This window comes from Burkholderia vietnamiensis LMG 10929 (genome assembly GCF_000959445.1).
GTDB lineage: Bacteria > Pseudomonadota > Gammaproteobacteria > Burkholderiales > Burkholderiaceae > Burkholderia > Burkholderia vietnamiensis.
Window position 1 is genome coordinate 1892685 of record NZ_CP009630.1, and the last position, 115343, is coordinate 2008027.

The following is a 115343-nucleotide window of genomic DNA, read 5'->3' on the forward strand; positions in this document are numbered from 1 at the left end:
CTGCTTCTCGATCGTGATGCCGTCGGGCCCGCGCTTCAGGCCGAACAGGTGACGGCGGCCGTGCGCGACGCTTTCCTGCTGCACAGTCGGCGCGCCGGGCGCGTCTTCCCGGTGGTGCGCGAAAAGCTCCATACCGGCGGCATATTCGGCATCAAGTCGGGCGACGTCGCACAGCAGGAACTGCTCGGCTTCAAGGCGGCCGGCTTCTGGCCCGGCAACCGAAGCCGCGGCGGCGAGCCGCACCAGGCGACGATCGCGCTGTTCGATCCGGCCACCGGCCGCCCGCTGTGCATCATGGACGGCAATGCGATCACCACCGCGCGCACCGCGGCGGCCGGGGCGCTCGGGCTGCAGACGCTGGCGCGTCCCGACAGCTCGCGCTTCTGCGTATTCGGCACCGGCGTGCAGGCGCGCGCCCAGCTCGACCGGACGCTCGCGCTGCTGCCGCAGCGATGCGCGGTGCAATACGTGAGCGCCGGCGGCGCCCCGGACCCGGCCTTCGAGTCGGCGTTCAGCGCCCGCTGCGACATCCGGGCCGCGCGCGACCGCAACGATGCGGTGGCCGGCAGCGACGTGGTGATCACGGCGACGCCCGGCCGCGGCCCGCTGTTCGACGCCGCCGCGGTGCGGCCGGGCACGCATCTGACCTGCGTCGGCGCCGACACCGCCGGCAAGCGCGAGCTTCCCGAACACCTGTTGGCGCGCGCGCGAATCTTCGTCGACGATCACGAGCAGGCGCGCAGCATCGGCGAATGCCAATGGGCGCCCGAGCTGCCGCGCATCGAGATCGGCGACGTGCTCGCGGGCGTCGTCACGGTCGATCGTGCGGCGCACGACATCACCGTGTTCGACATGACGGGCCTCGCGCTACAGGATCTGACCGTCGCGCGCGTCGTCTATCGACAGGCCGTCGAGCACGGCGCAGGCCACCGCGTTCCGTGGCCATGGTGAGCGCCGCCGCGCGCGGCAGGTTGCGTCGCCATGCGGTCATCTCGCGTATGCGCAAGCACGTTTGACTTCGACGATGCGTTGCGGTGCGCGCATGCGGCTCGACACGCGCGCACGAGCCCAACGGATACGACCTTCAGCGCGCACGAGGCAAATTGCGTCGACGACGCACCGCCGATCGACATCGCCCGCTCCGCTCACAACCCGTCGATCCCGAGTCGCGCCTTCGGCAGCCCCGCCGAAGTGCCATGACAGCGCGCGCCCCGTCACGCCGCCTGACGCGCCTGCGCGATCCGTTGCGGCGCCTTCGGGCGCGCATAGAGCCGTTCGAGATACGCCTGCAATTGCGGGAACGTATCGAGCAACTGGCATTCGCCGGCCCAGTCGATCAGATAAGCGGTCACGCAATCGGCCACCGACAGCGCATCGCCGACGATGAACTCGCGGCCTTCGAGATGCCGCTCGAGAATCGCGGCCATCGTCACGAAGTCCTCGCGTGCGAGCGCGATGTCGGCCGGCAGACGCTTTTCCGGCGGATAGAGGAACGTGTGGCGCGCGATGCGCCACAGCGGCTGCTCGAGCTCCGTCACCGCGAACATCACCCATCGGTAAGCGTGCGCACGCAGCGCCGGATCCGTGGGCAGCAGCGCCTTCTGCGGATACTTGTCCGCGAGATACAGCACGATCGCGGCCGACTCGGGAATCACCAGATCGCCGTCCACCAGCACCGGCACCTTGCCGGCCGGATTGAGGCGCAGGAATTCGGGATGCTTGTGCTCGCCCGCCGGCAGGTTGACCGACACGAATTCGAAATCCGCGTCGAGTTCCTTGAGCCCCCAGAGCGCGCGCTGCGAACGCGTGCCGGCAAATCCGTAAAGCTTCATCGCAATGTCTCCGTCCAGATTGTGTGTCATGTCGCGCGGGCCGCGTCGTGTCCGACCACGGCCGGCGTCGGTCGCGCGCAGCGCGTGCCGCGTACCGCCGCTCACATGCCGGGCACCGGCAGAATCGGCATCACCTCGACCGCCTCGCCGGGAAACAGCGTGAAATGCGGATGACCTTCGAACAGCGCGGCCGCTGCGTCGTGCGACGCGGCGCGCACGATAGTGAACGCGCCGAGCGCATTGGCCGTATCGGCGACGCCGCGCGTGTCGATCCTCTTGGTCTTGCCGAGCGGGCCGCCGAGTTCGACGATCGCATCGCGATGCCGGTCGACCCACGCATGCCACGCGGCCATTCCGTCCCGCTCGCGTGCGCGCCGCTCGTCCTCCGACAGCGCGAGCCACGCCTTCATGGGCGCACTGTCCTTGCTGCCGACGAAAACCGCGAGATACAACTGCTGTCGAGCATCCATGCTTCCTCCGTCCGGTGGCGGGCGCGGCAGGCTGCCGCACCTCGCCCTTGACACAATAGGTTGATATCAACACAATTGCAACATGGCCCGCAATAATGACCTTCCCTTCGAAACGACGTTGATGGTGCGCGATTGCTGCTTGTGCCTGCACATGCAGCGCGCGGCGCGCAATCTCGCGCGCATCTTCGACGATGTGCTGCGTCCGCTGGATCTCACCAACGGCCAGTTTTCGCTATTGATGTCGCTGAACCGGCCGCAGCCGGCGACGATGAAATCGGTGGCGTCGCTGCTCGCGATGGATCGCACCACGCTGACCGCCGCGCTGAAGCCGCTGGAGCGGCGCGGGCTGCTCACGATCGCTCAGGATCCGGACGACGGGCGCAGCCGTCTGCTCGAACTCACGCCGGCCGGCCGCCAGCTGCTCGCCGACGCGTTTCCGCTGTGGCAGCAAGCGCATGCCGACATCGAGAAGTCGTTCGCACCGGAGCAAGTCGACGTGCTGCGCGACCAGTTGCGCATGCTGTCGGAAGACCCGGCGACGCGCGGCTGAGGCGCGCGTCATAACTGGTTGATGCAGCGGGTTGATGCAGCGGGTCGATGCTTGCCGCAGCCTGGCGGCAGCGGGCCGATCGGCCCGCGTGCACGTCACTCGGCGAGCGCCGCCGCGACGCCGACGCGCTTCGGCACGCCGGCCACGATCGTCGCGACCGCGACGGCCAGCACCGCGGCCGCGCCGACGAACACACCGCCCGCGCCGTTCGCATCGAACACCACGCCGCCGGCCGCCGCGCCCGTTGCAATCGCGAGCTGGATCGCCGCGACGATCAGCCCGCCCGCGCTTTCCGCTTCGTCCGGCACGGTGCGCGTGACCCACGTCGACCACGCGACCGGCACGCCGCCGAACGCCATCCCCCACAACGCGACGAGCACCGCGTCGAGCATCGGCGCGCGGCCGAGCGCGACCAGCGCGATCGCGAGCACGACCATCAGCGCCGGCATGCCGATCAGCATCGGCCGCAGCCGGTGTTCGAGCACGCGGCCGGCGAGCGACGTGCCGACGAAGTTGGCGATCCCGTAGCCGAGCAGGATCGCCGACAAGCCGTTCACGCCGACGCCGGCAACCTGTTCGAGAAACGGCCGCAAATACGTGAAGAACGCGAAATGCCCGGTGAATACGAGGATCGTCGCGAACATCCCGAGGCCGACGGTCGGCCGGCGCAGCACGTCGACGAGCGTGCGCAGGCGCGTCGTGCCGCTCGGCGGCATCGACGGCAGCGTGGCGGCCTGCGATACGAACGCGACGCCGCCGAGTGCGGCCGCGATCAGGAAGACGTTGCGCCAGCCGATCAGGTGCCCGAAGTAACTGCCCATCGGCGCCGAAGCGATCGTCGCGACCGCCACGCCGCTGAAGATGATCGACAGCGCGCGCGGCACCATCGCGGTCGGCACGAGCCGCATCGCGGTGGCGGTCGCCATCGTCCAGAAGCCGCCGAGCGCGATGCCGAGCACCACGCGGCCGATCAGCAGCGTCGTCAGGTTCGGCGCGAACGCGACCGCGAGATTCGACGCGACGAGCAGCACCGAGAACACGAGCAGCACGCGGCGCCGGTCGATGGTGCGCGTGAGCGCGGAGATCAGCAGGCTCGTGACCAGCGCGACCGTCGCCGTGGCCGTGACGGCCTGGCCCGCGACGCCCTCGGTCACGCCGAGGCTGTCGGCCATCGGCGTGAGCAGGCTCGCGGGCAGGAATTCCGCGGTCACGAGGCCGAACACGCCGAGCGTCATCGCGAAGACGGCGCCCCATGCGGGTTCGCGGGGAGCCGCCGGGGCGGCGGCAGAGGAGATTCCGGGATTCATGCGTCGTTCCGAGTCGTCTGGGGAAAGTACCGATGTCGACGTATCGTAAGGAACAACGACAGGACGGTCTATGACATACAATCCGTTCTTATTGATCCATCGTCCGGATTTCGCAATGTCCACTCCGTTGCTCCCACCGACGTCCGACCCGCACGACCTCGTCAGCGAACTGCTGCTCGGGATGCGGCTGAGCGGCGTGCAATACCGCCGGATCCAGGTGGCGCGGCCGTTCGGGCTGAGCTTCGGCCATGCGCCGGGGCGCGCGCAGTTCCATTTCGTCGGGCGCGGACCGGTGCTGCTGCGCGACGCGGACGGCACGACGATGCAGCTCGAGGCCGGCGACGCGGTGCTGCTGCCGCACGGCCGCACGCATGCGCTGTTGTCGGACCGCGATGCACCGTGTCGCGAGATCGGCGGCTTCGAGGCCGCGAAGATCTGCGACACGGTGGCGTCGGTCGGCGTCGGGGCGTGCGCGGCGACGGAGCCGGCCGCCGGCGACGCGCTGATCTTCAGCGCGTGCATGGAACTCGATCTGGGCGGCATGCAGCCGCTCGTCGGCACGATGCCGGCGTTCATGCACGTCGGCACGCTGCTCGCCCGCTACCCGGAAATCCGCCCGATGCTCGACGCGATGGAACGCGAATCCTGCTCGGAACGCGCGGGCTTCGCGGGCATCCTCGCGCGGCTCGCGGACGTGGTCGCCGCGTTCATCGTGCGCGGCTGGGTCGAGTGCGGCTGCGGCGACGCCACCGGATGGGTGCAGGCGCTGCGCGAGCCGAAGCTCGGCCGCGCGATCGTCGCATTGCATCGCGATCCGGGGCGCAACTGGAGCGTCGCGGAACTGGCCACCGCCGCCGGCGTGTCGCGCTCGGTGTTCGCCGAGCGGTTTCTCGCCGCCACCGGGATGACGCCGGTGCGCTACCTGACCGAGCTGAGGATGCGGCTCGCCGCGCAGTGGATCGCGCGCGACCGCGACACCATCGAGACGGTCGCGTACCGGCTCGGTTACGGATCGCTCGCCGCGTTCAGCCGCGCGTTCAAGCGCGTGGTCGGCCGGCCGCCCGGTGCGGTGCGTGCGGAGGGCGATGCGCGGGTGGAGGTTTAGGGGGAGTGGTTCGGTCGATGCGGCGGGGCTGGGTTTGGTTGCCGCGGCGTTGGTTTCGACCGCGCCTCCCGTCACACCGCACTCGACGCTCACCGTTGCCCGACCCGCACGACGATCTGCGCCTGCGTATCGCGTTCGATGCGCTCCAGCGAACCGCGCAACGCCGCGAACACTTCAGGTGAACAGACCTGTGTGCCGAACGCCGCCGTCATCCGGCGCGTGACCTGCACGATGTGCGCGACCGGATCGAACACGTAATGCGACGTGAAGTCGACGAAGCGTCCGTGCACGATCGTGTCGGCCGGCAGGTCCGTCAGCGCCGCGCCGGCCGGCAGCGCGATCTGGCCGGTCTCGTCGAACGTGCCGCCGATGCAGGTCCATGGTTGCGTGCGCATCGGTTCGGCGAGCCACCCTTCGATCTGCGTCGCGATGCCGCCCGTGACGCTCGACAACGCCGGCACCGCGGTCGTGCCGTCCGGCCACACGAAATGATCGAGCGTGCCGGCAAACCTCACGTCGAACGGGCCGTCCGTCGCGCGGCGATCGCTCGTCTCGATCTGCGCGCGGCCGCGCAGCCCGGTTTGCCGCAGGCGTTCGTTCGCGAGCTGGCCGATCCGCTCGGCCGGCGCACGGCGAAACAGGTTGCGCTCGAGCTCGGCCGTCCAGCCGTCGTCTTCGACGAATGCGTGGAACGGCGCGGCGCCCGCCTGCGCCGCATCGATCGCGAGCCGCGCGGTGCGGCGCCGCGGCTGCGTGGCCGGCGTGCGCGACAGCACGCCGCTGTCGACCAGCAGCGCCGGCCGGTCCATCACGATCGGCGGCAGATAGCCGAACGCGATGCCGGCCGTCGTCGTATCGGCGTACAGGCCGAGCTCGGGCAGCCAGGTGATCGCATGATTGATCGCGCCGCCGCCGTAACCGGGCACCGACGGCAGCGTGTACACGGCGCCGAGGTTGATCAGCACCGGCTCGCTGCGGATGCCGACCGCCGCGAGCAACGCGCCGAATAGCGCGACGTGGTCCTTGCAGTCGCCGTAGCGGTTGCGCAGGATGTCGGTCACGCGATGCGGCGCGGCGGCCGTCTCGCCGAGAAAGATCGCGACGTAACGCACGTTCGCCTGCACCCAGTCGTACAGGATGCGCGCCTTGTCGCGCACGCCGTCGGCATCGGCGGTGAGCGCGCGCGCCAGTTGCACGACGGCCGGATCGTGCGCGCCCGCATCGACGGCCGCGTTGCGATACCGCGCGGCGAACGCCGCGTAGTCCGGCAGCGTCGACACCACGAGCCGGTCGCCGTAAGTTTGATAACCGACCGAGCCGCTCTCGATCCGCTCGTACGGCCCATGCCGATAATCGAACGCGTAGCGCGTGCGGCCGTTCGCGGTCACCGGCGGCAACGCGACGTAGCCGCGCGCGTCCGCGTGCAGCGGCATGTCGGCCGGCACGTCGAAGATCAGCCGCTGATGCTCCACCGGCTCGCGCGACGGTTCGACGTAGTAGCCGAAGTAGCCCGCGTTGACCGGCTTCGTGCGTGACTTGCGGAATGCGATGCGGGTGCGCGAGCCGGCCTCGACGCCGGGAAACACCACCGTGCGCAGCAGCCCGTCCTGAAACGTCGGCGCGCCGGCCGAGCGCGGCTCCTGCACGTCGCGGATGCCGTCGGCGCCGACCGGATGCGCGACGCCGTCGCGATCGATCGTCTCGGCCGCGACCAGTTCGACCTTCTCCAGATTCTTGTCGTACCAGACGTAGCGCTGCGCAATCGCATCGATGCCGCTCGCGTCGTTGGCGCGCAGCGTCGAATCGTCGTCCTCGTCGAGCGAGCCGTCGCGCTGGATCACGAATACGTGGACATCGTCGACGAGCGTGACGGGCGCCGCGTCGCCCGTGTCGGCGGCGGGCACGGGGCGCGCGGCGGTCAGCGCGACGGCGGCGACCGCCGCCCATGCAAAGGCGCGACGCGGCCCGCTGCCGGACCGGCGGAAGGGAAATCGCACCACGTCGAAGCTCTCCAACGCGTGGGGGTTCGGGTCAGGAATTCGGCCGGCGTATCGGCGCCGGCTGCAACGAGCGCGAGCCGATGAGGTCGGCTCGCTCAGTTCGAGCAGCCAGTGTGTTCGCCGCACCGCCCAGCGTCAACCCGCCCGGCATTCGCTCGCCCCGCACGAAACCACCCTGCCCATCGCCGCCGCCGCGCGGCAAGCGCACGCGCGCGGCACCACCCCTCCCTCCCCACTCGCGCGATCACATCGCTCGCCGCGTGCGCGGCTCGCGTAAGCGCCCAACTCGTGCGTTGTTCCCCGCATTTCGGCATTTGTGCGCGCGCAACAATGGCGGTGCCTCGCGACCGGCGCCGTCCGGGGGCATGTTTTTCCGCGACGCCGGCCGCGGCGCTTTCCGAAGAACCACATCTCACGAGGACATACCATGCAACTCCAATCCCATCCGGCGTGCCGTCCGTTCCATGAAGCAGGCGAACTCACGCAATTGACCGCGTTCTACGAAGAAGGCCGCAACGTCATGTGGATGATGCTGCGATCGGAGCCGCGTCCGTGCTTCAACCAACAGCTCGTCACGGACATCATCCACCTCGCGCGCGTCGCACGCGATTCGGGCCTGCCGTTCGACTTCTGGGTGACGGGCTCGCTCGTCCCCGAGCTGTTCAACGTCGGCGGCGACCTGAGCTTCTTCGTCGACGCGATCCGCAGCGGCAGACGCGATCAGCTGATGGCCTATGCGCGCTCGTGCATCGACGGCGTGTACGAGATCTACACGGGCTTCGGCACCGGCGCGATCTCGATCGCGATGATCGAAGGCAGCGCGCTGGGCGGCGGCTTCGAGGCCGCGCTCGCGCATCACTACATCCTCGCGCAAAAGGGCGTGAAGCTCGGCTTCCCCGAGATCGCGTTCAACCTGTTCCCGGGCATGGGCGGCTATTCGCTCGTCGCGCGCAAGGCGGACCGCGGCCTCGCGGAGACGCTGATCGCGTCGGGCGAGGCGCATGCGGCCGAGTGGTACGAGGATCGCGGGCTCGTGGACGAGACGTTCGACGCGGGCGACGCGTACGTCACGACACGCACCTTCATCGACGTGGTCAAGCCGAAGCTGAACGGCATCCGGGCGATGCTGCGCGCGCGTGAGCGCGTGTTCCAGCTCACGCGTTCCGAGCTGATGGACATCACCGAGCAATGGGTTCACGCGGCGTTCACGATCGAGCCGAAGGACCTCGCCTACATGGAACGCCTGGTGATGCTGCAGAACCGGCGCGTGTCGAAGCTGCGCACGGTGTAACGGAAGCGGAGCGCGCCGCTGCGTCGCGGCGGCGCGCCCGCGATGCGGACACGCTCAGGCGATCAGCCTGAGCTTTCTCGTTTCGGCGAGCCACGCCTCGAAGGCCTGAGCCGGCATCGGCCGCGCATAGTAGAAACCCTGCGCGCGGTCGACGTCGATCTGCTTCAGGAACTCGGCCTCCGCGCGCGTCTCGACGCCCTCGGCGACCACCGAGAAGCTCAGCGCCCGCGCGAGCGACACGACCGAACTCACCAGCGCCTGCGAGCGCGTGTTGCGATCGATGCCGGTGATGAAGCTGCGATCGAGCTTGATCGAATCGAGCGGCAGCCGCGACAACTGCGACAGCGACGAATAGCCGGTGCCGAAATCGTCGAGGTGAATCTGCGCGCCGAGCTGGCGGAACTGCTTCATCAGCCCGTGCGCCGCGTTCTCGTCCTCGATGAAGCTGCTCTCGGTCAGCTCGACGTCGACGAGGCTCGGCTTCAGTCCGGCGCTGTCGAGGATCGACGCGAACTGATCGACCACGTTCATGTCCTGCAACTGCCGCGCGGACACGTTCACCGCGATCCGCACGCCGAGCCCCTGCGCCTTCCATGCGGCGGCCTGCGCGGCCGCGGTACGCATCACCCAGCGCCCGAGCGGCGCGATCAGCCCCGACTCCTCGGCGAAGCGGATGAACTCGACCGGCGCGACGAGCCCGCGATCGGGCGACTGCCAGCGGATCAGCGCCTCGACGCTGCGCACGTCGCCGGTGGCGATGTCGACGACCGGCTGGTAATGCAGCACGAACTGCTCGTCCTCGAGCGCCTTGCGCAGGTTCGTGTCGAGCCACATGTACTTCGCGACCTTCTGGTTCATCTCCAGCGAGAACACGCGGTACGTGTGCTTGCCTTCTTCCTTCGCGACGTACATCGCGGTGTCGGCGCTGCGGATCAGCGTCTCGAGCGAATCGCCGTGCTGCGGATACATCGCGATGCCGATCGAGCAACTCGTGTAGACCTCCACGAGCCCCAGATGGATCGGCGTGCGCAGCCGCTCGAGGATGATCTGTGCGGTCGCCTCAAGCAGCGGCCGCGTGCCGTGCTCGAACAGCACGAGGAACTCGTCGCCGCCGAGCCGCGCCAGCGTCGCGCCCGACGGCAGGCAGCCGCCGATCACGGCCGACACGTCCTGCAGCAGCCGGTCGCCGGTGATGTGCCCGTAGTGGTCGTTGACGCGCTTGAAGTTGTCGAGATCCAGGAACAGGATGCCGACCTGGCCGCGCACGTCGCTGCGATCGGCCGCGAGCGCGATGCGGATGCGCTCGCTGATCGCATGGCGGTTCGGCAGCCCGGTCAGCACGTCGGTATTCGCGAGCTCGGTGAGCCGCTGCTGCGCGTTGCGCTCCTCGGTGATGTCGATGCCCGAGCAGATCAGGTACTGCTCGTCGACGCCGCTGCCGCTCTGCACGAACTTGTTGCGGAACTGGAACAGGCGCGGCCCGTTGACCGTGTTGATGTAGCGCTCGACCGCGAACGGGCGGTTGCTCGCAAAAAAGCCGGTGATGTTGCTGCGCGACTGCTCGCCCTGCTCCTCGCTCATGAACAGCTCGAACGCGCTGCGGCCGATCACGTCGACTTCGCGCTTACCCGTCACTTCCTCGCACAGACGGTTGAAGCGCTGCACCATGCCGTTGCGGTCGAGAATCACGACGAGCGAATTCACTTCGGACACGACCTGCTCGGCGAACGCGAGCCCGTGGGCGAGGTCGGCCGCGACGGACTCGGTATCCGAGTAGGCGGACGCGGTGCCGGCCCAGTTGGCGGTGTCGACCTTGCGGCCGACGAGGTGCAGGCTCACCGGATCGCCGAACAACGCGAGTTCGAGCACGAGGTGCGACGTGACGCCGGTGAGCGCGCGGATGCGCGCGGCCTGCTCGCCGGTCAGCGCGACGGCGACATTGGTACAGCCGCGCTGCGCGGCCAGTTCGAGTGCATTGCTGTCGCTACCGAGGCGCCAGCATGGGCTGCGCGTACCGAGATGCGCTTCGAGCACCGCGCAATCGTTTTCGTCATCCATCGACACGCCCCGATCCAGAAAAAACGCATAGTGTAGACGGAGGCGAGCCATCTGCCATCGGTCGCTGCAGGTGCACCGCGCATGCGCGGCGGCGCAGTCGTGACGACAGGGACAGCGGCCCTCGTTCCGTACGTGTTTTCAACCAATGCGACCCGGCATTCGCGCTCGACGCGCGCAGGATTATTCAAACGAATGATGTAACCCATCTTATCAAATGACGATGCGGATTGACACTCACATTTGACGGCGAGTGTCAAGGAATCACGCAATGATTGACAACGATTTTCCATGAATGCGCGCCGCATCGCGCCCGCGACTTGCGCGGGCGTCGAAGCACGTGGTGGGGGCCGTCGGGAAGCCGCGTCCGGCGGGCTTTGCGGCGCAGCGGACGAGCGCGGCAATCGAGCGGCGGTCACATGCCCAGCCGGGGTCGGAACGCAATGCGGATTAGCGCTTGAAGGCGGATTTTTATTGCCGTACGCATGAGAATGCACGCGTATTGGCGCATATTAATTCCGGTGCCGTTGCGGCGTTCCATCGGACGAATCGCATCCATATCGGCACGCGGGCGGCCACGCGACGCGCGGTGGAACCGGTACTAATACAGCGAGGCGCCCCGCCCGCGCGGAAAATCGCACGCCGCGCATACGGCCGCGCGGCGCGCGTCATGCCTATTCGCCGTCGACGAAGCCGTAACCGCCGCCGCCCGGCGTTTCGACGACGAACACGTCGCCGGCCGCCATCTGCGCGCGGCCGATATGCGCGAGCGTCTCGACGGTGCCGTCGGCGCGCTCGATCGTGTTGCGCCCGAGCGCGCCCGCTTGGCCGCCCGCCGCGCCGAACGGCGCATGGATCCGGTTGTTCGACAGGATCGATGCGGTCATCGGCTCGAGGAAGCGGATCCGCCGCACCGCACCGTCGCCGCCGCGCCAGCGCCCGCGCCCGCCGGAATCGGCGCGCAGCCGGTGCGACTCGAGCCGCACCGGGTAGCGCCATTCGAGCACCTCCGGATCGGTCAGCCGCGAGTTCGTCATGTGGGTCTGCACCGCGCCCACGCCGGCGAAGCCGTCGCCGGCACCGCTGCCGCCCGCGATGGTCTCGTAGTACTGGTAGCGCGCGTCGCCGAACGTGAAATTGTTCATCGTCCCCTGGCTCGACGCGACGCAGCCGAGCGCGCCGTACAGCGCATTGGTGATCGCCGACGACGTCTCGACGTTGCCCGACACGACGGCCGCCGGATACTCGGGATTGAGCATCGAGCGCGCCGGCACGATCACGTCGAGCGGCTTCAGGCAGCCGGCGTTCAGCGGAATGTCGTCGCCGACCAGCGTGCGGAACACGTACAGCACCGCGGCCATGCAGACGGCCTTCGGCGCGTTGAAGTTGTTGTCGAGCTGCGCGGACGTGCCGCCGAAGTCGATCCGCGCACTGCGCGCCGCGCGGTCGACGCGGATCGCGACGCGAATCTCCGCGCCGTTGTCGAGCGGATAGCGATAGGCGCCGTCCTGCAGCGCGCCGATCACGCGTCGCACCGCTTCTTCCGCGTTGTCCTGCACGTGCGCCATGAACGCGACCACCACGTCGCGGCCGAACTGCGCGACCATCCGCCGCAGCTCGTCGACGCCCTTCTGGTTCGCCGCGATCTGCGCGCGCAGGTCGGCCATGTTCTGCTCGACGTTGCGCGCCGGATAGCGGCCCGACGCGAGCAGCGCGCGCGTCTCGGCGTCGCGCAGTACGCCCGCCGACACGAGCTGCCAGTTGTCGATCAGCACGCCTTCTTCGTCGATGTGGGTCGAATCGGGCGGCATCGAGCCGGGCGTGGTGCCGCCGATGTCCGCGTGGTGGCCGCGCGAGCCGACGTAGAACAGCGGCGTGTCGGCATCGTCCGCGAACACCGGCGTGATCACCGTGACGTCGGGCAGGTGCGTGCCGCCGTGATACGGATCGTTCAGCATGAACACGTCGCCGTCGCGCATGCGGCCGCGGTTGCGCTCGATCACCGTGCGGATGCTCTCGCCCATCGAGCCCAGATGCACGGGCATGTGCGGCGCGTTCGCGATCAGGTTGCCGGCACCGTCGAAGATCGCGCACGAGAAGTCGAGCCGCTCCTTGATGTTCACCGAATACGCGGTGTTCTGCAGCCGCAGCCCCATCTGCTCGGCGATCGACATGAACAGGTTGTTGAAGATCTCGAGCCGCACCGGATCGGCCTCGGTGCCGAGCGAGCGGCGCACCGGCAGCGACGTCGTGCGGGTCAGCACGAGGTTGCCCTGCGCGGTCATCTGCGCGCGCCAGCCCGGCTCCACGACCGTCGTGCCGTTGCGCTCGGCGACGATCGCCGGGCCGTCGATCGTGTCGCCGGCCAGCAGCGCGTCGCGCACGTAGAGCGCCGCATCGTGCCAGCGGCCGCCCGAATAAAACCGCACGGTGTCGTGCACGGGCACGCTCGCCGCCGCGTCGCGCGGCGCGAGCGGCGCGACGTCGACCGGCGCATCGGAGCGGCCGATCGCCTCGACCGACGCCAGCTCGGCCACCAGCGGCGTGCCGGGCATCAGGAACGCATAGCGCTGCCGGTACGCGGCCTCGAACGCCTGCTGCATCGCGGCGACGCTGCCGGCCGGCACGTCGAGCGCCGAATCGGTGCCCTGGTAGCGCAGGTGCACGCGCCGCTCGGTGGCGATGCGCTCGGGCGCCACGCCCTGCTCGAGCAGCGCGCCGATCGCGTCGTCGGCGAGGCGGTCGAGCGCCGCGTTCAGCGCCGGCAGCGACGCGTCGGACAACACGGCTTCGATCGCGGCCTCGCGCATCGCGGTCTGGTCGGCGAGCCCCATCCCGTAGGCGGACAGCACGCCCGCGAGCGGGTGCGCGAACACCTGCGTCATCCCGAGCGCGTCGGCCACGCCGCACGCGTGCTGGCCGCCCGCGCCGCCGAAGGTCGTCAGCACGTAGCGCGACACGTCGTGGCCGCGCTGCACGGAAATCTTCTTGATCGCGTTCGCCATGCTGCCGATCGCGATCTCCAGGAAGCCTTCGGCGAGCGCCTCGGGCGTCTCGCGCCGGCCAGTCGCCGCGTGGATTTCGTCGGCGAGCGCGGCGAACTTCGCGACGACGCCGTCGCGATCGAGCGGCTGGTCCGCGTTCGGGCCGAACACGCGCGGGAAGTGCTCGGGCTGGATCTTGCCGAGCATCACGTTGCAGTCGGTCACCGTCAGCGGGCCGCCGCGCCGGTATGCGGCCGGCCCGGGGTTCGCGCCGGCCGATTCCGGCCCGACGCGCAGCCGCGCGCCGTCGAAGCCGAGCACCGAGCCGCCGCCGGCCGCGACCGTGTGGATGCTCATCATCGGCGCGCGCATCCGCACGCCGGCCACCTGCGTGTCGAACACGCGCTCGAACTCGCCGTGGTAGTGCGATACGTCGGTCGACGTGCCGCCCATGTCGAAGCCGATCACGCGCTCGAAGCCGGCCGCGCGCGCGGCGCGCGCCATCCCGACGATGCCGCCGGCCGGCCCCGACAGGATCGCGTCCTTGCCCTGGAACGCGTCGGCGCGCGTGAGGCCGCCGCTGCTCTGCATGAACTGCAGGTTCACGCCGGGCATCTCGTGCGCGACCTGCTCGACGTAGCGGCGCAGGATCGGCGACAGGTATGCGTCGACCACGGTCGTGTCGCCGCGCGGCACCATCTTCATCAGCGGCGACACCTCGTGCGACACCGACACCTGCGTGAAGCCGATCCGGCGCGCCAGCAGCGCGAGCGCGCGCTCGTGCGCGGTGTGCCGGTAGCCGTGGATCAGCACGATCGCCAGCGCGCGCACGCCGGTATCCAACACGCTGCGCAGCGCGGCTTCGGCGCCGTGCAGGTCGAGCGGCACGACGACGTCGCCGTGCGCGCCGATCCGCTCGTCGATCTCGACGACCGTCTCGTACAGCGCGTCGGGCAGCACGATGTCGAGATCGAACAGCCGCGGCCGGTTCTGATACGCGATGCGCAGCACGTCGCGAAAGCCGCGGGTCGTCGCGAGCGCGGTGCGCTCGCCGTTGCGCTCGAGCAGCGCGTTGGTCGCGACCGTGGTGCCCATCTTCACCATCTCGACGCGCTCGGGCGTGATCGGCTCGCCGTCGGCGAGGCCGAGCAGATGGCGGATGCCGGCCACCGCTGCGTCGCGATACTGCTCGGGGTTTTCCGACAGCAGCTTGTGCGTGACGAGCGTGCCGTCCGGGCGGCGCGCGACGATGTCGGTGAACGTGCCGCCGCGGTCGATCCAGAATTGCCAGCGCGCGGCGTCGGAGGAAACGGGGGAAGTGTGTCGGTCGGTCATGGCGTTGAAGTCGATGCGTCGTTGAAGCGGAGGACGAGCGCCGCCGCACGGCGCGCGTCGCGCGCCGCGGGTGGGCTTCGATGAACGTGGGAAGGTGAAGCGGCGGGCGCGGTGCGCTTACGCGGCGTCGAGTTCGCGGCCGCGCGTTTCGGGCAGCGTCAGCGCGGCGACGATCAACACGCCGTACGCGGCGACCGCGAAGATGCCGATGCTCGCGCCGAGCCCGTAGTGCTTCGACAGCGCGCCGATCAGGAACGGAAACAGCGCGCCGACTGCGCGGCCGACGTTGTAGCAGAAGCCCTGCCCCGAGCCGCGCACGCGGGTCGGGAACAGCTCGGTGAGGAACGCGCCCATCCCGGAGAAGATGCCCGACGCGAAGAAGCCGAGCGGAAAGCCGAGCCACAGCATCGACATGTTCGTCAGATGCAGCGCCGGCGACGTGTAGGCGAATGCGATCACCATCGAGCCGAGCGCGAACAGGATGAAGTTCGGCTTGCGGCCGAGACGGTCGGTCAGGTAGGCGCTCGTCAGATAGCCGATCCACGAGCCGACGATGATCGTCGCGAGATAGCCGCCCGTGCCCATCACGGTCAGGTGCCGCTCGGTCTTCAGGAACGTCGGCAGCCACGTCGTGATCGCGTAATAGCCGCCCTGTGCGCCGGTGGTCAGCAGCGCCGCGCGCAGCGTGGTCGACAGCAGCTTCGGCGCGAAGATTTCGGTGAGACGCGGCGCGTCGGTCGCGCGCTGCGCGGCCTTCTCCTTTTCGTAGACGTCCGGCTCCTTCACGTAGCGACGGATCACGACCACCAGCAGCGCGGGCGCGAGGCCGACGAGGAACAGCGCGCGCCATGCCTGCTCGGCCGGCAGCACCGAGAACAGCAGCGCATACAGCAGCGCCGCCAGGCCCCAGCCGATCGCCCAGCCCGACTGCACGAGCCCGACCGCCTTGCCGCGGTCGCGCGCGCGGATCACTTCGCCGATCAGCACCGCGCCGGCCGTCCATTCGCCGCCGAAGCCGAAGCCCATCAGCGCGCGCGCCGCGAGCAGCTGCGAGTAGTTCTGCGCGAGCCCGCACATTGCGGTGAACACCGCGAACCACAGCACGGTCAGCTGCAGCGTGCGCACGCGGCCGATCCGGTCCGACAGGATGCCCGCGAGCCAGCCGCCGAGCGCCGATGCGAGCAGCGTCATCGTGCCGATGAAGCCGGCGTCCGCGAGCGAAATGCCCCACGTCGCGACGAGCGTCGGGATCACGAACGACAGCATCTGCGTGTCCATCCCGTCGAGCATGTAGCCGACCTTGCAGCTCCAGAACGCGCGGCGCTCGCGCGGCTGCGCGTGCGCATACCATCCGAACAGGCCGTTGTCGTTGCGTGCGGGGCCCGTCGGATCGGCGGCGGGCGCCGCGAGCGTCTTGCTTTCCATGGTGAAGCTCCTGTCGAAGTGTGCGGTTCGGTCGATGCGCGTCGGGTAAGTCGCGCCGGCGGACGCCGGCTCAGAACACCGCGAGCGACGCGTTCGTCATGTCGGTGATCAGCATGTAGCCGGGCGTATGCGCGATCGCGAGCGGCAGCTTCGCTTCCATCAGCGCGGTTTGCGGCGTCACCCCGCACGCCCAGAACACCGGCAGTTCGTCGTCGCGCACCGTCACCGCGTCGCCGAAATCGGGCGCGCCGAGATCGGCGATGCCCAGCGCCTGCGGATGGCCGATATGGATCGGCGCGCCGTGCACGCCGGGAAAGCGGCTCGTGATCTGCACCGCGCGAATCGCGTCGGCGCCGCGCAGCGGGCGCATCGACACGACCAGCTGGCCGCCGAAGATGCCCGCCCGGCGGTTCGGAATCGACGTGCGGTACATCGGCACGTTGCGGCCTTCTTCGATATGGCGCAGCGCGATCCCTTCGCGTGCGAGCATGTCCTCGAACGAGAACGAGCAGCCGATCGCGAACACGACGAAATCGTCGCGCCACAGCGCTTCGAGCGAATCGACGCGCTCGGTCAGCCGGCCGTCGCGGTACACGTTGTAGCTCGGCACGTCGGTGCGCACGTCGAGATCCGCGCCGAGCACGTCGACCCGGAACGCGCCCGGCTCGCCGACACCCAGCAGCGGACACGCCTTCGGATTCGCATGACAGAAGCGCAGGAAATCGTGCGCATGCGCGTTCGGCAGGATGGCGAGGTTCGCCTGCGCGAACGGCCCGCACTGGCCGGCCGTCGGGCCGCGGAACGCGCCGCTGCGTACGGACCGGCGGAATTCGGAAGGGGTCATGTAGGTGCTCTGAGGATCGGTCGGTGGTCGGGATGACGCGCTTGCGTCAGCGGATACGGCGAAGAATAGGAAAGAAAAAATTGGCCGGCCAACGAGTTTTTTTGCTGCCGGTGTATAGAATTCCTTAACGCGTATCGGGGTCTTCCCCGATCCCGTTCAGTTTTCTTCACCGGCAAGCTGCGCGTCCCACGTCCACCGATCGCCCATGAACACGCGCTTTCTCGAAACCTTCGTCACGCTCGCGAAGCTGCGCAGCTTCCGCACCACGGCGGCTGCGCTGCATGCGACGCCGGCCGCGATCTCGCAGCGCGTGAAGGCGCTCGAGGACGAGTTGCAGACGGTGCTCGTCGACCGCGACAGCCGCGAATTCCGCCTCACCGCGCACGGCGAATACCTGCTCGGCTATGCGAAGGCCGTCGTCGCCGCGACGCAGGAGCTGCAGGCTGCCGCGGCCGGCGACAGCGCGTTGCGCGGCAAGCTGCGGCTCGGCGTGATCGAGACGGTCGTGCACAGCTGGCTGCCGCACTACCTGCGCCGGCTCGCCGCCGACTATCCGCAACTGGAGGTCGACCTGACCGTCGACGTCAGCGTCGTGCTGCAGCGCCGGCTGATGGCCGGCGAGCTCGATCTGATCATTCGGGTGGAAGGCAGCGACGAGCCGTCGGTGGTGTGCGACGCGCTCGCGAACTATCCGGTGCGCTGGATCGCCCGCGCGGGGCTGCTGCCGAACACGCGCACGGGCCTCGCGCGGCAGGTGCTGCGTCAGCCGATCCTCACCTACGGGCGCGGGACCGCGCCGCATCGCGCGCTCGAGGACATCGTGCGCACGCTCGCGCACGCGCACGGCGTGCCGCTGTCGGAGACGCGCATCACCGGCTCGCCGTCGATCTCGGTCATCGTGCAGCTGGTGCGCGACGGGTTCGGCGTCGCGGCGATTCCGGTGCTGTTCGTCGATGCGCTGATCGAGCGCGGCGAGGTGGTCGAGCTGCCGCTGCAGCCGTTGCCGCCGTCGATCGTGGTGTCGATGTCACGGCGCGCGGATGCGCCGAAGTTCGTGCACGGCGCGTCGATCGCCGCGCGCGCCGCGTGTCATGAGTATTGCGGGAACAGCAACCGGTTGCTGGTGGAGGCGCTGTGACGCGGTGACGTGTGGCTGCTGTTACGGATCGACGAGGTCGGGCATCGCCGGATACGAGCCCGTTGCCGCAACCGCCATGCGCGGCCATTCGCGTACGCCCACGCGCTTTCGCCGAGGTCCGAATACTCGCGCCCGCGCGTCGTGCTGGCGTACCTGCGACGTGGCTACCGCGTGCGGCTCGCGCGTCGCGGCGCGCGTTCTCCGTCGGCGTCGTCGGACGCGAGCATCTGCGGAATCTCGTCGACGAGCGCATCGACGACGACACGCACCTTCGACGGAACGTGGCGCGACGCCGGCCGCACCGCGAACACCTCGGCGCCCGACACGCTGTCGCTGTCCATCACGAGCGCGAGGCGCCCGTCGCGCACGTACGGCGCCATCAGCCAGCACGGCAGCCAGGCGAGGCCCGCGCCGGCGGCGGCCGCGTCGGCGATCGCCAGCAGGTCGTCCAGTCGCAGGCGGCCGGCCGGGCGATGCTCCCGCACCGTGCCGTCGGCGCCGATGACGCGCCACGGCGACGGCTGCCCGCCGCGCGAATACGCGATGCCGACGTGCGACGCGAGTTCGTCGAGCCCCGACGGCCTGCCGTGCCGCGACAGATACGCCGGCGATGCGCAGATGCCCATCCGCTGCACGCCGAGCTTCCGGCCGACGAGCGCGCTCGTATCGGCCAGCTCGCCGATGCGCACCGCCACGTCGAAACCGTCGTTGACGAGATCGGCGATGCGATCGCTGAACGACAGATCGACTTCGAGCTTCGGATACCGCTCGACCAGACGCCGCACCACGGGCGCCACGCACTGCCGGCCGAACAGCACGGGCACGCTGATGCGCACGCGTCCGGCCGGCTCACGGCGGCCCGCGTCGAGTGCCGCCTCCGTTTCGCCCAGCTCCGCCAACAGCCGGCGACACTGCTCGTAATAGATGAGCCCTTCGTCGGTGAGCCCGAGCTGGCGTGTCGTGCGTCGCAGCAGGCGCGCGCCGAGACGCTGTTCGAGCCGCGCGACGATCTTCGCGACGGCCGAGCGCGTCTTGCCGGCGCGCAGCGCCGCCGCCGCGAAACTGCCCGATTCCACCACGTCGACAAATTCCGCGACGCCTCTCAGTCGTTCGTCCATGCGGCTCCGCTCCGATGCGATGACGGGTTGTGTCCTTGCAGGCGACAATCGTCGGCCGAATTCTCGCCAATGCGTCCCCGTGCGCGACACTATGATAGTCCCGACTATCTCGAAAAAGGAGTCGACATGCACGCATGGCAAGTCAAACCGGGCGACGGCATTGCCGGGCTACGCCGCATCGACGCGACCGCGCGCGCCGTCGGGCCGACCGACGTCGTCGTGAAGATCCACTCGGCCTCATTGAACTATCGCGACCTGATGTTCGCGCGCGGCGACTATCTCGGCATCGGCACCGACGCGCTGATCCCCGTCGCCGACGGCGCCGGCGAAGTCGTCGAAACGGGCCGCGACGTCACCCGCTTCAAGCCGGGCGACCGCGTGATCAACAGCTACTTTCCGCGCTGGATCGACGGGCCGCCGACGCCGCACAAGGTATCGGGTTCGCCGGGCGCGCAATTCGACGGCGTGCTCGCGGAACGGTTCGTGTCCGACGAAGCCGCGCTCGTCGCGATTCCGCCACATCTGGACTACGACGAAGCGGCGACGCTGTCGTGTGCGGGCATCACCACGTGGAACGCACTGTTCGTCGACGGCGCGCTGCGGCCGGGCGCGACCGTCGTGCTGCTCGGCACCGGCGGGGTGTCGATCGTCGCGCTGCAGCTCGCGCACGCGGCCGGGCTGCGCACGATCGTCACGTCGTCGAGCGACGCGAAGCTCGAACGCGCCCGCACACTCGGTGCGGACGCAACCATCAACTACCGGGCGATACCCGACTGGCAGCACGAAGTCCTGCGGCTCACCGGCGGCGACGGTGCGGATCTGGTCGTCGAAGTCGGCGGCCGCGATACGCTGCCGCGCTCGGTCGCCGCGACGAAGATCGGCGGCACCGTGTCGGTGATCGGCGGCCTCAGCAGCTTCGGCGGTCCGGAGCTCGGGCTGCTGTCGCTGATCGGCGGCTTGCGGCGGCTGCACGGCTTGATGGTCGGCAGCCGCGCGATGCTCGACGACGTCGTGCGCGTGGTCGACGCGCAACGGATCAAGCCGGTGGTCGATCGCGTGTTCGGCTTCGACGAAGCGCCGCACGCGTACGCGTACCTGCAGTCCGGGCAGCACTTCGGCAAGGTGGTGATTCGCGTCGCGTCGTAAGGCGTGACGGTGCGGGCAGCCGTGGCAACCGTCGTCCGTCCGATCGTCGCGGTCGGCGCGATCGCGGCCGCGCCGGCCCTGCCCACGCCCAAAGCAAAACGCGGCGCCCTCGGGCGCCGCGTTTCGTTTCATGCGTCGTGCACGCCGTCGTCAGAACATCTGACGCAGGCCGATCGCGGCGCCGACGTTGTTGGTCCGGCCGATCTGGTCGACCTTGCCCGTCAGCCGGTTCGTCGCGCCCGGGTAATCGGCCGCGAACGCGCCGTTGCCGCGCGCGAAGTCGACCGTACCGTACACCTCGGTGTGCTTCGACAGCGAGTACTCGGCCAGCACGGTCGCCGAGTAGTTGATGCCGGAGCCGAGCGTGCCGTCGAGCCGCTCCGCGTTGCGCGCGTGGCCGTAGTAGCCGGCGACCGTGATCAGCAGCGGCGCGGTGGCCTGCCAGTTCGCACCGACGTAGAACGTGTCGTCGATCCGGTTCGGGCTGCTTCCGTTGAGCGTCGGTGCGCCCGACTGCTGCATGTTGAAGTCGGTCGTGCCGGTCTTGTCCTGGCCATGCAGCCAGCCCGCGAGCAGGCGCACGGTCGGCGTGATCTGGTACGCGCCGCTCAGGTGCAGGAAGCTCACCTTTGCGCCGTTGACCGCGCTGCCGTTCAGCGACGACACCGAGGTCTGCTGATAGCCGGCGTTGACCGACGCAGGCCCTTGCGCATAGGTCAGTTCGACGCCGTAGGTGCTGTCGAGGCCCATCGCGCCGGCATGATTGCCGAAGCCGTAGATCGCATCGACGCTGAAGCCGCGGTACGCGAACTTGTACTTGACCGAGTTCTGCACGGTCAGGAAGTTGCCGATCCCGTTGTAGGCCCAGCTGTCCTGCCAGTAATCGCCGACGGTCATCGGGTCGAAGATGTCGCCCATCGTGTCGTACACCGGAGCGTACTGGTTACCGAACGTCAGCGCGCCGTAGCGGTCGCTCGACAGCCCGACGTACGCCTGCCGGCTGAACAGCGTGTTCGCGACGTGCAGCTTGCCGTCGCCGAGTTCGAAGCCGTTCTCGAGACGGAAGATCGCGGCCAGGCCGCCGCCGAGATCCTCACTGCCGCGCAAGCCCCAGCGGCTGTGCGTTTCCGGGCCGACCGTCATGCCGATCAGGTCCTTGCCGTCGGGTGCGGCATTCGTCTGATAACGGATGGCCGTATCGACGAGGCCGTACAACGTGACCGAACTCTGCGCGAACGCGGAAGGTGCTGCAATAGCGAAAATCGCGCCGATACCGGCGGGAACGACGATACGTCTCATGAAAGGCCTCCCTGAGCAAATTAATTTTGTAAGCACTCCGACAGCATTTGCGCGCGTGGCCGGAACTGCGACCCGGAGAATAATCGGTCATATACGCGACACCTATTGCTGTTTCTGGATTGGACCTTTCCAACTTCGTCAACAATCGCGCAGATCGTCGGGCGGCATTCTGTAAGATGAAAGCCCGCTCCGATTCGCCGCCCATCCCATGTCGACCGCCGCCACCGCCCTGCTGCCGCTCGCCGGCGTCCTGCTGCTGAGTGTCGCCAGCCCGGGACCGAACTTCGTCATCGTCACGTCGACCGCGCTCGCCCGGCGCCGCGCCGGCGTGATGACCGCGCTGGGCCTCGCCGCCGCGTCCGGCAGCTGGGCCGCGATCGCGATCGGCGGCCTGAGCCTGCTCGTGACCCACGTTGCATGGGTGCACACGGCGCTGCGGCTCGCGGGCGCCCTCTATCTGATCTGGCTCGGTCTGAAAATGGTGCTGGCCGCCGGCCAGCCGGCAGCGCCTGCCGCGCCCGCAACGGCGGGCGGCTGGCAGGCCGCGAGAAAAGGCTATGTGGTCAGCATGACGAACCCGAAGGCCGTCGCGTTCTACGGCAGCATCTTCGCGTTGATGGTACTGGCCCAGGCGCCGGCATGGTTCGACGGCGCGGTCGTCGCGCTGTCGATCGCGATCTCCGGCACCTGGTACGGCGCGATGGCGCTGCTCGCGTCGCACCCGGCGGTGCGCCGCCTGCTGGTCGCGCGCAAGGCCGCGCTCGATACGACGGCCGGGCTGCTGCTGATGGGGGTCGGCGGGAAGATGCTGGCCGGGCGCTGAGCGGCCGCACGATCGCGCGGCGGCACGCTCGGCGCCGCGTCATTCATCGTGCATCGTACTGCGCGCGCTCGGCGGCCGCGATGATCGCATCGGCCACCGCCTTCGGCTGGCTCAGCATCGCGACGTGGCTCGCGCGCACGTGCGTGACCGTCGCGCCGATCCGCTTCGCCATCGCGTCCTGCAGCTTCGGATCGATCATCCGGTCCTGCGTCGCGACGACGAACGACGACGGCTTCGCATGCCACGCGGCGCGCGTCACCTTCTCCGAAATGCAGCCTCCGTACCACGGCCCCTGCGTCGCCGCGACCACGCGCTGCTGCGCGGGCGACAGGTCCGGCGCGAAGTCCTGCGCGATCGCGCGGTCCGACAGCGTCGTGAAGCCGGCCGCGTCCTTGCGCAGCTCGCCGGCCCACGCGGGCGCGGGCAGCCCCTGCGTGACGTCGGCGATCGACTGGCCGTCGTCCGGCGCGAACGCGGCGACGTAGACGAGCGACTTCACCTTGGCGTCGTTGCCCGCCTCGCTGATCACGACGCCGGCCCACGAATGGCCGACCAGCACGACCGGCCCCGTCTGCGCGTCGATGGCGCGCCGGGTCGCGGCCGTGTCGTCGGCGAGCGAACTCAGCGGATTCTGCACCGCGACCACATGCAGGCCGCGCGCTTCGAGCAGCGGAATCACGCGGCTCCAGCTCGAGCCGTCGGCGAACGCGCCGTGCACCAGCACGACGTTGGTCCCTTTCAAGTCCTGCTTCGGTGCGGCGTGCGCCGCGACCGCGCCGGACAGTCCTGCCAGCACCGCCGCGGACAGCAGCAGCCGTTTCGTCATACCCAACATCGTCATGCTCCTTTGCTTCGTGTCGTCGACTGGATGAAGTGCGGTGATGCCGCGCCGGCGTGACGCAGGCGCGGCCGCGCATCACGAATGCGCGTACAGATCGTCGGTGTCCGGGCGCGGGTTGCGAGCAGCGCGTGCCGCGTGCGTGTCGGCTGCTTCGTAGCGGGCGGCCGGCGCGAGCGCGGCGGTCTGGTCGTCCTGCGACTTCGACGGGCCGTTCTGGTCGGAGCGTGCGACCTGCTGCGCGGCGAGCGCGCGCTGCGCGGCTTCGATGTCGTCCGGGTAATGCGCTTCGCTGCCTGCCGGGTTGTATCCGGCGTGCTCGAGGCGGATCAGCTCGGCGCGCACGTCGGCGCGCGTGAGGCCGTGGCCGGTAGCGGCGAACGACAACGCGGGGATGGCGGCGAGGACGGCGACGGCGAGGATTCGGGCGGCTTTCATGGTGTTCTCCTTGAACAAGGTGGGTCGGTCGATCATGGGGGCGGCGATCCTGCGCGTGCCACCGAACGCTTGCTGCATGTCGACAGTAGAACCCGCTCACGTATCCGGCATGTTTCCGAACCCCCCGTGCCGTGCAAGCAGACGTTTCCACGACGGCGCCCGATACAGTGCGATACAAAACGGTCGGACGACGCATCGCGCGCCACGATGAAAAAAGGCGTGCCGCGCGCGGCACGCCTTCGTCGAACTGCGCCAACCGGGCGCGACGGGTCGCGTCAAGGCGCGAGCCGCGTGAACACGTAGTCGTAGTTCTTCACGCGCGCCTGATGACACGCGAAGCACGTCTGGTGCTGCCCGAGATCGGCCGGCACGCCGTTTATGAAGCGCCCGAAACCCCAGCCACCGGTCGCCGCATAGCGCCGCGAATCCTTCACCATCACCTGCACGGTCGTCGCCTGGCCGGGCACCGTGGCCGGCGCGAACTCGTCCGACTGCTTGCGCTTGTACGCGAGCTTCACGAGGATCGTGCCGTCCGGGAACGGCAGCGTCGAACGCTCGAGCGCGCGCATCGCGACGGGGTTGCCGAGCACCACGCGCAGCTCGTCGAGCGGCGCCGCTTCCTCGGCCGGCGCGACCATCTCCCACTTGCGGTAGCCGGGCGGAATCGTCACGCCGTAGAGCGGCGACGCGGCCGGCTTCGGCTGCTCGGCGAACGCGAACGGGCCGCTGGCGATGGCCAGCAGCACGCCCGCCGCCAGCGTGCGATGCACCGCGTGACGCGCCGCCGCACGCGCGCGCATCACAGGTGCTCCACGTGCAGGATCGCCTCGGCGAACGCCTGCGGCGCTTCCTGCGGCAGGTTGTGGCCGATGCCGCCGGTGATCGTCCGGTGCTGGTACTTGCCGGTGAACTTCTTCGCATACGCGGCCGGTTGCGGATGCGGCGCGCCGTTCGCGTCGCCCTCCATCGTGATGGTCGGCACCGCGATCGTCGGGCCGGCCGCGAGGCGTCGCTCGATGTCGTCGTATTGCGCCTCGCCCTGCGCGAGCCCGAGCCGCCAGCGATAGTTGTGGATCACGACCGCGACGTGGTCGGGGTTGTCGAACGCGGCCGCGCTGCGCGCGAACGTCTCGTCGGAGAACTTCCACTGCGGCGACGCGAGCTGCCAGATCAGCTTGTTGAACGCGTCGCGGTTCTGCGCGTAACCGAGCGCGCCGCGCTCGGTCGCGAAGTAGAACTGATACCACCACTGCAGCTCGGCCTGCGGCGGCAACGGCTTCTCGTTCGCGGCCTGGCTGCCGATCAGATAGCCGCTCACCGACACCAGCGCCTTCACGCGCTGCGGCCACAGCGCCGCGATCACGTCGGCCGTGCGCGCGCCCCAGTCGTAGCCGCCGAACACCGCGCGGTCGATCTTCAACGCGTCCATCAGCGCGACGACGTCGACGGCCGTCACCGCCTGCTGGCCGTTGCGCATCGTGTCGGCCGAGCGGAACGTCGTCGATCCGTAGCCGCGCAGATACGGAACGATCACGCGATAGCCGGCCGCCGTCAGCCGCGGCGCGACGTCCGCATAACTGTAGATGTCGTACGGCCAGCCGTGCAGCAGGAACACGACGGGGCCGTTCTTCGGGCCGAGATCCGCATACCCGACGTTCAGCAGGCCGGCGTCGATCTGGTGGATCGTGCCGAGCGACGCGGCGCCGGCCGCACCGCTCGCCGCCGATGTGCCGGGCGCGGGCTGGGCCTGCGCCAGCGAGCCGAAGCCGAGATCCGCGAGGGTCAGGCTGGCGAGGGTCGTACCGAGCAGCAGGCGGCGACGGGTATTGACGGTTTCAGACATGACTCGTTCTCCAGGGTCGATCGCTAAGAAAAGAGCCCGCGCGGGCGGGCATTCGGAACGGTGTTGGAAGCGCGCCGCGGTCGCGGCCGAACGCTTGACCGACGTTAATCCGAGCGGCCGCGACGGTTTGTATCCCAACGTATCTGCAATTGCGGATGACACAAGGCGATTCAAAATTGCGGGCGCCGCGGCACGATGCGGGCCGCACGGGCGGCCCGCCGCCGTCGAGGCCGGCAGCCGCCGCGCTCAAGCGCGCCGCAACGGCCGGAATCCGGCGCGCACCTCGCGGGCGAACAGCTCCGGCTCCTCCCATGCCGCGAAGTGGCCGCCCTTGTCGACTTCGTTGAAGTAGATCAGGTCGTGATACGCGCGCTCGGCCCAGCTGCGCGGCGCCTGATAGATCTCGCCGGGGAACACGGTGATCGCGGCCGGCAGCGAGAGGTCCACCGCATTGAAGTTGTTCGAGTGATCCTCCCAGTAGATCTGCGCGGAGGACGTCGCCGAGTTGGTCAGCCAGTACAGCGAAATGTCGTCGAGAATCTCGTCGCGCGGGATCGACCGTTCGGGCACGCCGCCGCTGTAGGTCCACTGCGAGATCTTGTCGTACATCCACGCGGCCTGCCCCGACGGCGAATCGGCGAGCGCATAGCCGACCGTCTGCGGACGCGTGACCATCATCGCCGAATAGCCGGTGTTGTCGCGATAGAACGTCGCGAGCTGCTCGTAGGCGGCCCGCTCCTTCGCCGACAGCGACGCCGGCGCCGGCGCGTCGGTCTGCAGCAGCGCCGCGATGTCGGGCGGAACCGTCGCCGGCATGTTCACGTGAATCCCGACGAGCCCCTGCACGCGCTGCATCGCCATCCGGTGCGAGATCACCGAGCCGCAGTCGCCGCCCTGCGACACGAAGCGCGTGTAGCCGAGGCGCGCCATCAGTTCACCCCAGGCGCGCGCGATGTGGTCGGAGCCCCAGCCGGGCTTCGCCGGATGGCCCGAGAAGCCGAAGCCCGGCAGCGACGGCACGACGACGTGAAATGCATCGTCGGCGCTCGCGCCGTGCGCGGTCGGGTCGGTCAGCGGGCCGATCGCCTTCACCAGCTCGAACACCGAGCCCGGCCAGCCGTGCGTCATGATCATCGGCAGCGCGTTCGCGTGCCGCGACCGCACGTGGATGAAGTGGATGTCGAGCCCGTCGATCTCGGTGATGAACATCGGGAAGCCGTTCAGCCGCGCTTCGCCCTTGCGCCAGTCGTAGTCGCTGCCCCAGTACTGCAGCAGCGCCTGCATGCGCGCGAGCCGCACGCCCTGCGATTCGTCGGCGACCGTCTCGCGGCCGGGCCAGCGCGTCGCCGCGATGCGGCGGCGCAGGTCGGTCAGCGCCCGCTCGGGAATGTGCGCGGTGAACGGCCGTATGCCGGTGTTGCCCGTGGCCGCGTGCAGCGCGGTGGGCAGCATCGCCGATACGCCGGCGGCCATGGAGGACGCCAGCAGATGGCGACGCAGCGGGGAAAAAGGTGTGGAAGACATCGTTCGGCATCTCCTTTCTTGAAGTGGAAAGTGAACATGCCGCGCGCGCCGGCGCGCCGTCTGTCGAGCGGGCGCACGCGGTCGTGCGGCGTCGCCCATTTGAAAGGTCCGATGTATCGCGAGTTTGTCCGGTACGTATGCGTTTGTAGCCGTGCGCCGCGCGGTGCGGTCAAGGTGCGGTCAAGGTGCGACCCAGCGCCCGTCGTAGCCGTCGTCGTGCAGCTCGAACAGCGCACGGCGATGGCCGCTGCGCGCGAGGTCGAGCCAGTCGATGCGCGTCACGGCGACGTCGAGCACGCAGAAGTTCGCGTAGCCGTCGGCGGCGGATGCCGTGTCGGGAGCCGGCGCGACATGCGCGTGCCCGGGCGCGTCGATCGGCGTGCCGGGTCGCAACGGCGCGCGATACAACAGCAACGTATGCGGACGACTCGACGCCCAGATCGCGCGACGCCGCGCGTCGTCGTCGCAGATCGACGCGCGGCCTTCGACACGGATCTGCACGAGCGCATCGAGATCGGCCGCGACGATCGCGATGCGCGGATCGCGGCGCAGCTCCGCGACCTTGTCCGAACGCGCATCGGTATGGAACGACAGCCGCTGCTCCGCACGGCTCGCCTGTCGCAGCACGACGGTGCGCACCTTCGGCGCACCGTCGACGCCGAGCGTCGCGGCCTGCACCATCGTGAACGGCGAGCGCTGCGGCCCGACACCGGATTCGAGGCAGGACCACAGACGGTCGTAGACGTGCGCGAGCGAGTCGGCAGCTGGAACGGACATGATGGCGCGGCGCGGTTGAGGAATTCGATCGCGCCAGCTTAACCGATCCGCCGGCGCGCTTCCCGCGTGAGCCGCGGTGCGCCGGGCGGCTCAGTTGTAGCCGCGCACCACGGTCGCCGCGGTCGTGTCGCCCGGCGCCGCGGCGAAGCGGCCGAGCACGTCCGCGACGTACTGCGGCCCTGCGCCGATCTGCGACGACCGATGCGCGGCCGGCCCGATAGCGGCGACGACCGGCGCGGCGCCGGTCGATCCGACGCCGTCGGTGACGATGCTCATCGAGGCCGCCTCACGCGGCGAGCGCCGCGCGATACGCGCGCACGAGGCGCGCGACGCCTTCCCGGATTGCGTCGACGTCCGGCGCGGCGAACGACAGGCGCAGCGATGCGGCGTCGACGTGGTCCGCGAAGAACGCCTTGCCCGGCACGAACACGACCTGGTTCGCGATCGCGCGTTGCAGCAGCGCGTCGGACGACACGTCGCCGAGCCGCGCCCACACGAACATCCCGCCTTCGGGACGATGGAAGGCGATCGCCGCGCCGAAACCGTCGCGCAGTGCGTCGCACAGCGCGTCGCATTTGCGCCGGTAGGCGGCCGTGATGCGCGGCAGATGGCGTTCGAGCGCACCGTCGGCCAGATACTCGGCGGCGGTCGCCTGCGTCCACGGCGTGCTGCACAGGTCGACCGTCTGCTTCGCGATCACGCAACGCCGCGCGATCTCGGGCGGCGCGATGGTCCAGCCGACGCGCAGCCCCGGCGCGACGATCTTCGACAGGCTCGCGAAGTGCACGATCCAGTCGCGTGCGCCGTCGACTTCGCTCGCGAGCGCCAGCATGGACGGCACCGCTTCGCCCGCGAAGCGCAGATCGCCGTACGGATCGTCCTCGACGATCAGGAAACGGTATTGCACCGCGAGACGCAGCAGCTTCATGCGCCGCTCGCGGCTGAGCGTCGCGCCGGTCGGGTTCGCGAAGGTCGGGACGGTGTACAGCAGCTTCGGCCGCGCAATCGCGCCGGCTTCGAGCTGCGACGCGAGGCGTTCGACGTCGAGGCCGTGACCGTCGACGGGAATCGTCACGACGTGCGCCTGCTGCAGACGCAGCGCCGCGAGCGTCGCCGGGTATGCCGGCTGTTCGGTCAGCACGACGTCGCCGGGCGCGACCATCACGCGCAGCAGCAGGTCGAGGCCCTGCTGCGAGCCGGTCGTGACGAGCAGCTCGGCCGGCGTGCAGGCCACGTTGCGGCGCGCCATCAATGCGATCAGCTGCTGCTTCAGTTCGGCGAGGCCGTCGGTCGGGCCGTATTGCAGGCAGCGGACCGGCTGCGCGTATGCACGCTCGGCGGCCGCGTTCAGGCCGTCGACGTCGAACAGCTCGCTGGCCGGGTAGCCGCCCGCGAACGAGATCATTCCCGGCTCGGACAGGTATTTGAACAGCTCGCGGATCGGCGAACCGGCGGGATTCTGGAAGGAAGGCGTGAACGCGTACATGTCGTCGTGAGCTGGATGGCGGCGACGGCCGGGATAGCCGCCGGGGCCGCGCGCCGCGGCGCGCCTGGCGCACGCTGCGCACGCCGCGGGGAATTCGAGCCACGATTGTCGACAGTCATTAACGCTGCGGCAAACGATATCTACGCACTAGGTCTTGCGGTTTGGTCATCAATTGGCGCGCGGGGAACGCGCGCCTTGCGGCGTTGCGAAGCAAGGCCCGGCCGCTCTGACGGACGTGTGCGGCCGGCCGTCGGGCAAGCTGCCACCGGCGACGCCACGGCCGGCCGGGCCACGGCGCGAGCTCGCCGCATCGTCAGCGGTACGCACCACGACGCAGCATCGGCAAGGCGCGCCGTGCCCCGGCCGCCGGCAAGCGTGCGCTATCCGTGCGGCGGCGCTATGCCGTCGCGGACATAGCAGGCAATCGCCTCGAGCATGCCGAGGTCGAGGTCCTGCACGCGGTCGGCCCCGAAATGGGCCAACCATTTGCGCGCAAGCTCGGCATGCGCCGTCGTATGCCCGGTCGCGGCAAGGGCACTCAGGTCTTCCAGTGCTGAACGCTCGTCCATGTCTTCTCCGTGATCCTGATGGTGCGGACGCGGCCGGCCGTCGTCGCGGCCGGGCTGCCGTCAGACGGCTTCGAGCGCGAGAGCGATGCCCTGCCCGCCGCCGATGCACAAGGTCACGATGCCGCGCTTGATGCCGTCGCGGCGCATCGAATGCGCGAGCCGGGTGGTCAGGACGGCACCGGTCGCGCCGATCGCGTGACCGTGCGCGATCGCGCCGCCTTCGACGTTGATCCGCTCTTCGTCGATGCCGAGCTCGCGCGCGACCGCGATCGGCACGGCGGCAAAGGCCTCGTTGATCTCGAACCGCTCCACGTCGTTCATCGACCACCCGGCACGCGCGAGCGCCATCTTCACTGCCGGCACCGGCCCGAGTCCGAACAGGCCCGGCTCGACCGCCCCCACGCCGTACGAGACGAGCGTGGCGATCGGCTCGATGCCGCGCGTCTCGGCATAACGCCGCTCGGCCACGATCATCGCCGCCGCACCGCTGTTCAGGCCGGGCGCATTGCCGGCGGTGATGGTGCCGTCAGCGCGAAATGCGGGCTTCAGCCTCGCAAGCGACTCGAAGTTCGTGTCCGGGCGCGGCTGCTCGTCGCGCTCGAATCGGACGGTCTGCTTGCGCCCCGCGACCTCGACCGCCACCAGTTCGGCGTCGAATGCCCCACGCGCCTGCGCGTCGGCGAAGCGCCGTTGCGAACGTTCCGCCCAGCGGTCCTGCTGCTCGCGCGTGATCCCCTTCATCGCGACGAGGTCTTCCGTGTGCCATCCCGAATGCAGGTTGGAGAACGCATCGACGAGGCCATCCACGAGCATGCTGTCGGCGATCTCGGCATTGCCCATCCGATAGCCCCAACGGCCGCCGCCGAGCAGATACGGCGCGCCGTCCATGTTCTCCATTCCGCCTGCCGCCGCAACCTCGCCGAAGCCGAGCCAGATGTCCTGCGCCGCATTCGCGATGGCCTGCGCACCGGAGCCGCACACGCGATTGACCGTCAGCGCGGGCACGGTCACGGGAATGCCGCCCGCGACGGCCGCCTGACGCGCGGGATTCATCTTGTTGCCGGCCTGCACGACGTTGCCCATCACGACCGACGCCAGCTCCGCCGGATCGATCTCGCTGCGACGCACCGCTTCGCGCAACGCGGCCGCGCCGAGCGCCGTCGCCGTAACGTCCTTCAACGTGCCGCCGAACGCGCCGATTGGCGTCCGGACGGGACTGCAGATCACTACCTGTCGAGCAACCATTTCAACACTCCATTCAAAGCCCGCTTCATGCGGGACGGATGCCGCCGCAACTCGACGCGGCGCTTGCGGGAAAGGAACGCATGCATTCGCATGCCCGGCACGTTCGTAAAGCGCTCTCGTGTGCCGACGCACGCACCGATGGCGGGGCGACGCGCCCCGCCATCGCGTCAGATCGAGACCATTTCGAAATCCTCCTTGCCGACGCCGCACTCGGGACACTTCCATTTGGCCGGAATGTCTTCCCAGCGCGTGCCCGGTGCAATGCCGTCTTCCGGCGCACCGTGCCGTTCCGAATAAATCCAGCCGCACACCAGACACATCAGCGTGCGCATCTCTACCGCCGTCGTGCTCATCTCGCCATCTCTCCCAGGTTCGACGTCTGTCGCGTCACGAATTCGCGCACCTGCTCGCGCACCCTCGCATCCGACAGGATGCGGCCGTGCCCCGCGCCCGGCGCCGGCCACAGCGTCGCGTCCGGCAGCCCGGCCACGACGCGCTGCGCCTCGCAGTACGGCACCACCGAATCGGCCGGGTCGTGCACCACCAATACCGGGACGTCGAGCGACGCGCCGCGCGCGAGCAGATCCCAGTGACTGACCGGCACGCCGTTGCGCAGCTGCAGCTCCGCATAGATGCGCTCGACCACCGGGCGCGGAAATGCCATGTCGCGGCTGGCCCAGCGCTCCAGCACCTCGGTCAGCCCGCTGGTCGGGGCGATCAGCACGAGGCAGCGCAACGACGCGCGGCGCGAGCGCTCGGCCAGCGCCGAGACGGCCGCGATCGAGCCGAGCGAATGCGCGATCACCACCTGCGCGCCTTCGATCGCATCCAGCACCGCACCCGTCGCGCGGGTGAACTGCGTCATCGTCGTATGCTTGCCCGGCGAACGGCCATGCGCGGGCGCGTCGAACGCGGCCACCGAGAAGCCGAGCGACTGCATCGGCTTCACGAAGCTCAGCATGCTGCTGCTGTCGGTGCCCCAGCCATGCACGAGCAGCACGCGCGATGCGCCGCCCTCCCAGTGATAGGCGCGGTCGATGTCCGCGTTGCCGTCGATGGACGCCTCCTTCGCACCGAGCGGCACGCGGTCGCTGACGGGCAGCCCGTAGCCGCGCGTGAAGCCGAACGTGTCGGCCGCCCGGCGCCCCGCGGCGTGCGGCGCGAAGGTCGTCAGCACGCGCAGCGCGCGACGGCCGAGCCGAACGCGCCACGACGGCTTCCGGGCCTTGCGCCGCGCGAGCGGCGAGACGTCGGTAGGGTTCGCTGCCGCCATCACCGGCCCTCCGCCGCCGCACGCGCGCCGACCGGCACGGCCTCCCGGGACAGGCTGCGGTAGTAACCCGACTCGGTGTCGTAGAAATGGCAGTGACCGATCACGTGCCACAGATCGCCGAAGGAGAAATCCTTTTCGCGGATCATTCCCGGAAACGCCTGCTTGAGCGCCGCCTGCGCCTTCGGCAGGTTGTAGAACGGCACGATCGGTGCGACGTGGTGCGCCGTATGCACCGAGATGTTGTGCGTCATGAAGTGCAGCCACTTCGGATACCGGTAGTCGGTCGTCACCAGCAGGCGGCTGGCGTTCGGCGTCCAGTGCTGCGACGGCAGGAACGGGATCTCGTCCGACGTGTGATGCATCAGCGTCGTGGCGCTGAACCACGCATGAATCATCAACCAGGGCACGACGAAGTACAGGAACAGGCCGGTGATGCCGGTGAAGTAGATGAGCGCCGGGAAATAGAGCGCGGACGCGAACAGGACGAACGCGATCGAGCGTTTCACGTCGCGCCGCATCTCGCGCTTCGGATAGAAGCCCGGACGGAAGCCCGATTCCTTCCAGTAGCTCACCGTGCCGGCCCAGAACAGCCACTTGCGGGTGCCGGCGTACTCGAGCCGCTTCAACAGCGGCATGCGATCGTAAAGCGGCGCGGGAATCGGCCGCCAGTCGGTATCGAGCTCGAGGTTGTTGGTATTCGCGTGGTGCAGGTTGTGCGTGTGGCGCCACGCGTGAAACGGATACAGCAGCGGCAGAAGCGACAGGTGCCCGATCGCCAGGTTGAACCATCGGACGCGCGAAAACGAGTTGTGCCCGCAATCGTGCGCGATGCAATGCAGCCCCCAGCCGCCCAGGCCGGCCAGCAGCCACAGCGGAACGTAGAACAGCCAGTGCGGCGCGTAAGCGATGCCGACGAGCGCGCCGATATACGCCGCATAGCTCACCACGAAACCGAGAATGCCGCGCCATACGCGCGGCTCGTAGAGGGATTTCGGAATCGCATCGGTCAGCCGCACGCCCTCGAGCGACTTCGACTTCTGCATGAATTCGTCGAAACGCGCCGGCGGCGCGCTGGGGACCGTGTAGGTTTTCGCCATGTCGATCTCCCGCTTACGCCGCTTGCAGACCGAGCTCGGTCGACAGGTGGCGCGCCAGCTCGTCGATGCTGTTGTGTTCGAACAGCAGCGCCGGGGACAGCCGCTGCTCGACCACCTTCTCCAGATCGCCCGACACCTGCACGGCGACGATCGAATCGAGCCCGTACTCGTCGAAGCGCTTGGCGGGATCGATCGCGGCGCGCTCGAGCTTCAGCTGCTTGGCGAGCCGGTCGATCAACCAGTTGCGGATCGACGCTTCGGTGAGCGGCCCGACATCGGCGGCCACCGCCTTCTTGCGGCCGAACAGGCCGCCCAGGATTCCAGCTTGAGACATGATGATTAATCCTTCCGTACGAGGGAGATGAACTGAATGACGACGGCAACTAGCTTCAATACGGCTGCTTGGCGAGCTTGCGGATCGCCGCCGGCGTCGGCTGACGCAGGTCGCGCACGATGCCGACCTTGCCGAGCGTCCACAGCACCCAGGCGCTCAGATCCGGCTCGTACCACTTCACCGAATGGCGGTATGACGCGGGGAATGCGTGGTGGTTGTTCTGCAGGCCTTCGCCGAACGTGAATACGGCGACCGTCCAGTTGTTCGCGCTGTTGTCCCCGGTCTTGAACGGCCGGCCGCCGAACATGTGGCACACGGACCCCACGCACCACGCGGCCTGGTTGGCCACGAAGATGCGCGCCAATCCGCCGAACAGCAGGCCGTTCCATGCGCCGAGCCACGAGCCGGCGACGGCGCCGCCGATCGCGGCCGGCAGCACGAGGCCGAGCACGATCCACCAGGCGTAGGTGCGGTGATAGAAGAACAGGCGGCGATCGCGCAGCACGTCGGGCGCGAAGAAGGTCCAGCCCGAGACGTCGGGGGCCAGCATCCACGGCATGTGCGCATACCAGAGGCCGCGCAGCTTCGCGAACAGGCCCTTGCCGGCCAGATTCGGCGAATGCGGATCGCCTTGCTGATCGCTGTACAGGTGATGTCGGCGGTGCGTCGTCACCCAGAACATGATCGGTCCTTGCGCGGCCATCGACCCGCAGATCAGCAGCAGCCCTTCGAACCACTTCGACGTGCGGAACGTCTTGTGCGCGAGATACCGATGGAAGCCCATCGTGATCCCGCCCATGTGCAGAAAATAGAACACCGCGAACAGCACGAGATCGGTGGCGGCGAACTCGCCCAGCACGAGCTGGCGTACCGCCAGCGCGAAGCCGGCCAGCGGCACCAGCATCACGGCCAGGGCGGTCAGGCGTTTGACGCGCGCCCCGCTGCCCAGCAGCGGCGAAACACCGGGGATCTGCCCGTCGGCGGCCGACAGCCCGCCTGCGGCAGTCACGCCGGGTGCAACCTGAATCGACGAATTCATAGGAATCTCCAGACGCTAAACAGGATTACGGCGAAATTGAAGGAGCCGTCGCGCGGCGCTTGGGCGCATAGCGCACCTCCGTGACGAGCCCCAGCGCGTCGAGCAGGCGGATGACCCAGGCGGAAGGATCGAGCTGCCAGAACGCGTGATCGTTGTTGGCGAAGGCCGGCTGTGCGTGATGGTTGTTGTGCCACGCGCCGCCCACCGAGACGATCGCGAGCAGGCCCAGATTGCGGCTGTGGTCGCGCGTCGCGTGCGGGCGGGTGCCGATGGTGTGGCACAGCGAATTGACGGCCCAGGTCGACTGATCGAGCAGGAAGATCCGTGCGAGCCCGCCCCACAGGAAACCGCCGACGGCGCCGGTCAAGGCCTGCCCGGCCGGCGCGAGCAACGCGCCCGCCAGCGCGGGCAGCGCAAGGCCGAGCAGCACCCACCACCCATAGCGCAGATTGAGATTGACGATCAGGCGGTCGCGCAGCAGGTCCGCGGCATACGCGCTCCAGTTCTCGCGGCGCACGCTGAACAGCCAGCCCACGTGACCGTGCCAAAGGCCCGCGAGCCGGCTCGGTTGGCCGTGGCGGTTCGCGCGCGGCAGCGGCGAATGAGGATCGCCGTCCTGATCGGTGAACGCGTGGTGCATGCGGTGCGTCGCGGCCCAGAACAGGATCGGCCCCTGGGCGGCCATGCTGCCGAATACGCCGAGCATCACGGTGACGATCGGCCGTCCCTTGAACGCACGGTGTGAGAAGTAACGGTGCATGCCGGTTTCGACGCCGATCGCGGTCGAGAAATACATCACCGCGAGCAGGATGAAGTCGGTGGCGCGCACGCCGTATGTCCACGTGTAGGCAATCGCGAGCACGAAACCGAGCGCGGGAACGCCGACGGTCAGATAAGCGAGCCGGCGCGCGCGCGAGTCGGTGTCGGCGTCGGCCGCACCGGCGGCCGCGGGTGTTCGCGACGACGAGAGATCTGCTTCAGCCATGACTGGCTCCGAAGAAAGACAGCGACAATGGAAATCGGGAATGCGGCAGCGGCGAACGGCTCAGGCGCGGGCCTCGAGCGTGCTCAGGCTGCCTTGCTGAAACGCCTGCTTGCACGCTTGCCTGCGCACCTTGCCGCTGGTCGTGAGCGGAATCGCGCCCATCGGCCCCAGGTGCACGACCGCCGGCGCCACGCCGTGATCGCGCGTGACCGCCAGCGTGATCGCCGCCCGCACCTCGCCCATTTGCTCGGGGCTCAGACGGCGCGAGCGCTTGAGCTCCGCAACGATGACGAGCGACTCCCGCGGGCCGCCGTCGATCGAAAACGCCACCACGCCGTTGGTTCGGATCGCATCGTGCGCGGCCTGCACCGATCCTTCGATGTCGGTCGGATAGAGGTTGCGCCCGGCGACGATCACGACGTCCTTGATCCGGCCCGTGACGAACAGCTCGCCGTGGTTCAGAAAGCCGAGATCGCCGGTGCGGAGGTAGCGCGCCGAATCGGCGTCGCCGCGTTCGTCGCAGACCGCCGCCGCGAACACGTCGTCGCTGTCCGCGCGGCCGAGATAGCCGGCAGCGACGTTCGGACCGCTGAACCAGATTTCGCCGATGCTGCGCTCCGGCAGCGCGCGCTTCGTCGCAGGATCGACGATCAGCAGCCGATGGCCGGCCGCCACGGGCCCGCAGCCCACCAGCGTCGTGCGCCCGAGCAGGTCGGATTGCGCGTCGTACGGCACGCACTGGCCGCGGGCGAGCGCCTCCTTGTCGACGTCGATCAGCGTGATCGGCGAACGGCCGGGCTTGCCGGACACGTAGAGCGTCGCCTCCGCCATTCCGTAGCACGGCACCACGGCGCGGCGCTCGAAGCCATGCCGGCCGAAGCGCGCGGCGAAGCGCTCGAGCGTCGCGTGGCTCACCGGCTCCGCGCCGCAGAACACGTGCTGCAGCGAGCCGAGATCGAGCGTGGCGGCTTCTTCGTCGCTGATGTGGTCGACGCATAGGTCGAACGCGAAATTCGGCGCGACGCTGGTGGTCACGCGGTAGTCGCTGATCGCCTTGAGCCAGCGATACGGACGCTGAACGAAATGCTGCGGCGACAGGATCACGAGCGGAAAGCCGCTGAACACCGCGAGCAGCAGCGCGCCCATCAGGCCCATGTCGTGATACGGCGGCAGCCACGTGCAGCCGACGCGCTCCGGATCGGCGCCGAGCCGCTCGGCGATCACCGCGCAGTTGCTGACGAGATTCCGGTGCGTGACGACGACGCCCTTCGGCTCGCCCGTCGATCCCGACGTGTACTGCAGCAGCGCCGGCCGCTCCAGATCGAGGCCCTGCTCCAGCACGCGCCCGAAGTCGTGCGCCGATGCGTCGATGGCGTCGAAAGCATGCTCGTCGATCGTCAGCAACGCCGGCGCGACGCGCGCGCCGTCGTGCAGCCGGTCGAGCTCCTGTTGCAGCGAGCGATGCTGCTTGCCGGCGATCACCACGTCGGGACGGGCGTCGCGGCAGATCGACGCGAAACGCGCCACGGCGCGGGAGCCGGCCGGCGGAAACGAAGGCACCGCGGTGGCGCCCGCCAGCAGGATTCCGAACAGCGCCGCGACGTAACCGAGACCGGGTTCCAGCACCAGCAATACGCGGCGTTCGTGCAGCGCGTGCTGCACGAGCAGATCGCGCACGTGGGCCGCAGCGGCGGCGAACTGGCCGTAGGACCAGCTCGCGACGTCGTCCTCGCCGTCGCGCAGAAAATGGAACGCGACACGCTCCGGCGTGTGCTCGGCACGCTCGCGAAGCACATGGAGCAGCGACGAGGTCGTGCGCTCCGCCAGCAGAGCGGAGGGAGGAATGCTACCGGCCATCATGAGACCCTCGGATAATCGGTTTCGTATTGTTTCGATCAAATCGTCATGCCCGGCGCCGGGCCGAACGCGGCGCCGCCCTCAACGCGCCGCCGCGGAGGCGAGCACGCGCGGTCGCGTATCCACCGGCGCGCACAGGATCGCCGTCGCCAGCGCGAGCGCAATCTGCAGGTAGCAGAGCGTGTGGAATTCGGCGAGCCGCGTGATCGCATTGCCGGTGATGGCGACCGTCAGCGCCACGCCGAACACCGATCCCATCTGGCGTATCGCCTGATTCACGGCCGAGCCGACGCCGAACCGCGCGGGCGGCAGATGCGCAACCGCGGCAGCCGACAATGAAGGCATGACCATCCCGACGCCCAGCCCGGTCAGCAGCGCGCCCGGCAGCCAGGCATGCAGATAGTCGGGCGTGACGCCGGGCACCAGCGCGAACCACAGGCTTGCCGCCATGGAGATCAGGCTTCCCGTCACCAGCAGAAGCCGGTGCCCCGCGCGCGCCGCGAACCGGCCGCAGACGATCGCCGTCGGCACGACGAGCAGCGGCCCTGGGGTGCCGGCCAGCCCGGCGCGCGTCAGCGAGTACGACCAGACGCCCGTGGTGAACAGAAACGTCTGGAAGAACATCATCGCGAAGCCGATCGCGAAGCACAGCGACGCCAGATTGATGTAGCGGTAAGTGCGATCCTGGAACAACGACAGATCGATCGCCGGCGCACGGGCCGTGCGCGCCCACGCGACGAACGCGGCCAGCATCGCGAGCCCGCCCGCGATCGCGAGCGCCACCTTCGGCGACGCCCAGCCAAGCGCTTCCGATTGCACCAGCCCGAACGCGATCGCGCCGACGCCGACGATCAGCAGGACGACGCCGACCAGATCGAGCGGCGCGCCCCGCTCGGGGTCACGCGACTCGTCGAGCACGCGCCATCCTTGCCAGAGCGCGAGCGCGCCGAGCGGCAGATTGAGAAAGAACGCCCACGGCCAGCCGAAGCGATCGACCAGGAACGAGCCGACGCTCGGCCCCAATGCGCCGGCCACGCCGCTGACCGCGCCCCACAGGCTCACGGCGATCGCCCGTTTGGTGACGGGGAACGCCGCCAGCAGGATCGACAGCGAGGCAGGCAGCAACAGCGCCGCGCCCGCGCCCTGCACCGCGCGCATCATCCACAGCATCTCGATGCGCGAGGCGATCCCGCAGCCGAACGATCCGCCGACGAACATCGCGAGCCCGAGCAGGAACATCCGCTTGCGCCCGCACAGGTCGGCCAGGCGGCCGGCCGGCACGAGCAACGCGGCGAACACCAGCGTGTAGGCGTTCAGCACCCACGACAGGCCGCCCGAATCAGCGCCGGGAAACGCCCGTCGCAACGCGGGAAACGCCGCGTAGAGCACGGTGACGTCGATCGAAACCAGAAACACCGCCACGCTCGCGATCCAGAAAACCGGCCACGGCGAAATCGAATTCGGCTGCGCCTGCGAAGCGGGCACGCTGGGTGCGCTCATGGCCTTATACCTCGCGAAGCTGGGCGCGCGTCACGCCGTCGCCCGATGCGGATTCGGGTTCGGCGTCCGCTTCGAAATACGACGGGTCGAGAAACGGCAGCGTCCGTGCCCGCATCCGCGCCTGGAACAGCGCGACGACCGGCCACGGGCGCATCGCCATTGCCATGCTCCTGACGTTGCGCTCGTCTTCCCAGCAGATGACATTGGCTACTTCCAACGGCAGCCCGCCGACCTCGCCGGTCCACAGGCTCAGCGTCGTCGCACCTGCCGACAGACGCGGCCCGCTCGCGCGCCCGCCATAGACCGCGATCGAATGGCCGCACACGCGCTCGACATCGGCGCGCCCGCGTATCGGCTTGCAGGCCACCGGGCTGGTCAGAAACATCTCGTCGGTGATGCCGAACGGCAGCTTGGCATCCAGCACTTCGTCGTCGGGAATCGGCGGCAACGCGGTGTTGACCTCGGCGGGCAATACCCACGCATCGACGTCGACCAGATCCCGGCTCGCGTCATACAGCGCGCGCCGGACCGGCGCCGGAAACGAGCCGAGGAAAATGTCGACCTCGATGCGCGTGCCGGATCTGCGCGCCACCGTCACGCCGCGAATCTGGCGGTCCTCGAAGCGGCCGTGCCATTCGCGCCCGCCGATGTCCGCGCCACGCCACGCGTGTTGCGGCTCGATCCCGGCAAAGACGCCCGCGGCGACCGCCGCGAGTTGCTCGACCCGCTCGCGACCGAGGATTTCGCCGAACATCATCGGATGATGCAAGGCGACCTCGTCCTGCGCCGACATCCCGAGTTCCTGCAGCAACTCGCCCACATAGAGCGTCCGTCCCGGCTCGTTCATCGTCGCGCCCGCCTCTGCCGTCATCGTGGTTTGTTCGGGTGCGCCCGGCAGGCGCGCCGTTGCCGCGGCCGTCATACCGTCGCTCGAATGGATGCGCGCGCACCCATTCGCTCCAGGATCCGTCGTGCGGCGAATGCCGGCCGGTCGAGCTGGATGTCGATCATCGGCGCCGTGGGGCTCCAGTTCGCCTGCAGGCTCTCCGCGACGTCCTTGTCCTCCATCACGGTCGCGAACACCTCCTTCGCGGTGAACTCGGTAAACCGCTCGTTGTCGACGTCGAAGTCGCGGTGCATGCCCACGAACACGTGGGTGGTGGTGTCGGTGGCGGGCGTGAAGATCGTCGTCGTATAGACGTGGAAGATCCGGCCGCTGGCATCGTCGCAGGCGTGCGCTCGCGTTTCGACCCGCGTGTTGCCGATGGGCCAGTAGAGCACTTCCTGGAAGCGATCGATGTAGTCGAGCTTCAGGATATGGGTATAGAGCGGCGGCGTCTTCTCGCGGCGCAAGTAGCGGCGCACGCGGACTTCGTCCTCGCCGATCACGATTTCAGGCGGCGTCTCGACGATGTCGAGCGAGCCGAGCGTCTTCGCGTGCACGAACGCGGCGTGTGAAATATCGAGGATGTTGTCGATCCCGAACAGGTAGCTGCACGCGATCGTGCAATAGCTCATCGTTCCGGCGAGCTCGGGCGCCGAGCAGACCCAATGGTTCGGAATCGCCGCCTCGTCGGCCTGGTCGGGGTCGCCGGTCCACAGCCAGATGAAGCCGTATTTCTCGACGGCGGGGAACGCGCGCACGCGCGCGCCCTTCGGGATCGTGCTCTGACTCGGAATGCCGACGCACGCGCCGGAACAGTCGTACCTGAGCCCGTGGTACCAGCACTGGAGTTCGTCGCCGACCACGCGCCCGCGGGACAACGGAACCTGTCGGTGCGGGCATCGATCCTCGAGCGCGACGACCTGGTCCGCCAGGGTTCGATACATGACGACCTTATGGTTCAGGATCGTCCGGGCAAAGGGCTCGCGCTGGACTTCCGCGGAGAGTGCTGCTGCATACCACGCATTCTCGATAAACATGATTCCTCTCTTTGCTACATGGGCGACGTGGCGGCACACCCGACCCGCGTGCGGGTCGGTGTGCGGCTTGCGGATCGTTGCTACTTGCGCATGACGGCGATCAACGCATCGGCGTCCGGCGCGTCCATCGATGCCGCCTCGCGGTCGAGATGCCCCTGCGCCATCCGCTCGAGGAATTCGTCGGTCGACGACTGCAGATTGACGCAGGGATACTGGAAACGGCCCGTCGTATACCGAAGCGCGCCGAAGAAGGACGGCTCGACCGGCGCGCGTGCCGCGGCGAGCAGCCCCTGCGACATCAGATACTTGTGGAGCGCCGGCAGCCGGTAGCACGGCACAGCCGGATACTGATGGTGTTCGAGATGGAAGTTGCTGCCGAAGAACAGCGCGGTGTAGATCGGCGACGTATAGCTGCGGCTGTCGCGATAACGCCCCGGCACGGTATCCGTGTGCTCGATGTACGCGCGGATGGTGCTGAACACGTAGACGCCGATATACGGAATCAGCATGACCGTGAAGCCGAGCCACAACGACCGATGCCAGATGAACCCGTAGGCCGTCACCGCACCCAGGTTCAGTGCAATGTTGATCCGCGAGATCCAGCGCATTTCGCGCTCGCTGAACGGCAGCCGCGTGTTCTCCGGCCACGGAAGGCCAGCGGCCATGCGTACGGCGTTCTTCGTATAGATCCGTACGCCCCGGGAGCGCGCGAGAAAGAAGCGCGACCAGAAGGTGCGGTACTGCGAATAGATCTGGACATCGGGGTCGATGTCCTGACCGGTGTAGCGATGGTGCTTCCAGTGAGTCATGCTGAAACCCACGATCAGGAAGCCCGGCACCAGCGACGAGCAGATGAGCGCCAGCGCGGCGCTCACGTACTTGTTGCGATGCAGGTTGGTGTGCATGCCCTCGTGGCCGACGAAGGTCAGCAGATGCATGCCGTGGCCCGCGATCACGCCGAGGACGAGCGCCATCGCCACACGGGCCGGCGCCGACGCCGGGATATCGACGACGGCGAACGCCACCGCAGCCGGAATCAGGAAGAATGCGAGCGCGTGCGCCACATAGAGGATCGTCGCGACGGAGCTGATCTGGTGGAAGTGTCGCGGCAGCTTGAGCCGCGAAAATGCAGCATTGCCGTCCAACGTGGCTTCGATGGTCATGGAATGGCTCCTCGGCTTACTCGACATGGGACCGGTGACAGGCAGAACTGCCCCGCCACGGCTTGCATACGCGTGATCGAAACGACCACGCGCCGTCGTTCCGTGCGCTCATATCGACGCTCTCGCGCAAACGTCGCGATCGCCACCGGCGGTCACCGGCGCGAGATCGTCCGACTCGCATGCCTGCGCCCACCTCGCGTGCGCCTCGTCGGCGAGACGCTGGCGCAACGCCATCTCGGCGCGGATCGTCTCGCCTCGCGTCGACATGTCGATCAGCGGCTGAATGACGCCGGTTTCGCCGCCGGCAATGGCCTCGTCCGCCCATTTCTTGATATCGCTGGGATCGAACACCGCAAACGGCGAACATCGGCGATTCTGCGAAGCCAGCAAGCGCGCCTGCAGCACCGGGTCGGCCGTCAGCTTGCCGAACAGGATCCGGCTGAGCGGATTGTTGTGGCCGAGTGCGCCGCGGCCGCGCGAGTATTCGAACAGGTCGATCGACGTCGCGTCGCGCTGGCGCCAGTAGCATTCCAGCGCGCGGTCGTCGTCCTCGACGATGGCCTGGCCGAGTGCGCGCGCATCGCGAAGTGCGTCGGTGATGCCGAATCCGGGGGACGGATCCATGAACAGGCCCGCGTCGCCCACCAATGCCCAGCCGGGTCCGGCAGCCTGACGGAAGAAGAAGCGCAGCTTCAATGCGCCGAGCACCTTGCTCACCGGCTCACCGGTAATCAGCGGCGCCGTATGGCGGTTGCCCTTCAGCGTTTCGGTCAGCTTCTCGAGCGCGCGGCCCTTCCACTGCGGCAACTGCGTTTTCGGGAACGCCACCCCGATCAGCAGAAGATCGCGGTTGGTCGGAAACACGAAGACGATGTCGTCGCCGAACGTGCAGTTCATCGCCCCGCCCAGATAGCGCGGATCCGTGTCGAACCAGTCGGGACGCGGCCAGTACGCCCAGTACATCGCGCGCGGGCAGTCATAGCCGTGGTACTCCTCCGCGCCGACCAGCTCGGCCGTCGTCGAGTGCGGGCCGTCCGCGCCCACCACGATCCGCGCGCGGATCTCCTCGCGCACGCCGTCATGTTCGACCACGGCGCCCGTCACGCGCTCGCCGTCGCACAACAGGCCGACCAGCCGGGTCCGGGCCCGCACCTCGGCCCCCGACGCGCGGGCCTCCTCCAGCAACAGGGCATCGAGATCCATGCGGCGCGGGCACGAGCAGCGCTCGCCGACCGGGTACTCGACGCGGCCCGTCACGTCGTCGTTTCCGTACATCATGCTGGGCACCGGGGGCGCGAAGCGGCGCACCTTGTCGCCGAGCTCGAGCTCGTCCAGCAACGCCATGCCGTAGGGAGAAATCCAGTGGGTGGACAACGGTTGATCGCTCGGCAGATGGTTCGCATCGATCGCCAGCACGCGCTTGCCGGCGCGCGCCAGATGAATCGCGAGCGTGGCGCCCGCACAGCGGGCGCCTATGATGAGGGTGTCTAGCACGGAAAATTCCCTTTGGATAACGACCGGAGTCCGAACTGCACGGGACGCAACCTCGCCGTCGCCGGCGCCATCGGTCAGATGGAGAGCCGGCGAACGGCGGCGCAGCGCCGAATGATTACGGTTTGACGTACTGACGAAATCAGCGGTACTGCGGGACCCGCGTGCCCATCGCTCAATGCGCCTCGGCGGACCGATCCGACGGATATCGCCTGAACAGCACCGACGCGTTCACGCCTCCGAACCCGAACCCGTTGGACAGCGCGATCTCGACCGGCACGTGCCGCGCGGCAGGCCCGATCAGATCCAGCCCGTCGGCTGCCGGGTCGGGGTGCTCGAGATTCAGCGTGCCGGGCAGCACGCCATCGCGCAGAGCCAGAATGGAGAACGCCGCTTCGATGGCGCCCGCCGCTCCGAGCAGATGCCCGGTTGCCGACTTGGTCGACGAAATCGCCGGGCCGGCGCCCACACCGAACACCGTCTTCAGCGCCTCGATCTCGCCGGCGTCGCCGACCGGCGTCGACGTCGCATGGGCGTTGACGTAGTCGACCTGCTCCGGAGCGACGTCGCCCATCCGCAGGGCCAGCTTCATCGCCCGCATCGCGCCGGATCCGTCGTCGGGTCCGGCGGTCATGTGATAAGCGTCGGCCGTGGTGCCGTAGCCGATGATTTCCGCGATCGGCCGGGCGCCGCGCGCCAGGGCATGATCCAGCGACTCGACCACCACCATGGCGGCGCCCTCGCCCATGACGAATCCGTCACGATCGCGATCGAACGGACGCGACGCCCGCACCGGCTCCTCGCTGAAGCCGGTCGACAGCGCGCGAGCCGCCGCGAAGCCCCCGAGGCTGACCTTGTCGAACGCCGCTTCGGCGCCGCCGGCGAGGACGACATCCGCCTCGCCGGTCCTGATCATGCGCATCGCATCGCCGATCGCCTGCACACTCGCGGCACAGGCCGTCACGGGACAGCCGAGCGGCCCGCGGAACCGGTGCTTGATCGAAATCTGGCCGGCTGCCAGGTTCGACAGGAAGAACGGAATGGTGAACGGCGACAAGCGCCGCACGCCGCGCGTCTCGCCGATTCTCACCGCCTCCGCCAGGCCGGGAAATCCGCCGATGCCCGAGGCCACGACGGTGGCGGTCCGCTCGCGCTGCTGCTCCGCTTCCGGCGCCCACCCTGCTTCGGCGAGCGCCTCGTCCGCGGCGACCATCGCCATCTGGATGAAGCGGTCCATCTTCCGCAGTTCCTTGTGCGGCACCGAGCGCTCGGGATCGAAGCCGCCTTCCGGATCTTCGGCCACGTCCTGGACGGTCCCGCCGACCTTGGCGGACAGCTCACCGGCGATATCGTCGCCGAGGCGGCGAAGCCCGGAGCCCCCGCCGATCAGGCGCTGCCACACCAATTCCTTCCCACAACCCAGTGGAGACACAATGCCAATACCGGTTACCACCACTCGAAGCGTCATCTCACATTCCTCTCGCTGACCGGGACTAGCCGAGCCACATCGTTAAAGCCGTTCATCTTCAGGCACACCTGTTGAAATACCGCATTGCGCGCGCCGCGCCGGGCCGCGCCGCCGGGCGGCGGCGCACGCGAACCTTCACGGCGCGCATCGCCCGCTCATACCGATTGCTCGAGCGCGCGCGACGCATCCGGCCTGCGCAACGTCTTGGGCGGCACGCCGCCGACGCGCTCCAGCCCGTCGAGGTTCAGCGCCGCACGCGTCTGTTCGTCGATCTCGATCCAGAACGGCAAGGTCGGCTTGCCTTCGATCATCTGGGGCGGTGCGGCGCGGTGCACATTGACGCCCATGCGCTTCAGGAGCCGTTCGTTGCCGAGCACGGAGAACGCAATGAGGCGATTGGCGCCATGGGCGTGCGCGACGCGAACGATTTCGGACATCATGGCGCGCGTGTTTTGCCACGACTCTTCGGCGGTCAACGACTCGCCGCGCGGCATGCTCATCGCGAAGCGGGACAGTTCCCACACGTCGGGGGCATGAGGAAGCGCGGCGTCGCCCATCAAGGTCGGGAACACGTCGCCGAGCAAATAAGGCTCGTCGGTCGGCAGCAAGCGGCCGCAACCGACGATTTCGCCATTGCGATCGCGGGCGATGACGTAAAGGGTATCTGCGTGATCGAAATTGTCGAATTCGATGCCATTATCGGTAGGCAAAGTCCATCCGAGTTCTTGTATGAAGACCTTATGCCGATACTTTGCGAGTTGATACATCGTTTCGCGATTCAAATCAGCGCTTCTTCCCGACAATAACGTCAGCATCTGAATGCCCTCTCTCATCTCAGAATTGTTGACGCGATTGAACCCGAAATTGCAGCGGCAAAATAGCTGCCCGAATGGACAGGTCGTACGTCGCAGACGCGATGGATCGCGCCGATTACGACGAAACGCGGTGCCGGGATAGCGAATTCAGGATTAACGGACGATCGTTCGAAAATCAGCGAAACGGAGCGCCGAAGCAGAGCGTGGGATCGGAAATTGGGGGCCGGGTATCTCGGGCGCCGCATCACGGGATCGATGATTGCGATCGCGATCGAATCGGCGCCGCGCCGCTCAGGAAACTCGGACCCGAGATTTCCGTTTCACGGCACGCGCGGTTCAGCGGATAAATCCGTGGCTTTTTGATGAAATAATCATCGGGATCGAACAAAAAATCAGTGATCGGCGACGACGGCCGATTCAAGTGCGCGTTGCCGCGCCCCCGAACATAGCCAGTTCTGGATTAATGCCCGGCTGTATTGCGCGCCATAATCGTCGCCGTCCGTATCGAGAAGCATTACGTTGCTGCTGACGTCGCCTCGCCCGACCTGCACGTCGGGCTGGCCCACCGCCACGTACCACGCGCAGCCGACGCTCGCGCTCGGCTGCGTGTCGGTGCAGACCAGCTCGTAGTAGCCGGCATTGACGGCGCTGATCCCCTCGCCCCAAAGATCATGCAGCAGTTCCGAATCGGGCTGACACATATGCTGACGGAAACGCAACGCGTAAAATGCGGGCAAAGTCAATCGTATGTATCCATCGTTCCATTTTTTTTGCATATCGGTTATCTCGACGTGACACCTGTTAAAATCGCTTCCGAATAGGCCGGCAAGATTCACGGTGGTCGGCCAGACGAGGGCTATTGCAACGCTCGTAGCGCGCCCGCGTTGTGATTCTTGATAGCCGGTTCGATCGCGCGCATGTGATTCAGGATTATTGCAGATCGTCTGATGAATGACATCGCATTATCAGCCCGTGAAAAGGGGGCACGCCTGCGTGAAATTGAGCGTTTCGAGCGTCTCATCGTCAGTGCGGATGCTCCGCGAAATCCGTCGTCAAGCAAAAAATATCACCGGCGCCATGCTTTCTGCCTGATACCCGGAAAATTCAACCCCACCCTGGAATATCGTTTAATAAGAATCGACCGATGTGTCGACTACACGATATAGCTGCCTCATGGGTAAGATTGACCGAAAAGGTAATGATATGCAGGCTTGGAGAGAAAAGTATCTGAATGGATTCGCCACCGCAAAATCCGAGGCCGACGTGTTTCTGGAGTTTTCGGCGGATGTGCGGGCGCTCGGATTCGACCACTGTTCATTCGGTCTGCGCATACCGTTGCCGATCAGCAAGCCGCAGTTCATGCTGCAGTCCAACTATCCGCAGACGTGGGTCGAACGCTATGTGAGCCAGAACTATTTCGCCGTGGACCCGACGGTCCGGCACGGGTTGAGCCGGATGAGCCCGCTGATCTGGCGCGCCGACAGCCAGACGCAGTGCGTCCAGTTTTGGGAGGAGGCGGACCAACACGGCCTGCGGCACGGCTGGTGCATGCCGTCCGTCAGCCGCACCGGCGCGATCGGGCTCATCACGATGGTCCGGTCCGGCGAACCGATCGAGGAACGCGAGCTCGCGGAAAAGGGATACCAGATGTCATGGCTCGCCAACACGGCCAACTATGCGATGAGCATGCATCTGCTCCAGCGGCTCGTGCCCGAATACACCGTCGAGCTGACCGTACGCGAGCGCGAGGCGCTGCAATGGTCCGCTGCGGGGAAAACCTACGCGGAGATCGGCAAGATCATGCATGTCGACGACCGCACCGTCAAATTCCACCTCGTCAATGCGATGCGCAAGCTGAACGCGGCCAACAAGACCGAAGCCGCGGTCAAGGCCACCATGCTAGGGCTTTTGTTCTGACGATTCGATTCATCGAGCCTCGGCCGGCGTTCGGCACACCGGCCTCATGGCTCAAGGTCACGCAACCGTCCGGGCGGACATTCGCAGCCGCCCTCGATTACCTAGGTAATTGACACCTATCGACCTAGGTAATTGGCGTCCCTACCATGGTTTTCGGCGCGAACCCAAGCGCCACACCTAGAGAGGACACGACCATGACCACCCAGGACGTCGATACCCGCACGCTACGGCGTGTGATCGCCGCAGCGTCGATCGGCAATTTCGTCGAATGGTTCGATTTCGCCGCCTACGGCTTCCTCGCGACGATCCTGACGCGCGAGTTTTTCCCGAGCGGCGATCCGACGATCGGGCTGCTGAAGACGTTCGCCGTGTTTGCGGTGGCGTTCGCGTTCCGTCCGCTCGGCGGCCTGGTGTTCGGCGTGATCGGCGACCGGATCGGCCGCAAGCGCACGCTCGCGCTGACGATCCTGATGATGGCCGGGTCGACGACGCTGATCGGCCTGCTGCCCACTTACGCGAGCATCGGCTACTGGGCGCCGCTGCTGCTCACGATCATTCGCTGCGTGCAGGGCTTTTCGGCCGGCGGCGAATATGCGGGTGCCTGCGCGTACGTGATGGAACACGCGCCGCGCCGCCGCCGCGCGTTCTTCGGCAGCTTCGTGCCGGTCTCGACGTTCTCGTCGTTCGCGTGCGCGGCCGTGGTCGCGTATCTGCTCGAATCGTCGCTGTCGTCGCAGGCGATGATCGACTGGGGCTGGCGCGTGCCGTTCCTCATCGCGGCGCCGGTCGGGTTGATCGGCGTCTATCTGCGCGTGAACCTGAACGAAACGCCTGCGTTCCAGGCGCTCGAGGGCAAGCACGACGTCGCGCATGCGCCGCTGATGGAAACGCTGCGCTCGCAATCGTGGAACATCCTGAAGCTCGGTGCGTTCGTGTCGGTCACCGCGCTGTCGTTCTATACGTTCACGACGTACTTCTCGACCTACCTCCAGGTCGCCGGCCACCTGTCGCGCGGCACGTCGCTGCTCGTGACGGTGCTTGCGCTGTTCTTCGCCGCGGCACTGTGTCCGGTCGCCGGCTTCTTCTCCGACCTCGTCGGCCGCCGCGCGACGATCGCGACCACCGGCCTGTTCATCATCGTGTCGGTGTATCCGGCGTTCTCGCTCGGCGGCTCGGGCGTGTTGTCGCAATCGCTGCTCGGCGTCGCTCTGCTGGCGATCGGCGCGGTGTTCTCCGGCGTGGTGACGGCACCGCTGATGTCCGAAGTGTTCGCGACGAAGACCCGCTATACGGCCTCCGCGATCACCTACAACCTCGCCTACACGATCTTCGGCGGCACCGCGCCGCTCGTCGCGACGTGGCTGATCTCCGCGACCGGCACCAACCTGTCGCCCGCGTACTACCTGATCGCCGTGGCGATCTTCGCGATGATCGGCGGGCTGGCGCTGCCGGAAACGTCGAAGACGGCGCTCGAGGACGCCGGCCCGGCGACGGGCCGAGCGGCCCGCAACGCGGAGCGCAGCGTCGAAGGCGCCGTGTGAGCGGCGGGCGGATATCATGAACGGTCTTCACGATTCCGCCCTTGTCACCGACCGCCCGGTTCGAACGTCGTTCGGGCCGGGCGACGGGATGCCGACCATCACCGACACGATGTCCAGCCTCGACTACGAAGATCTCTTCAGGCACCTGCCCGTCGCGGCGATCGTGGCGAAAGAGCGGATCATGGTCGAGTGCAACGAGAAGGCGCTGCAGCTGTTCAGGGCGACCCGCGACGACATCATCGACCAGTCGTTCGCGAAGCTCTATCCGCAACAGAAGGACTTCGCGACGACCGGCCGCCGCCTAGCGCCGCTGCTCGCGAAGCATGCCGGCTTCAGCGACGACCGCATCATGCGGCGGGTCGACGGCAGTCATTTCTGGGTCACCGTCCGCGGCTTCGGATACAACCCGAAGCGGCCGTTCGAGCTGGCCGTGTGGACCTTCACCGATCTGTCGGAAAACTCCAAGCATCCCGATGTCACCGGCACGCTGACCGATCGCGAGCGCGACGTCGCCGCGCTGCTGGTGCATGGCCTGACGAGCAAGGAAATCGGCAAGGAGTTGAGCATCAGCCCGCGCACCGTCGATATTCATCGTGCGAGTTTGTTGAGGAAGTATGAGGTGCGCACGACGCATGACCTGATTGCGTGCTTGCTGGCTTGAGCGTCCCGCCCGGCCCCCACTGCGCGCTGCACGGCCGCCGCGGACGAAAAAAAGCCCGGCAAAGCCGGGCAAATCAGATCGAGATCCGAGGAGAACCCCGCCCGGACCACGCCAGGCGAGCGCGCCGCACTACACGACGTTCTTTTCGACGATCGGCCGGTTTTCCAGCACACGCTCCCAGCCGAGCGGCGACAGGTCGAGCGATTCGTACCGCCCGCCCAGAATCAGTTCACTCACGCCACGCCCCGTGGCAGGCCCTTGCTGCAGCCCGTGCCCGCTATATCCGTTCGCGAACACGACGTTGTCGAGCTCGGGGTGATACCCGATGATCGCGTTGTGGTCGAACACGTTGTACTCGTAGTACCCGGACCAGCAATTCTCCACGCGCAGCGCCTCGAACTCCGGCACGCGGTTCGCGAGCGTCGGCCAGATCACCTCGTCGAACAGATCGTGATCGACCTCGTCGAGCGGCAGATCGTCGGGATCGCGATCGGGGCTCGGCGACGTCCCGCAGATATACGTGCGCCCTTCCGGCCGGAAATACACCCCGGTCGGATCGATCAGCAGCGGGCAATCGGCGAGCTTCGCCGGCGACGACACGTTGAAGATGCTGCGGCGCCGCGCATACACCGGAATGTCGATGCCCATCATCGACGACAGCGTGCGCGTCCACGCGCCGGCCGCATTGACGAGCGTGTCGCATGCATGGCGCTCGCCGTCGTTCGTCACCACGTGCGTGATCTTGCGGCCGTCGCGCACGACGCCGGTCACGTCGGCCGCCACATAGCGCGCGCCGAGCGCCTGCGCCTTCTTGCGCAGCGCCTGCACGAGCCCGTAGCCGTCGAACCATCCTTCGCCGCTCGCGCCATAAGCGCCCGACACGAGATCGTCGACGTTCAGCCACGGGAACTTCGCACGCAGCGCGTCGAGGTCCAGCAGATGGATATCGGCGCCGAGCCGCGTCTGCAGCGCGTGGTTTTCGCGCAGCGTCGCATCGCCGGCCGGCGTCGCGAGGAACAGGTAACCGCCTTCATGCAGATCGATCGACGGCTGCGTTCCGTCGACTTCGAGCCGTTCGCCGATATTGCGCAGGAACGCGATGCCGAACAGCGACATCTCGATCGACAGCGGCGTCGAGAACTGCTGGCGGATCGACGCGGCCGACAGCGCCGACGACGACTTCGCATAGGTGGGATCGCGCTCGATGACGGTCACGGAAACCGTCGGATCGGTGGCGCGCAGGAAATAGGCGATCGAGCTGCCGATCACACCACCGCCGACGATGACGACTTGAGAACTCACGACTGACTCCAGTTGCACATGAAAGGCGCGGCCAGCCGGCCGCGCCCGAAGGTTGTTCGTGCCGCGTCGCGCGCATGGTGCGCGCCCGATCGTTGCGGCTATTTCAGCACGTCACGCCGCGCCGCGAAAGAGCGCGTGCGGCGCTCAATCGGCCGTCTGCGTGGTGACCGGCTGCCACGCGGCGTTCTTCACTTCATACAGCGTCGAGCTCGGGTTCTTCAGGTCGCCCGTGGTCGTGAACGCGATCGTGCCGGTGATGCCGTCGTAGCGCGTGCTCTTGAGCGCGCCGTTGAAGTCGGCCGGCTTCGCCGAATTCGCCTTCTGCATCGCATTGATCGCGATCCAGGTCGCGTCGTAGGCGAACGGCGCATAGGCAAGCATGTCGACGCCGTACTTCTGCCTGAACTTCGTCTCGAACTGCTTGCCCTTCGCGAGCCGTGCGAGCGGCTGCCCGTACTCCCACACGGCCGCGCCTTCGGCCGCATTGCCGGCGAGCCTGATGAAGTTGGCGTTCATCACGCCGCCGCCCGCGAGGAACTGCGCGCGCACGCCGAGCTGGCGCATCCGCTTGACCAGCATCGCGGACTGCGCATCGAGCCCGCCGAAGAACACGAGGTCCGCGTTCGCGCTCTTGATCTTGGTGAGCTGCGCGCTGAAGTCGACGGCCTTGTCGTTCGTGAATTCGCGCGCGACGATCGTGCCGCCCGCCGCCTTCACCGCCTTCTCGAACTCGTCGGCTTCGCCCTGCCCGAACGCGGTACGGTCGTCGATGATCGCGATGCGCTTCGCCTTGGTCACGCCCGCCGCATACGCGCCGGCATTGCCGGCGTTCTGCGCGTCGGTGGCGATCACGCGATACACGGTGCCGAGCCCGGCGCGCGTGATGTCGGGATTGGTGGCCGACGGCGTGATCATCGGAATGCCGGCCTTCGCGTAGATCTTCGAAGCCGGCAGCGTCGTGCCCGAATTGAAATGGCCGATCACGACCGCGACCTGCGCGTCGGTCAGCTGCTGCGCCGCCTGGACGCCGATGCGCGGATCGCTCTGGTCGTCCTGCGACGCGACGACGAACTTCACCGGCTTGCCGCCGAGTGTGGGCCGCGCCGCGTTCGCCTCGTCGACGGCCATCCGCACGCCGTTCTCGATGTCCTTGCCGTAGGCGGCGCCGCTGCCGGTCAGCGGCACGGCCACGCCGACCTTGACGACCGCTTCCTGCGCGTGAGCCGCGCCGGTCTGGAACGCGAGAAGCGCGGCGGCCAGCGCCATGCCGGAAAGCGAGCGAGTGCGGAACGTCATCGGCGAATCCTTTCTTTTATGGGTCGGGGCACGGTGCGCGGCTATCGCGCGCGCAACAGGTGAGCCGATTGTGGGTAGCCAATACGCGTGCCGCAAACGAAATATCGGAACTACGTTGTGAGGAATTGTCATCACCCGACGCCAGGTCGACGACGCGCCGGCCCGCGCATGGACGGGCCGGCAACGAAGTACGTCGGGTCGAACGCGCGCCGGTACGGTGACGAGCCGCGGCGCGCGGTGATGCCGTGGAAGAATCATCACCGGCCGAGGGGCGATGAGGCGCGCCGCGACGCTGCCGCCGGCGCAGCGCTCAGTGCCGGTCGATATGCGTATCGATGCCCGTATGCCTGCGCACCGCGTCGGCCGCCTCGCCGGCTTGCTCCTGGAGCTTCCCGGCCCGCTGTTCGGCGACGCCCTCCGCTTCCGTCTCGCGGTCGCCGGTCACCTTGCCGAGCGCTTCCTTGACCGAACCCTTCACCTGTTTGAGCTTGCCTTCGATGCGATTTCTATCCATGGTCGTCTCCTGCGATGAGTTGAGGGAGAGTCGGCCGCACGGCCAGCGCGCCGTGCCGCCGAGGGGACAGGATCGCAGCCGCGCGCAATGCGCGGCAGATGCGGATGCATCATCGTGGCTGGTGCATTCGCACCGATCGCATACGGGACGGCGTCAGTCGCCGCCCTTGTCGGTGCGCGCGACGTTCGGATCGGCCGCGCCGACGACGCCGCGCTCGCGCGCCCATACGATGGCCTCGCCGCGGCTGTGCACGTCGAGTTTCGCGTAGATCGTCGCGACGTGATTGCGGACCGTGTTCGGCGCGAGGCCGAGGCGGCCGGCGATCTCCTTGTCGGCGAGGCCCTGACACAGCAGGTCGAACACGTCGCGCTCGCGCGCGGTGAGATCCGACAGCTGCGGCCCCGCGTCCGGCGCATTCGCGCGCCGCACGTTCGCGAGCTTCTCGATCAGTGTGCGGCTGAACCACGACGCATCCTGCATCGCCGTCTCGATCGCATAGACGAGCTCCATCTCGGTGCGCTTGCGGTCGCTGATGTCGAGCAGCGCGATCAGCACGCAGTCCTGGCCGTGAATCGCGACCGGGTCGGCCGACACCACGCAATCGCGCAGGTCGCCTTCGCGCGTGCGGATCTGCACGTCTGCGTTGCGCACGCCGCCATCGCGCGCGAGCTGGCCGTCGAGCTGCTCGCGCGCGCCGCGCTCGGCCCACAGGCCAATTTCGTCGGCGGACTTGCCGAGCAGGTCGTCGCGCGGATGGCCCGTCATCGCGACGAAGGCGTCGTTCACGTCGAGCAGCACGAAGCCGTCGGCCGTGACGATCGCGGTGGCCACCGGCGCCATCCGGAACGCCTTCGCGAAGCGCTCCTCGCTCTGCCGCAGCGCAAGCTCGGCCTGCCGGCGCGGCTCGAGGTCCATGAAGGTGAACAGCATGCATGCTTCGCCGTTCATGTCGATCGGCTGCCCGGCAACGACGACCGCATTCGGGCTGCCGTCCGCGCGTTTGACCACGGCCTCCATCTGCGGAATGGTCGCGCGCTCGGCGAGCCGCTCGATCGCCAGTTCGCGCCGCTCGGCCTGTTCGAGCACGTCCACTTCATAGACGGAGCGGCCGAGTACTTCGTCGCGGGCGTAGCCCGTCATGTCGAGAAAGCCCTGATTGACCTTCACATAGCGCAGATCGTCGAGCCGGCAGATCGCGGCCGGCGCGGGGTTCGTGTTGAAGGTGCGCTCGAAGCGGTCCTCGGCGCTCGCCCATTCGGTTGCGTCGTGCAACACGAGCGCGAGGCAATCGGGCTCGCCGGCCGCATTCGTCAACACGAGGCTGCGGATCCGGTGGACCCAGCTCACGTTCGCGTCGGCGGCCGATTCGACTTCGACGGTCACGTCGCTGAACTGCTCGCCCGCGATCACGCGGTCCATCGGATAGTGGCCGTGACGCACCGGACGATTGTTCCGGTAGCGCAGCCGGAAGCGCGCGCGATACTCGGTGACGTCCGCGCCCAGTTCGGCGAGCTCGGTCACGCCGTGCATCGCGAGCGCGGCCTCGTTCGCCCACACGATGCGCTGGTCCGGTTCGATGAGGATCACGCCCTCGGTAAGCCCCGCGATGATCTGATGTAGTTGGCGCCGATCGGTATGCGACTTGAGCGCCTGTTCGTTCACTCGTTCGTCCATTGAATGATGGTCCACGTGGTCTGCATGGTTGCCGGCCGCGTCGCGCCCGCACGGGCATGCGCCGGGCCGGTGGATGCCGCGAGGAGCCGGCGCCGTCGCTACGCTCGACGTGCGCCGATGCACCCCGCGCAATAGTACATTCGCGCCGCGCCACCGCTGCGTGCGCGTGCACGCCACGCGCGCAGCCGCGCTGCGCCGCGTGCAGCGGGCACTTGCGCAGGGTACGAAGCACGCGTCGTTCCTGCCCCGCCGTTCCGTCCCCATGCAAACGCACTAGCGCATCCGGTGAATTTGCGCGATGTGCGCGTGCGTTCTCGTCGGTACGCTGGTAACACATCGGCGCTCCCGCGCTGCCCAGCAACACCGCAGAGGAGGACATCCTGATGAAGCTGCATCAGACACCCGATCCGACGCGGCCCGAACCGGCCCCGGACAATCCGCCCGAACCGGCGCCGGGCACCGACCCGCCGGTGCCGTTGCCGCCCGACGTGCCGCGGCCGGACATGCCGCCGCGCGAGCCCGGCTACGACACGCCGATCGCACGTTGACGGCGAGCCGTCGCGCGATCCCGATCGACCGTACGACCGTACGACCGCAGCATTTTTTCAACCATAAGATCGAAGGAGAACATCGATGAACAAGACCTCGCATCTCTCGACCGTCCTCGCGATCAGCGCGTCCTTCCTGCTCTGCGCTGCGCCGCTCACGCATGCCCAGACCCAGGCGTCGTCGACCGACAGCAGCATGACCAGCGAGTCGAATCAGCCGGTGACCGACACGTGGATCACAACCAAGGTGAAGAGCGAACTCGCCGCCACCGACGGTGTGAAGAGCACCGACATCAGCGTGAAGACCGTCGACGGCGTCGTCACGCTGACCGGCGTACTGCCGACCCGCACCGCAGTGAAGAAGGCCGTCGCCGTCACGCGTTCGATCAAGGGCGTGAAGCACGTCGACGCGGCGGGACTGAAACCGAAGGCGTGAACCGTTGCGCGCCCGAGCGCCGCACTTTTTTCCCCTAACTCGAGGAGCAAATGATGAACGAAGACAAGATCAAGGGCCAATGGAAGCAGCTCACCGGCAAGGTCAAGGCGAAGTGGGGCAAGCTGACCGATGACGACCTGGCCGTCGCCGAAGGCAACCGCGACTATCTGGTCGGCAAGATCCAGGAGCGTTACGGGATCGCCCGCGACGAAGCCGAGCGACAACTGAAGGACTTCGATAGCGGGCTGTAACGAACCGGTCGTCATACCCCGCCGCGACGCGCTGCGCGTCGCGGCCACGTGGAGGACAACGACATGGGCAAGTACCTGATTGCATGGCTGCTCGGCGTGCCACTGGGCGTGCTGGTGCTGTTCTACCTCGTCATGCACCTGTTCTGACCGATTGCGCAGTCCATTCAACGCCAACGGGCCGGCGGCTGTCTTCAGCCGCCGGCCCGTTCTTCGATGAGTAGCGCTCTTATGCCTGCTTCGCCGCGTTCGCCGTCATCTTGAAGATGCCCTGCGCGTTGCCCGCATCGAAACGCAGGTCGGTCACCCAGCGGCGCGTCGCCTGGTCGAACGTGCGACGGCGCGTGATGAACTCGTAGAACGAGCCCGGCACGTTGCGCTTGACCGTGCCGCCGTCGCGCGTGCGGAACTCGCGCTCGACGACGTCCGCGCGGTAGGCCGTCTGGAACACGCGGCCCGAGCGCGAACGCTCGACTTCCGGCTTCATCGGCCGGCCCTTCGCCTTCTCGTCATCGGACAGCTTGAACACGTCGGCCACGCGGTCGGTCGCATGGTTGAACGCGTTGCCCTCGGTCGCGATCCAGGCCATCTCGGCGGATTCGAGCAGCAGCGTGTCGTAGTCGAGCTCGCTCGGCACATCGTGCTGGCGCGCGAACGCGCCGACGATCTCGGGCAGCAGCGCGTGCGCCGCATCGATCGGCAGCCAGCCTTCGCGCTCGATCTCCCACAGCAGCGCGACGGCCGCCGGCGACAGCGGATCGCGCGACGAGCTCACCACGTTCGTCACCGCCTGCTGGAATTCCTTCGAGAAACGCTCCGGATGCAATTCGCTGACGAAGAACTGGGCGATCTCGTCGGGCGCGTCTTCGTGCGCATAGGCGCGGCCGGTCATGCCTAGCTTGTCGAGCGGATAGCGGCCGTTCAGCCGGAAGCCGAGCGGACGCAGGATGCGCGTGAACGCCGCCTCGCCCGGCGGCAGCGCGCCCGTATGCGGCCAGCGCACCGTGCGCAGCGCGCCATGATCGAAGTAGACCGAGCCGCCGCCCTCGACCGCGTCGGCCGTGTACGCGCGCCCGTTCGCTGAACGCTCGAGCAGCCCTTCGAACAGCGCCATGTTCATCGCCTGCGCGATTTCCGCGCGCGTGACGACGTCGGTTTCCCATTCTTCGAGGATGGACGGCATGTTCAACGTCGCGAACAGGGCGTCGGTCTTTGCCTGTCCCAGCAGCCGGGTCAGCAGGCTTTCGATATTCGGATTGCGCATCGGGTTTCTCGGTTCGGGGCATCGCCGGCAAACGCGCCGGCCACTCGGCGGCCAGGCGCCCCACTGGCGCGCCTGGCCTTGCGTGGGATGCATTATTCAAAGGCTTGCAGCCGCCCGTAAAGCGAGATTAAATTGAGATGTGATGAGTTTTTGGAATCAGTCGGCGTTCTCGCCGCTGTGGGCCGCCCCTGCGGCCCCGTTCGTCGGACACAACGAGCATCATGCGCAAATTCAAGATTCCCAACATGGGGGCGCTCGTGGCTTTCGAAGCCGCAGCGCGCCACGAGAGCTTCACGCACGCGGCGAAAGAGCTGTTCCTCACCGAAAGCGCGGTATCGCGGCAGATCGCGACGCTCGAAGCGAGCCTCGGCGTGCGGCTGTTCGCGCGCGTGAAGCAGCGCGTGGTGCTCACGCGCGCCGGCAAGCTGTACGGCACGCAGGTGCGGCGTGCGCTCGAAGCGCTCGATCGCGACACGCTGTCGATCATCGCGCACGGCAGCGGCGGCGGCTACCTGGAGCTCGCGGTGCTGCCGACCTTCGCGTCGCACTGGCTGATTCCGCGCATCAAGAGCTTCTACGACCACACGCCTGACGTGCGCGTCAACATGGGCAGCCGCACCGATCTGTTCTCGTTCGAGGACACACATTTCGAAGCGGCGATCCACTACGGCAAGCCGACCTGGCCCGGCACGTCGTCCGACTACCTGTTCGGCGAAGAAGTCGTGCCGATCTGCGCGCCCGCGCTGCTCGAGCGCCCGGTCGAACGCGTGGAGGATCTGCTCGCCTATCCGCTGCTGCACTCGACGACGCGCCCCGGCGCGTGGGCGCAGTGGTTCGAGACGCATGGCGTCGAGGACATCCGCACGATGCAGGGCGTGCGCTACGAGCTGCATACGATGCTGATCAGCGCGGCGGCGGCCGGGCTCGGGATCGCGCTGGTGCCGAAGTTCTTCGTCGAGCAGCAGTTGCACCAGCTCGGGCTGGTCGTGCCGTGCGATGCCGCGACGGTCGGCGATTCCGCGTACTACCTCGTGTATCCGACGGAGTTCAGTCACAGCAAGCCGCTCGAGTCGTTCCGCGCGTGGTTGCTGGAGCAGGCGAGCGCGTATGCGGCGCCCGGGCGCGACGCGCTCGGCGACGCGGAGGATGACGAAGACGTGGCGTGACGGCGCCGTGGCGCGGCAGGACCCGGTGCGCGCCGGGCGGGCAACCCCACCCCGGCGCTCCGGGCAGCCGATCTTGCTTCGGCAACGCGACGGACCTTGCTTCGCTCGTTGACTTCGTGTGTTTTCTCTCAGGTTCCGGGCATTTTTGCTTCGTCGCGTCGGGCCATTATCCGCCCAAAGCGGCCGAAGTGAAACGTTTGCGCATGCGGCGAACGCGCAATTCCGCGGATTCCGAAACATTCCTACAAAGCGCTTACGCTCGAGACGCCTGCGTTCTGCACTGGTTGCAATCGGCGCGGCATTCGCTTTTAATGGAACTGGTTCCAATCCGCGTTTCGGTGGTCGATCTGCATGACGCCTCGTCGTGCGCGCGTCATGATGGCGGTTCAGGATCGCCTCCATTCGGCCCAGGATTGCGCATCGCTCCCGTCCTTCCGGACACCTGTCAAACGAGACCGTCATGCCCGACTCCGCTTCGCTGCAGCAGCTGTTTCCCGCTCATCAGGACATTCCCGCCGAGTTCCGTCTCGCCGCGCCGATCCATCAGCGCGTATCGTTGGTCGACGGCGAACTGCGCGCGTGGGACGGCGCGACCAAGACCGTGCTGTCGCCCGTGTGCGTGCGCGAAGCCGACGGCAGCGTCGCGCAGCTGGAGATCGGCAGCTATCCGGTGATGGGCGAGACGGAAAGCGACGCGGCGCTCGACGCCGCGGTGCGCGCGTACGATTCGGGCCGCGGCGAATGGCCGACGATGAAGGTCGAGCAGCGCATCGCGTGCATGCAGGACTTCATCCGGCGGATGGTCGCGCAGCGCGAGCGGGTCGTGAACCTGATCATGTGGGAGATCGGCAAGAGCCTTGCCGATTCGCAGAAGGAGTTCGATCGCACCGTCACCTACATGACGCAGACGATCGATGCGCTGAAGGAGCTCGACAACGCGAACTCGCGTTTCGTGATCGCCGAAGGCACGATCGGGCAGATTCGCCGCACGCCGCTCGGCGTCGTGCTGTGCATGGGCCCGTACAACTATCCGTTGAATGAGACCTTCGCGACGTTGATCCCCGCGCTGCTGATGGGCAACACCGTCGTGTTCAAGCCGCCTCAGTACGGCACGCTGCTGTTCGAGCCGCTGCTCGACGCGTTCCGCGCCGCGTTTCCGAAAGGCGTGATCAACACCATCTACGCGCCGGGCGCGGTCGTCGTGCCGCACATGCTGGCCTCGGGCAAGATCAACGTGCTTGCGCTGATCGGTTCGAGCAAGGTCGCCGATCACCTGAAGAAGCAGCATCCGAAGTCGCACCGGCTGCGCGCGATTCTGGGCCTCGATGCGAAGAACGCGGCGATCGTGCTGCCCGATGCCGACCTCGACCTCACCGTCAAGGAATGCCTGCTCGGCGCGCTGTCGTTCAACGGGCAGCGCTGCACAGCGCTGAAGATGCTGCTCGTGCATCGGTCGATCGTCGACGAATTCCTGAAGCGTTTCACCGCCGCGCTCGAGCAGTTGAAGATCGGCATGCCGTGGGAGAAAGGCGTCGGCATCACGCCGCTGCCGGGCATGCATCGCACCGCGTACATGACCGACGCGATCGACGACGCGAAGGCGAAGGGCGCGCAGGTCGTCAATGCGTCGGGCGGCGAATTCAGCAAGACGCTGTTCTATCCGGCCGTCGTGTATCCGGTGTCGGAAGGGATGAGGCTGTATCGCGAAGAGCAGTTCGGGCCGATCATTCCGGTCGCGCCGTTCGACGACGTGGAGACCGCGCTCGACTACGTGACGACGTCGGAGCATGGCCAGCAGGTGAGCATCTTCGGTTCAGATCCGGCGCAGATCGGCGCGCTCGTCGACCCGCTCGTGAACCAGGTGTGCCGCGTGAACATCAATTGCCAGTGTCAGCGCGGGCCGGACGTGTTCCCGTTCGCGGGGCGCAAGGACTCCGCGGAAGGCACGCTGTCGGTGACCGATGCGCTGCGTGCGTTCTCGATCCGCTCGATGGTCGCGGCCAAGCAGACCGACGGCAGCAAGCAATTGCTCGACTCGATCGTGTCGGATCACCACTCGAAGTTCATCAACACGGGCTTCATTTTCTGACGTGCGGTTGGAGTGGTGCGGTGGGCGCTCGCGCGTGGGACGTGCGCGGCGCGAGCGCTACCGCGAGATGCCCGTCGGGCGCTGGAGTACGCCTGCCAGGGTTGCCGGTCTACGAAGCCAGCACGACGCCCGTAGTCAGCGCGGCAAGCCCCGCGGGCCAACATTGAATCAACACGCGCCCCGCACGCTCGCGCCGCGCGTACGCCCACAGATAGAACGGCACGAACATTCCCACGATTCCCTTGACAGGGTTGGTGAGAAAAACATGAATCCCGATTCCGATCTGCGAAAGAATGATCGACGCCAAGCCGACAATGATCAGAATCGATCCCAGTGAATGCGTCATCGCACGTCTTCTCCAGTGAAGAACGCCCGCTTGCGCGGGCGTGGTTGCAAGCACTAGCAGCAATACGCGGTCACTTGGCAGTATCAGGCTGATCGGACTTCAGAACCGTCAGCTTCGATTCTTTCACGCCGGTTTGTCCAGTGACGTCGTCGACGAGTTGGAGCTTGTTGCGGGCGTACATGACGCCCATCTTGACCTCCTGCCATACGTAATAAATCTTCCCTGCGACCGTATCCACGTCCAGCGTCGAGTCGTTTTCAGCCATCGACACCAATTGATGGTGACCGGGGTCGACCTCGCTATACAGGTAAGTCCTCGCGCCCGTCGTGCCGAGAATCTTCCCGTCGAGCGTCACCGGCATCTTGACGGCCCCGCCCATGCTCTCGTTTCGATACACGTAAATCGCGGCCTTATCGTGCGGAGCGTTGAAGGTCTTCAGCTCGGCATCGCGCTGCGGATCCCCCATCGGTACCGACGCACAACCGGCCAGAATCGACAGTGAAACGCCGATCGCGAACAATTTCTTCAATTTCATTTTTAATGGTCCTCGTTTTTTAACAGCTAACCCCGAATCATTTTTATGCGCTGGTCGATCCATGCGTATGCCGGCTACCGCTCAGTGCCTGTTGGCGTTTGCGACGCATTATGCACGACATCTTTTTAAAGCCGTCTTTACGTCCACCGCGCCTTATTGAAGGACGCGTTTGCCGTACACCCATTCGATACTGCCGTAAGGCGCAATCCCATCGAGGATACGCAGCCTGCTGCGCGCGGCGTCGGCATCGCCTTTGACGAACTTCGCATAAGCGCCGAGATAGAACTGCTCTTCGGCTTCCGCCTCCTGCCGCTCCTCGCCGGACAACCCGGCATTGACGATCGAAAGCGCCTTCAGCGCGTCCTCGCCCTGCCATATGCGCAACAAGACTCCGTATTGGTTCTTGTCGTTCGCGGCGTAGTAAGTCGCGTCCCGTTCGAGCCGCGGATTCGCCAACGCGGGATCGTGGGCACGAGCCATGATGTAGCGGTAGACCAGCGCACGGTACGCATAGAAGCTCGGCCCTTCCAGCGGAGCCTCGGCATCGGCCAATGTATCGATTGCCGCCTTCCATTGCTGCAACTGAATATGCGCGAAAGTGGCCGTGACGAATCCTTCGGTATAGGTACCCAGTACACCGACGCGTGCAAGTTGTGGGTTGCGCGCCGCGAACTCGCGCGTCTTTTCTATTTCCGGAGCCAGAACCGAGAGCGCCTGCTGCGGATCGTTCAGCGAGAACAATATGCCGGCTTTCGTGGCGATCAAATCCTTGCTTTTGGCGGGATCGGCCAATTGCAACGCCTCGTTGATTCGCGCAAGTGCTGCGTCGGATTCGCCGAGGGAATCGAGCGCGGCGGCCTCGTCCTGCAACGCCAGCGCCTTGTCGAATGCCGAATTTGCAGCCGCCTCGTGTATCCGTGCAGCCGCAAGCGCCTGTTCGTGCTTCGCTCGGAGCGGATTACCGCCCATCGAAGCTCTGAGATCTCGCAGTGAGCAATGAAGCGGACGCCCCACGGAAACCGGATGGTCGCGGACCGTAATATCCGTCATGCTCTGCGAACAGCTCTGCGTGCCATCGAACGCAAAATTGACGTGATACACGTGCCCCTTTTCCGGCACCAAAGCGGTGACGAACGGTCCGCACGAATCCGAACGGCGGTCCATATCGTCGCCGTAGAGACCCTTGACCTGGATTTGTACGCCGGGCTTCACGTTTACTGCGCGCGACGTCTCGGTTCTGAGGACAGCCTTGTTGAGCTTCTCGGTCAAGCTCGCAATCGACGGCAGTAGTGCTCCCCGCCCGCTATCGAAGACGGCTCCGACCGATTGGAATCCGGTGCATGCCTGATCCGACGTGCTTGTCGAAAAGCCCACCGCCATGGGCATGCCGCTCGTCGTAAAGACGATTCTTGCACCATCCTTCGGAGCGTCAACGGCGAGGTTCGTCGGTATAGAAGTATTTCTGCCTTCCTGCACCGCGGTCCTGCGTGATGCTGCGTGCTTGGTCGCACACCCCGTGATCAAGAGAATTGACGCTAATGCCGCGCAAACGGATCGCGTCAAGGTTGTTTTGGTCGTTCGCATGAGTTTGGTTTGGTGATTTATGTCTGAATTTCGATTCACCCAATGTGCGAGTCGAATCGTATCAAAGTTCGCCAATATCCTCATCACGCGATTTGCGACGACAAGCGGCACCTCGGTTGATGTCCGAGTTGCGTTGGCGATTTTCAAACTTGCGTGATGGCGGAGCGCCACCACGCAAGCCAATACCTCGACCGTCAGGTCATCAGAAACGTGTTGTCACTTCGTCAGTCGAACGACGTACAAACCGGAATCCTGCGCATTCGCGCTCAGACTGTAGTTCGGTGCAGTCGCGTACGATGCGCCCTGGGTCAGCTGCTTATAGACTACGGTCGAGCCGGACACGTCGGCGAACTCGACAACCGGCGGATTCGGATTCGGAACGGTATTGGTCGTGAAATTCAGCGTCAGTGTCGACGATGCCATCGCGTGGAGATCGCCCGAAGATTTCACCTCGTAGATGTAGTTTGCGGTTACGCCGGCCGGCGCCGGATCAGGCTTGCCCAGACAGATGGTCAGGTCTCCGGTCTGGCCACTCGCAGGTGTCTTGACCGTCAGCGTCGCAATGCCGTCATCGGTCGTCAGGTTGAGGTTGGCGTTCGCGATGACGCTGTTGTTCGACAAACTGAGTTTCTTGTAGGTCGCCGGGCAGGAAAACGCCGCGGTCGTCGTTGTCGTAGTTTGCGACGTCGAGCCGGCCGAATTTCCCGACGCCGCGCTGCCGCCACCGTCGCCACCGCCACCACATGCAGCAAGCACGACCACGGTGCTCATAAGACCAATCAATGCTGACTTGTTATTCATCGCCTCTCCGCAATTGTTAAACAGTTCTAAATACAACACCTACACTTCACCTGTCCGATTTTCCCTAACTCGCACAGCGTGATTCACGCATAAAAAGCGCGTGGCGATGTTGATGCCACGCAAGGCGCCCAGGCTCAAAATGAGCGCGCAGACGCAATCAATCAGCGGCGAAACGTCAATCAAATACCGTGTGTCGCTCTTGCTTCACGGTAATTCTCGATTCGACGCAAAGTACGTGCATACGCTCGACTGTGACCTGCAAGGGCTGCTCGCTCAAAACTGCGAAGTCAGCTGGAATCCAAACGTGACGCGCGCAGTGGGAAAGCCCGAGGGTTTATAGATCGGCGTACCGGCAAACAGGTCATACGCGTAGGCGCCGAAGCGCGTCCCGATGCTTCCCTTCACGCCGATAACAGCGCCGGCCAACTGCGTGCCGACGAGCGCGATCGGCTGTGGCCCCCATACGCGGCCGTAGTCCAACCCTGCGTAAATCGCTTGACCCGTCTGGCCGATCGGCATCTGCAACTCGTTACGCCAGTAGAAACCGCGCGACGAGGCGAGCATCGTTTCTCCGTCGAAGCCGCGCACCGTGTATCGGCTACCGATCGTCATGTCGTCGAGGTAGTACAGGGTGTTCCCCGTGTACTGGCCGTGGAACGTACCGACATAACGGAACGGCTGTTTGCTAATCACGAACGGCACCGACAGGTTCGCGTCAAGCACTGCCATCTTGAAGCGATACGTTGGGCCAGCTGCGAGCATGTCATCCTGCGCGCCGAAACCGCCGATGCCCTGCCGATAGGCGGTCGAGCCGTCGAACTGCGCGCCATCGAAATAGTGACGATCTGTCACGCCGAGTTCGATGATCGTGTTGTTGCGGCGTTGTTGAGAAATCTCGGTGTCCTCAATGAAACTCTGACCAAAACGACGCGACAACCGGAAGTACCCACCGAACACGTCATTCTGGCTGCGTGCCAGGACTCGGGCCAGTTTGAAATCGACTGTCTTCGAGTTGCCGCTCGCGATGAATGTCTGATTCACGCCCGCGATCTGCTGGTAGTACGTGTTCGTGCTGGCGGACAGCGTAGCCGCCCAGTAGCCCCACGGAATCGTATAGAAACCGTTCCAGCCGTGCGAGCCGAGGCGCTTGTCGCCGAACTCGAGGTCTTGGCTGACGCCGACGTTGAGCATGTCGTTCAGCCCGAGCGGGTTGTCGATGCCGACCGACAGATTGCCTTGCAGCTTGCCGGTGGCGCGGGTGCCCGAGTTGTCGATCGATGCAACGACGGTCCACGGCTTGCTGCGCTTCACGTCGAGCACTACGTCGCTTTCGCCGGGCAAATCGCCCGGAACGATTTGCATCGAGACGTCCTGACTCGACACGCGCTTCATTTGCTCGAGACCTTGCTCGAGATCACGAAGGTTCAGCACTTCGCCGTCGCGCGTTGGGAAGGCGGTTTTCCACGTGCCCCGCAGTTTTTCATCGGCGAAGCGCACGTGACGAATCGTGCCGGGAATCAGCGAGAGTTTGAGCGTGCCGGTCGATAGGTCTTGCTCGGGAACGAGCACGCGCGTCGTGACGTAGCCGCGGGCCAGAATCGCTTGGGACAGGCCCTTGATGAGCCCGTCGATGCCTTGCTTACCAACGCATTGGCCTTCGTAGTGGTTCAACCATTCCCGGGCGAACGCAAAGCGATCCATCGGCAAGGCTGATGCCCCTTGGGCCTTCGCTGCATCAGGCAACGAGGCAGGAACGTCAAGTGTGAAGCGGTCGATGCGGAAACACGGCGTTTCGGTAGGAAGCGCCGGATATGCTTCGACCTTCGGCACCTCCGAACGCACGGAAGGCGCACGCACGGTTGCGTCGCGCTGCTGTGCGTCCCGTTGCTGCTGCGCCTGCCGATCCTGTTCGGCGTTCGCCTTCGCGGCAGCCGCTTGGTCGGCAGGGGACGGTGCCTGCTGTGTATATCCTGTCAATGGCACGAGGGAGGCAATCGACAGTAGGACGGCGGACGAACGAATTCTCATTCGGATGCGTGTGTTGAAGATTGTTTTAAGGCTTGGGGGCAAGGTGGCCGGGAATCCAGACCCATTCCGTACCGCTCCATTTCCAGAAGCCCATCACCCACGTCATGGTCGACCATGAGGGAAGTATTGGAGCCATTTCTGGTTTGGCTGGCGGGCGCGGTGGCGCGTCAGGGGGCACCGTCTCGCATGCCGCAAGCGACACCACCACCGCGAACGACACTACCGACAGTCTTCGCTTCCATATCGCCATCATTTTCCCCGTCACGGGATAAATTTAAGAATTCTCAAATCATGCTTGAACAAGTCGGCCTCATCGGTCGGCACGTCTTGCAAGATATTATCCAATCCATTCGATGAAATCTGGTCGGAAATAGCTTTATGAATTCCCTTTTCAACATGTGGGTGCATACCACCAGAAAGAACAAGGAGAATTACATTCCACATCAAATTCTCGACATCCCGATCAAGCCCATCCTCGAATGCGGCCGATACGTACCCCATAACCTGATCGTGAGTCCATCCTTGCCCGATTGCTAAGTCGCGGCATCCTTCGAAATAAATTTGCAAAGCCCAAGATTTCAGCGTTTCGTATGGAACTCGCTCATCGTGCAACATACTCACTCCTATTTAGACGGCTTCAATACACCATTGCTATCCATGACATTGATTTTTATGTTCTGGTATTTACTTTGAAATTGCCGAATCACATCTGAACAGCTTGTGCACGGTGGACGCTCCGTAAATAAATTGATCACCCCGCTCGCAGACGTATTGTCTCCGAGCTGAGCGGCAACATTGTTCAAAATTTTTGCTTCCGAGTCCACATTCCGCAATAGCTGATATCCATTTGGCAGCGGAACAACAGTGCTAGTAAAAATATCCGGCCCCATTCCAACAAAGCCAAGGGCTTGCTGCTCAGCAGTTGGTTGACTAATTTGGCTCGACGCCGCCATTTCGGACTGAACCCCGGGAATACTAATTTGCGCCACCCCAATATTCCCCATTGTTCGCGGGCCACCCGTTAGTGACGCTCTCAAATCCGCAACCTGCTGCATCAAATCGTTCTTGATGCCGGCTTGAATCGACTCAATCGACTGCGGCACACCTTTCGCCGCTGCTTGTGCCGCCGAATTGTTTGCGGCTACGCTGCCAATTGCTGCACCGAGACCCAAGCCAGCATACGCCAACGCCGCACCGCCCCGACTCATTCCCAAGCTCTGCAATGCCAGTTCGCCATAGGTCAGCGTCGGGTTGCCGTTCACAAGTTGCGTGAAACCAGCCTTCGCGTAATCGAAGCTCACCCCCGCAACTGCCGCGCCAGCAATACACGCTACGAGCGTATAGCAGCCGCCCGTTGCAGCCCCGATCCCCGCTGCGGTACTCCCGACGCCCTGCACTGCGCCGACAAGACGATTGGAAACTTGGTTCCGGTCGTAGGCATCCGACAACAAATCGAGCTTGCCGTACCCGTCGAACGCGCCAGCCTTCTTCAGAACCCCTTGCTCGTAGGTGAACTGCGCGCCGTCATTCTGCATCTTTTGCAGTACGGCCTTGTCCCGATCGCTGTCCGGGATGTTGTCGGCACAATGCACAAGCGAGCACTCCGCAGCCGCAAGGCGATATTGTTCCTCCGGAGTCTGATTCTTTTGAAGCTGCTGAAGCTTCTGCGCCTCGCTCTCGTGCAATCGCCGGTTGTAAAGTTCGTTGTTCGCCGCCGCGCCTGCACCCGCGAGCGTGCCCGACGAACCGCCGGCCAGTGCGCCACCCGCCGCACCGCCGGCCGTCGCGACGACCTCGTTCAGCGCCTTGCGTGCAGGCGTCTGGGCGTCCAGCGGCAACTGGCTAACGGCCTGATCGATGATCGGCCGCGCCAGCGATTGCAGCGCATCGCCCGCCAGCGAACCCGCCACCGCGCCGCCGATGTTACCGCCCGACAACGCCGCGCCGATCGCCGCCACCGCCGCGTGCAGCGCATCGCGGCCCGCGCCGCCTTCGCCGAACAACGCCTTCATCTGCGGGCTACTGTTCTCAAGCTGCGTGGCCACTTCCGCGACAGCGAACGTCGCCGCCTTGCCGAACGCCTGCGCAAAGGCCAGATCGTTCTGTGTCTGCTGCAAATTGAACGTGTTCTTAACGGTCTGGTTCGCATTTGCAGTATCGCGCGACAAGCCTGCAGTGCTGTCCGTGCCATTCTGTTGATCGGACTTGACTGTAATCGTTGCCGGACTCACCGCTGCCTTTGTCACGCCGCTCGCACTGTCACCCGTGTGTGCAAAGCTCGGTCCGCTTGAAGTCGAAAACCCTTCCGTCGAAGCCGAGTACGACATCGAATTCTGGATGTCCTTGAACCCGAGGCTGCCCGTCGTCAACGTATTGCTTGCGGCGGGGGCGCCGCTCGCGATCTCCGCGCCGTTGAGCTGCGTATGGTTCGCAACGCTCACGTCGAACCCGCCCTTGCCGGCCACGATGCCGGTCTGTTGGTTCACCGACGCGTAGTTTGCATCGATGCCGGTATGCCCGATCGACACGTCGGCACCACCGCCATACCCGAACGTAAAGCTGCCGCTCGCACCTGCGCTATGCTGGTTGCTCGCGTAGTTCGACGTATCCTGAACACTGGTCATCGTGAGGTTGCCGCCCACGTCGGCCGTCACCTTGTCGCCCGACACCTGCGCGCCGGTCAGCGTCGTATCGCCTCCCGATTTCATCGTCAGCGTGTCACCCGCTGCGATGGTCGTGTTGGTCTGCGTCACGACACTGCCGTTGCCTTGGCCGTGCGAGTTCGTGCCGTTCGCAAAAATGCTGATCCCGGTCTGCTTGCCGACGCCGATCCCGACGCCCGCGTTCCAGCCCGACGAACTGTTCGAGCTCGTGTCTTGCTCGGTACTTTGCGCGCTTTGCAGCGTGATCGCATTGTTCGCGTCCAGCGCCACGTTCTTACCCAGCACCTTCGCGCCGGTCATCGTGATATCGCCGGTTCCAGCTTGTGCGTGGCCGTTCGCGTCGGGCGTGCCCGTCGCTGTCACGTGCACGTTGCCGTCACCAATCAGCGATGAATTCTTTGCCTCCGTGATGGATGTAGTTTCATTGCTGCTGCTGTGGCTCGATCCGATACTGAGCTGAACCTGAACACCATTCGTGGCTTCGCTGACGTTGCCGTTCGACAGGGCAGTCGCCGCGTTCTTCAATCCATCACGGCTCTGATAAGCCTGCTCGGCTGCCGCCCCCCCTTGCACGGCTGCCAAGCGCGAATCGCCGGACTGTACGCCCTGACGAACCGTGCTCGCCATCGACCGAGCGAGCCCCACCACACCGCCGTTCACGCCGACGCTCAGGCCCGATTGGCTGAAGTGCTGCGATTGCGCGTCGTTGTACGTGTCATAGGCCGAATTCACGACGACGTTCTGGCCGATCACGTCGAGGTTTTGGCCGGCGACCACAGTACTACCGGTAATCGTCGCGTCCTTGCCCGCGTTGATCGACACGCTGCCGGACGATGCGCCGACGACGCTTGCGTTGTTCGTCACCTGCTTGGTCTGGTCGGTGTTGCTCATCGCGCGGCTACCGAACGTCACGGACAGCCCGCCATTGGTCAGCAAGCCACTTTCTTTCTTGTCGTAATACGACGACGATTGCACCGTGTCCTGCGTCGTGGTGATATTTACGTTGCGCGCCGCGTCAAGGCTCACGTTGTCCGTGCCGACAATGTTGCTGCCAGCAACGTTGATGTCCCGGCCACTTCCGATCGTCACCCCGTCTGCTGAGATCGTGCTGCCTTGGCTATAGGTCGCCGTCTGGTCCGTACCGCTTGCAACCTTCACGCCGCTAACCACGTTGCTATGGCTATGCGTCTCGTGCGAGTCGAACGTATGCGTTTCGGTCGCCGCGCCGACATTCACATCCCCCTTTGCCAGTAGGTTCGCATTACCTTTGTCGAGGCTGATCGAACTACCGATCACATTGATATCCTTGCCGGAGGCAACCGTAAGCGTATCGCCACTATGCACAGACGTGCCAAGCAGCGTATCGTCGGCGCTGTGTTGCTGCTCTGCATAGCTGCCGTGGCGATCGCTGCCGGAGCTGTTGCTGTTGACGGTCGATGTCGCGCTCGCCGCGCCGAGCATCACATTGCCCTTGGCTGCAATCGTGCCACCCTGGCCAAGATCGATCTGCGCTCCCTTCGCGGTAAGATCCCCACCGATCCCGATACTCGATTGCCCACCGACCTTCACCGAGCTGCCGGCCACGTTGTTGATGTCGGTGTTCGACACACCGTTCGCGCGCTGCACGATCTTGTGCTCGCCCGTTTGAACCGCACCGAGATCCCAGTTACCCCCGACATTCATACCGAGATTGCCGCCAACCGTCAGGTTGCCCGCGTTCTGCTCGAAGTTGCCGCCCGTCCTGATCGCCGCATTGCCTGTGACGTCGAGCTGCGCAATCGGCCCGAGCGTCGTCGTCACACTCGTCGCGCCATCGCGACTTACCCGGGTGTCGGTCTTCACCGCGCTATTGAGAATGAGGTCACCGCCTGCGTCCAGGTTCAGGCTGCCCGCCCTGACCTTCGCGGAAGTGAGATCGACGTTGCCGTCCGTCTTCAACGACATGAGCCCACCACTCTGCAACGCGCCGAACGCGTTATCGATCTGCTTGCCCTGAATCGACAGCGTGTTGTCCGCCTTCACCGTCCCGCTGTTCGTGAAGTTCTGCGCGTCCTTCAGATCGATGTCCGTCGCGGTAATCAGCGGGCCGTTGACGTTCTGCTGGTTCGCCTGCGCGAGGTACACGACCGGCACGAGCACCGATTGGCCGTCGACCACTCGCGTTTCCATCATGATCACGTTGTTCGTGAGCTGCGATACCTGCTCGGCCGACAGGCTCGCGCCCAGCGAGAGATTAAGCGTCTTCTCCAACGATGCACCCGCCGCCATCAACTGCTGATACATCGTCTGAAGATCCGTGTACGGACCCAATACCGCACGGCCGGTCAGCGAAGTGACCTGATTGCGTACGAGTTGCTGCTCGTAGAATCCATCACCCAGACGCTTCGGAATATGCGTGAGGTCGACGCCGATCTGACTGAAGAAGTAGTCGCTGGAGATGAAGCGCTTCTGGTTCGTGAATGCCGGGTTCGTCTCGATCGCATAGCTCGCGTTCGGCGACGGATTCGGTCTGTACAGACCGCCCTGCGGGATCGTCAGATTGTTCAGGACGTTCTGCGCCGTCGCGCTGGCGATGACCGGCGAGACCGTGATCACCCCACCATGCACGGCCGAAGCGCCCGACTTCGTGCCGCTCGCGCTTCCGCTCAGCCCACCAATCATCAGACCGGGGACGGATTGACCGGGCAGCAGACCGAGCGACGGAATCGACGCGTTTGCGGCCGTGTTATTGATGCTGACACCCGTGCCGGAGATCGTGCCGTTCGAACCCAACGTCGAATCGTAGCTCGGCAGACTGTAGGTCTTGACGTCCGCTGGCGCGACTTGGGTATAGCCGCCCGGACGGCTCGTCACGAACGGGGCGTTGCCGAACGGCAATTGCCAGTTGTATTCGCTGCTGTCGTAGTTGTTGTAGTGGTACTGGCCCGAGTACGTCACCGTCACGGTCGGCGCCTGCTGGCCCGTCGCCGCCCAACCGTTGCCGTCATAGTTTTGCGGCAAGTCGAGGTTGCCAACGGCCGTGATGCTGCTCCAGTAGTTTTGCAGGGTACCGGTCGATGTTGCATTGAGACTGCCGCCCGACACGATTTGCGCAGTCGGGCTCAATGCCGTGACCGTGTTCGCCACAGCCGTTCCAGTATAGGTCGTGTAGAAGTACCCGCTGTTCCACTGGCCGCCGTGAGGCGGCTCAATGTACATGCCGCCCGGCTGTTTGATCAACGCGGCCGTTTCGGCCGGTGTGATGTTGTCGGACCGGAGACCGGCGATCATCTGTCCCCCTCCCGCGCAATTCACCGCGAAGTACGATGCGCAACCTGACAGGCTAATGCCGTATTGCGCGAGGGCCGCCGGATCGACGTTACTCGTGCTTCCCGAGGTGCTCATCACACGACGCGTGCTCGTCACCTTATCGGCGTGCAACTCCATATCGCCGCCGGACTGGATCAACGCCGACGAGTTGTTGACGAGTGCCGCATTCGTGTAATTGCCGCTCGCGTCCTTACCACCCGCGAGTACGACCTTACCCATCCCGAAAATCGCCGTCGTCGGCATCGAATCCGTCGCCGTCGTGTCGTCACGGTTTTCGATATCGTGCGCGAGAATTTCAAGCGTGCCGTTGCTATCCGATGCACCAATCAAGGCCGTCGGCCCGACGTTCGACACCGTGCCCGTTGCGTTGAGCGAGACGCTGCCGCCCACCAGCGACCCGGTATTGGTGAGGTTGCCCGATTGCGTATGCAGCAAACCGCCGGCTGACAGTGCGCCGGAGTTGACGATGTTGCCGGCATTGACGCTCAGATCGTTGACCGACTGCACGTTGCCGCTGTTGTCGAACGTACCGGGCAACGCAAACGCAAGATCATGGCCGACGTTGAACTGATAGTCGGGCGTCACCGAGAAATCGCCCTGCAAATTGACGCTCGCATCGTGGGCCGCGCTATAGGTACCGCCACCTTGCAGCGTCGGCGCTGTCACCGTCAGGTCGTGCGTCGAACTGATCTGCCCGTTCGTGTTCGTGATCGCGCCGCTGGTCGTCACGGCCACATCGCCGCTCGAATTCGCGACGTTACCAATCTGCCCGCCGCTGTTGTCCAAGGTCGTCCCCTGAACATGCAGCGAGGCGCCGCTCAGCTGGCCACCTTGCGTGTTGGAAATCGACGCAGCGTTCACCATCACGTCACCGTTACCGGTGATCGCACCCATCCCCGACACACCACCGGCGTTGCTGTTGGTGATCTGACTGCCGCCCTGCACGGTCATTTGGCCGGCGCCAAGGTCGGCGATCGACCCGTCGGCGTTGTCGATCGACGCGGACTGGATGCGCAGCGTGCTCGTGTCGCCTGCCACGGTCTGGCCGGCCTGAATATGCCCGCCCTGGTTCACCAGCGCGCCGCCGTTCGTCAACGACAAGGACGTTCCTGCGCGCACCAGGCCTTGCGCGTTGTTCACGTCGCCCGCGATCGTCGCGGCGATGTCGCCCTGTGCCGCGAAGATGCCGCTCGTATTGTCCCAGCCGCTCGCGCCGACGACTGCATTGCCCTTGGTGACAACGGTGCCGCCCGCGTTGTTCACTGCACCTGCACCGCTGCCTGGTTCAATCGTCAGCGTACCCGCGCCGGCATGCGTAATCGTTCCGCCAGCGTTGTTCAATTGCGCGGGAGCGAGCGTCAGGTCCGTACTGTTCGTCTGGATCACACCGCCAGCGGAATTGTCGAGCGTGCCGCTCACATTGACGCCCATCGCCGACGACCCATACTGCGTGATCGTGCCGCCGTGGTTCGTCAGATTCGGCGTGCTCAGTGCGAGCTGATTGGCTGTGAGCTGTCCACCGCTATTGTCGAGCGTCGAATCGGCTGTGACCGACAGATTCGGGGCAACGATCGCGCCGCCCTGATTCGTCATCGAACCCGTGTGAATCGTCGCATTCGTGCTCGCGCCGATTTGGCCGCCATCGTTCGTCAACGTGCCGCTCGTCGAGCCGAGCTCCGTGTTGGACAGCAGCTTGCCGTTGGTATTGTTCAGCGTGCCGCCAACCACCGCGATCAGCCCGCTTTGCGCGTTGATGGAACCCGAGGTGTTGTTCAGCGAGCCGCTTTGCGCCGCGATATGTCCATTGCTGGCAATCGCGCCGCCGACGTTCGACACCGAACCCGCACCGTTGCCCAACGTCAGCGTACCCGTGCCGGCGTGGACGATCGTGCCACCATCGTTGACCAGCGCAGCAGGGGCCAGCGTGACGTCTGTGCCGTTCGTCTGCAGCGTGCCGCCACTCGAATTGTCGAGCGTGCCCGATACATTGACGGCCATCGTGCCGGTGCCGATCTGCGTGATCGTGCCGCCGCGATTGACGAGACTGGTACCGGTCAACGCGACCTGTTGGGCTTGCACGGTGCCTGAGCTGTTGTCGAGCGTAGTGCCGTTCAACGCGGCGGTTTGGCCCATGATCGTGCCGCCGCTGTTGGCCAGGTGCGCAGCGGCGTCGACCGCCACGTTCTGCGCGGCCTGCAAGGACCCGCTGCCGTTGTCGATCGACTGGCCGGCCACGTGCAAATTCGTATTGGACGTGATCGTCGCGTGGTTGGCGATCGCCCCGCCTTGCACCGTCACGTCGCCGTTGCCGCCGATCACGCCACCTTGCGCGCCGGCCGCCGTCGTACCTGCCGCATTCGTGAGTTGGCCCGTCGCGGTCAACACCATCCCGTCGCTATTGAGCGACGTAATGCGGCCGGCCGTATTGTCGAGCGTGATTGCATCGACCGTGGCACGACCAGCACTCTGGACCGTACCTTGGTTGTTCGCGACCGTGCTGCCACGCAGCGCCATCGTGCTCTGCGAAACGAATACGCCGGACCGGTTCGCGATGTGGTTGGCGGCCGTCACCGACAGCGGCCCTTGCGACGACACTGCGCCGCTCTGGTTCGACACGTCGTTGCCCGTCAGGCTCGTTGCACCGCCGCTCGTCAGATTGCCTCGATCATTGATGACCGTGCCTGCGGCATTCGCCGTGATGGCCCCTTGGGCGCTGGTCGTCGCGTTCGTGAAGTTGACGTCGCCGACCGTGGCCGTGAGCGACAGATCGCCGTTCGCGGCCGTCGTGCTGCCCGCGAGGTTTACGCCGGAGCCTTTCGCGCTCACGTTGCCGCCCGCAACGTTTTTGCCGGTCGCATTGAGCTGGCCCGTCGTCGCGAGTTGCAGGTCGCCGGTTTGCGTCACGGAACCGTCGCTGTTCACGCCTGCGCCGAGCAACCCGGTCGAATTCAGCGAGCCCGCGGTCACGCCGACGTGATGTTGCGCAGCCAGCGTACCGGTATTGACGACGTCCGCACCGGTATTCACCGACACCGACTGCTGGCCGTAGGTGGTGCCGCTGTTCTCGACTCCGCCTGCAGCAGAAATGGCGGCGTTCCCGGCCGACGAAACCTTGCCCGACTGAATCAGCCGTCCGTCGGTAGTCAACGTCAGCCCCATCGCGTCCGCCGCGATCGTCCCGGCGTTTCGGACTCCGACGCCGCCCTCGGTGCCGACCAACAGGATGCGATTGCTGTACATGCCGCCCAATTGCGCAACGTCGATCGCAACCGCAGGCGCCGCACCATCGCCCTGAATGCGGGTCGCCTCGAGGGTGTCGTGATTGACCCGATTCGCACCGGCGATCACGTTCAGGTTCGTCGCATAGATGGCGGCGTTCGCCTGTACGGCTCTGGAAATGAGGTCGACCTGATCCACGTTGGTGGCATTCAGGCCCGCGCCCTGTACCGCGATGAGGCCGCGCGTCACACTGAAACCCGCCAGTGATCCGTCCGGATTCAGGTTCGGCGTGCCGGTGGTCAGGATTGCACGCGAGGTATTGATGAAGCCGCCACCATCCACGACCAGTCCCGACGGATTGGAAATGATCATCTCCGCACGCTGGCCGGCGATCTCGACGAAACCCCTCAGTTGCGACGGGTTCGGGCTGTTGACCTGATTGATGATGATCCTGGCCGAACCGTTCGGGCCGAGATTCGGGTTGCCGTTGATGTACCCGGCCTGCTGCGTATTCGTCAGCGTAGGCGAGTTGTTGACGATCACGCCGGGTTTGGGCACATCGAACTGCGAATAGGTATTCAACGACACGCCCGCACCGGACGGCTTCGTGATGTTGACCTGTTGGAGACCGTTTTGCGTCTGGATGACCGACGGCGCGTTCGCGCCCGCGCCCACGACCTGCGCATTTGCCCACATCGGCGTGACCCCGGCCGCGACCAGCACCGCGAATGCAGCATGGCGCAAGGCAAAGCTCGCCATGCGATCGCCAACGGCGCGCGACGCTTCACCCTTGGTGACTTTCCCCGTCGCGTGAGCCGTTTCCTCGACTGCAACGAGCATGCCGCGCACGCGGCTGAATACCAGACGATATTGGTTCTTGTTCATGGATACGGCAAACGCTTCTAGACGTGGAGCAAATCGATCGGGAAGCCCCCACGAGTACAGAGACGCTCTCCGATTTCGAAAGCAACGCTGTCTAAGTTTGTCTGCACGTCGCAACGTGTGATCGCGATCGAATGGCGGCCCTTCACGCCGAAATCTATCGAAAGGTGCGCATTCACAGTGTCAGAGATTGCAAGTCACCGACTAATAAATTGCACGCCGCCGCGCGCGTGATCGTCGACAGCGTGGAAGATGGCGTGCGGGACGCACCATATCGACCGCCTTCCGCTCGAAACGCGGATGCGGAATTGACATTCAGAAATATTTTTATAATCGACCAGCGATTGATATAAATCCGTATCGAGTGGCCGGCACTCACCACTGACTCAATCTGAATCGTCACCCGATCCGACTCAACGGAATATTTTCAATGGTCGCTCACTCGTACAACGTTACTCGCGAGTAGTCGCGTGACCATTGAATCGCCACCATCTCAAAATAAGCCAATTGACATTTAAAACAACTAGCAAGTCCGATCGCGAATTGCGATGGCCGCTTCAGCTTGCTCTACGACTCGCGTCTCCAATTCGCAACAGCGCATCGATATGAAGAAACCAGGCACTGCATGGTGATCGCGTGTCGAATTGGGACGCGTGGCTGATATGCGTGTGCGCGCGGGCAAAGGATTTCCGGTTTCCCGGCTGAAGGTATACGGTGTCGAGGCATCGCCAGCCGCTGAACGCGACGCGCTCGCGGCCATCGAGCGGCGGCGCAAGCAGCGCGACAAGGTCGGCACCCGGACAGTTGCTTACGGTCGGACGTCGCTGCGTTGAAGCGGATGCGAGCCGCCCCGCGCAACATCGTTGGGAAGCGCACCGCATCCCGGCACGCTTGGAGTGCGCGATGACGCAGGCCGCGCTGTTTTCTCCCGAGCGGTCGAACGTCGGCCAGCAGCCGGAGGCCCGAGGTTCGCCGCATGTCAGACACGAACTCGCGGGCAACGGCAGGACGTCTCACCGATGAAACGTCCGGTGCGCGCCGCGCGCGATCGCGTGCTTCGACCGACGCCCGTATCGAGCACCCCACGCAACCGCTCCCGTCGCGCGCACCCCAGCCCGGCGCACCTCCCGGGCGCACGCCTCGACACCACCGCATCCGCGCCCGAAAATGCGACTGACGTCACCACGGCGTTACGTTACATCGGTGAAGCATTTCATCGGTCCGGACGAGTTTTCCGTGCCGCACGCCACCATACACGACCGTCCGCCGGACGCCGCGACATCCCGCGCGAGCCAGTCCCGACGCGCCACAGCAGCCATCGCGGCGCGCCGCGCGCGACCGGCCGGGCAAGTGGATCGCGTTGCTGGTACGGAACCTGCATTCGTTGCAACAACTGCCGCGCCGCCGAGCGGCGCATATACGAACCCGGTTCAGGCCAAGCCCGAACGATCCACGCCAGTTGCGAGGCACTTCATGGATACGCTGCCCAACTCGTCCGATACGTCGTTCCAGATCTTTCTCGCGAAGCTGCTCGAACAGCCGCAGCCGGAATGGACCGAAAAGCAGCAGATGGAACTCGAGATGGCCCGCTCGCTGTCGACCGAGATGGTGCGCTACGCCGAGGACATGCGCGGCCGCGCCGACCTCGCGCGCTGCCTCGTGCTGCTGCGCTACGCGAAAGTCCTCGACTTCATGCTGACATCGCTCGCCGCGCACCGCGACATTCACCCGCAAACGCTGCGCACGCTGTTCCGCCTCGCCAACCTCAAAGTCGACGATGCGTATCCGGTGTGAGCGGTGTGAGCGCACCCGAGCGACACACCGTCGGCGCTATTAGCGCGCCGCCCGCCATCCCCTTCCGGTAACGCCGCGCTCAACATCGCGCGGCGATCTGCTACACCGCCAGCGGCTGCACCACCCGCGCGGCCCGCGACCATCGTCGCCAGCGGCCCATTCCACACCCGATCCGGCGCCGCCACCGGTGCGCCAGCGCGCGTGAACGCATCGCATACAGCCGCGCAGATTTGCTTACGTCGCAGGTAATCGACGCGCGTCGCGCGCGTGCCGATCATGGCGTCATCGATCAACGCATCGCATCGACGCCAAGGAGCCCGACATGACCGCCTACGCCATCGCCCACCTGCACGACGTTCAAATCTGCGACGACATCGTCGAATACCTCGAACGCATCGACGGCACGCTTGCGCCGTTCGACGGCCACTTCGCGATCCATGGCGCACGGCCCGACGTGCGCGAAGGCGAGTGGCACGGCGATCTGATCGCGATCGCGTTTCCCGATCTCGCCGCCGCGCGCGCGTGGTACGACTCCGACGCTTACCGGCAGATCCAGCCGCTGCGCACGCGGCACGCGAGCGGCCCGCTGATCCTGATCGACGGCGTGGATGCGTCGCACAAGGCGACGGACATCCTGCGCTGAACCCGCCGCCGCCGCGGCGTCTAGTTCGCGCCGCGCTCCAGCGGCTCGCCGACGACGAAGCCGCCGCCCTGGTAACGCTGCGCCGGATCGTCGTATTCGGCGCTCGGCGCGGTCACCGGAAACAGCCCGGCGAACTGCGCGGAGCTGTCCTGCGGCCGGAACCCGAGGAAGCCGGCCTTCGTGTTGTCCCACCACTTCACCGGGTTGTCCGACACGCCGTACACGATCGCATGCCCGACGCGGTTCGTCAGCAGCGCGCATCGCACCAGCTCGATGAAGTCGCGATAGCTGAGGAAGGTCACCAGCATGCGCGGGTTCTTCGGAACCTCGAACGACGAGCCGATCCGCAGGCACACGGTCTCGATCCCGAAGCGGTCGAAGTAGTACCGCGACAGCGCTTCGCCGAAGCACTTCGTCACGCCATAGAGGCTGTCCGGACGCAGCGGCGCGTCGACGTCGAGCACTTCCGTGACCGGATGAAAACCGATCGCATGGTTCGAGCTCGCGAACACGACGCGCTTCACGCCGTGCTTGCGCGCGGCTTCGTACAGGTTGTACGTGCCGGTGATGTTCGCATCGACGAGATCGTCGAACGGCGCATCGACCGAAATTCCGCCGAGATGGACGATCGCGTCGACGCCGTCGACGAGGTCCATCACCGCCGGCCGATCGGACAGGTCGACGACCCGGGTTTCCTCGTGCTGCGCCGCGTCGCCGAGCGCGGCGACGTCGCTCACGCGCACGATGTCGGCCCAGTTCGCGAGCGCGCCGCGCAGCTGGCGACCGAGATTGCCGGCCGCGCCGGTCAGCAGCAGGCGCGCAAACGGCTTGCGGGCGCCGGTGGAAGTGGCGTTCATCGAGTCTCCTTGGATCTGTGCTGAAGGTATGCGGATGCGCCCGACCTCCAATCGCTTGCAACGATTTGGCCGGAAAACGTTTTCCAACTATACGCGGCGGCGAAGGCGAACGTCAACGGTCGGCCACCCTCTCGGCCATCCGCACTTTCCCGATGTCGGCCGATGGCCGGCCGCCTCGGTTTTCTGCCACAATCGCGGACAACGGAACGTAAACGTTACCCTTGCGATGAAAAAAGTTTCCCCGACGATCCGCGACGTGGCGGCCCAGGCCGGCGTGTCGGTTGCGACGGTCTCCAAGTTCGTGAACGGCACGCAGCGCTTCTCGCCGACCGTCGAGGCGCGGCTCAAGGAGGCGATCGAGCGCCTCGGCTATCGTTCGAATCCGCTCGCGCGCTCGATGATCACCGGGCGCACGCGCACGATCGGCCTCGTGATCCTCGACATCAGCAACCCGTATTTCACGAGCGTCGTCAAAGGCGCGAACCGCGTCGCGCTCCAGCACGACTACACGCTGCTGCTCGTCGATACCGAAGAAAGCCAGGCGCGCGAACGCTCGCTGGTCGAGGCGCTCGCGCAGCGCGTGGATGGCTTGATCGTCAGCACGCGGATGCCCGACGACGAAGCGGGCTGGATGCTCGATCTGCACAAGCCGCTCGTGCTGCTGCGACGCAGCCCCGGCCTGCCGATCCCGAGCGTCGGCATCGACAACCGGCTCGCCACCTACATGCTCGCGCGCCATCTGCTCAACCTGGGCCACACGCGCATCGCGTATCTCGGCTTCGGCACCGCGCGCGTGAACGACGAACGGATCCAGGGGGCGCGCGACTGTCTCGCGGAAGCGGGGCTCACGCTCGACGTGCACGACGCGCATGCGCCAACCGCCGAAGCCGGCGAGCGCGCCTGCTCGCGCGTGATGCTCGGGCCGCAGCGCCCGCAGGCGGTGATCTGCTACAACGACCTGATCGCGCTCGGCTTCATGAAGGAAGCCGCGTCGCTCGGCTTCCGGTTGCCGCAGGACGTTTCCGTCGCCGGCATCGACAATGTGCCGTACGGTCAATACGCGGCGCCCGCGCTGACCACCATCGACATCCAGAGCGAAAACATGGGCGAGCTCGCGATGCAGAAGCTGATCGACGCGCTCGCCGGACGCACCGACGCGAGCTATTCGACGTTCGAGCCGCGGTTGATCATGCGGGCATCGACGGCGGCGGTGGGGTGAGTGGCGGGCGGGCTGTGCGGCGGTTGCGGTAGCCTGCGGTTGCAGTTGCTGTCGTAGTCGACATCGCCATCGCAGTCGCAGTCGCAATCGCAATCGCAATCGCAGCCGCCATCCCAAACTCAACCGCCGCAGCCCCGCATCGCTTCGCATGCGCGCCCCGCCCACCCCAAACGAAAACGCGCCGCGTCCAGCGCGGCGCGTTCGCGTGTCGCGGCGCTTACGCGCCGAGTCGGGCCGGCTTCATCTTCGGCGTGAGCGCGTGCATGATCGCGAGCGCGAGCAGGTACGCCAGCGCGCCGATCGCGAACAGCACCCAGTAGTGGCCCGTGCGCTGCAGCACCTGCCCGATCACTTCCGAGAACAGCACGCCGCCGATCGAACCGGCCATCCCGCCGATGCCCACCACCGACGCGACCGCGCGGCGCGGAAACAGATCGGATGCCGTCGTGAACAGGTTCGCCGACCAGCCCTGATGCGCGGCCGCGGCAAGCCCGACGATCGTCACCGCGATCCACAGGCTCTGCACCTGCGACACGAACGCGATCGGCAGCACGCAGCACGCGCAGACGAGCATCGCCGTCTTGCGCGCGCCGTTCACGCTCCAGCCCGCGCGCAGCAGCGCCGACGACAGCCAGCCGCCGCCCACGCTGCCCACCGTGGTCAGCGCATAGATGCACACGAGCGGCAGGCCGATGTGCTGCATGTCCATCCCGCGCGACTCGTTGAGCCACTTCGGCAGCCAGAACAGATAGAACCACCACACCGGGTCGGTCAGGAACTTGCCGATCAGGAATGCCCAGGTTTCGCGCTTGCGGATCAGCTCGCCCCAGCGCGGCGCGCCGGCATCCGCGTTGGCCGCGTCGAGCGCTTCCGCTTCGTCGCGCGGCTCGTCGTATTCGGCGGCGAGCGCGCGCGTGTCGGCCGTGCGGTACAGCACCAGCCACACCGCGAGCCACACGATGCCGATCGCGCCGATGATCACGAATGCCGCGCGCCATCCGTAGGCCAGCGCGATCGCCGGGATGATCGCCGGCGCGAACACCGCGCCGATGTTCGCGCCCGAGTTGAAGATGCCGGTCGCGAGCGCGCGTTCGCGGCGCGGAAACCATTCGGCCGTCGTCTTGATCGCGGCCGGGAAGTTGCCGCCCTCGCCGATCCCCAGCAACGCGCGCACCGCGGCGAAGCCCATCACGGAGCCGACCGCCGCATGCAGCATCGCCGCAATGCTCCACATCAGCATCGCGGCCGCGTACGAGATGCGCGTGCCGAGCCAGTCGACGATGCGCCCGAAGCCCAGCAGGCCGATCGCATAGAACGCGGTGAACGCCATCACGATGCGGCCGTACTGCACCTGGGTCCAGCCGATGTCGTGCTGCAGCATCGGCGCGAGCAGGCCGAGGATCTGCCGGTCCATGTAGTTGATGACCGTCGCGAAGAACAGCAGCGCACAGACGGTCCAGCGGTAGCGGCTGGCGACGGCGCGCACCGCGCCGACAACGGCAGATTGCATGAGTGTCTCCGATGCGCGGCCGCGCCCGTCGCGCCGACTGTCGATACGTAGTCCGTAACCGGCGACGGGCGCCGCGGCGAACCGCAACTGCGCAGGCCTCGCGCAGCCGCTATTTCACCGATGGGTGGAAAACGTTTTTCCAAGCATAGGCCGCCGGTCGGGGCGATGTCAGTCCGGGATTTCGATGAGTCATCTCAAATTCGATCGCGCAAAAAGAGATGACCGTTTCGCAAAGTGCACATCAATCGTTTTCCGCGATGCGTGTGCGGTGAAACGGGGTCGTGACGGAGCCCGTGCGCGCGGATGCGCAAGTCAGCGTTCGGCCGGAAACTGCGCTGCGGATCGTTTAAAGTCATCGGATGTATGCCGATCCCGCTCCGCTGTCTGCTACGACACGATGCCTTCGCGCAATCGCTGCCTCAACGGCGGGTTCGGATGTGCGTATCGTCGCCCTAGGTGGAGCGCCGCATGGTCCGCTGCGTAAACGCGCCGAATGCGTTCGCTGCCGGCGCTGCGGCGCGCAATAGCGTGCATATGCCGCGCTACGCGAGCCAACGCCCTCAAGGAGAAACTTCGCGATGACTCCCGCGCTTCTGATCCCGAGCCCGCTCGGCGACATCGCCGTCCGTATCGAGCACGATGCGCTGACCGGCCTGTTCTTCGTCGGCCAGAAATACTATCCGTCGCTCGCGATCGCCGCGGATGAGCACGCGCACGTCGGCGCTTCATCGCTCGCGCGGCACATCGCCGACGAGGTCGCCGAATACTTCAGCGGCACGCGCCACACCTTCTCCGTACCGCTTCAGCTGAACGGCACCGCGTTCCAGCGTGGCGTCTGGCAGCAACTGCTCGCGATCCCGTTCGGCGAACTCGTGTCGTACGGCGACGTCACCGAGCGCCTGGGGTTGCCGATGAGTGCGGCGCGCGCCGTCGGCGGCGCGATCGGCCGCAATCCGGTCGCGATCATGGTGCCGTGCCATCGCGTGATCGGCGCGTCCGGCAGCCTCACCGGCTATGCAGGCGGGATCGAACGCAAGCGCGCGTTGTTGTCGCTCGAAGGCGCGCGCTTCGTGCGCGGTGACCGACACGCGGCGCAGCAGGCGTTCGCGTTCTGAAGGCGTCGGATCGCGTGCGACGCGCCGCCGTGGGTCAATCGTCGCGACGCTTGCGCATTGCGTGCGCGACGCGCGCGTTCGCGTCGAATTTCGCGCGATGCGTCGAGAAGAACGTCCGCACGTTGCGCACGTTCGATGCGCCAGTGAAGAGGCGCCGCGCGAACGCGTCGTATTCGGCGACGTCGGCCAGATCGGCCACCACGATGAAATCCGGCCCCGGCGACACGCGGTAGCACTGCGTGACCGACGGCTCCGCGCACACGTAGGCCTCGAATGCGTCGTAGTCTTCGGCCGTCTGCCGGTCGAGGCTGATCTCGATCAGCGCGGTGACGGCCGTGCCGATCGCGACCGGATCGAGCACCGCGATCTGCCGGCGGATCACGCCGGCCTCCGTCAGCCGCCGCACACGGCGCATGCAGGTCGGCGGCGACGACAGCGCGCGCTCGGCCAGTTGCAGGTTCGACACCGACGCGTCGTCCTGCAGGATCGCGAGAATGCGCAGGTCGAGATCGTCGAGCGTGATGCCGGCCATCGGCAGCTCCTTGCGAGATGGATGTGGAATTTAATTTCATCATCCTACCGCATTGCCGCATCGTTTCAGGATTACGCCAATTTTGAAATTTAATTCCATTTTGCTGCCTCTACTATCGCGGTCACGGACTCAGACAACGTATTCAGGGAGCGCGATATGTGTGGAATTGTCGGGGCGGTGGCTCAGCGGGACATCGTGCCCAATCTCGTCGACGGGCTGAAGCGGCTCGAATACCGCGGCTACGATTCGTGCGGGGTCGTGGCCTATCGCGACCGTGCGCTCGCTCGCGCGCGTAGCGTCGATCGCGTCGCGAACCTGCAGCGCGAGATCGCGGCGCAGGGGCTGTCGGGCTATACCGGCATCGCGCACACGCGCTGGGCCACGCACGGCGCGCCCGTCACGCTCAACGCGCATCCGCATTTTTCGCCGCGCGACGACAACGCGCGCATCGCGCTGTCGCACAACGGGATCATCGAGAACTGCGATCAATTGCGTGCGGAGCTGCAGGCGCACGGCTACGTGTTTGCCAGCCAGACGGATAGCGAGGCGATCGCGCATCTGATCGATCATCTGTACGACGGCGACTTGTTCGACGCGGTGCGCGGCGCCGTCGCGCGCTTGCGCGGCAGCTACGCGATCGCGGTGATGTGCCGCGACGAGCCGCATCGCATCGTCGGTGCGCGCGACGGGATGCCGCTCGTCGTGGGCGTCGGCGACGGCGAGAACTTTCTCGCGTCGGATGCGATCGCGCTGTCGGGCGTGACCGACCGCATCGCGTACCTCGAGAACGGCGACGTCGCGGACATTCAACTGCATCGCTACTGGATCGTCGATGCGGCCGGCCAGCGTGTCGAGCGCGCGGTACAGCGGGTCGCCGCGCACAGCGGCGCGGCCGATCTCGGCGCGTACCGCTACTACATGCAGAAAGAGATCTTCGAGCAGCCGCAGGCGGTGGCCGATACGCTGCTCGATGTCGCGTCGATCATGCCGGAGCTGTTCGGCGATGGCGCGTGGCGCGTGTTCAACGACGTCGACTCGGTGTTGCTGCTCGCGTGTGGCGGCAGCTATCACGCGGCGCTGACGGCGAAGTACTGGATCGAGAGCATCGCGAAGCTGCCGACGAACGTCGAGATCGCCAGCGAGTTCCGCTATCGCGACGGCGTGGCGAACCCGCGCACGCTGGTCGTCGCGGTGTCGCAGAGCGGCGAGACGGCCGACGTGCTCGGCGCCGTGCAGGTCGCGAAGCAGCGCGGGATGATGCATACGCTGGCGATCTGCAACGTCGCGTCGAGCGCGCTGATGCGCGAGTGTGCGCTGCAGTTCGTCACGCGCGCGGGGATCGAGATTGGCGTCGCGTCGACGAAGGCGTTCACGACGCAGCTCGTCGCGTTGTTCCTGCTGACGCTGTCGCTCGCGCAGGTTCGCGGCCGGCTGAGCGACGACGACGAGAAGGCGCATCTGCGCGCGCTGCGGCATCTGCCCGATGCGATGGCGAAAGTGCTCGCGCTGGAGCCGCAGATCATGGGCTGGTCGGAGCTGCTCGCGCGACGCGACAACATGCTGTTCCTCGGCCGCGGGATGCATTACCCGATCGCATTGGAAGGCGCACTGAAGATGAAGGAGATTTCGTATATCCATGCCGAGGCGTATCCGGCGGGCGAACTGAAGCATGGGCCGCTGGCGCTGGTCAGCAACGAGATGCCGGTGATCGCGGTCGCGCCGAACGACATGCTGTTGGAGAAGCTCAAGTCGAACATGCACGAGGTGAGCGCGCGCAACGGCAGGCTGTTCGTGTTCGCGGACGTGGATTGCGGGTTGACGTCGGGCGAAGGGATCGACGTGATTCGGCTCAACGAGTACTACGGGCCGCTTTCGCCGATCCTGCATACCGTGCCGATGCAGCTGCTGGCTTATCACGCGGCGCTGGCGCGGGGGACGGATATTGATAAGCCGAGGAATCTGGCGAAGTCGGTGACGGTGGAGTGAGGTTGGGGGCGGGGTTTGGGCGGTCACAATCGGTGAACGTGCGCTCCCGTGTCGCGTTCCTCCTGCCTGTCGCGGCGGACATCCATCCGAAGTCGACACGCAAGGCCGGGCTGCCCCCCCATTGACGCAAATCAAGCCCGTCATACGCGAGCCGCTTAGCATCGTTTCAGCAGACACAACCGGCCGTAAGGGGGCAGGACATGCAACGCTTTTCGACTTTTCGTGCCGCGTGTCTTGCGGTGTTGATGACGGCCTGCATCGTGATGCTGTCCGGATGCGGCTACAACGCCATACAGGCCCAAGACGAGCAGGTGAAGGCCAACTGGTCCGAAGTGCTCAATCAGTACCAGCGACGTGCCGATCTGGTGCCGAATCTCGTGAACACCGTGAAGGGATATGCGAACCAGGAAAAAGACGTTCTAACGCGGGTGACCGAAGCCAGGGCGCAAGTGGGCGCCATGCGCGCCACGCCGGAACTGCTGGCGGACCCCGCCGCGTTCGCAAAGTTCGAGGCGGCCCAGGGACAACTGACGTCGTCTCTTTCCCGGCTGCTCGTGGTTTCCGAAAACTACCCGCAGCTGAAGTCCGACGCGAATTTTCGTGACCTCCAGGCCCAGCTCGAGGGTACCGAAAACAGAATCGCCGTAGCCCGGAACCGCTACATCCGCTCGGTTCAGGACTACAACATCACGGTTCGCTCGTTCCCGAACAATCTGACCGCGATGGCGTTCGGCTACAAGGAAAAGCCGAACTTTGCCGTCACGAACGAAGCGGAAATCGCCAAGCCGCCGCGGGTGGACTTTGGTGCCGCGCCGGGGCCGGCGAGCGGAGCCGCAAATTGAAGATGGTTCGCGCGGCGCTGGTCGCCTTGGCCGTGCTGTTTTGGTGGAGCAACGCCGTCGGTCAGACGGCGCAGCCTGTACCGGCGCTCTCCGCGCGCGTGACCGACGCGACGGGCACGCTGTCCGATGAACAGCGCAGCACGCTGGAGCAATCGCTGAAGGATTACGAAGCACGCAAGGGAAGCCAGATTGCGGTGCTCATCGTACCGACGACGCAACCCGAGACCATCGAGCAGTACTCGATCCGCGTCGTCGAACAATGGAAGCTCGGGCGGACGCGCGTGGACGACGGCGTTCTGCTCATCATCGCCAAAAACGACCGGACGCTGCGTATCGAAGTCGGCTATGGCCTGGAGGGTGTGCTCACGGACGCCACGAGCAACCGCATCATCGAGGACATCATCGTCCCACGATTCCGGCAGGGCGATTTCTACGGCGGCGTATCGGCCGGCGTGGACGGCATCATGCGCGTGGTGGATGGGGAACCACTTCCGGCTCCCCGCCAATCTCCGGGGCCAGGCGCCGGCAGTCTATTGCCGGTGTTGTTCGTGCTGACGATTGTGGCGGGCGGTGTGCTGAGAACCCTCTTCGGCAGACTGGCCGGAGCCGTCATCACCGGAGGCGCAGTTGGATTCGTCGCGTGGCTATTGTCGGGCGCGGTTCTCGTCGCCATCGTCGCCGGCGCCATTTCCCTTGTATTCACGTTGATTGGCGCCGGGATGGGGATGCGCGTCGGCGGCCCCTACATCGGCGGACATTCAGGGGGGCAAGGTTCTGGAAGAGACATCTTTCGCGGCGGCGGCGGTGGCTTTGGCGGCGGTGGCGCGTCGGGGAGATGGTAATCATGGATTTCCGACGCGTTATCCGGCACCTGCTCATGACGAAATGGCGGGTCAACGCCGCCTTCCCGAAACCGACGCTGGCGAAGATCGAGGCAGCGGTAAAGGCGAGCCACGTCGCGCACGCGGGCCAGCTGCGCTTCGCGGTAGAGGGCGCATTGCATAGCGCCGCGTTGCTTCGAGGACAGACCGCGCGCGAGCGCGCGATTGACGTGTTCTCGGAGCTTCGGGTCTGGGACACCGAGCACAACAACGGCGTGCTCATCTACTTGCTGCTGGCCGACCGGGACGTCGAGATTGTCGCGGACCGAGGCATCCATTCGCGCGTCACAAGTGAAGAATGGGAAGTGGTCTGCCGCACCATGGAAACCGCATTCAAGGCTGGCAGCTTCGAGTCTGGCTCGATACACGGGATTGAGCTCGTCACCGAACTGCTCAAGAAACATTACCCGTCTCGCCGTCCTCCTCAGGACGAGTTATCCAGTAAGCCCGTCGTGATGTGACCTGCCGCCAATTCGATAACGCGGCGCGACCTGTGACCGGCTAAGGAAGCGCATGCCGCTCCCGCCGGCGACGACATGTCGGTTCGCGGATGCCGCTACGCGTCGTCACGATGACGACATCGCAACGCGCGTCACGTCATGCTAGACTTTTGCCCCATGTCGTACTGGCGCAAACTCTTCCTCGTTCTGTTCCTCGCACTGAGCCTTCCGGTTCAGTCGTTCGCTGCGATTGCAATGCAGTGCGCGGCGGCACATGCGGACGAAGACGTCGAGTTCGCCACTGGCGCCGGACACCCGCTTGCCGAGCAGCACCACGAAGCGGCCGACGTACACGCGGCAGCTGACCACGGCACGCACCAGCACAGTCTGGGAGATACCCACCACGCGCACTCGTGCTCGACCTGCGTGTCGTGTTGCGTCGGCGCTGGATTGCCAACCGCGCCGTCGGTCGCGCGGTCGTTCGATTCCGCACTCACCGCTGTCTTCCCTTCCTCTTCTACCGCAGCCGCGTCATTTCTGACCGCTGGCATCGAGCGGCCTCCCCGAATCCTTCTCGTCTGAGCTTCGCGTCGCAGCGTGTGTGCTGCGGCGTTCATCTCGCTTTGGCGGCGCGTTCCGGCCGCCCGGCTGACATTCGACGAGAAAAACCATGCGAATCCTATCTGCAGCGCTGGTCGGCGCGGCGGCAGCATTGCCGACGCTCGTCCTCGCTACGACGTCCGTTCCCGACCCGTCAGACGCGGCAGCGTCGGTCCCGGCCGTTGCCGCCCCGTCGGCATTTAACGATTACCAGCCGTACGAAGACGGTGAGGCGCCCACCTGGCAACAGGTAAATCGGGCCGTCACGCCGGCACGCCCCAGCTCGAAGCGCGAGGCAACCTCCAGCAGCCCCTCGAACACGAGTCATCACTCGACACACGAGAGGGACGGCCAATGATCGAGCGACGCATTTCCATTCGGTTGATTGCCGGTGCCGTCGCGCTGGTCGTGCTCGCCGGCTGTACGACGTTTTCCAGGGATGGCGGTTTCAATACCGTCTCGACCACCGCATCGGAGCGGCTCGGGAAAGAGGCGCTGTTCGTCCGTACCGAGCAGGACCGTGACGCGGTCGCGCAACGCACGCGCGAACTGCTCGGAAAACCGCTTGCCATGGATGACGCCGTCCAGGTCGCCTTGCTCAATAACGCGGGACTGCAGGCGTCCTACGCCGAGCTGGGAATCTCGGAAGCGGACCTTGTCCAGGCGGGTCGCCTCCCCAATCCGGGCTTCAGTTTCAGCCGCACGCACTGGAGCGACAACTTCGGCATCACGCGCACGTTTTCCGCGAACGTGCTGGCCATCCTGACTCTGCCGCTGGCCACGCGCATCGAAAGCCGCCGCTTCGAGCAGACCAAACTCGAGACGGCCGATGCGATGCTCAAAGTGGCCGCTGACGCCCGCCGCGCATACGTGAGCGCCGTGGCAGCGGAGCAGTCCGCGAAGTATGCGGAACAGGTCAAGGACTCCGCCGGTGCCGGAGCAGAACTGGCGCACCGGATGCAGCAGGCCGGCAACGCCAGCCGGCTCGACTACGCGCGCGAGCAGGCGTTTTACGCCGACGCGGCGACTCAGGTTGCGAAGGCGCGGCAACAGGCCTTTGCAGCGCGAGAAAAGCTGACTCGCGTGATGGGCGTTTGGGGCGCGGCGACGCAATACAGCTTGCCGGAGCGGCTGCCGGACTTGCCCAAGGAGCGGCCGGAACTGAAGGACCTTGAGGTCTTCGCGATGCAGAACCGGCTCGACATCCAGGCCGCCAGGTTGCGCACGCAAGGTGTCGCGACGTCCCTCGGCCTGAGCAAGGCGACGCGTTTCGTCAATGCGCTGGAGGTCGGTTACCTCAACAACTTCGAGACGGACAAAGGGCACGAGCGCGGCTACGAAATCAGCGTCGAGATTCCGATTTTCGACTGGGGCAGTGCCAAGGTTGCGCGGGCGGAAGCGCTGTACATGCAATCGGCGAGCAAGCTGGCACAGACGGCCGTCGACGCACGCTCCGAGGTCCGCGAATCGTACGTCGCCTACGTAACGAACTACGACATCGCCAGGCATTACCGCGACGAGGTGGTGCCGCTGCGCAAGACCATCTCCGACGAGATGCTGCTGCGCTACAACGGCATGCTCGCCAGCGCGTTCGACCTGCTTGCCGATTCGCGAGAACAGGTCAATGCGGTCAATGGCTATATCGACGCGCTGAAGGACTACTGGCTCGCGGAGACCGACCTGCAACTTGCACTGGGTGGACGCCTCCCTCCGCCCGACCGTCCAGTAGACGCTTTTGCCCGTTCAACCCAGCAATCAGCGACGGCCGCAGCCACGCTCGCGGCGCCGCACACGCAGTCCGAAGGTAATTGAGATGGTGTCACGACGAACATTCCTGAGCGGCTCGGGTGCCGCATTGCTGGGTGCCGCGATGGTCAGCAAGGCTGGCGCGGCGTCGCTGCCCGAAGCGCCGACGATGGCGCATCCCGCAACGCAGCCGCCGCTTCAGCCGCCCAACGGGCGGCCCTACACGCCAGTGACGACGCTGAACGGCTGGTCATTGCCGTGGCGCATGAAAAACGGCTGGAAAGAATTCCACCTCACTGCGGAGCCGGTCGTTCGCGAAATGGCGCCCGGCATGAAGGCCAATCTCTGGGGCTACAACGGCCAGTCGCCCGGCCCGACGATCGAGGCGGTCGAGGGCGACAAGGTGCGCATCTTCGTGACCAACAAGCTGCCGGAGCACACCACGGTCCACTGGCACGGGATGCTGCTGCCCTGCGGAATGGACGGCGTCGGAGGGCTCACGCAGCCTCAGATTCCGCCCGGCAAGACCTATGTGTACGAATTCCAGCTCGAGCGGCACGGCACGTTCATGTACCACCCACATGCCGACGAGATGGTGCAGATGGCGATGGGGATGATGGGCACGTTCATCGTGCATCCGAAGGACCGGGCGGTGATGCCGGTAGACCGCGACTTCGTGTTCCTGATGTCCGCATATGACATCGACCCTGGCAGTTACACGCCGCGCGTCAACACGATGACCGAATTCAACATGTGGACGTGGAATTCGCGCGTATTCCCGGGGATCGACTCGCTGCCTGTGCGCGCGGGCGATCGCGTCCGCATCCGGTTCGGCAATCTGACGATGACGAACCATCCGATTCACCTGCATGGCTACAGCTTCGAAGTCGTCGGCACCGATGGGGGATGGATACCGCCGTCGGCGCGCTGGCCTGAAGTGACGGCCGACGTCGCCGTGGGACAGATGCGCGCCATCGAATTCACGGCAAACCGGCCGGGCGACTGGGCGTTCCATTGCCACAAGTCGCACCACACGATGAATGCGATGGGACACCAGGTGCCCAATCTCATCGGTGTTCCGCAGAAAGACCTCGCGAAGCGCATCAACAAGCTGGTGCCGGATTACATGGCGATGGGAAGCACGGGCGGTGCGATGGGCGCAATGGAGATGCCGCTGCCCGACAACACGCTGCCGATGATGACCGGCACCGGACCGTTCGGCCCGCTGGAAATGGGCGGCATGTTCACGGTCGTCAAAGTGCGACAGGGCCTCGGCCGAAACGACTACCGCGACCCGGGCTGGTTCAAGCACCCGAAGGGAACCGTGGCCTACGAATACACCGGCGAGTTGCCGGACAGCTGAACAACACAACAAGGCCGGGCATGACCCAGCCGTCGATTTCCTCACCTCAACTCTGGAGAACACACGATGAAAACTGCATTCGTTTCGATTGCGATGGGCTGTGCGCTGACCTTCGCTGCTGCAACGTACGCGGCCAGCGACATGGGCAACATGAGCATGGGCAGTGGAACCATGCAATCCGCCGACATGAAGGACAGCATGTCGCACGGCGAAATCAGGAAGGTCGACCTGGCCGCCGGCAAGCTCACCATCAAGCACGGTCCGCTCGAGAACCTCGGCATGGAAGCGATGACGATGGTCTTCAAGGTCAAGGACCCAGCCATGCTGTCTCAAGTGAAGGTCGGCGACAAGATCGACTTCGTCGCCGAAGAAGTGAATGGCGCACTGACCGTGGTGAAGCTGCAGAAGCAATAAGGACATCCAGCGGGGCGCCTGTATCGCGCCCCGCCCTCACCATTCGAGACGAGCAAGAACATGAAGACTCTCACATTCAGGCAGTTTGCCGGCCTTGCTGCGGCTGGCGCTATCGCAGTCGTGCCTGTCGCAGCATTGGCGCACGGAAAGCTGGAAAGTGCCGTTCCGGCGTCGGGCGCTGTCGTCGACGCCGCACCGGAAGCGTTGCGGCTTACTTTCAACGAGGACCTGGAGCCGACCTTCAGCACGATAAAGGTCACTGACGCGAGCGGCACCTCCATCGGAAAGGAAAGAGCGAAGGTCGATGCTGCCAATCCACGCGTCATGACCGTTGCCGTGCCGAAGCTCGCGTCGGGTGTCTACGCCGTGCAATGGGCGGTGATGACCTCCGACTCGCACAGGACCAAGGGCACATACGCGTTCAAGGTGAAGTGATGAACGACGGGTTCCTCGGCATCCTGCGGCTGGTATCGGTGGCCATCCAGAACGTCGGCTTCGCCGTCATCGTCGGTGCCCTGCTCAGCAGCCAATGGCTTGCGCGCGGTGAGTCGACCTGGCAACAGCGCGTCGGCCGGCGTCTGGTCGTCACGCTTCGAGCGGCGTCCATCGTCTCGCTGCTGGCAAGCGCGCTGTCGTTCTGGGCGCATTGCGCGCTGATGAGCGAGTCGTCGTTAGTCGAGGCGGGCCCGGCCGTGTGGTCGATGCTTGCGGCAACCGGGTTCGGACATGCATGGCTGGTTGGCGCGTTTTTCACGCTTTGCATAGCCGTACTGGCATTCCTGCGGTCGGGAAACGAAACCCGCTTGCCGTTCGCCATATGGGGTGCGTTAGCGGGCGTCGCGCTGGCGCGCAGTAACGCCGGACATCCCGTCGACGCAGGGCTGTTCAGTCTGCCCGTATGGGTGGACTGGCTGCATCTGCTTGCCATCAGCGCGTGGGTCGGACTGGTGCTGGTTACGACTTACGTGGTTATGCCGCGCCTGCTCGATGCCCCGGGAAACGAACGGCAGACCAGCGCATCGTTCGTGCAGTCGCTCTCCGACGCATCGACTTACGCGCTGATCGTCCTGTTCAGCACTGGCGCCTACAACGGCTGGCGAGGCGTCAACGTTCCCGCCAATCTGTTGCACTCGATTTACGGGCAAGTTCTCGTGCTCAAGCTGGCGCTCGTACTGCTTGGCGCCGCACTCGGCGGACACAATCGCTTCTTCGAGATGCCCACGCTTCTGTCGACATTGAAAAAGCCGTCGGAAGCGATTCCTGGGAGGCCGCTCCGTCGATTCGGCAGGGTGCTCCATGTGGAATCTCTCGTACTGGTCGGCGTGCTGATGGTAGCGGCCGTGCTTGGTTCGAGCCCGTTGCCAGGAACGACTTGAGCGACACAGCATCATCGTCCGTTCACGCCGGTGGTTCGCCCGTGTAGATACGTCGTGCTCGAGTGACGACCTTGACCGCCGGAAATCTGTTTCTCTATCTGGTCAGGTTCCTTGACCTTCCCATAGTGGGAAGGTCAAGAATGTGCATCATTGGGGCTCGAAATGGGCCACCAAAGGAGGCGGTCATGAATATCGGTGAGGTGGCGAAGTCTTCCGGCGTTTCAGCCAAGATGATTCGTCACTATGAAGAGGCCGGGCTCATCCGGCCCGCGACGAGAACGGCATCGAACTATCGGGTCTACACGGCCAAGGATGTCGAGGTCCTCCGCTTCGTGCGACGGGCGCGACATCTCGGCTTCTCGACTACGCAGATTTCGGCGTTGCTGGCGCTCTGGGAAGACCGCGAACGTCCCAGCAGCGAGGTCAAGCAGCTCGTGACGCAGCACATCGACGACCTGAACGAGCGTATCCGCGAACTCGTCGAAATGCGCGACACACTCCAGTATCTGGCCCAGCACTGCAAGGGCGACTCGCGCCCGGATTGCCCGATATTGGCGGAGTTGGCCAGGCAAACGCATTGCGACTGACTCAGGACAGAGGCCGGGGCTCGCACCCGGGTTCGAATAACACCGAATCAGTGCCGATAGCGAAGGAGCGTCAAGATGAACAGTCAACGTGAAGACGATGGGGCACCTCAGCAGCCGGTTTCAGCGCACTCGTCAGACGGACATCATGCCCATGGCACGCGTGGGCACCAGCATGCCGTCGAACACGAAGATGACGCGCATGCGCATCTCCACGGGGGAGACCGCGACCACGGTGGTACGGGGGCGCAACTCCACGACCCCGTATGCGGGATGCCGGTCAGGCAGACATCACGCTTTCGCAGTGAATACGACGGGAAGCCATACTTCTTTTGCAGCGAGGCCTGCCTGACGAAATTCCAAGCGGCTCCGTCGAAATACGTCGCGCCATCGAGTGCTGCGGCATCGCCTGCTATGCCGGAGGGCACCATCTACACGTGCCCGATGCATCCGGAAGTCCGTCAGGACCATCCGGGGCAGTGCCCGAAGTGCGGCATGACGCTCGAGCCAATCCTGCCGAATCTGGACGAAGGTGAAAATCCCGAACTGGTCGATTTCCGGCATCGATTCTGGTGGACGCTGCCACTGACGGCCATCGTTTTCATGCTGGCGATGTTCGGCCACCAGGTCGAACTGATGCCGTCGTCGACCGAGAACTGGGTCGAATTCGTTCTCTCCTCGCCAGTCGTCCTGTGGGCCGGCTTCCCGTTTTTTGTTCGGTGTGTGCGTTCGTTCATCAATCGGAGCCCGAACATGTGGACGCTCATCGGGCTCGGGACTGGAGCCGCTTACGTTTACAGCGTCATTGCGACGGTCCTTCCCGACCTGTTTCCAGCGACGTACAGCGCGCACGGCCGTGTCAGTGTGTATTTCGAAGCCGCTGCGGTGATCATCTCTCTGACGCTTCTGGGGCAATTGCTGGAGCTGAAAGCGCGTTCGCAGACGTCTGCGGCCATCAAGGCGCTGCTGGGCCTCGCCCCGAAGACGGCTCGCCGCATCAATCCGGATGGCGCCGAAGAAGACATCCCGCTGGGCCACGTGCAGGTGGGCGATCTGCTCCGTGTTCGCCCCGGCGAGAAAGTCCCCGTGGATGGCGTCGTAACCGACGGCACGAGCTCGTTGGACGAGTCGATGATTACCGGCGAGCCCATTCCCGTCACGAAGCGCGTCGGAGACCATGTCATTGGTGCAACGATGAATGCGGCCGGCAGTCTGGTCATCCGGTCGGAGAAGGTCGGCTCCCAGACGGTGTTGTCGCAAATCGTGCAGATGGTCGCGCAGGCGCAGCGTTCGCGCGCGCCCATGCAGCGAATGGCGGACAAGGTTGCAGGCGTGTTCGTCATCGGCGTCGTGAGCGCCGCCGTTTTGACGTTCTTCGTGTGGGGCCTCGTCGGACCCGAGCCCAGCTGGGTATTCGGCCTCATCAATGCGGTCGCGGTGCTCATCATTGCGTGCCCTTGCGCGCTCGGACTTGCAACGCCGATGTCCATCATGGTCGCAAGCGGCAAGGGGGCATCGAGCGGGGTGCTCTTCCGCGACGCGGCCGCCATCGAGAACCTGCGCCAGGTCGACGTTCTCATCGTGGACAAGACGGGAACCCTGACCGAGGGCCGTCCCGCGTTCGAGCGCACCGCAGCGGCAAATGGATTCACCGACGAGGAGGTGCTGCGGCTGGCCGCCAGTCTGGACCAGGGTAGCGAGCATCCGCTGGCTGCTGCCATCGTGAAAGCTGCACGCGAGCAAGGTCTTGCGCTGGACCGGGCGGAGGCCTTCGAATCTGCGACAGGCATCGGTGTGCGCGGGCTGGTTGCGGGGCGGCGACTGGCGCTCGGCAATACCGCGTTGATGCAGGCCGGCCAGGTGTCCGTCGAGCCGCTGGCGCAGGAAGCAGACCGTATGCGCGCACAAGGCGCCAGCGTCATGTACTTGTCGGTCGATGGGCGCTTGGCCGGACTGTTGGCGGTCGCCGATCCAATCAAGACAACCACACCGGAAGCGCTCGCGACATTGAGGGAAAAGCGCATCCGCGTCGTGATGGCGACAGGCGATGGCGTGGTGACGGCCAGGGCTGTTGCTGAAAAACTCGGTGTCGATGAGTTTCATGGTGAGGTCAAGCCGGCCGACAAACTCGAACTGGTGACGAGGCTTCAACGTGCTGGACATGTTGTGGCAATGGCCGGAGACGGCATCAACGATGCACCGGCGCTCGCGAAGGCGGATGTCGGCGTGGCCATGGGAACCGGCACCGATGTCGCCATGAGCAGTGCGCAAGTCACGCTCGTCAAGGGAGACTTGCGTGGTATCGCGCGCGCTCGGGAACTGTCCGAGGCAACCGTCCGGAACATGAAGCAGAACCTCGGCTTCGCATTTGTCTACAACGCACTCGGCGTCCCGCTGGCAGCAGGCGCGCTGTATCCATTCACCGGCTTGCTGCTCTCGCCGATGATTGCAGCGCTGGCGATGAGCCTGAGTTCGGCATCCGTTATTTCAAACGCGCTACGTTTGCGCAATGCGAAGATTTAGTGTGCTCACGCGTTCGCCGGGATTGTGAAGCGTGTCAACCGTGACCGGAGCCGAATTCACCCGTTCTTGGCACCCGGAATCGATAGCACGTCTACTCGCGGCGAGTGGCGCGCTGCATCTTGCGCGCTCAAATCTTCAACGTCGTCGACAGGTATTTGAACACCGTCGAAACGCGCCGCAGATGCCGCGACTCCCGGTGAGTCAGCACCCATAGCTCGGTCTGGCAGTCGTGCAGGACATCGGTCAATTGCACGAGGTCGGAGCGGCCGCGGGTCAGGAACGTCGGCAGGATGCCGACGCCCATGCCGAGGGCGACCAGCTCCATCACGGTCAGGATGCTGTTGACCTTGTAGTGCGGCACCACTTTCCTGAAATGACGCTTGCGCCAGATGACCGACGGATGGCCCGGCAGCGCGTCGTCCGGCGCGATCCAGCGTACCTTGCCCGCCGTGACGTCGTCATAACTACGCGCGGCCTCGTAGTGCTTTGAGGCAAAAAGCGCCACGTCGATCGGACCGACATGCTTGCCGACGAGATATTCCGGTGGCTCCTTCGTCGCACGCACGGCGATATCGGCATCGCGGCGCCCGAGGTCGGCGATCTCGTTGCCCGTGTGCAATTCGTACGCAAGCCGCGGATGTATGGCCTCCAACTGCTTCAGTGCCGGCCCGACCAACCCGTGCAGGATCGTGTCGGTGGTCGTGATGCGCACCGTGCCGCCCACCTGCTCGGGCGCTTGTTGGGCGATCGAGCGGGCCGATTCGACCTGCACTTCCACTTGCTCGGCGTGTTCCGCGAGCGCCAGCCCGATTTCCTTCACGCGATAGCCGGAACGGGTCCGTTCGAACAACTGCTGCTGCAGGCCGCGCTCGATTCGCCGCAGATTGCGAAACACCGTCGATGCATCCACTTGCAGTCGCTCGCCCGCCTGAACGAGCGTGCCCGTGCGGAAAAGTGCCAGGATCGTTTCGAGATCTGCCGCGCTGAGCTTGTATGGCATCCAGTTGTCTCCCGTGCATTGCATTTTTGCATTCACTCTTTGTAATTATGCTTATTATTCAAGCATATCCGCAATGCTAAATTCGGTCCCGCTTTGCCAACTCTCGCAATGGGTACCGATATGAATCAATCGATTTCAACAAATGCCAATGCCGCCGCCTATGGCGCGTTGCTGCTCCGAGTGGCATTGGGCGTCATGTGGATCGCCCATTCACTGCTGAAATTGCTGGTCTTTACCCTGCCGGGCACCGCGCAGTATTTCCAGAGCGTCGGCTACCCCGGCTTCCTGGCCTATCCGGTCTTCACTGCCGAGTTCGCCGGCGGGATCGCGCTCGTGCTGGGCGTCTATGCGCGCCAGGTTGCATTGCTGCTGGTGCCGATCATGGTGTGCGCGACGCGGGTGCATTTGTCCAATGGCTGGGGGCATACGAGCCAGGGCGGCGGCTGGGAATACCCGGTGTTCCTCATCGTCGCGTCCGTCGCGCTGTGGCTGCTCGGCGATGGCGCGCTCGCGGTACGCCGCAGCGAGCGCTTCGCGCTTGGCGCGGCCTGACGGAGCGAGGCGTCGACATGAGCACGCTCCAATACCACCTCGTCAGCCACGTGCTTTGCCCGTACGTCCAGCGCGCCGTCATCGTGCTGACCGAAAAAGGTGTGCCGTTCGAACGCACGGATGTCGACCTGAGCAACAAGCCAGACTGGTTTCTCAGGATTTCTCCGCTCGGCAAGACGCCGGTGCTGGTCGTCGATGGCGCGCCCATCTTCGAATCGGCGGTGATCTGCGACTATCTCGACGAGACGCTCGCGCCGCCGCTGCATCCCGATGCGCCGCTCGAGCGGGCGCGACACCGTGCCTGGGTCGAGTTCGCATCGGTACTGCTCAGCGCCATAGCGGGCTTCTACACGGCTCCGGACGAAGCGACGCTCGCCGGGAAAACCCGCGACATCCGCGCGCGATTCCAGCAGCTCGAAGACACGCTCGGCGCTGGCCCGTATTTCAGCGGCACGCATTTCAGCATCGTGGACGCGGCATTCGGGCCGGTGTTCCGCTACTTCGACGTGTTCGAACAGATCGACGACTTCGGGTTCTTCGCGGCCCTGCCCAAGGTCACCGCCTGGCGGCAACGGCTTGCCGAACGGCCGTCCGTGCGTGCAGCGGTCCGGGCTGATTATCCGCAACTGCTGATGGAATTCCTGCTCAAGCGCGGCTCGATGCTGTCGACGCGTATTCGCGAGCACGTATTGCGCGTTCAGGATTGAATTGAGATCAGTTATATGTGCGCCGGCGAGGAACTGAAGCCGGCACAAGAATGTGCAGCCGTAACTTGAAAGACATCTGTTTATCGTCGCCAGCCGGCTGCTGAACGTTCTTGCGTCCGGTCACGGGTACGTGCACGACAGCAGGCGCGATGGTTTTACTTCTGCGCGATCGCTTGGCACGAAATCGTGAGATCGCGCGTGCACGGTTGCACCGCACGTTGCTTCGTTACCCGACGCCGGAAGTGAAAACCAACGTCGCGGCTGGAAATCACGGACGAAATGGAGCGCCAGGACACCAACCCTGCGTTCAGTGCTGCAAGCACATTGCGTTCACGTCACTCGCGTCGAACTTTCGAAAGCTGGTGCAAGACCAGGGGCGCTGACGAAAGGACAACGCATTCGCCGTGTGCAGGAATCTCACGCGAGCTTCCAAGCCTCCCAGCCTGGCCAGCCACAACCCATCTCCTCCCGCAAACGGGCCGGTCCCACGACCCCCTTACCCCCATTTAAAACCGTTCGGTTTAAAATCCCCGCATATCCCACCTCGAGAGAGATGACCACCCCATGGGCAGACCGAAAAAATTCAGCCGCGAAGGCGTGTTGGAAAAGGCGCTCCCGGTCTTCTGGAAATACGGCTTCGCCGGCACATCGCTTCAGCAGCTGGAACAGGCGACCGGCGTCAACAAGTCCGGGCTCTATTCCGAGTTCGAGGACAAGGAAGACCTGTTTCTGCACAGCCTGCTCTATTACTACGAGCATCGTGGCGCGCTGCGGATCCTCACCGCGGAACCGAAGGGCTACGCCAACATCGAGCGCTTTCTGCGCCTCGGCGACCCGCAAGACAGCGGCTGCGTCGGCTGTTTCTCGGTCAATTCGATCCGCGAATTCCCGTCGCTGTCCGAGCGCGTGCGCGACGTGCTCGCCGCGTACCACCACCGGCTGATGCCGCAGATCATCGAAAACATCGACGCCGAGCCTCACACACTCCCCGCCGCAACCATCGCCACGATCGTCTCGGTGTTCTTCGCCGGCTATTGCATCGAACGCAATCTGCCCGAGCTGGCGGAAAGCGACGCCGTCGGCGCGTTCATGCAGGCGCTCCGCCTCCTCTGAAGTGCCGCGACGCGCGCAGCACGGACCGATAGCCCGCCCTTTCTGAACCGATTGGTTTTTTTAATTTGCCCGCCGCCCGCCGTTTACCCATACTGAACCAGTCAGTTCAATAAGCATCGATCCAAGCGGAGAGCAGCCATGGCCCTGAAGATCCGCCCCATCAATTTCGGCAACATGTCCGGCGGCGTGTCGTTCCGGGACTCCGGTTCACCGGCCACGCGCCGTGTGCCCGTGCTTCTGACCCACGGTCGCACGCACCGTTGACCGGCTGCCCCGCGCATCCATCCAGTTTCCCGGCCCGCATGCTCCCAGGCCACCGGCCTTGAAAAGGACCCACACATGACTACGCCCCTCCCCGCGCGCACGGCACGCGCGCTTCGCATCCTCAGCCTCGCATACTTCGTCCAGGCGACCGGTGCGCTCTCCGTCGTCGGCAGCCTCGATTCGATCTCGCGTCAGTGGGGGCTCGCGGATTCGCAAAGCGTCTACCTCGTCACCGTGTTCGGCGTCACCTTCGCGTTCGCCGCGCCGCTGCTGCAGGTCGGCTTCGGCCATCTGCCGCGTCGTCGCCAGGTGCTGCTCGGCCTGACACTGTTCAGTGCGGCGGCGCTGCTGCTCGCGGCCGCGCCGAATTACCCGGTGCTGCTGCTGTCGCGCGTGCTGATGGGCCTCGGTGCAGGCTTCATCGGCCCCGTGCTCGGCGCATTGGGCTCGAGCCTCGTCGAACGCGAGCAACAGGGCAGCGCGATCGCCGTCGTGCTGCTCGGCCTGAGCGTCGCCGGCCTGGTGGGCATGCCGCTGTCCGCATGGATCGCGCACGCATGGGGCGCTCGCGTGCTCTTTCTCGTCATCGGGCTCGCCGGCGCAGTAACCGCCGCGCTGATCCTCCGCCTGATCCCGGACACGAGCCAAGGCGAGAACATCGATTTCGCGACGGTTTCGGCGCTCCTGACGCGCACCGATACGCTCAGCGCGTTTCTGGTCGTCTTCTTCATCGCGGCCGGCGTCTACTCGACCTACGCCTTCATCGCGCCCATCATTCGCGACGCGTTCCATGCAGGCGCCAATACGGTATCGACCGCGCTCGTCGTATTGGGCGCCGCGGGCATCGCCGGCAACCTGTTCGTGACGCGCGCCGCGCGTCGCTATAGCGCCGAAGCGATGCTGTTCGCCGGCCTCGCATTGCTCGCGCTCGACCTCGTGTTTCTCCGCTTCACGCCGCCGAGCCTGCGCCTGCTGTTCGTCGCGCTGGTCGTGTGGGCGTTCGCAACCGACCTGCTGTGGCCGTCGCAGCAGCGCCGCATCGTCGAACTCGTGCCGCAATGGCGCGGCATCGCACTGGCCTTGACGGCATCCTTCGTGTTTTGCGGAATCGGCGTCGGCTCCGCCGTTGCGGGCTGGGTCTATCCCGCGTTCGGCCTGACAGGCTCGATCGGCAGTTCGCTCGCGTTCCTCGCGCTGGCGACCGGCAGCCTGCTCGTGTCGCGCGCGTCGGTCAATGCGAAGCGCAGCGCCGACGTGTCGCCCGCGCCCCCATCGCTTCAATCATGAAGAAGCCGTCGAAGCCACGCAGACCTCCGCGTCGCGCGGCGCGCCGCGACGATGCGTGCAGGCATCGCGGCCGTCGCTGGCCCGGTTCATCGCACAGCCGGGCCAGCGTTTCGCAGCGGTCGGCAACTGCTTTTTCCTTCCATTGCAGAAACTCTTACTCGCCATCTGCGGCTACTCGACCGCCGGGCGACCGACGACAATCCGGATGACCGTTGCGACCGCGTAAGCGCGTTCGCTTCTTCCTCTCGAGGCATGGCGATCATGTTGAATGCGTTGTCGACCCTTCTCGTCGGCGAGCTGCTCCTGCCGGGCCTCCTGATCTGGAAAGGCGGACCATCGCCGGAGTTCGAAGGATTCGAGCAAAAGCCTGCTGTCGTGGCTCGCCATGTTGTTCGTGCCCGCGGCTACCGGGCGATGACGGCTTTCGATCAGTTGGCGACAGACTGGCTCATGCAGCGGCTCAGCAACGCTCGCGACAAAACGGAATCCAGACATGACCTCTGACCTCGCGCCCGCATAGGCGGTGTTGCAGCAGCAACCTCTCTAGGGGCTGCTCGCGACATTGATCGCATATCTGCTCAGGCTGTCCGTGAATCAGGCGCGCGCCGCGGTCCCGCTTCCATCGCCACAATGAATAACGGCGGCCGGAAATCCGGCCGCCGTCCGTTTCAGAACCGATCTCGACGAGCTCAAATCAGCTTCTCGAGCAACACGACTTGGAGCGTCGCCTTACCGTCGAGCGCACGCGCCAGCGTCTGGAATGCCGGCGCTTCGCCATGCACGTGCAGCGCATGCTCGTCCCGCCAACGCTCGATCATCGTGAAGCGATGAGACGCGTCGCGGTGTCGATGCAGCTCGTACTGCTCGCACCCGTCTTCGTTTCGAACGGCCGGTACTGCCGCCAACAGCGCATCTTCCACCGCCGCGACGTGTCGCGGATCTGCGGTAATCGTGGCAACCACATACTGCTTCGACATCGATGGCCTCCATTCGCCACTGGATCGTTTCGTGCGCGAGCGCGCGCGTTGCATCGCTTCAGAACGCAGCGACGGCGAGCATTCCGCACGACACGCAGCTGCGTCGCGATATCGGAGCGCACCAGCTCGCGAGCACGGCGTCATGCCGTGCAAATCGAGCCGGATACGCACGCACTCAGTCGACCGCCGGAAAATCCAGCGTCGTGTCGTTCACACGGTTCACCAGATTCGTGAACGTGATCGATGTGACGACCAGGATCGTCTCGATCACCTGGCGCTCCGTGAACCCTGCTTCCAGCACTGCGTCGAGCACGGCAGCGGGCACCGTATCGCGGCTCGTCACGATCGAGCGCACGAACGCGAGCAACGCATCGCGGCGCGCATCGCCGGTCGCGTGGCCGGCGCGGATCTGCTTCATCGCGTCCGGCGCGAGGCCGGCCATCTTGCCGATCATCGTATGGGCGGCCAGGCAGTAATCGCAGCCGGACAGCGCGCTGACTGCGAGGCGCACCGCCTCGACATCGGCCTGCTCCAGCGAACTTGCGGCGATCGCGGCGTCGACGTTCAGCATCGCCGCGAGACCGGCCGGACTGTGCGTGCCGATGGTCGCGTAGGCGTTCGGGACCTTGCCGATCGCGGCCTTGATCTGGTTGAACACGACTGCGGTTTCGCCGGTTGCTTCCGACGGCTTCAAAGTAGTCAAGCGGGTCATATATATATCTCACTAGGCTGGATAATCGGGAGCCGCCCGATGAAGGTCGGCGCAATAGCGCGGAGCGCGGGCCAATGCCCGCATTCCGAGCCTTTACTGCGGATCAAACGTGACAAGGATCGAATACGCGCCATCGCGCAATACCGATTTTTCCTTGCACTCTTGTCGTCGAAGCTGATATCGACTTCGTCGTCACGTGCACATGGCAGACATCGCTTTGAATCGATCTCGCGCACCAACATGTGAATCGACACCCACGTGTGCGAGCGAAATCACCGGCCCGGTTCGCCCGGCACCAGGTTGTTCACGACGGACGTCACGCCCGCGACGCGCGACGCGCTGTCGCCGGCGAGCTGCACCTGTTCGCTGTCGGGCACGTATCCGGTCAGCGTCACGACGCCATGGCGGACCAGCACCCGCGCATTCACCGCGTTCAGCCCTTTCGTTTTCGACAACGCCCAAACGATTTTCCGCGACAGCGCCCGATCGGCAGCGCGTTCGGTCTTTCGTTCGGCCTTCTTCACTTCTTTCTGACTGACGACCGCATCAGAAGACGGAGCGGCATCCTGTTCCGCTGCATGGGCGGACACGCCGAAAGCCAAATACGTTACGTACAGTACCGACGCGACAATCTTCTTCATCACAGGCTCCTCAAAAGACGTTGGTGGAAATTCGACAAGGGCTGAAACCCGAACGAATGGTAGACAAGCGCCTACCCGCGCTCAATGGTGTATGTCCGAAAACAGCATTCACGCATCGATGATGGTCTGCCGCGCCCGCCCAAACGGCCGCTCTATACCTGCGTATAGGTGCGTTGAATGGTTGGAGCCGGTGCGAATACACCATGACGACGCCACGCGGCTCATCGGAAAGGCGTCGCTACACGCGATTGCGCCCGCCGAGCTGGCCGAACTGCGTGCGCCGATCCAGTATTCATGCTGGATGAATTGAGTTTATGGGCGGGGCTCGTTGATCGACCCGCCATACGACTCATACACTGCATCGCACTACCTCGACACGAACGAGGAAGCGCATGCAGCACCGAGCCACCGGCATCACGCAAGCGGCTCATGCGCTTCCCCGGCCCGTGTCGAGCACTTCGACACCCTCACCGGAGCAACAGCATGACGCAAGCACATCAAGGCACCGCACTCATCACCGGCGCATCGTCGGGCATCGGCGCGATCTATGCGCAACGGCTCGCACGCCGCGGCTTCGATCTCGTCCTCGTCGCCCGCAATCGCGACCGGCTCAACGACTTCGCCAAGCGCATCACCGACGACACGCAGCGCAACGTCGAAGTGATCGCCGCCGACCTCGGCGATCCTCGCGCGCTCGCCGAGATCGAAGCGAAGCTGCGCACCGACGCGAGCATCACGATGCTGGTGAACAACGCCGGTGTCGGCACGCACAAGCCGCTGCTCGAAAGCGACGTCGACGCCATGACGCGCATGATCGACCTAAACGTCACCGCGCTGACGCGTCTGACCTATGCCGCCGCACCGGGCTTCGTCGCGCGCGGTCACGGCGCGATCATCAACATCTCGTCGATCGTCGCGATCGGCCCCGAGCTGCTGAACGGCGTGTACGGCGGCAGCAAGGCGTTCACGCTCGCCTTCACGCAGTCGCTGCATCACGAGCTCGCCGACAAAGGCGTGCAGGTGCAGGCCGTTCTGCCCGGCGCGACGGCCACCGAGTTCTGGGACAACGGCGGCCTGCCGCTCGACAACCTACCGAAGGAGATCGTGATGTCGGCGTCCGACCTCGTCGACGCCGCGCTGACCGGCTTCGACCGTCACGAGCTGGTCACGATTCCGTCGCTGCACGCAGCGGAAGAATGGGATGCCTACGACGCCGCCCGTCGCGTCATGACACCCCATCTGTCGAACAGCACCGTCGCCGCACGTTACGCCGTCACGCACTGACCTCGGTCATCCAACTTCGCAACCGCTCAAGTCAATCATTCAAAGGAACCACGATCATGAAACTCACCGGTAACACCATCTTCATCACCGGCGGTACCTCGGGCATCGGCCGCGCACTCGCTGAAAACCTTCATCGGCGCGGCAACAAGGTGATCGTCGCCGGGCGTCGCCGCGCCCTGCTCGACGAGATCGCCGCCGCGAATCCGGGCATCGACACGGTGGAGCTGGACGTCGGCGACGCGCAGCAGATCGAGCGCGTCGCACGCCAGCTGATCGCCGACTATCCAACCTTGAACGTCCTCGTCAACAACGCGGGCATCATGCCGTTCGACGATGCCGCCGGTGCGCTCGACGATGCCCAGGCCGTGCGGCTCGTGAACACCAACCTGCTCGGCCCGGTGCGCCTGAGCGCCGCGCTCGTCGAGCATCTGAAGGCGCAACCGGAGTCGTACATCATCAACAACAGCTCCGTTCTCGCCTACGTGCCGCTTGCGTCCACCGCGCTCTACTCGGCCACCAAGGCGGCGATTCACTCGTACACGCTGTCGCAGCGCTTCGCATTGCGCGACACGAGCGTGCGGGTGCTCGAAATCGCGCCGCCGTGGGTCGATACGGACCTCGTCCACAAGAGCGGCGATCCGCGCGCGATGCCGCTCGACGCGTTCATCGCGGAGACGATCCAGCGTCTCGAAACCGCGACGACCGAAGTCGTGGTCGAGATCGCACAGCCGCTGCGCAACAACGTCGGCCCGAACGAGCATGCATTCGTCGAGCAGTTCAATCAGGCGCTCGCGGAAAACCCCATTCCGGTCGCGTGAGTCCTCGCGGATTCGATCTTTTGGACAACCTGAGGAGTCGCGTCATGGAAAGCCCCAAACAATACGAGTATCTGTTCCTCGGCGGCGGCAAGGGCGGCAAGTCGCTGGCGATGGATCTCGCGCGTAGCGGCAAGCGCGTGGCCATCATCGAGCGCGGGATGATCGGCGGTTCGTGCATCAACGTCGCCTGCATTCCGAGCAAGACGCTGATCCAGAATGCCCGCAACATGCATGCGTGGCGCTCGGCCGACGCGACGGCGCATCCGGTGGCCGACATGGCGCGGGTCCACGCGAACGTCCGCGCCGTGGTCGACGGGATGGTCGACGTCAACCGCCGCGCGTTCGAGCAGTCCGGCCTCGATCTGGTGATCGGCTCCGGCCGCTTCGTCGCGCCGCGGCGCATCGCCGTGCGCGCCGCCGACGGCAGCGAGCAGCTGTTCGAAGGCGAGAACGTCTACATCAACACCGGCACCGTGGCGACGATCCCCGACGTGCCGGGGCTGCGCGACGCCGCTCCGCTGACCCACGTCGAGGCGCTCGGCCTCGACGTGCTGCCGGCACGGCTGATCGTCATCGGCGGCGGCTACATCGGCCTCGAGATGGCGCAGGCGTTCCGGCGTCTCGGCAGCGAAGTCGTCGTGATTCACGACGCGCCGCGCGTCGCGGTTCGCGAGGACGAGGACGTCAGCATCGAGATCCAGAACGCGTTCGAAGCCGACGGGATCGCGTTGCGGCTGTCTGCACGCATTGCCAGCGTGGAGGGCCGATCGGGCACCGGTGTCACGGTCGCGCTCGCCGACGGCACGACCGTCGAAGGCAGCCATCTGCTGGTGGCGACGGGCCGGCGCCCGGTCACCGACGACCTCGGCCTCGATCTGGCCGGCGTCGAGCGCGACGCGCGCGGCTTCATCGAGGTCGACGACACGCTGGCGACCACCGCGCAACGCACCTGGGCGATCGGCGAAGTGGCCGGCACGCCGATGTTCACGCATGCGTCGTTCGACGACTATCGCGTGCTGAAAGCCGGCATCGACGGACGCGGCGGCACCACGGCGTCGCGGGTGATTCCGTACGCGTTGTTCACCGATCCGGAGCTGGCGCGCATCGGTCTGAACGAAACGGACGCCAAAGCGCGCAACACGCCGGTCATCGTCGCGAAACTGCCGATGGCAGCCGTGCCGCGCGCGCGCACCAACGGCACCACGCGCGGCTTCATGAAGGCGCTCGTCGCACCCGACAGCGGCCAGATCCTCGGCTTCACGATGGTCGGCTCGGGCGCGGGCGAAGTGATGTCGGCCGTGCAGATGGCGATGATCGGCAAGCTGCCTTATACGTCCGTGCGCGACGCGATCCTCGCTCACCCGCTTCTCGCCGAAGGGCTGAACCTGCTGTTCGCGACGATCAAGTAAGCCGACGGCCGGGTTTTCCCGGCCCATCGTGCCGGCCACGCCGGCCGCCGATGCCGTCGCGACGCGTCCTGCGTCGCGACGGCATCGGCGCGTCCGCGCGCCTTCCACGGCCCGGATCGAAGCAACTGCACTTAGCGCGCTCGCGCCGATACGATCCGGTAGAATCCGCGGGCGAGTTCGAATGGCGCGCCGTCGCTCCCATCGATTGGGACGTCGTCGGCGCGTGCGCCATTTCGAACTCCGAGAAAAACATGCCTTCGCCGACACCGATGCTCCGCTGCGGGCGCGTTGCCGGATCGCGGGCGAGGTCGCCGTTCTTCCACTCGCATCCAGTACCCGGCTGTGCTTCGTTGCCCACGCGAACGACGCGCACGCGCGGCTGTGCGTCGTGGCGCGGACACCTGAATTGCTGTTGGCATTCGACATCGACGACCGGAGGCATTGCCATGGACAGATTGACGCAGCCGTTCTCGCAGAGCAACGGGGGAACCTCTTGGATCTGAACGCGACGCGCTCGTCCGATCATCCGGTCGACGGCGGCGACTCGAACGACGCGGCGCGGGAAACGCGCATTTCGCGGCATCTTGCGCTGCGCATCCTGCCGATCTTCATGTTCGCGTACGTGGCCGCCTACGTCGACCGCATCAACGTCAGCTTCGCGAAACTGCAGATGGTGGTCGATCTGGGTTTCAGCGACGCGGTGTTCGGCTTCGGCGCAGGTACGTTCGCGCTGGGCTACGTCGTGTTCGAGGTGCCGAGCAACATGATCCTGCAGCGGGTCGGCGCGAAGCGCTGGCTCACGCGCATCATCCTGTCGTGGGCGATCGTTTCGGCGTTGACCACGTTCATCGCGACGCCCAAGCAGTTCTACGTGATGCGCTATCTGCTCGGCGTCGCGGAGGCCGGGCTCGTACCGGGCATCGTCTACTACATCTCGCAGTCGTTCCCGCGATACCACCGTGCGCGGGTGCTGTCGACGTTCTACGCGGCGCTTCCGCTGTCCGGGCTGATCGGCTCGCCGTTGAGCGGCTTCATCATGGAATACTTCGACGGCATCGCCGGGCTGTCCGGATGGAAATGGATGCTGGTCGTCGAGGCGCTGCCGGCGTTCGTCGCGGCGCTGCTCTGCTGGAAGTATCTCGAGGACGACGTCACCCAGAGCCGCCACGAGAGCGAGGCCGACCGCGCGTACCTCAGCCGCACGCTCGCCCAGGATCGGGCGCTGGCCGCATCGGCGTCCAACGACCAGATGTTCGCCAGCTGGATTTTCTGGACCTTCGGCGTGATCTACTTCCTCGACGTGTTCGGCATTTACGGCTACACGCTATGGGCGCCGACGATGATCAAGTCGCTCGGCGTCGGAAGGGATTTCGTCATCGGGCTGATCGCAGCGCTGCCGAATGCGGTCGCGATGATCGTGATGATCACGGTCGGACAAAGCGCGGATCGTCACCGCGACCGGCGCCTGCATACGGCCGCGCTGTTCCTGCTCGCCGCGGCGGGGCTCATGCTCGCGCTGGTCTGGCACGGCAACCTGTGGCTGACCGTGCTCGCGCTGTGCATCGCCAACGCCGGGTTGCTGTCCGTGCCGCCGGTGTTCTGGGGAATGCCGACGGCGGTGCTCGGCCCCAGCAATGCGGCCAGCGGCATCGCGTGGATCAGCGCGATCGGCAACATCGGCGGCTTTTTCGGTCCGTACGTGGTCGGCGTGCAGAAGCAGTCGTCGGGCAGCTTCGCGCTGCCCGTATCGTGCATGATCGTGTGCCTGCTGGCCGGCCTGGGTCTCACGCTGGTGCTGCCCAAACATATCGTGAACCGATAAGCCGCAGCGCCTCGTGCAGGCGCGGCGGCCGGCAGCGTTACTCCGCCGCGGGATCGAGCCCCAGCGCTTGTGCGCCGAGCACGAATTCGGGCAGCGTTCGCGCGCCCATCTTGCGCATCGCGTGGCCGCGATGGATCTTCACGGTGATTTCGCTGAGCCCCATCTCCGCGGCGATCTGCTTGTTGAGCAGGCCGCTCACCACGTACTTCATCACCTCGCGCTCGCGCGGCGTCAACGTGCCGTAGCGGCGGCGAACGTCGGCGAGGCGACCGTCCGACTTGCGGCGCTTCTCGTCCTTCAGCAACGCATTCTGGACGACGTCCAGCATGTCCTGATCGCGGAACGGCTTCGACATGAAGTCCAATGCGCCGTTCTTCATCGCCTTCACCGACATGGCGACGTCGCCGTGCGCCGTGATGAAGATGATCGGCAACTGAAGATCGCCGGCGACGATCTGCTCCTGCAACGCGAGGCCGCTTTGGCCTTTGAGCCGGACGTCGAGAATCAGGCAGCTCGGCACATCGCGCTTGTCGAAATCGAGAAACTCCTGGGCCGACCCGAACAGCTCCACGCCGAGGCCGACGGAGCGAAACAGCCGGCCAAGCGCGTTGCGCATCGAGTCGTCGTCGTCGACGACATACACGACGGAGTTCGTTGCGATGAGATCGGGACCGTTGCTCATGGCTGCGTGATTCCTTCGACTGGTAGAACGAACTGCATCGATGTCCCCTCGTTTTCTTGTGATTCGGCCCAGATGCGGCCACCATGCCCTTCGACGATCGAACGGCAGATCGACAGGCCCATTCCCATGCCTTCCTTCTTGGTCGTGAAGAACGGCGTAAACAGCGAATCGGCGTCCTGCGTCTTGATCCCGTGGCCGGAGTCTTCCACCGTGATCTGCGCGTTCGCGCCGTCGACGAGCCGCGTCGACACGGCCAGCGTGCGCCTGGGGCCGGCGACGCCGCTCATCGCCTGCACGGCGTTCATCAGCAGATTGATGATCACCTGCTGCAACTGCACGCGGTCGCCCCGCACCCACAGCGACGGCTGGCAGCTCTGCGCGACTTCGACGCCGTGGCTCTGCAGCTCGCGGCGCATCAGATCCATCGATTGCTCGACGATCGACGTGACGTCGACGAGCGTATCGTCGCGGTCGTTGCGCTTCGCCATCGCGCGGATCTGACGAATGATATCGGTAGCGCGCCGCGCGTCGTCGGTCATTTGTTCGATCGAGTCGCGCACTTCGTCGAGATCCGGCACGTCGTGATTCAGCCAGCGAAGCCCGGCCTCGCCCGACGTCACGATCGCGGCCAACGGCTGCGTGACCTCGTGCGCGATCGACGCCGCGAGTTCGCCGAGCATCGTGACGCGCGTGACATGGGCCAGTTCCGCGCGCGAGCGCTCGAGCGCCTGCTCGGCCTGCCGGCGCGCCTCGATGTCGGTATTGACGCCGTACCAGCGGCGAATCCGGCCGTCCGCGTCGCGCAACGGCGCCGCGCCGATGATCATGCAACGATACTCGCCGCTGCCGAGCTGGACGCGCGCCGTCACCTCGAACGGGCTGCCGGACGAAATCGCATCGTGCCAGGCCGCCTCGAGCGTCGCGATGTCGTCGGGATGGACGATGTCGCGCCACACGTCCGCGCCGTCGCGGGTTCTGACGTCGTAATCGGTCCAGCGGCGATTGAGGTACAGCAGGCGGCCGTCTTCCGCCGTGCTCCACACCATCGCAGGGATCGCATCGATCGTGGCCACCAGCTCTTCCTTCTGGCGGCGCAGCTCGGCTTCCAGCGACTTCGCCTGCGTGATGTCGCTGTCGGTCGACAGAATCGCGACCGGCTGGCCCGACTTGTCGCGCGACACGATCCAGCGGCTGGAGATCAGCACCGTCTCGCCGTTCTTGCGCGTGCGCGTCAGCTCCCCTTGCCAGCAACCTTCGCGGATCGTCGTGTCGATCAGCTCGGCGATCGGCGCGGCGGCGGCCGTCTGCGTCAGCTCGTGGAACGCCGCGCCGAACGCTTCCGGCGCGCGCCATCCGTACAGACGCTCCGCGCCCTTGCTCCAGAAGCGGACGCGCCCGTCGAGGCCGTACACGACGATCGCGTCGTGCGTGAGGTTGAGCAGATCGACCTGGTTCTGCAGCATGGCCCGGCTGCTCTGATTGCGCAACGCGAGCGCCGACACCGTCACGATCGCTATGACGCTGACGATGCAGCGCGCGAGCGAACTGACCGCGATCTGATCGCTTTGCGCGAGCAGGAAGCCGAGCACGGTCAGCGACACGCAGGCCCACGCCGTGCCGACGGTGACCGTCGTGGACGCCACCGACGCAACCAGCAGCACCACCACGACGTACAGCACGGCGACCGCGACGTCGACCGGCGCGAACGCGTCGACGAGGAACACCGCGAGACCCAGCGCGATCGCGACCGCGTACACCGCGCGCGGGCTGGTGCGCAGCTGGGCGTCGACATTGGGGCCGAGCGCGGACGCAGGCACCGCCGCAAGCTCGGGCGGCGCAATGATGTGGTCCACACGTACGCCGCGACCCTCGCTCATCTGGCGATTGCTATCCATATCTCGTGACTCGGTAAAAACGGATTTCGGATTACTGGGGGCCGCTGTTCGCGCCGACGTCCTCGAGGCGCTCCTGGATCTGCGCCGGGTCGACCGGTTTGCTGAACACGCAGATCGCGCCGAGCTTCATCGCCTGCTCGCGCGTTGCGTCGGATGGGAAAGCCGTGATGAAGATCACGGGAGGCGCCGGTCCGCGCTCGAGAAGGGCCGCATACATCTCCAAGCCGGTGATGCCCTTCATATGCACGTCGGAGATGATACACGCGACGTCGCCGATCGGATCGGCGTCGAGGAACGCCTCGGCGGACTCGTAGACGCGCACGTCCCAGCCCAGCGAGCGGACGAGACTGCGCGTCGCCCGACGGACGGACCGGTCATCATCGACGATGGAAACAATACCTCGGTTCGGCATACCAGCGGTCCTTGACCTTCAATTCAGAAAAATGGCGAGATCGCGCATTCGAGGTCCGCGGGCTCGACCGCATCCTATGCCGCCGGCATCGGCTCGAAAACTATACTTCGGTATAACGCCGCGCCCGAACCGCATGCCGTCGCCTCGTCAGCGCGGCTCACGCCGTGGCCGACAGCGGCTGGAAGCCCGCTGTAATGAACGGCCGCTCGCTGTTGTTGCGCTCGCTGTTCGGCGTCCAGTACGGTGCCGCGTCGCGCCCGCCGTTCGGCGCCGACGTGTGGTCGAAGCTGGCGATTTCCAGATCGCGAAGCTGCGTCTGCATCCAGTCGATGAACGCGCGGATCGACATCGGCACCTGGCGTCGATCCGGATACAGCACCGAAATCGGCAGCGGCGGCGGGCCGTACTCGCCGAGAATGCTGACGAGCGTGCCCTTCGCCAACTCCTCCGCGACCATCCGTTCGCTCACCTGCGCGATGCCGACGCCTTCGACCGCGTATCGAACGGCCGAACGCACGTCATTGACGGAAATGCGCTCCGCCAGCTTGAGCCGCGTCTCGGCGCCGTCCACCGTGTAACGGAACTCGCGGACCGGACCGAAGCGCCGCGGCGTGTAATGGATCACGTCGTGGCAATGGAGGCTGTCGGGGTCGACGGGCGTGCCGCGCGCCTTCAGATAGTCGGGGCTCGCCACCGTCACCGCATGGAAGTGCCCGACGCGCCGGCTGCGCAGCGACGAGTCGGCCAGCTGGCCGACCACGACCGCGCAGTCGACGCCGTTCGCGATCAGGCCGTCCGCGTCGCCGCCGACGTCGACCCGCAAGCCCACTTCCGGATGGTTCGCGCGGAACACCGGCAGGAACGGCAACACCGAATGCGCGACTTCCTGATCGAGATCCACCGCCAGCCGGCCGCGCGCGATCTTCCCGGCGCCGCTCAGTTGCTGCTGCATCAGCTCGATCTCGCCGAGAATGCGCTGGCAGTGCTCCTGATACTGCTCGCCCTCCGTGGTGAGCCGGACACAGCGCGTGGAGCGCTGCAGCAGCGTTGCGCCGAGATGCTCCTCGAGCCGGCGCACCAGCGTGCTGGCCGATGCCGCGCTGATGCCGAGCATCTCGGCCGCCGCGGTGAAGCTGCCCAGGCGCGCGACCTGGCTGAACACTGACATCGCATGCAGGGTACGGTCCATGCTGTTCTCCGGAATTCGTTGCGGTAGAAGGATTGATGTGAAGTCTAGAGAACAGTCGGGCCGCGCAATATCACCAGATGGGAGTTCGCGCCTTATACGATGGTGTTAGGGCGCGCACCGCGGATGGCGTGCGGCGGGGGTTCGGGGGCGTGGCCAGAGGGTGGCGGGATGGGTCGGGCGGGACGCGCCGGGCGTGCTGCGGCGCGCTAGAGAACATCGGCACGCGCGGCCAGCCGGCCGCGCACGAAAGACCACTACTTCGACAAACTCAGATTCTTCGACAGCACCGCGCCGCTTGCGGGGTTCACCAGCGAAATCGTGTCGATATCCAGGTACAGCCGCGACGTGTGGGTCGTGATGTCGGTCGGCTCGTCGTCGGTCGGCTCCGCGTGCTCGACGTGTTCGGTCAGATACGGTTGCACCAGCCGGCCCGACAGCGCGATCGCGAATTCGCCGTGCGTTTGCGCGTACGCGGCGGACGAAAGCCGCACGCGCCCGCGCACGGTGGTCTTCCCGCCTTTGCCGGGATCGAGCTCGATGATGTCGATCCGCTGGATATAGCCTTTCGCTTTAGCCTCGGCGGCGATCACCAGCCCGCGCCCGCGCGGCCCCGTGATGGCCTTCCTGAGCAGGATGCCGGTGCGGCCTTCGCCATCGGCGTTGACCATGTCGACGTCCACCGTCAGCAGACGCTGCTGCGTCTGATACCGCAGCCCATACGTGGCCGGCACGAGGAACGTCACCTTGCGATCCAGGCCGATCGCGGCCAGCTCGGGGTTCGCGCGATGCTTGTCGCCGCCCGGGATCAGGCGGCGGACGCGATCGCCCAGCGACGCCGGCGTGCTCGCGAGATGCCGCTGCGCGAGCGCGTCGCGGATCGCAACGGGATCGTCGCCGACGACACGCGCCGGGGCCGACGGCTCGCGCGCGCCGGCCGGCGAGGCGTGTGCCGCGTGTGGCGGGCGCGCCGGCTCAACGACGCGCTCGGCCGCCGCATATGTCGCGGTCGGGGCCAGCATCAGCGCCGCCATCGGCACGCACAGCACCCGCAGCAGATCCAGACGACCCAACATGGAATTCCGGTGAAACACGACAAGCTCCCGATTTTGTGGCGAAACGCCCGGCCGGGCGGCAGTGGCCGACCGGCAACGCGACCGTAGCGCGCAGACTACGCGAATCGACGACGCGCGAACAGCGCCCCGACGTGCATGATGCAACGGCTTCCCGTTGCGCGTCGCGAAGCCGCCGCTGCCCCGTCACGCATGCCCGTCGTCGCGCCGATATTCGGCCGGCGCCTTGCCGACCAGCTTGCGAAAATCGCGCGTGAAATGCGCCTGGTCGAAATACCCGAGCGAATGGGCGAGTTCCGCGAGATCGACCGGCTCGCCGCCCGCGAGCCGGTCGGCGGCCTCGTGCAGACGATAACGACAAATCACCCATTTCGGCGTCACGCCCACGTAGCTGGAAAAGAGCTGCTGCAGCGTGCGCTCGCTCAACCCCGCACGCTCGGCGAGATCGCGCACCTGCGTGAGCGCCGCGTCCTGCTGCAGCAACCGCAGAATCGCATCGATGCGCTCGACCTGCGGATCGGCCGGCGGCAGCGCGCGCAACAGCAGCGCCTCCGCGGCGGCAACCATCGCCGCATCGTCGCCGGCGCCGAGCACGGCGTTCTCGGCGTCGGCCTCGTCGAGCCCGAGCGTCGACACCGGCAACACCTTGTCCGTCATCAGGTGCACCGGCTTGC

105 protein-coding genes (2 of these 105 cut by a window edge) are annotated in these 115343 nt (G+C 65.8%); 43 read left to right on the top strand and 62 right to left on the bottom strand.

Annotation, left to right across the window (positions count from 1 at the left end; all coding sequences use genetic code 11):
• Nucleotides 1-951, top strand: partial view of an ornithine cyclodeaminase family protein gene (locus AK36_RS08345; RefSeq protein ID WP_045578257.1) — the 3' portion only. Its footprint begins 21 nt before the window's first position; the window shows 951 of its 972 coding nt (coding positions 22-972); its start codon lies beyond the left edge, outside the window; the stop codon is at nt 949-951.
• 263 nt (nt 952-1214) lie between these two features.
• Here AK36_RS08345 and AK36_RS08350 read toward each other — a convergent pair whose 3' ends face one another.
• Complete coding sequence (locus AK36_RS08350; RefSeq protein WP_045578258.1) at nt 1215-1832, bottom strand: glutathione S-transferase family protein; 618 nt, start codon at nt 1830-1832, stop codon at nt 1215-1217.
• A 101-nt stretch (nt 1833-1933) separates the two neighbouring features.
• Nucleotides 1934-2302, bottom strand: a complete 369-nt coding sequence (locus AK36_RS08355; protein ID WP_014724471.1) for a YciI family protein — start codon at nt 2300-2302, stop codon at nt 1934-1936.
• An 82-nt stretch (nt 2303-2384) separates the two neighbouring features.
• Here AK36_RS08355 and AK36_RS08360 point away from each other — a divergent pair, with 82 nt between their 5' ends.
• Entirely contained in the window at nt 2385-2852 is a 468-nt protein-coding gene (locus AK36_RS08360) for a MarR family winged helix-turn-helix transcriptional regulator (protein ID WP_011881375.1), read from the top strand.
• Between the two features lie 95 nt (nt 2853-2947).
• On the opposite strand, the gene AK36_RS08365 is transcribed toward AK36_RS08360, so the two are convergent.
• On the bottom strand, nt 2948-4159 hold the full coding sequence (locus AK36_RS08365) for an MFS transporter (RefSeq protein ID WP_011881374.1): 1212 nt from the start codon (nt 4157-4159) through the stop codon (nt 2948-2950).
• Between the two features lie 70 nt (nt 4160-4229).
• On the opposite strand from AK36_RS08365, the gene AK36_RS08370 reads away from it, so the two are divergent.
• Nucleotides 4230-5264 (top strand): AraC family transcriptional regulator, encoded by a 1035-nt coding sequence (locus tag AK36_RS08370; RefSeq protein WP_045578259.1) that lies wholly within the window; start codon nt 4230-4232, stop codon nt 5262-5264.
• A gap of 89 nt (nt 5265-5353) precedes the next feature.
• Here AK36_RS08370 and AK36_RS08375 read toward each other — a convergent pair whose 3' ends face one another.
• On the bottom strand, nt 5354-7264 hold the full coding sequence (locus AK36_RS08375) for a DUF3857 domain-containing transglutaminase family protein (protein WP_045578471.1): 1911 nt from the start codon (nt 7262-7264) through the stop codon (nt 5354-5356).
• A gap of 427 nt (nt 7265-7691) precedes the next feature.
• Between AK36_RS08375 and AK36_RS08380 the strand changes: the two genes are divergently transcribed.
• The gene (locus AK36_RS08380; protein ID WP_011881371.1) at nt 7692-8555 is read left to right on the top strand and encodes a crotonase/enoyl-CoA hydratase family protein; all 864 of its coding nucleotides are present in this window, start codon (nt 7692-7694) and stop codon (nt 8553-8555) included.
• 54 nt (nt 8556-8609) lie between these two features.
• Here the strand turns inward: AK36_RS08380 and pdeR are convergent, their stop codons facing one another.
• The 4 genes from pdeR to AK36_RS08400 all read right to left on the bottom strand — a co-directional run bounded on the left by pdeR (nt 8610) and on the right by AK36_RS08400 (nt 17198).
• Nucleotides 8610-10613 carry a cyclic di-GMP phosphodiesterase gene (gene pdeR / locus AK36_RS08385; protein ID WP_011881370.1) on the bottom strand — a complete coding sequence of 668 codons (2004 nt, stop codon included), beginning with the start codon at nt 10611-10613 and terminating at the stop codon, nt 8610-8612.
• Nucleotides 10614-11284: 671 nt separating this feature from the next.
• Nucleotides 11285-14929: a hydantoinase B/oxoprolinase family protein gene (locus AK36_RS08390; RefSeq protein WP_045578260.1), complete on the bottom strand. Its 3645-nt coding sequence runs from the start codon at nt 14927-14929 to the stop codon at nt 11285-11287.
• Nucleotides 14930-15046: 117 nt separating this feature from the next.
• Nucleotides 15047-16354 (bottom strand): MFS transporter, encoded by a 1308-nt coding sequence (locus tag AK36_RS08395; RefSeq protein ID WP_045578261.1) that lies wholly within the window; start codon nt 16352-16354, stop codon nt 15047-15049.
• Between the two features lie 70 nt (nt 16355-16424).
• The gene (locus AK36_RS08400) at nt 16425-17198 is read right to left on the bottom strand and encodes a putative hydro-lyase (protein ID WP_014724461.1); all 774 of its coding nucleotides are present in this window, start codon (nt 17196-17198) and stop codon (nt 16425-16427) included.
• A gap of 205 nt (nt 17199-17403) precedes the next feature.
• On the opposite strand from AK36_RS08400, the gene AK36_RS08405 reads away from it, so the two are divergent.
• A complete protein-coding gene (locus AK36_RS08405; protein ID WP_011881366.1) occupies nt 17404-18336 on the top strand; it encodes a LysR family transcriptional regulator in 933 nt (310 codons plus the stop codon).
• Nucleotides 18337-18500: 164 nt separating this feature from the next.
• Here the strand turns inward: AK36_RS08405 and AK36_RS08410 are convergent, their stop codons facing one another.
• The gene (locus tag AK36_RS08410; protein ID WP_014724458.1) at nt 18501-19454 is read right to left on the bottom strand and encodes a LysR family transcriptional regulator; all 954 of its coding nucleotides are present in this window, start codon (nt 19452-19454) and stop codon (nt 18501-18503) included.
• 126 nt (nt 19455-19580) lie between these two features.
• On the opposite strand from AK36_RS08410, the gene AK36_RS08415 reads away from it, so the two are divergent.
• The gene (locus AK36_RS08415; RefSeq protein WP_045578262.1) at nt 19581-20600 is read left to right on the top strand and encodes a zinc-dependent alcohol dehydrogenase family protein; all 1020 of its coding nucleotides are present in this window, start codon (nt 19581-19583) and stop codon (nt 20598-20600) included.
• A 150-nt stretch (nt 20601-20750) separates the two neighbouring features.
• Here the strand turns inward: AK36_RS08415 and AK36_RS08420 are convergent, their stop codons facing one another.
• The gene (locus AK36_RS08420) at nt 20751-21899 is read right to left on the bottom strand and encodes a porin (protein ID WP_014724456.1); all 1149 of its coding nucleotides are present in this window, start codon (nt 21897-21899) and stop codon (nt 20751-20753) included.
• Nucleotides 21900-22107: 208 nt separating this feature from the next.
• Here AK36_RS08420 and AK36_RS08425 point away from each other — a divergent pair, with 208 nt between their 5' ends.
• Nucleotides 22108-22722 (top strand): LysE family transporter, encoded by a 615-nt coding sequence (locus AK36_RS08425; protein ID WP_045578263.1) that lies wholly within the window; start codon nt 22108-22110, stop codon nt 22720-22722.
• Nucleotides 22723-22765: 43 nt separating this feature from the next.
• On the opposite strand, the gene AK36_RS08430 is transcribed toward AK36_RS08425, so the two are convergent.
• From AK36_RS08430 to AK36_RS08550, 25 genes are all read right to left on the bottom strand, one after another.
• Nucleotides 22766-23557, bottom strand: a complete 792-nt coding sequence (locus tag AK36_RS08430; RefSeq protein WP_045578472.1) for an alpha/beta fold hydrolase — start codon at nt 23555-23557, stop codon at nt 22766-22768.
• 81 nt (nt 23558-23638) lie between these two features.
• A complete protein-coding gene (locus AK36_RS08435) occupies nt 23639-23998 on the bottom strand; it encodes a DUF4148 domain-containing protein (protein WP_045578473.1) in 360 nt (119 codons plus the stop codon).
• A 275-nt stretch (nt 23999-24273) separates the two neighbouring features.
• Nucleotides 24274-24798, bottom strand: a complete 525-nt coding sequence (locus tag AK36_RS08440; RefSeq protein WP_045578264.1) for a cytochrome P460 family protein — start codon at nt 24796-24798, stop codon at nt 24274-24276.
• The gene (locus AK36_RS08445; protein WP_045578265.1) at nt 24798-25841 is read right to left on the bottom strand and encodes an alpha/beta fold hydrolase; all 1044 of its coding nucleotides are present in this window, start codon (nt 25839-25841) and stop codon (nt 24798-24800) included. The genes AK36_RS08440 and AK36_RS08445 overlap by 1 nt, the downstream gene beginning before the upstream one ends.
• Before the next feature lie 246 nt (nt 25842-26087).
• Nucleotides 26088-27365 (bottom strand): epoxide hydrolase family protein, encoded by a 1278-nt coding sequence (locus AK36_RS08450; protein WP_045578266.1) that lies wholly within the window; start codon nt 27363-27365, stop codon nt 26088-26090.
• Between the two features lie 180 nt (nt 27366-27545).
• Nucleotides 27546-28142 carry a pyridoxamine 5'-phosphate oxidase family protein gene (locus tag AK36_RS08455; protein ID WP_045578267.1) on the bottom strand — a complete coding sequence of 199 codons (597 nt, stop codon included), beginning with the start codon at nt 28140-28142 and terminating at the stop codon, nt 27546-27548.
• 90 nt (nt 28143-28232) lie between these two features.
• Nucleotides 28233-28418, bottom strand: coding sequence for a hypothetical protein (locus AK36_RS08460; RefSeq protein ID WP_011881355.1), 186 nt, complete (start codon nt 28416-28418; stop codon nt 28233-28235).
• A 10-nt stretch (nt 28419-28428) separates the two neighbouring features.
• A complete protein-coding gene (locus tag AK36_RS08465; protein ID WP_045578268.1) occupies nt 28429-29628 on the bottom strand; it encodes an aminotransferase-like domain-containing protein in 1200 nt (399 codons plus the stop codon).
• A 380-nt stretch (nt 29629-30008) separates the two neighbouring features.
• Nucleotides 30009-30197, bottom strand: coding sequence for a hypothetical protein (locus tag AK36_RS08470; protein WP_014724447.1), 189 nt, complete (start codon nt 30195-30197; stop codon nt 30009-30011).
• Between the two features lie 60 nt (nt 30198-30257).
• Nucleotides 30258-31442 (bottom strand): thiolase family protein, encoded by a 1185-nt coding sequence (locus tag AK36_RS08475; protein ID WP_045578269.1) that lies wholly within the window; start codon nt 31440-31442, stop codon nt 30258-30260.
• Nucleotides 31443-31609: 167 nt separating this feature from the next.
• Nucleotides 31610-31795: a rubredoxin gene (locus tag AK36_RS08480; protein ID WP_011881352.1), complete on the bottom strand. Its 186-nt coding sequence runs from the start codon at nt 31793-31795 to the stop codon at nt 31610-31612.
• The gene (locus tag AK36_RS08485) at nt 31792-32715 is read right to left on the bottom strand and encodes an alpha/beta hydrolase (protein ID WP_011881351.1); all 924 of its coding nucleotides are present in this window, start codon (nt 32713-32715) and stop codon (nt 31792-31794) included. The genes AK36_RS08480 and AK36_RS08485 overlap by 4 nt, the downstream gene beginning before the upstream one ends.
• Nucleotides 32715-33812: a fatty acid desaturase gene (locus tag AK36_RS08490; protein ID WP_011881350.1), complete on the bottom strand. Its 1098-nt coding sequence runs from the start codon at nt 33810-33812 to the stop codon at nt 32715-32717. The genes AK36_RS08485 and AK36_RS08490 overlap by 1 nt, the downstream gene beginning before the upstream one ends.
• A 13-nt stretch (nt 33813-33825) precedes the next feature.
• A complete protein-coding gene (locus AK36_RS08495) occupies nt 33826-34146 on the bottom strand; it encodes an acyl carrier protein (protein ID WP_011881349.1) in 321 nt (106 codons plus the stop codon).
• A gap of 55 nt (nt 34147-34201) precedes the next feature.
• Complete coding sequence (locus tag AK36_RS08500) at nt 34202-35185, bottom strand: acyl-CoA desaturase (protein ID WP_034194883.1); 984 nt, start codon at nt 35183-35185, stop codon at nt 34202-34204.
• A 25-nt stretch (nt 35186-35210) separates the two neighbouring features.
• Nucleotides 35211-36170, bottom strand: coding sequence for an acyl-CoA desaturase (locus AK36_RS08505; protein ID WP_045578270.1), 960 nt, complete (start codon nt 36168-36170; stop codon nt 35211-35213).
• A gap of 60 nt (nt 36171-36230) precedes the next feature.
• Complete coding sequence (locus tag AK36_RS08510) at nt 36231-38030, bottom strand: fatty acyl-AMP ligase (protein ID WP_224383352.1); 1800 nt, start codon at nt 38028-38030, stop codon at nt 36231-36233.
• A 78-nt stretch (nt 38031-38108) separates the two neighbouring features.
• Nucleotides 38109-39527, bottom strand: coding sequence for an MFS transporter (locus AK36_RS08515; RefSeq protein WP_011881345.1), 1419 nt, complete (start codon nt 39525-39527; stop codon nt 38109-38111).
• Nucleotides 39528-39531: 4 nt separating this feature from the next.
• Nucleotides 39532-40449 (bottom strand): hypothetical protein, encoded by a 918-nt coding sequence (locus tag AK36_RS08520; protein WP_045578271.1) that lies wholly within the window; start codon nt 40447-40449, stop codon nt 39532-39534.
• The gene (locus AK36_RS08525) at nt 40446-41450 is read right to left on the bottom strand and encodes an aromatic ring-hydroxylating dioxygenase subunit alpha (protein WP_045578272.1); all 1005 of its coding nucleotides are present in this window, start codon (nt 41448-41450) and stop codon (nt 40446-40448) included. The genes AK36_RS08520 and AK36_RS08525 overlap by 4 nt, the downstream gene beginning before the upstream one ends.
• A gap of 80 nt (nt 41451-41530) precedes the next feature.
• Nucleotides 41531-42613, bottom strand: a complete 1083-nt coding sequence (locus AK36_RS08530) for a fatty acid desaturase family protein (RefSeq protein ID WP_011881342.1) — start codon at nt 42611-42613, stop codon at nt 41531-41533.
• A gap of 108 nt (nt 42614-42721) precedes the next feature.
• Entirely contained in the window at nt 42722-44107 is a 1386-nt protein-coding gene (locus AK36_RS08535) for an NAD(P)/FAD-dependent oxidoreductase (protein WP_045578273.1), read from the bottom strand.
• Nucleotides 44108-44279: 172 nt separating this feature from the next.
• Nucleotides 44280-45572, bottom strand: a complete 1293-nt coding sequence (fabF, locus tag AK36_RS08540; protein ID WP_011881340.1) for a beta-ketoacyl-ACP synthase II — start codon at nt 45570-45572, stop codon at nt 44280-44282.
• 155 nt (nt 45573-45727) lie between these two features.
• A complete protein-coding gene (locus AK36_RS08545; RefSeq protein ID WP_011881339.1) occupies nt 45728-46387 on the bottom strand; it encodes an acyl-homoserine-lactone synthase in 660 nt (219 codons plus the stop codon).
• Nucleotides 46388-46779: 392 nt separating this feature from the next.
• On the bottom strand, nt 46780-47163 hold the full coding sequence (locus tag AK36_RS08550) for a DUF4902 domain-containing protein (RefSeq protein ID WP_034194879.1): 384 nt from the start codon (nt 47161-47163) through the stop codon (nt 46780-46782).
• A gap of 171 nt (nt 47164-47334) precedes the next feature.
• On the opposite strand from AK36_RS08550, the gene AK36_RS32750 reads away from it, so the two are divergent.
• From AK36_RS32750 to AK36_RS08565, 4 genes are all read left to right on the top strand, one after another.
• The gene (locus tag AK36_RS32750) at nt 47335-47553 is read left to right on the top strand and encodes a hypothetical protein (RefSeq protein ID WP_124259904.1); all 219 of its coding nucleotides are present in this window, start codon (nt 47335-47337) and stop codon (nt 47551-47553) included.
• Between the two features lie 7 nt (nt 47554-47560).
• The gene (locus AK36_RS08555; RefSeq protein WP_224383353.1) at nt 47561-48304 is read left to right on the top strand and encodes a helix-turn-helix transcriptional regulator; all 744 of its coding nucleotides are present in this window, start codon (nt 47561-47563) and stop codon (nt 48302-48304) included.
• 194 nt (nt 48305-48498) lie between these two features.
• Nucleotides 48499-49845, top strand: a complete 1347-nt coding sequence (locus AK36_RS08560; protein WP_034194878.1) for an MFS transporter — start codon at nt 48499-48501, stop codon at nt 49843-49845.
• Nucleotides 49846-49933: 88 nt separating this feature from the next.
• Nucleotides 49934-50506 (top strand): PAS and helix-turn-helix domain-containing protein, encoded by a 573-nt coding sequence (locus tag AK36_RS08565; protein WP_045578274.1) that lies wholly within the window; start codon nt 49934-49936, stop codon nt 50504-50506.
• Between the two features lie 129 nt (nt 50507-50635).
• On the opposite strand, the gene AK36_RS08570 is transcribed toward AK36_RS08565, so the two are convergent.
• The 4 genes from AK36_RS08570 to AK36_RS08585 all read right to left on the bottom strand — a co-directional run bounded on the left by AK36_RS08570 (nt 50636) and on the right by AK36_RS08585 (nt 55292).
• Nucleotides 50636-51808: an NAD(P)/FAD-dependent oxidoreductase gene (locus AK36_RS08570; protein ID WP_045578275.1), complete on the bottom strand. Its 1173-nt coding sequence runs from the start codon at nt 51806-51808 to the stop codon at nt 50636-50638.
• Between the two features lie 144 nt (nt 51809-51952).
• Complete coding sequence (locus tag AK36_RS08575; protein ID WP_014724429.1) at nt 51953-53104, bottom strand: branched-chain amino acid ABC transporter substrate-binding protein; 1152 nt, start codon at nt 53102-53104, stop codon at nt 51953-51955.
• Between the two features lie 310 nt (nt 53105-53414).
• Nucleotides 53415-53618, bottom strand: coding sequence for a CsbD family protein (locus AK36_RS08580; RefSeq protein WP_034194875.1), 204 nt, complete (start codon nt 53616-53618; stop codon nt 53415-53417).
• A gap of 153 nt (nt 53619-53771) precedes the next feature.
• Nucleotides 53772-55292 (bottom strand): helix-turn-helix transcriptional regulator, encoded by a 1521-nt coding sequence (locus AK36_RS08585; RefSeq protein WP_014724427.1) that lies wholly within the window; start codon nt 55290-55292, stop codon nt 53772-53774.
• A 383-nt stretch (nt 55293-55675) separates the two neighbouring features.
• On the opposite strand from AK36_RS08585, the gene AK36_RS33920 reads away from it, so the two are divergent.
• From AK36_RS33920 to AK36_RS08595, 3 genes are all read left to right on the top strand, one after another.
• A complete protein-coding gene (locus tag AK36_RS33920; RefSeq protein ID WP_006484627.1) occupies nt 55676-55840 on the top strand; it encodes a hypothetical protein in 165 nt (54 codons plus the stop codon).
• An 85-nt stretch (nt 55841-55925) separates the two neighbouring features.
• Nucleotides 55926-56276 carry a BON domain-containing protein gene (locus tag AK36_RS08590; RefSeq protein ID WP_041494066.1) on the top strand — a complete coding sequence of 117 codons (351 nt, stop codon included), beginning with the start codon at nt 55926-55928 and terminating at the stop codon, nt 56274-56276.
• A gap of 53 nt (nt 56277-56329) precedes the next feature.
• A complete protein-coding gene (locus AK36_RS08595) occupies nt 56330-56527 on the top strand; it encodes a CsbD family protein (RefSeq protein WP_014724426.1) in 198 nt (65 codons plus the stop codon).
• 226 nt (nt 56528-56753) lie between these two features.
• Here AK36_RS08595 and AK36_RS08600 read toward each other — a convergent pair whose 3' ends face one another.
• Entirely contained in the window at nt 56754-57788 is a 1035-nt protein-coding gene (locus tag AK36_RS08600) for a DUF1338 domain-containing protein (protein WP_045578276.1), read from the bottom strand.
• Between the two features lie 221 nt (nt 57789-58009).
• On the opposite strand from AK36_RS08600, the gene AK36_RS08605 reads away from it, so the two are divergent.
• Both AK36_RS08605 and AK36_RS08610 read left to right on the top strand, forming a co-directional pair.
• A complete protein-coding gene (locus AK36_RS08605; protein ID WP_045578277.1) occupies nt 58010-58954 on the top strand; it encodes a LysR family transcriptional regulator in 945 nt (314 codons plus the stop codon).
• Between the two features lie 460 nt (nt 58955-59414).
• The gene (locus tag AK36_RS08610) at nt 59415-61043 is read left to right on the top strand and encodes an NADP-dependent glyceraldehyde-3-phosphate dehydrogenase (RefSeq protein WP_045578278.1); all 1629 of its coding nucleotides are present in this window, start codon (nt 59415-59417) and stop codon (nt 61041-61043) included.
• A 109-nt stretch (nt 61044-61152) separates the two neighbouring features.
• On the opposite strand, the gene AK36_RS08615 is transcribed toward AK36_RS08610, so the two are convergent.
• From AK36_RS08615 to AK36_RS08640, 8 genes are all read right to left on the bottom strand, one after another.
• The gene (locus tag AK36_RS08615; protein ID WP_041494065.1) at nt 61153-61389 is read right to left on the bottom strand and encodes a hypothetical protein; all 237 of its coding nucleotides are present in this window, start codon (nt 61387-61389) and stop codon (nt 61153-61155) included.
• Nucleotides 61390-61459: 70 nt separating this feature from the next.
• Nucleotides 61460-61924, bottom strand: a complete 465-nt coding sequence (locus AK36_RS08620) for a DUF2846 domain-containing protein (protein WP_014724421.1) — start codon at nt 61922-61924, stop codon at nt 61460-61462.
• A 153-nt stretch (nt 61925-62077) separates the two neighbouring features.
• A complete protein-coding gene (locus tag AK36_RS08625; protein ID WP_060715424.1) occupies nt 62078-63193 on the bottom strand; it encodes a hypothetical protein in 1116 nt (371 codons plus the stop codon).
• A gap of 531 nt (nt 63194-63724) precedes the next feature.
• Nucleotides 63725-64309, bottom strand: coding sequence for a hypothetical protein (locus AK36_RS34220; RefSeq protein WP_011881337.1), 585 nt, complete (start codon nt 64307-64309; stop codon nt 63725-63727).
• 273 nt (nt 64310-64582) lie between these two features.
• Nucleotides 64583-66337: a ShlB/FhaC/HecB family hemolysin secretion/activation protein gene (locus tag AK36_RS08635; protein WP_045578279.1), complete on the bottom strand. Its 1755-nt coding sequence runs from the start codon at nt 66335-66337 to the stop codon at nt 64583-64585.
• Between the two features lie 25 nt (nt 66338-66362).
• Nucleotides 66363-66590, bottom strand: coding sequence for a CDI system lipoprotein BcpO (gene bcpO, locus AK36_RS30845; protein ID WP_308010311.1), 228 nt, complete (start codon nt 66588-66590; stop codon nt 66363-66365).
• A gap of 8 nt (nt 66591-66598) precedes the next feature.
• Entirely contained in the window at nt 66599-66952 is a 354-nt protein-coding gene (locus AK36_RS30850) for a hypothetical protein (protein WP_224023482.1), read from the bottom strand.
• 8 nt (nt 66953-66960) lie between these two features.
• Nucleotides 66961-76413: a hemagglutinin repeat-containing protein gene (locus AK36_RS08640; protein ID WP_045578280.1), complete on the bottom strand. Its 9453-nt coding sequence runs from the start codon at nt 76411-76413 to the stop codon at nt 66961-66963.
• A 650-nt stretch (nt 76414-77063) separates the two neighbouring features.
• Here AK36_RS08640 and AK36_RS32760 point away from each other — a divergent pair.
• The 3 genes from AK36_RS32760 to AK36_RS08650 all read left to right on the top strand — a co-directional run bounded on the left by AK36_RS32760 (nt 77064) and on the right by AK36_RS08650 (nt 78847).
• Nucleotides 77064-77243 carry a hypothetical protein gene (locus AK36_RS32760; protein WP_144410634.1) on the top strand — a complete coding sequence of 60 codons (180 nt, stop codon included), beginning with the start codon at nt 77064-77066 and terminating at the stop codon, nt 77241-77243.
• Between the two features lie 640 nt (nt 77244-77883).
• Entirely contained in the window at nt 77884-78204 is a 321-nt protein-coding gene (locus AK36_RS08645) for a 3'-5' exonuclease family protein (RefSeq protein ID WP_011881331.1), read from the top strand.
• A 322-nt stretch (nt 78205-78526) separates the two neighbouring features.
• The gene (locus AK36_RS08650) at nt 78527-78847 is read left to right on the top strand and encodes a DUF1330 domain-containing protein (RefSeq protein ID WP_045578281.1); all 321 of its coding nucleotides are present in this window, start codon (nt 78527-78529) and stop codon (nt 78845-78847) included.
• A gap of 20 nt (nt 78848-78867) precedes the next feature.
• Here the strand turns inward: AK36_RS08650 and AK36_RS08655 are convergent, their stop codons facing one another.
• On the bottom strand, nt 78868-79704 hold the full coding sequence (locus tag AK36_RS08655; RefSeq protein ID WP_011881329.1) for an NAD-dependent epimerase/dehydratase family protein: 837 nt from the start codon (nt 79702-79704) through the stop codon (nt 78868-78870).
• A 226-nt stretch (nt 79705-79930) separates the two neighbouring features.
• Here AK36_RS08655 and AK36_RS08660 point away from each other — a divergent pair, with 226 nt between their 5' ends.
• Nucleotides 79931-80923: a LacI family DNA-binding transcriptional regulator gene (locus AK36_RS08660; protein WP_011881328.1), complete on the top strand. Its 993-nt coding sequence runs from the start codon at nt 79931-79933 to the stop codon at nt 80921-80923.
• Between the two features lie 217 nt (nt 80924-81140).
• On the opposite strand, the gene AK36_RS08665 is transcribed toward AK36_RS08660, so the two are convergent.
• Nucleotides 81141-82433, bottom strand: a complete 1293-nt coding sequence (locus tag AK36_RS08665; RefSeq protein WP_045578282.1) for an MFS transporter — start codon at nt 82431-82433, stop codon at nt 81141-81143.
• Nucleotides 82434-83011: 578 nt separating this feature from the next.
• Between AK36_RS08665 and AK36_RS08670 the strand changes: the two genes are divergently transcribed.
• Complete coding sequence (locus tag AK36_RS08670) at nt 83012-83548, top strand: methylated-DNA--[protein]-cysteine S-methyltransferase (RefSeq protein ID WP_045578283.1); 537 nt, start codon at nt 83012-83014, stop codon at nt 83546-83548.
• Between the two features lie 34 nt (nt 83549-83582).
• Here the strand turns inward: AK36_RS08670 and AK36_RS08675 are convergent, their stop codons facing one another.
• Nucleotides 83583-84080 (bottom strand): Lrp/AsnC family transcriptional regulator, encoded by a 498-nt coding sequence (locus tag AK36_RS08675; RefSeq protein ID WP_014724410.1) that lies wholly within the window; start codon nt 84078-84080, stop codon nt 83583-83585.
• 156 nt (nt 84081-84236) lie between these two features.
• On the opposite strand from AK36_RS08675, the gene glmS reads away from it, so the two are divergent.
• The 4 genes from glmS (at nt 84237) to AK36_RS08695 (ending at nt 88250) form a co-directional block, all read left to right on the top strand.
• Complete coding sequence (glmS, locus tag AK36_RS08680; RefSeq protein WP_045578284.1) at nt 84237-86066, top strand: glutamine--fructose-6-phosphate transaminase (isomerizing); 1830 nt, start codon at nt 84237-84239, stop codon at nt 86064-86066.
• 200 nt (nt 86067-86266) lie between these two features.
• Complete coding sequence (locus AK36_RS08685; RefSeq protein ID WP_014724408.1) at nt 86267-86908, top strand: LemA family protein; 642 nt, start codon at nt 86267-86269, stop codon at nt 86906-86908.
• A 2-nt stretch (nt 86909-86910) separates the two neighbouring features.
• Complete coding sequence (locus tag AK36_RS08690) at nt 86911-87750, top strand: TPM domain-containing protein (protein WP_371464454.1); 840 nt, start codon at nt 86911-86913, stop codon at nt 87748-87750.
• A gap of 2 nt (nt 87751-87752) precedes the next feature.
• Complete coding sequence (locus AK36_RS08695; RefSeq protein ID WP_011881320.1) at nt 87753-88250, top strand: TPM domain-containing protein; 498 nt, start codon at nt 87753-87755, stop codon at nt 88248-88250.
• Between the two features lie 141 nt (nt 88251-88391).
• Here AK36_RS08695 and AK36_RS33700 read toward each other — a convergent pair whose 3' ends face one another.
• Entirely contained in the window at nt 88392-88631 is a 240-nt protein-coding gene (locus AK36_RS33700) for a hypothetical protein (RefSeq protein WP_155626686.1), read from the bottom strand.
• Nucleotides 88632-88899: 268 nt separating this feature from the next.
• Here AK36_RS33700 and AK36_RS34225 point away from each other — a divergent pair, with 268 nt between their 5' ends.
• The 8 genes from AK36_RS34225 (at nt 88900) to AK36_RS08735 (ending at nt 96835) form a co-directional block, all read left to right on the top strand.
• Nucleotides 88900-89187: a hypothetical protein gene (locus AK36_RS34225; protein ID WP_080938628.1), complete on the top strand. Its 288-nt coding sequence runs from the start codon at nt 88900-88902 to the stop codon at nt 89185-89187.
• Nucleotides 89184-90641, top strand: a complete 1458-nt coding sequence (locus AK36_RS08705) for a TolC family protein (RefSeq protein WP_045578285.1) — start codon at nt 89184-89186, stop codon at nt 90639-90641. The genes AK36_RS34225 and AK36_RS08705 overlap by 4 nt, the downstream gene beginning before the upstream one ends.
• 1 nt (nt 90642) lies before the next feature.
• Nucleotides 90643-91938 carry a multicopper oxidase family protein gene (locus AK36_RS08710; RefSeq protein WP_045578286.1) on the top strand — a complete coding sequence of 432 codons (1296 nt, stop codon included), beginning with the start codon at nt 90643-90645 and terminating at the stop codon, nt 91936-91938.
• A 66-nt stretch (nt 91939-92004) separates the two neighbouring features.
• Nucleotides 92005-92352, top strand: coding sequence for a copper-binding protein (locus tag AK36_RS08715; protein WP_011881316.1), 348 nt, complete (start codon nt 92005-92007; stop codon nt 92350-92352).
• A gap of 60 nt (nt 92353-92412) precedes the next feature.
• Complete coding sequence (copC, locus tag AK36_RS08720; protein ID WP_011881315.1) at nt 92413-92787, top strand: copper homeostasis periplasmic binding protein CopC; 375 nt, start codon at nt 92413-92415, stop codon at nt 92785-92787.
• Nucleotides 92787-93728 carry a copper resistance D family protein gene (locus tag AK36_RS08725; protein ID WP_011881314.1) on the top strand — a complete coding sequence of 314 codons (942 nt, stop codon included), beginning with the start codon at nt 92787-92789 and terminating at the stop codon, nt 93726-93728. The genes copC and AK36_RS08725 overlap by 1 nt, the downstream gene beginning before the upstream one ends.
• Before the next feature lie 185 nt (nt 93729-93913).
• Nucleotides 93914-94315: a Cu(I)-responsive transcriptional regulator gene (cueR, locus tag AK36_RS08730; protein ID WP_034194857.1), complete on the top strand. Its 402-nt coding sequence runs from the start codon at nt 93914-93916 to the stop codon at nt 94313-94315.
• 75 nt (nt 94316-94390) lie between these two features.
• The gene (locus AK36_RS08735; RefSeq protein WP_080938629.1) at nt 94391-96835 is read left to right on the top strand and encodes a heavy metal translocating P-type ATPase; all 2445 of its coding nucleotides are present in this window, start codon (nt 94391-94393) and stop codon (nt 96833-96835) included.
• A gap of 127 nt (nt 96836-96962) precedes the next feature.
• Here the strand turns inward: AK36_RS08735 and AK36_RS08740 are convergent, their stop codons facing one another.
• Nucleotides 96963-97835 (bottom strand): LysR family transcriptional regulator, encoded by an 873-nt coding sequence (locus AK36_RS08740; protein ID WP_034194855.1) that lies wholly within the window; start codon nt 97833-97835, stop codon nt 96963-96965.
• 120 nt (nt 97836-97955) lie between these two features.
• On the opposite strand from AK36_RS08740, the gene AK36_RS08745 reads away from it, so the two are divergent.
• The 6 genes from AK36_RS08745 (at nt 97956) to AK36_RS34060 (ending at nt 102262) form a co-directional block, all read left to right on the top strand.
• Nucleotides 97956-98387, top strand: a complete 432-nt coding sequence (locus AK36_RS08745; protein WP_045578288.1) for a DoxX family protein — start codon at nt 97956-97958, stop codon at nt 98385-98387.
• A gap of 17 nt (nt 98388-98404) precedes the next feature.
• Nucleotides 98405-99094, top strand: coding sequence for a glutathione S-transferase family protein (locus tag AK36_RS08750; protein ID WP_045578289.1), 690 nt, complete (start codon nt 98405-98407; stop codon nt 99092-99094).
• A 564-nt stretch (nt 99095-99658) separates the two neighbouring features.
• Nucleotides 99659-100207 carry a TetR/AcrR family transcriptional regulator gene (locus tag AK36_RS08755; RefSeq protein ID WP_014724394.1) on the top strand — a complete coding sequence of 183 codons (549 nt, stop codon included), beginning with the start codon at nt 99659-99661 and terminating at the stop codon, nt 100205-100207.
• A 138-nt stretch (nt 100208-100345) separates the two neighbouring features.
• Nucleotides 100346-100471 carry a hypothetical protein gene (locus tag AK36_RS34555; protein ID WP_257785827.1) on the top strand — a complete coding sequence of 42 codons (126 nt, stop codon included), beginning with the start codon at nt 100346-100348 and terminating at the stop codon, nt 100469-100471.
• Between the two features lie 75 nt (nt 100472-100546).
• The gene (locus tag AK36_RS08760; RefSeq protein WP_011881306.1) at nt 100547-101758 is read left to right on the top strand and encodes an MFS transporter; all 1212 of its coding nucleotides are present in this window, start codon (nt 100547-100549) and stop codon (nt 101756-101758) included.
• Between the two features lie 51 nt (nt 101759-101809).
• Nucleotides 101810-102262 carry a hypothetical protein gene (locus tag AK36_RS34060; protein WP_174479781.1) on the top strand — a complete coding sequence of 151 codons (453 nt, stop codon included), beginning with the start codon at nt 101810-101812 and terminating at the stop codon, nt 102260-102262.
• A 185-nt stretch (nt 102263-102447) separates the two neighbouring features.
• Here AK36_RS34060 and AK36_RS08770 read toward each other — a convergent pair whose 3' ends face one another.
• The 3 genes from AK36_RS08770 to AK36_RS08780 all read right to left on the bottom strand — a co-directional run bounded on the left by AK36_RS08770 (nt 102448) and on the right by AK36_RS08780 (nt 104088).
• Nucleotides 102448-102735, bottom strand: a complete 288-nt coding sequence (locus tag AK36_RS08770) for a putative quinol monooxygenase (protein WP_011881304.1) — start codon at nt 102733-102735, stop codon at nt 102448-102450.
• 175 nt (nt 102736-102910) lie between these two features.
• Nucleotides 102911-103447, bottom strand: a complete 537-nt coding sequence (locus tag AK36_RS08775; protein ID WP_011881303.1) for a carboxymuconolactone decarboxylase family protein — start codon at nt 103445-103447, stop codon at nt 102911-102913.
• 272 nt (nt 103448-103719) lie between these two features.
• Nucleotides 103720-104088 (bottom strand): BON domain-containing protein, encoded by a 369-nt coding sequence (locus AK36_RS08780; protein ID WP_045578290.1) that lies wholly within the window; start codon nt 104086-104088, stop codon nt 103720-103722.
• A 483-nt stretch (nt 104089-104571) separates the two neighbouring features.
• On the opposite strand from AK36_RS08780, the gene AK36_RS08785 reads away from it, so the two are divergent.
• From AK36_RS08785 to AK36_RS08800, 4 genes are all read left to right on the top strand, one after another.
• A complete protein-coding gene (locus AK36_RS08785) occupies nt 104572-105372 on the top strand; it encodes an SDR family NAD(P)-dependent oxidoreductase (protein ID WP_011881300.1) in 801 nt (266 codons plus the stop codon).
• A gap of 56 nt (nt 105373-105428) precedes the next feature.
• The gene (locus AK36_RS08790; RefSeq protein ID WP_011881299.1) at nt 105429-106190 is read left to right on the top strand and encodes an SDR family oxidoreductase; all 762 of its coding nucleotides are present in this window, start codon (nt 105429-105431) and stop codon (nt 106188-106190) included.
• 44 nt (nt 106191-106234) lie between these two features.
• On the top strand, nt 106235-107599 hold the full coding sequence (locus AK36_RS08795) for an FAD-dependent oxidoreductase (RefSeq protein WP_045578291.1): 1365 nt from the start codon (nt 106235-106237) through the stop codon (nt 107597-107599).
• A 493-nt stretch (nt 107600-108092) separates the two neighbouring features.
• Nucleotides 108093-109421, top strand: coding sequence for an MFS transporter (locus tag AK36_RS08800; RefSeq protein ID WP_045578292.1), 1329 nt, complete (start codon nt 108093-108095; stop codon nt 109419-109421).
• 37 nt (nt 109422-109458) lie between these two features.
• Here AK36_RS08800 and AK36_RS08805 read toward each other — a convergent pair whose 3' ends face one another.
• The 6 genes from AK36_RS08805 to AK36_RS08830 all read right to left on the bottom strand — a co-directional run.
• Entirely contained in the window at nt 109459-110103 is a 645-nt protein-coding gene (locus tag AK36_RS08805; RefSeq protein WP_011881296.1) for a response regulator transcription factor, read from the bottom strand.
• Nucleotides 110100-111998 carry an ATP-binding protein gene (locus tag AK36_RS08810; RefSeq protein WP_041494056.1) on the bottom strand — a complete coding sequence of 633 codons (1899 nt, stop codon included), beginning with the start codon at nt 111996-111998 and terminating at the stop codon, nt 110100-110102. Before AK36_RS08810 ends, AK36_RS08805 begins: the two co-directional genes overlap by 4 nt.
• A gap of 31 nt (nt 111999-112029) precedes the next feature.
• Nucleotides 112030-112410 (bottom strand): response regulator transcription factor, encoded by a 381-nt coding sequence (locus tag AK36_RS08815; protein ID WP_034194847.1) that lies wholly within the window; start codon nt 112408-112410, stop codon nt 112030-112032.
• 157 nt (nt 112411-112567) lie between these two features.
• Nucleotides 112568-113599 (bottom strand): LysR family transcriptional regulator, encoded by a 1032-nt coding sequence (locus AK36_RS08820; RefSeq protein WP_034194846.1) that lies wholly within the window; start codon nt 113597-113599, stop codon nt 112568-112570.
• Between the two features lie 254 nt (nt 113600-113853).
• Nucleotides 113854-114672: a hypothetical protein gene (locus AK36_RS08825; RefSeq protein WP_224383354.1), complete on the bottom strand. Its 819-nt coding sequence runs from the start codon at nt 114670-114672 to the stop codon at nt 113854-113856.
• 183 nt (nt 114673-114855) lie between these two features.
• Nucleotides 114856-115343, bottom strand: partial view of an AraC family transcriptional regulator gene (locus AK36_RS08830; RefSeq protein ID WP_045578294.1) — the 3' portion only. The gene runs 325 nt beyond the window's last position; 488 of the gene's 813 nt are visible here — the last part of the coding sequence; the start codon falls outside the window, past its right edge — the gene reads right to left on this strand; its stop codon occupies nt 114856-114858.

Coding starts and splice junctions, on each gene's coding strand:
- AK36_RS34225 (WP_080938628.1), top strand. CDS start 88,900: ATGCGAATCCTATCTGCAGCGCTGGTCGGCGCGGCGGCAGCATTGCCG.
- AK36_RS08745 (WP_045578288.1), top strand. CDS start 97,956: ATGAATCAATCGATTTCAACAAATGCCAATGCCGCCGCCTATGGCGCG.
- AK36_RS08475 (WP_045578269.1), bottom strand. CDS start 31,442: ATGGTTGCTCGACAGGTAGTGATCTGCAGTCCCGTCCGGACGCCAATC.
- AK36_RS34060 (WP_174479781.1), top strand. CDS start 101,810: ATGCGTGCAGGCATCGCGGCCGTCGCTGGCCCGGTTCATCGCACAGCC.
- AK36_RS08490 (WP_011881350.1), bottom strand. CDS start 33,812: ATGGCGAAAACCTACACGGTCCCCAGCGCGCCGCCGGCGCGTTTCGAC.
- AK36_RS08595 (WP_014724426.1), top strand. CDS start 56,330: ATGAACGAAGACAAGATCAAGGGCCAATGGAAGCAGCTCACCGGCAAG.
- AK36_RS08760 (WP_011881306.1), top strand. CDS start 100,547: ATGACTACGCCCCTCCCCGCGCGCACGGCACGCGCGCTTCGCATCCTC.
- AK36_RS08635 (WP_045578279.1), bottom strand. CDS start 66,337: ATGAGAATTCGTTCGTCCGCCGTCCTACTGTCGATTGCCTCCCTCGTG.
- AK36_RS08550 (WP_034194879.1), bottom strand. CDS start 47,163: ATGCAAAAAAAATGGAACGATGGATACATACGATTGACTTTGCCCGCA.
- AK36_RS08425 (WP_045578263.1), top strand. CDS start 22,108: ATGTCGACCGCCGCCACCGCCCTGCTGCCGCTCGCCGGCGTCCTGCTG.
- AK36_RS08470 (WP_014724447.1), bottom strand. CDS start 30,197: ATGGACGAGCGTTCAGCACTGGAAGACCTGAGTGCCCTTGCCGCGACC.
- AK36_RS08515 (WP_011881345.1), bottom strand. CDS start 39,527: ATGAGCGCACCCAGCGTGCCCGCTTCGCAGGCGCAGCCGAATTCGATT.
- AK36_RS08380 (WP_011881371.1), top strand. CDS start 7,692: ATGCAACTCCAATCCCATCCGGCGTGCCGTCCGTTCCATGAAGCAGGC.
- AK36_RS08390 (WP_045578260.1), bottom strand. CDS start 14,929: ATGACCGACCGACACACTTCCCCCGTTTCCTCCGACGCCGCGCGCTGG.
- AK36_RS08555 (WP_224383353.1), top strand. CDS start 47,561: ATGGGTAAGATTGACCGAAAAGGTAATGATATGCAGGCTTGGAGAGAA.
- AK36_RS08770 (WP_011881304.1), bottom strand. CDS start 102,735: ATGTCGAAGCAGTATGTGGTTGCCACGATTACCGCAGATCCGCGACAC.
- AK36_RS08520 (WP_045578271.1), bottom strand. CDS start 40,449: ATGACGGCCGCGGCAACGGCGCGCCTGCCGGGCGCACCCGAACAAACC.
- AK36_RS08545 (WP_011881339.1), bottom strand. CDS start 46,387: ATGCTGACGTTATTGTCGGGAAGAAGCGCTGATTTGAATCGCGAAACG.
- AK36_RS08360 (WP_011881375.1), top strand. CDS start 2,385: ATGGCCCGCAATAATGACCTTCCCTTCGAAACGACGTTGATGGTGCGC.
- AK36_RS08480 (WP_011881352.1), bottom strand. CDS start 31,795: ATGAGCACGACGGCGGTAGAGATGCGCACGCTGATGTGTCTGGTGTGC.
- AK36_RS08620 (WP_014724421.1), bottom strand. CDS start 61,924: ATGAAATTGAAGAAATTGTTCGCGATCGGCGTTTCACTGTCGATTCTG.
- AK36_RS08590 (WP_041494066.1), top strand. CDS start 55,926: ATGAACAAGACCTCGCATCTCTCGACCGTCCTCGCGATCAGCGCGTCC.
- AK36_RS08370 (WP_045578259.1), top strand. CDS start 4,230: ATGACATACAATCCGTTCTTATTGATCCATCGTCCGGATTTCGCAATG.
- AK36_RS08695 (WP_011881320.1), top strand. CDS start 87,753: ATGGATTTCCGACGCGTTATCCGGCACCTGCTCATGACGAAATGGCGG.
- AK36_RS32750 (WP_124259904.1), top strand. CDS start 47,335: ATGAATGACATCGCATTATCAGCCCGTGAAAAGGGGGCACGCCTGCGT.
- AK36_RS08575 (WP_014724429.1), bottom strand. CDS start 53,104: ATGACGTTCCGCACTCGCTCGCTTTCCGGCATGGCGCTGGCCGCCGCG.
- AK36_RS34220 (WP_011881337.1), bottom strand. CDS start 64,309: ATGAATAACAAGTCAGCATTGATTGGTCTTATGAGCACCGTGGTCGTG.
- AK36_RS08805 (WP_011881296.1), bottom strand. CDS start 110,103: ATGAGCAACGGTCCCGATCTCATCGCAACGAACTCCGTCGTGTATGTC.
- AK36_RS08450 (WP_045578266.1), bottom strand. CDS start 27,365: ATGTCTTCCACACCTTTTTCCCCGCTGCGTCGCCATCTGCTGGCGTCC.
- fabF (WP_011881340.1), bottom strand. CDS start 45,572: ATGACGCTTCGAGTGGTGGTAACCGGTATTGGCATTGTGTCTCCACTG.
- AK36_RS08410 (WP_014724458.1), bottom strand. CDS start 19,454: ATGGACGAACGACTGAGAGGCGTCGCGGAATTTGTCGACGTGGTGGAA.
- AK36_RS08820 (WP_034194846.1), bottom strand. CDS start 113,599: ATGGACCGTACCCTGCATGCGATGTCAGTGTTCAGCCAGGTCGCGCGC.
- AK36_RS08710 (WP_045578286.1), top strand. CDS start 90,643: ATGGTGTCACGACGAACATTCCTGAGCGGCTCGGGTGCCGCATTGCTG.
- AK36_RS08645 (WP_011881331.1), top strand. CDS start 77,884: ATGGATACGCTGCCCAACTCGTCCGATACGTCGTTCCAGATCTTTCTC.
- AK36_RS08430 (WP_045578472.1), bottom strand. CDS start 23,557: ATGTTGGGTATGACGAAACGGCTGCTGCTGTCCGCGGCGGTGCTGGCA.
- AK36_RS08715 (WP_011881316.1), top strand. CDS start 92,005: ATGAAAACTGCATTCGTTTCGATTGCGATGGGCTGTGCGCTGACCTTC.
- cueR (WP_034194857.1), top strand. CDS start 93,914: ATGAATATCGGTGAGGTGGCGAAGTCTTCCGGCGTTTCAGCCAAGATG.
- AK36_RS08400 (WP_014724461.1), bottom strand. CDS start 17,198: ATGACCCCTTCCGAATTCCGCCGGTCCGTACGCAGCGGCGCGTTCCGC.
- AK36_RS34555 (WP_257785827.1), top strand. CDS start 100,346: ATGGCCCTGAAGATCCGCCCCATCAATTTCGGCAACATGTCCGGCGGC.
- AK36_RS08600 (WP_045578276.1), bottom strand. CDS start 57,788: ATGCGCAATCCGAATATCGAAAGCCTGCTGACCCGGCTGCTGGGACAG.
- copC (WP_011881315.1), top strand. CDS start 92,413: ATGAAGACTCTCACATTCAGGCAGTTTGCCGGCCTTGCTGCGGCTGGC.
- pdeR (WP_011881370.1), bottom strand. CDS start 10,613: ATGGATGACGAAAACGATTGCGCGGTGCTCGAAGCGCATCTCGGTACG.
- AK36_RS08525 (WP_045578272.1), bottom strand. CDS start 41,450: ATGTTTATCGAGAATGCGTGGTATGCAGCAGCACTCTCCGCGGAAGTC.
- AK36_RS08415 (WP_045578262.1), top strand. CDS start 19,581: ATGCACGCATGGCAAGTCAAACCGGGCGACGGCATTGCCGGGCTACGC.
- AK36_RS08365 (WP_011881374.1), bottom strand. CDS start 4,159: ATGAATCCCGGAATCTCCTCTGCCGCCGCCCCGGCGGCTCCCCGCGAA.
- AK36_RS08640 (WP_045578280.1), bottom strand. CDS start 76,413: ATGAACAAGAACCAATATCGTCTGGTATTCAGCCGCGTGCGCGGCATG.
- AK36_RS08495 (WP_011881349.1), bottom strand. CDS start 34,146: ATGTCTCAAGCTGGAATCCTGGGCGGCCTGTTCGGCCGCAAGAAGGCG.
- AK36_RS08705 (WP_045578285.1), top strand. CDS start 89,184: ATGATCGAGCGACGCATTTCCATTCGGTTGATTGCCGGTGCCGTCGCG.
- AK36_RS33920 (WP_006484627.1), top strand. CDS start 55,676: ATGAAGCTGCATCAGACACCCGATCCGACGCGGCCCGAACCGGCCCCG.
- AK36_RS08420 (WP_014724456.1), bottom strand. CDS start 21,899: ATGAGACGTATCGTCGTTCCCGCCGGTATCGGCGCGATTTTCGCTATT.
- AK36_RS08455 (WP_045578267.1), bottom strand. CDS start 28,142: ATGTCCGTTCCAGCTGCCGACTCGCTCGCGCACGTCTACGACCGTCTG.
- AK36_RS08585 (WP_014724427.1), bottom strand. CDS start 55,292: ATGGACGAACGAGTGAACGAACAGGCGCTCAAGTCGCATACCGATCGG.
- AK36_RS08825 (WP_224383354.1), bottom strand. CDS start 114,672: ATGTTGGGTCGTCTGGATCTGCTGCGGGTGCTGTGCGTGCCGATGGCG.
- AK36_RS08610 (WP_045578278.1), top strand. CDS start 59,415: ATGCCCGACTCCGCTTCGCTGCAGCAGCTGTTTCCCGCTCATCAGGAC.
- AK36_RS08605 (WP_045578277.1), top strand. CDS start 58,010: ATGCGCAAATTCAAGATTCCCAACATGGGGGCGCTCGTGGCTTTCGAA.
- AK36_RS08750 (WP_045578289.1), top strand. CDS start 98,405: ATGAGCACGCTCCAATACCACCTCGTCAGCCACGTGCTTTGCCCGTAC.
- AK36_RS08445 (WP_045578265.1), bottom strand. CDS start 25,841: ATGTCTGAAACCGTCAATACCCGTCGCCGCCTGCTGCTCGGTACGACC.
- AK36_RS08670 (WP_045578283.1), top strand. CDS start 83,012: ATGACTCCCGCGCTTCTGATCCCGAGCCCGCTCGGCGACATCGCCGTC.
- AK36_RS08665 (WP_045578282.1), bottom strand. CDS start 82,433: ATGCAATCTGCCGTTGTCGGCGCGGTGCGCGCCGTCGCCAGCCGCTAC.
- AK36_RS08350 (WP_045578258.1), bottom strand. CDS start 1,832: ATGAAGCTTTACGGATTTGCCGGCACGCGTTCGCAGCGCGCGCTCTGG.
- AK36_RS08355 (WP_014724471.1), bottom strand. CDS start 2,302: ATGGATGCTCGACAGCAGTTGTATCTCGCGGTTTTCGTCGGCAGCAAG.
- AK36_RS08395 (WP_045578261.1), bottom strand. CDS start 16,354: ATGGAAAGCAAGACGCTCGCGGCGCCCGCCGCCGATCCGACGGGCCCC.
- AK36_RS08740 (WP_034194855.1), bottom strand. CDS start 97,835: ATGCCATACAAGCTCAGCGCGGCAGATCTCGAAACGATCCTGGCACTT.
- AK36_RS08560 (WP_034194878.1), top strand. CDS start 48,499: ATGACCACCCAGGACGTCGATACCCGCACGCTACGGCGTGTGATCGCC.
- AK36_RS08790 (WP_011881299.1), top strand. CDS start 105,429: ATGAAACTCACCGGTAACACCATCTTCATCACCGGCGGTACCTCGGGC.
- AK36_RS08580 (WP_034194875.1), bottom strand. CDS start 53,618: ATGGATAGAAATCGCATCGAAGGCAAGCTCAAACAGGTGAAGGGTTCG.
- AK36_RS08500 (WP_034194883.1), bottom strand. CDS start 35,185: ATGAATTCGTCGATTCAGGTTGCACCCGGCGTGACTGCCGCAGGCGGG.
- AK36_RS08440 (WP_045578264.1), bottom strand. CDS start 24,798: ATGCGCGCGCGTGCGGCGGCGCGTCACGCGGTGCATCGCACGCTGGCG.
- AK36_RS08510 (WP_224383352.1), bottom strand. CDS start 38,030: ATGATGGCCGGTAGCATTCCTCCCTCCGCTCTGCTGGCGGAGCGCACG.
- AK36_RS30850 (WP_224023482.1), bottom strand. CDS start 66,952: ATGTTGCACGATGAGCGAGTTCCATACGAAACGCTGAAATCTTGGGCT.
- AK36_RS08675 (WP_014724410.1), bottom strand. CDS start 84,080: ATGGCCGGCATCACGCTCGACGATCTCGACCTGCGCATTCTCGCGATC.
- AK36_RS08815 (WP_034194847.1), bottom strand. CDS start 112,410: ATGCCGAACCGAGGTATTGTTTCCATCGTCGATGATGACCGGTCCGTC.
- AK36_RS08485 (WP_011881351.1), bottom strand. CDS start 32,715: ATGGCGGCAGCGAACCCTACCGACGTCTCGCCGCTCGCGCGGCGCAAG.
- AK36_RS08615 (WP_041494065.1), bottom strand. CDS start 61,389: ATGACGCATTCACTGGGATCGATTCTGATCATTGTCGGCTTGGCGTCG.
- AK36_RS08755 (WP_014724394.1), top strand. CDS start 99,659: ATGGGCAGACCGAAAAAATTCAGCCGCGAAGGCGTGTTGGAAAAGGCG.
- AK36_RS08655 (WP_011881329.1), bottom strand. CDS start 79,704: ATGAACGCCACTTCCACCGGCGCCCGCAAGCCGTTTGCGCGCCTGCTG.
- AK36_RS08565 (WP_045578274.1), top strand. CDS start 49,934: ATGCCGACCATCACCGACACGATGTCCAGCCTCGACTACGAAGATCTC.
- AK36_RS08795 (WP_045578291.1), top strand. CDS start 106,235: ATGGAAAGCCCCAAACAATACGAGTATCTGTTCCTCGGCGGCGGCAAG.
- AK36_RS08460 (WP_011881355.1), bottom strand. CDS start 28,418: ATGAGCATCGTCACCGACGGCGTCGGATCGACCGGCGCCGCGCCGGTC.
- AK36_RS08780 (WP_045578290.1), bottom strand. CDS start 104,088: ATGAAGAAGATTGTCGCGTCGGTACTGTACGTAACGTATTTGGCTTTC.
- AK36_RS08650 (WP_045578281.1), top strand. CDS start 78,527: ATGACCGCCTACGCCATCGCCCACCTGCACGACGTTCAAATCTGCGAC.
- AK36_RS08690 (WP_371464454.1), top strand. CDS start 86,911: ATGGTTCGCGCGGCGCTGGTCGCCTTGGCCGTGCTGTTTTGGTGGAGC.
- AK36_RS08785 (WP_011881300.1), top strand. CDS start 104,572: ATGACGCAAGCACATCAAGGCACCGCACTCATCACCGGCGCATCGTCG.
- AK36_RS08465 (WP_045578268.1), bottom strand. CDS start 29,628: ATGTACGCGTTCACGCCTTCCTTCCAGAATCCCGCCGGTTCGCCGATC.
- AK36_RS08505 (WP_045578270.1), bottom strand. CDS start 36,170: ATGGCTGAAGCAGATCTCTCGTCGTCGCGAACACCCGCGGCCGCCGGT.
- AK36_RS08775 (WP_011881303.1), bottom strand. CDS start 103,447: ATGACCCGCTTGACTACTTTGAAGCCGTCGGAAGCAACCGGCGAAACC.
- bcpO (WP_308010311.1), bottom strand. CDS start 66,590: ATGATGGCGATATGGAAGCGAAGACTGTCGGTAGTGTCGTTCGCGGTG.
- AK36_RS08725 (WP_011881314.1), top strand. CDS start 92,787: ATGAACGACGGGTTCCTCGGCATCCTGCGGCTGGTATCGGTGGCCATC.
- AK36_RS08810 (WP_041494056.1), bottom strand. CDS start 111,998: ATGGATAGCAATCGCCAGATGAGCGAGGGTCGCGGCGTACGTGTGGAC.
- AK36_RS08685 (WP_014724408.1), top strand. CDS start 86,267: ATGCAACGCTTTTCGACTTTTCGTGCCGCGTGTCTTGCGGTGTTGATG.
- AK36_RS08405 (WP_011881366.1), top strand. CDS start 17,404: ATGAACACGCGCTTTCTCGAAACCTTCGTCACGCTCGCGAAGCTGCGC.
- glmS (WP_045578284.1), top strand. CDS start 84,237: ATGTGTGGAATTGTCGGGGCGGTGGCTCAGCGGGACATCGTGCCCAAT.
- AK36_RS08735 (WP_080938629.1), top strand. CDS start 94,391: ATGAACAGTCAACGTGAAGACGATGGGGCACCTCAGCAGCCGGTTTCA.
- AK36_RS08660 (WP_011881328.1), top strand. CDS start 79,931: ATGAAAAAAGTTTCCCCGACGATCCGCGACGTGGCGGCCCAGGCCGGC.
- AK36_RS08435 (WP_045578473.1), bottom strand. CDS start 23,998: ATGAAAGCCGCCCGAATCCTCGCCGTCGCCGTCCTCGCCGCCATCCCC.
- AK36_RS08530 (WP_011881342.1), bottom strand. CDS start 42,613: ATGACCATCGAAGCCACGTTGGACGGCAATGCTGCATTTTCGCGGCTC.